A 111228-nucleotide genomic window follows, 5' to 3' on the forward strand; every position below is an offset into this window, starting at 1 on the left:
GTACTCGCCCGCCATCGCGGCCGACTCGACGCCCGTACCGTCCGCGCTGCGGGTCACGCCGTGCAGCACGGTGCCGTCCGCGTCGAGCAGCCCGGCCCAGCCCGCCGCCCGGCCGGACACCCAGTGCAGAAGCTCCCGGGTCCCGCCCGACCGGGCCAGCCGGTACATCCGCAGTACGTCATCGGCCCGTTCCCGCGCGTGCACAGATCCTCCGCTCCTGCGCTCCTGCCCAAAAACCGGAATGCAGGCTACCGGTTTGATTGTGCGGACTGATACCTGTCACGGCCCACACGGTGCGAATTGAAGCTTCCGGGTACCTACCCGAGGACCTAGAGTCCGAACACGGTTGCGGCACCCTCGGGGGAGGGGTAGGGGGCGACAGCAGCGGCTCACGGGGGTGGCCGCTGTCGCGTCGGCCGCAACCGTTCTTCTTCTTCCGTTGTCAGTGGCGGCCCCTAGTGTCGGCTCACGATCACGACCGTGACCGGAGTCGACCGGGAGAGGCCGCCGCCATGGAGTTCCGCATTGAGCACAGCGCACTGACCGATGCCGTGGCCTGGGCCGCCCGGGTGCTGCCCACGCGCTCACCCGTTCCGGTGCTGGGCGGGCTGCTGCTGGAGGCGGCCGACGGCCGGCTGCGCATCTCGGGGCTGGATTACGAGGCGTCCGCCCGTATCGAGGTGGAGGCGGAGACCGTACGGGCCGGGAAGGTGCTGGTCATGGGCCGCCGACTGCTCGATGTCTGCCGGGTGCTGCCCGAGAGGGTGGTGGAGTGCGCGGTCGAGGGCTCACGGTTCTCGCTGGCGAGCGACGGTGCCCGGTTCGGCCTCTCGGTGCTGCCGTTCGACGACTACCCGGCACTGCCGTCGTTGCCGGAGGTGCTCGGTGAGGTGGACGCGGACGAGTTCGCGGCGGCCGTCGCCCATGTGGCGGTGGCGGCGGGCCGGGACGACACGCTGCCGACCCTGACCGGCATCCGGCTGTCCCTGGACGGCGACACGATGACGCTCGCCGCCACGGACCGCTACCGGTTCGCGGTGCGCACCCTTGCCTGGAAGCCCGGCGCGGCCGATGGCGCGGACGGTGTCCCGGCCGATGTCTCGGCCGATGTCGTGGTCTCCGCCCGCAGGCTCACCGAGATCGCCCGCTCCTTCGGCCGGGGCGGCCTGGTCCGGCTCGCGCTGGACGGCGGCTCGGCCGGTTTCGAGCTGGCCGGGATGCGTACGACGGTGCGTCTGCTCGACGGCCGACTGCCGCGTCACGACAAGCTGTTCGCGATGACCGGCGCGGTCACGGCGGAGACGGACCGGGCGCCCCTGGTCGAAGCCGTCAAGCGGGTCGCCGTGGTCGCGGAGGGCGGCAGCCCGCTCCACCTCGCCTTCTCCGACGGCTCGGTGCTGCTCCAGGCGGGCTACGAGGACGACGTCGCCTCCCAGCGACTGCCCGCCGTCCTGGAGGGCGCCGACGAGCTGACGGTCGCCTTCAACCCCGCGTATCTGATGGATGCCCTGGGCTCGTTCGGCACCCCTGTGATCAGGTTCGAGCTGATGGGCCCCGGCCAGCGGGCGATGGTCACCGGCCGGACGCCCGGGGCGGACGCGGAGGACTCCCGCCCCGCCCACCAGCACCTGCTGATGTCGGCCAAGCCGCTGGTCTGAGAGCCTGTCGGGTGTGTCCCTCCGGGACGGCAGCCCGGAAGGAGTGGGCCGTACGCGCCCCGCTTGGCAGGATCGGCGTCATGAACTCTGAGCGGTGGAGCACCCATGTGGTCGAGATCCGCGGTGACGACGTGACGAAGCGGTACCGGAAGGGCGACGCCCGTGCTCTGCTCGACCGTGAGTGGCGGGCCCTGACCCTGCTGGATGCCCATGCGCCGGGCCTCGCCCCCGCACCGATCGCCGTCGATCGAGAGGCCGTTCCGCCGGCGGTGGTGATGTCACGGGTGCCGGGGGTTCCGCTGCGGGGATCTCCGGTGGACGCGGTGCGGATGGCGGCGATGGCCGAGACGCTCGACGCGTTGTACGCGGCGGTCCCGTACGACCGCCTTGCCCGGGTGCCGATGCGTCCGGACCACCAGGCCGGGCTGATCGCCCGGCTGCGTACCTGGCACGGTCGGGGGCCGGGACCGGCTGCCGGAGCGGCGGTCCGGGCGGCGCTGCGCGAGGGCATGGCCTGGCTGGACCGGTCGGGCCTCGCCGCCGGGCCGTACGTCCCCGGTGCACCGGTCTTCGGCCCCGGCGACGGGAACCTCGCCAACTACCTCTGGGACGAGCACGCTTGCCGGGTACGGGTGGTCGACTTCGAGGACTCCGGCCGCAGCGACCGCGCCTTCGAACTTGCGGAGATCACCGAGCATGTCTCCGGCTGGAGCGACGGAGGTCTCGACGCCGTGGCCTTCCTCGACTGTTTCGATCTGACCGCCGAGGAGCGCAGCCGTCTGCGGGAGTGCCGTCGTCTGCTCGCGCTGACCTGGTTGTTCATCCTCTCGTTCGAAGATCCCGCGCATCGCAGGAACCCGCCCGGTACGGCTGAGGGACAGGCGGGCCGGCTGCGTGAGCTGCTGGGCTGACCGGCGCGGGCGTGACCAGGCGTCGGCGCGAACGTGGCGGAAGCCGGCGGGTACGGGTGCGGGGCCGGGCGATCCGCCCGGCCCCGCACGCATGCCGTCCGCTCGTGGACCGGCCCGCTGTCCGGCTACTTCGTGAAGATGAAGTACTGCCAGGCGCCGTGCGTGGTCGAGTTCACCGTGTCGTTTGAGGTGCCGTTGACGTACGAGGCGCGGACGCGCATCCGGTAGCCCGTGTCATGGGTACCGGTCAGCGTCACGATGGACTTCCCGCTGGTGCCGAGCTTGAAGTACTGCGAGCCCGCGTCGTACCACTTGCCCTGGTAGTAGATCTCCAGGGACAGCTTGTGCGCGCGGTTCTTGTAGTACGTCATCGTCGTCGTGAAGACCGGGTTGGTCTTCTTGTGGAAGTACCGGTACGGCGTCTTGCCGATCTTCGCCGTCTTGTACTGCTTGGCGACGGAGGTCGAGACCTTCACCTTGGCGAACGCGGTCGACGTGACCTTCTTCGAGGTGTACCGGCCGTCGCCCTTGAAGATCGCGGTGACGGTGGCGTCCCGGGTCATGTCGACCGTGGTCGACAGGTTTCCCTTGGAGTTGACCTTGCCGGTCTTCACCAGCTTGTTCGGCTTGTCCGGCCCGAACGGGTCCACCCACAGCTCGACGGTGCGGTTCTTGTACGTCTTGCCGAGGTGCGCGGTGAACGACACATCGGTGCCGTAGGAGTACAGCGCCTTGTTGTGGTTCAGGGTCAGCGAGGTGACCGTCCGGGGCACGGCGACCTTGTCGGAGCCGGACGCCGCGGAGTGGGACGCGTCGCCCGCGTACGACACCTTGTACGTGACCTGGCCGCCCGCGGTCGGGGTGTCGGTGAAGGAGAAGCTGCCGTCCGACTTGAGCGTCACCGAGGGCAGAGCCTTGCCCTTGGGCGACTCGATGTCGGTGCGCGTGACCGTGGCCTTCGAGCCCGCCGGGAACGCGCCCGCGGACTTGACCCGGCCGGTGACGGTCAGCTTCTTGTTGAGTGCCGACTTCGCCGGGGCGTTGACCGTGACGGTGGTCGCGGACTTCACGGCGTCGGTGAGCACCCGCAGCGAACGGACGCCCGCGCTGTTCTCGGTGACCGCGAAGAGCCGGCTGGTGTCCGGCGCCCAGGCCAGCCCGGCCGGAACCAGGAGGTCGGATCCGCTGCTGGTACCGGTGTTGGGGAAGTCGTACGTCCGGATCGGCTTGGTGGTGTCCTGCTTGTAGACGTACACGTCCGGCTCGTAGGAGCCGTCGATGCCCGCGGCGACCGTGCCGTTCGGCGCGATGTCCACGGCGTTCGGGTACGCGTCGGACGGGTACGTGGTCCCGGGCGTGAGGTCCGAGGTCCGGTAGGCCTGGTGGTGGTACGGGTAGCCGCTGGCCACCACGACCTGCTTGCCGTCCGGGCTCAGCGCCAGGTCACGCAGGTTGCCCCCGTCGGTGGAGATCTGCGCGGTCCGCGTGGCCGTCCCCGAGGCGACGTCGTACACGGCCAGCTGGGTGGGGCTCTGGCCCTCGATGCCGGCGGCCAGCGTGCCCGGCGCACCCGCCGCGGACGCCAGGGTCGGCGCCGCGTACCAGGTGCGGTTCGGCTCCTGGTCCAGGGTGATGACCGGCTCGGCACCGGAGAGGTCGAGCGACCCGATGTTGCCCTCGGCCGCCGCCCCGTAGCCGAACCAGAGCTTGCCGCCCGCCAGCGCCGGGTAGGCGGGCTTGGTGTTCGCCCCGGTCGCGTATCGGGCGGACTCCACCAGGGCGGAGGTGTCGATCGCCGCGATGGCGTCGGCGCCGCGCACACCCGCGTACAACGTGCCGGAGTCCGCGGACAGTTCGAGACCGGTCACGCCCGGCAGCGAGGGGATCGTACCGACGACGTTGCCGCTGTAGTCGGTGGCGAGGACCTTGCCGCCGGTCGGGTCACTGATGAAGACCCGCTTGTGCACGCCGTCCGCGACGACATCGCCGACGGAAGCGGCGGGAAGAACCTTGCTGGAGTCGGCAGCGGCCGGATTCGCCGCCCCGCCGACCAGAACCACTGAGCTGAAGAGGACCGCGAGCGAGGTCGCGGTCGAGATTCTGCGCGTACGCAAAATGGTTTACCCCCACGGTAAGAGAGGGCCGCATGGCACCCAGAGATGAGAGAGGGGTGCGGCCCAGGAACGCAGGGTATGTCATGGCGTCCACAAGTCGTACACATTTGCGGGGCCGGGACGCTCCCCGACCCCGCACATCGTCAGTTCGCCCTGGGCGAGCGGCGCCTTCCGGCCCTGCGGCGCTGCACCCCGTACGGGAGCGTCCTGACCGCGCCGGTCGCGGTGGGGATCGGCCTCACGGTGCGCAGCCTGATCCGACCCGCCCGTCCGGTCGGCTCAGTCGTCCTTCGTGTACGTGAGCTGCTCGCCGCTGTCGTTGTTCTCACGGCGCAGGGTGCCGTCCGGGAGCAGGGTGAGCGTGGTGGCCTTGCCCGCCGTGCAGGACGTCATGGGCTCGCCCGCGCTGACCGTGGAGGGGCCGACCTTGACGGGACCGCCCGGGGACGGCTCGGCGATCAGGGTTGCCTGGAAGACGCAGTGGTAGGTGCCACCGGTGTCGAGCGGGCCGTCCGCGGTGAGGGTGAGGACGCTCCGGCCGACCGCGCCCTGCTGGATGACGAGCTTCCGGGTGGAGTGGCCGGCCGCGTTGTCGATGGAGCCCGACCAGGTGCCGAGGTAGCCGGACGGGATGGGGCCGTCGCCGTTCTGCCGGCCGTCGGTGGGGGAGGAGTCCGGCGATGACGGGTCGTCGTCCGCCCGGGAGCCCGACGAGCTGTCCGGGCGGGTCGGGGAGTCGGTGGCGGACGGCGTGGGACCCGGTGTCCTGCCGTTCATGAGCGCGTAGACGGATCCGCCCGCGCCTATGGCCACGAGCACGGCGACGGCGACGAGCGCGATGGACGAGCCCCTGCCGCGGCGGGCTGGTTCGGGCTCGGGCTGCGGGGCGGCGGGGTAGGCGGGGCCGTACGGGGGTGTGGCGCCGAATCCGGGCTGAGGTTGCGGCTGTTGGTACGGCTGTTGCTGCTGTGGTGGATATCCGTACCCGGCGTGGTTCTGCGGGGGGCCGAAGCCCTGGCCGTGGTGCGGCTGGGCGGGCAGCGGCGGGTAGCCGTAGGCGGGGGCCCCGTGCGGTGGGGCGGGCGCGGGGGACGGGGCCGGAGGGTTCGCGAGCTGCGTGGGCACGGGGCGGTCCGAGGGGGCCGCGGGAGGCGCGGGCACCGGGGCTCTCTCGTCCGGTACGGGGGCCTGTGCGGCCGTTGCCGCCTCCTCCGCCGCCTCCTCCGGATCCTCGGAGTCAAGCAACTCCACGGCGTGGCGGCCGAGTTGAGCGATCAGCGCACCCGGGAGCCAGGGTTCCGCCGTGTCTGCGCCGGCCAGGCGCGCCAGGATCGCGTCCGTCGTCGGGCGGGCGGCCGGGTCCTTCCGCAGACAGTCCCTGACCAGTTCGACGAGGCCCACGGGGACGCCGGTCAGGTCCGGGTCCTCCTGCGCGATCCGGAACATCTGCGCGTGCGCGCCGCTGTCGGACGCCCCGAACGGGAACCGGCCGGTCGAGGCGTACGCCAGTACCGAGCCGAGACAGAACACGTCGCACGCCGGAGTCACCCGCTCGCCCCGTACCTGCTCGGGCGCCATGAAACCGGGCGATCCGACCAGGGCCCCGGTGCGGGTGACACCGCCGTCGGTGACGGTGTCGAGTGCGCGGGCTATACCGAAGTCGATGACGCGCGGTCCGTCGATCGTCAGCAGGATGTTGGAGGGCTTGAGATCGCGGTGGATGAGCCCGGCGGCGTGGATGGCCTGGAGGGCGCGGGCGAGACCGGCCCCCAGGATGTGGACCGAACGCTCGGGCAGGGGTCCGTACGCGCCGGAGGCCGCGCCCTCGGGGGTGCGCGAGCGGCCGGTGACGGTGGCGTGCAGCGAGGGCCCGGCGACGTATCCGGTGGCGACCCAGGGCACGGCGGCCTCGGTGTCCGCGTCCAGCACGGGGGCGGTCCAGGCGGAGCCGACCTGGCGGGCGGCCCGTACCTCGTGGCGGAACCGGTCGCGGAACTCCTGCTGTTCGGCGAGTTCGCCGCGTACCAGCTTGATCGCGACGGTACGGCCGCGGTCGGACCGGGCCAGATAGACCTGGCCCATGCCGCCCGCGCCGAGCCGGCCCAGCAGCCGGTACGCGCCGATGGCACGCGGATCCTGTGGCGTCAGGCTCTGCATGGCGCTGAACGTCCTTCCCCCGGGAGTGAACTGAGCGGTTCCTGGCGTGGCTCGCTCGATCATAGGGATCCACGCAGCGCGCGGCCGGGCCGGTTGCGGGTTCGGGGGTCTTCATGGGGTCCGGGCGTCCGGGGCACGTCGGAGGCGGACCGAGGGGGCTCGTCGGCGGTGCGCGGGACCCGGCCCCGTGTGCCGACGACCCGACACCCTGCCCACCAGAGCGCGCCACGCCATACAAGGTGGCCATGTCGGGCCGCTCCCGGCGCGACCTACGCTCGCCGCATGACCCCTCATGCCCCTCATGTCGACCCCGCCGCCGGTGCGGCCGTGAAGGCCGCCGACCGCGCGCACGTGTTCCACTCCTGGTCCGCCCAGGGTCTGATCGACCCGCTCGCCGTCGCCGGCGCCGAGGGGGCGTACTTCTGGGACTACGACGGCAACCGCTACCTGGACTTCACCAGTGGCCTCGTCTACACCAACATCGGCTACCAGCACCCCACCGTCGTCGCCGCGATCCAGGAGCAGGCGGGCAAGCTCGCCACCTTCGCCCCCGCGTTCGCGATCGAGGCGCGCTCCGAGGCCGCACGCCTCATCGCCGAGCGCACCCCCGGTGACCTGGACAAGATCTTCTTCACCAACGGCGGCGCCGAGGCCGTCGAGAACGCCGTCCGGATGGCCCGGCTGCACACCGGCCGTACGAAGGTGCTCTCCGCCTACCGCTCGTACCACGGCGCCACCTCCACCGCGATCAACCTGACCGGCGACCCGCGCCGCTGGCCGTCCGACAACGGTTCGGCGGGCGTCGTCCGCTTCTGGGCACCGTTCCTCTACCGCTCGCCGTTCCACGCCGAGACCGAGGCCGAGGAGTGCGCCCGCGCGCTCCAGCACCTGGAGGACACCCTCGCCTTCGAAGGCCCCGGCAGCATCGCCGCGATCATCCTGGAGACGATCCCCGGCACCGCGGGCATCATGACGCCGCCGCCCGGCTATCTCGCGGGCGTCCGCGAGATCTGCGACCGGTACGGCATCGTCTTCATCCTCGACGAGGTCATGGCCGGTTTCGGCCGCACCGGCAAGTGGTTCGCCGCCGACCACTTCGACGTGGTGCCGGACCTGATGACCTTCGCCAAGGGGGTCAACTCCGGTTACGTACCGCTCGGCGGTGTCGCGATCTCCGCCGAGATCGCCGCGACCTTCGAGACCCGCGCCTACCCGGGCGGACTGACCTACTCCGGTCACCCGCTGGCCTGCGCGGCCGCCGTCGCCACCATTCACGTGATGGAGGACGAGAAGGTCATCGAGAACGCCGCGCACATCGGCGAGACGGTCCTCGGCCCCGGCCTCCGCGAACTCGCCGAACGCCACCCGTCGGTCGGCGAGGTCCGCGGCCTCGGCGCGTTCTGGGCACTGGACCTGGTCCGCAACAAGGAGACCCGCGAGCCGCTGGTCCCGTACAACGCGACGGGCGAGGCCAACGCGCCGATGGCGGCCTTCGGCGCCGCGGCCAAGAAGAACGGTCTGTGGCCCTTCATCAACATGAACCGCACCCACGCCGTTCCGGCCTGCAACGTCACCGAGGCCGAGGCCAAGGAGGGCCTCGCGGCCCTCGACGCGGCGCTGTCGGTCGCGGACGAGCACACAGCGTGACCCGGGTCCGCGCGGCCCGTTAGCGCGGCCCGACAGCGCGGACCGGTGGTGTGCGCCCCTCCCCTGCCCGGATCCGGGCACAGCGGCCCTGGCTTAAGGTGACCGCAGGCGAAAAATGGGGAGGGGCGCCATGTGCGCGAGCGGAGCTGTGACCCGCAGTACGCTGCGGCAGCAGATCGCGGACGCGCTGCGTGACGAGGTGCTCGCCGGGCGTCTGCAGCCGGGGCGGGAGTTCACGGTCAAGCAGATCGCCGAGCAGTACGGCGTCTCGGCGACACCGGTGCGCGAGGCGCTCTTCGACCTCTCCGCGCAGGGGCTGCTGGAATCGGATCAGCACCGGGGCTTCCGGGTACGGGAGTTCACCATCGCCGACTACCGGTCCCTGGTCGAGGCCCGCAGCCTGGTCATCGAGGGAGTCATCCGCGGCGTGTTCCTCGGCGCCGGGCTCTCGACCGCGCAGCCGACGGCGTTCCGGGACTGCCTGGTCTCCGTGCGCCGCAGGGCCCAGGAGGCCGCGCGGGCGGCGCGAGGGGGCGACCTCGACATCCTCATCGGCTACGACCTGCGGTTCTGGCGCGAGTTGGGCGCGCTCGTGGGCAACGCGTACATCAACGACTTCCTGCACCGACTGCGCGTCCAGGCCTGGGTGTTCGCGGTGCCGTACCTGCGCCACGACGAGGCCGCCCGGGACTGGCTCTGGCACGGTCATCAGGATCTCGTCGCGGCGATCACACTCGGCGAACACGACGCGGTGCGCGCGGTGATGGACGACTACAACACCCACGCGCTGAACTGGGCGGACCGGCTCGCGGCCGGTGAGCTCGAACATCCGCGGCGCGGCGGGCAGCCGACCGGGCAGGCCCCGGACCCCGGGGCACCGCAGTCGTAACCCCCGTCCCGCCCCTCGCCGCCGACGGCCACTGTGCGCAACGCGCCCACCGCATTACGCTGTCCCGACCATCTTGAACGTTCCGATGCGCACCGTGGGAGAGCGAGACTTCGTGGCCTGTGACCTGTGGCTGGTTCCCCTCGTCGATGTGCTGTGCCACAGCCCCGACAATCCGTTCGCCGAAGAGATAGCCGTCTACGACAGGGCGTTGGGCGAGGTCGGACTGCCGCCCGTCCCCGTGTACGCCTACATGCCGGGCCTGACGGGCGACGTCGCCCCGATCGCGGGCTTCGACTACGACGCCCTGCACTTCCTGCGCCGCGCCTTCCTGCTCCAGATCAGCGGCCTCGCCGTCACGCCGGTCGGCGAACTGGGCGGGGACTACGAGCAGTTGCTGGAGATGTTCGAGGCGACGGCCCAGCAGTCCCACCTGGTCTGGCACTACGACCACGCCGGGGCGTACGTCCCGCTGGACTTCACCGTCCCGCTCTCCAACGACGACCTGCTGGAGGGCGGCGGCCCGCTCGGCTCCTCGCACGGACTGCTGCGGGAGCTGGAGTACGTCGCCCCGTCCATCGGCATCGACCCGGCGAACCCGCCGGCCGCCCCGCTGCCGCCCGCCGCACCGACCTCCGTGGAGGAACCGGCGGCCCCGATCCCGTACGACAACAGCCCGTTCGCCCGGGAGCGGCACGTCTGGCTGGGCCTGCACGCGGCGGCCACCCGCAGCCTCGCCCAGGGCTCAATGATCATCTTCAGCTGAAGGCGTCCCGTGATCCCCGGTGGATCAGGGATCACGGGACAGCCCTCAGCTCCGAGCGGCTTCGGCGCTTCCTGGGCGGCCGGGCGCCCCCGGGGTCACCGCGGGGACTCCGGGGGGCGCTGGCGCGGCATGTTCGGCCGGGTCATGGTCTGGAGCGGGAAGCGTCCCGACAGCACCCCGTGGTCCGAACGCCCGCCGCTCCCGACGCCCGAGGACAGCGCCTGCATCCCCATCGGCGCCGGCCCGGACCGGAACTCCACCATCCAGTCCGCAGTCTCGGTGCGCACGAGCTCCGTGACGTCCTCCGAGAACCGCCGCAGCACCCCCAGGCACCGCTCGGCCGCCTCGCTGGCCGTCCCCTCGGTCGGGCCGAGCACCTCCCGCACGCACTCCGACGCCCAGTCGAACTGGAGCACCTGAAGGCGCCGCTGCACGGCCTGGGCGGTGGCGAGATTCCTCATCCAGCCGGAGGTGAGGCCGAAGTACCGGTCGCACGCCATGCTCGCGGCGCCCAGCAGCAGCGACAGATAGCCCCAGCCCGCCGCCCCGTGCAGCGCCCCGGTCAGATCGAGCAACGGCAGCGCGGCGCCCGCGACCGCCCCGACCGCGGTGCCGATCCGCAGCGCCCTGGCCGCCCGGCGCTTCCACACCCGGTCGCTCAGGTACCAGTCGGCGGTGCGCAGCGCGTCGGCCTCGACCCAGCGGTACAGCTCGTCGAGGCGGTCGGCGGGTTCGCCCCAGTCGCCGAGCGGGAACGGCGCACCGGTCAGATCCCGTCCCCGTCCCCGTGTGCGGGAGTCCGAACCGGAGGTACCGGCCGAGCCGGCCGAACCGGGCTCGTTGCGGGGCGGCCCCTCGGGCTGCATCTCCGGCTGACTCACCGGGAACTCCTCTGCATTCTGCGTAGCGACGCCTGATGTGGCGATGTGTTTCGAGACCGGGGTACTCACTGCTCTCCGGCGTGGCCGACAGTCCCGCGTGGGTAACCTTGCGTGACGGCCGGTGTGCCTGTGTGACCTGATGCGCATGCTCTTCCTACCGCCGAATGGTGGGCCATGGGGTAGAAAACGCGGTATTCCCGGGTGCGCCGGGCCTGTGATCAGGTATAGGAGCCCGGCAAGGGCTGCCTGAAACTCACCCGAAAGAGTTGCGCGCCAGTGAGTGGGGCGCGCTGCCCGGCGACCACGTAGGCTCGGCGTACCGAAACATTTTGTCGTCGAATTGCCAGGAGTGACCGTGATTCCCGGTGGTGGTCAGCCCAATATGCAGCAACTGCTGCAGCAGGCCCAGAAGATGCAGCAGGACCTCGCCGCGGCGCAGGAGGAACTGGCCAGGACCGAGGTAGAGGGTCAGGCGGGTGGCGGTCTCGTGAAGGCGACCGTGACCGGCTCCGGCGAGCTCCGCAACCTGGTGATCGACCCGAAGGCCGTCGACCCGGAGGACACCGAGACGCTCGCGGACCTCGTCGTCGCCGCAGTCCAGGCGGCCAACGAGAACGCGCAGCAGCTCCAGCAGCAGAAGCTGGGCCCGCTGGCCCAGGGCCTGGGCGGCATGCCCGGCCTCCCCTTCTGACCCTGCTGGATCCTCCGGCGCGGCTCACCCAGGACAGGACAGGAAAGGACGGCGTTCCCGTTGTACGAAGGCGTGGTTCAGGACCTCATCGACGAGCTGGGCAGGCTGCCCGGCGTCGGTCCCAAGAGCGCGCAGCGGATCGCCTTCCACATCCTGCAGGCCGAGCCGACCGACGTGCGCCGCCTCGCCCATGCCCTCCTGGAGGTCAAGGACAAGGTCCGGTTCTGTTCGGTCTGCGGCAATGTCGCCCAGCAGGAGCAGTGCAACATCTGCCGGGACGCGCGCCGGGACCTGTCGGTGATCTGCGTGGTCGAGGAGCCGAAGGACGTCGTCGCGATCGAGCGGACCCGTGAGTTCCGGGGCCGGTACCACGTGCTCGGCGGCGCGATCAGCCCGATCGAGGGCGTCGGCCCGGACGATCTGCGCATCCGCGAACTGCTCGCCCGCCTCGCCGACGGTTCGATCACGGAGCTGATCCTGGCGACCGACCCCAACCTGGAGGGCGAGGCCACCGCGACGTACCTGGCGCGGATGGTCAAGCCGATGGGCCTGCGGGTCACCAGGCTGGCCAGCGGCCTGCCGGTGGGCGGCGACCTGGAGTACGCGGACGAGGTCACCCTGGGCCGCGCCTTCGAGGGGAGGCGCCTGCTCGATGTCTGACGCCTCCACGTCTCCCGATGTTCTTCCGGTGACCGTTTCCAGGACCGTTCCCGCGACTCACGGCGGCTTTACGTTCAGCGACGCTATGTTCTACTCACCGTTCGCGACCGTGCCCACGGGAGGTCCCCTCGATGTCTGACGCCACGCTGAACTCCGTCACGCAGGACCCGGACGACTTCGCCGTCCAGATCGCCGACCAGATCAAGACGTTCATCGTCGCGGTCACCGAGGTGTCCAAGGTCGAGGAGCCCGAGGAGGCCGTCCCCGTCCTGCTGCTCCAGATCTCCCAGCTCCTGCTGGCGGGCGGCCGGCTCGGCGCGTACGAGGACATCGTCCCCGACGAGCGCTACGAGCCGGACCTGGGCGCGGAGCCGGACGCCGACGGCCTGCGCGAGCGGTTCGCCGCCCTGCTGGAGCCGATCGACGTCTACTCCGAGGTCTTCGACCCGTACGAGCCCCGCAAGGCCCCGGTCCCGGCCCGGATCTCGGACGACCTGGCCGACCTGGTCACCGACCTGCGCCACGGCCTGGCCCACTACGAGGAGGACCGCACCACCGAGGCCCTGTGGTGGTGGCAGTTCTCCTACTTCTCCAACTGGGGCTCCACCGCCTCCGCCACCCTGCGCGCCCTCCAGTCCCTGGTCGCCCACATCCGCCTCAACCAGCCCCTCCAGGAACTGGACGGCCTGGACACCGACTCGGAGACCGTCGACGACGACCTCGCCGAGGAGGCCGGCCGCGTGATGGCCGAGGAGATCGCGGGACCACTGGGGCTGCGGCCGGTGCAGTAGGCGCGGCCGGCGCAATGGGCGGCGGTGACCGCTGCCGGAGCGGTGCGGGTCGCCGTCGCGCATGAAGCCCGGCCGGGTGCCGTTGTCCGTGCGGGACACGCGTCACAGCTCGTCCGCGCCCGCGTAGATCGGGGCGTCGGCATGGGTGGCGAAGCAGGTGCCGCCCGCGTGGGCGGGGGACGCGGTCAGGGGGAGCGCGGCGAGGGCGAGCAGCAGGGGCGGCATGCGCAGCGGCTTGCGCGGGGCGGGGCCCCCGAAGGGCGGACGGTCGGGTTCCGGTCCACGCTGGAGGCGGAGGGCCGGTGAATCGTGGATTCGGGCCGCCAGGCGTGTGGGCTGAGCCACATACGGGAGTGCGGGCCTGTCCGGCGGGCAACAGACCTGTACGAGCGGTCCGGGGCGACATGCCGATGATCACGTGCTGAGCGGGACATCTCACCATGTGGTATCAGCGGGGCGTTTCCGGACTGCTCGTTAAACTGAGTCGACCGCAGTAATGGACTGAGCGAGGAGCGCACGTGGGCCTTGTCGTGCAGAAGTACGGAGGCTCCTCCGTAGCCGATGCCGAGGGCATCAAGCGCGTCGCCAAGCGAATCGTCGATGCCAAGAAGAACGGCAACCAGGTGGTTGTCGTGGTGTCAGCGATGGGCGACACGACGGACGAGTTGATCGATCTCGCCGAGCAGGTATCCCCGATCCCTGCCGGGCGTGAGTTCGACATGCTGCTGACCGCCGGAGAGCGGATCTCCATGGCCCTGCTGGCGATGGCGATCAAAAACCTGGGCCACGAGGCCCAGTCGTTCACCGGTAGCCAGGCGGGCGTCATCACCGACTCGGTCCACAACAAAGCGCGCATCATCGATGTGACGCCGGGCCGTATCCGTACGGCGCTGGACGAGGGGAACATCGCGATCGTCGCGGGGTTCCAGGGTGTGTCCCAGGACAAGAAGGACATCACCACCCTCGGTCGAGGCGGGTCCGACACCACCGCCGTCGCGCTCGCGGCCGCGCTGGACGCCGAGGTCTGTGAGATCTACACCGATGTGGACGGTGTCTTCACCGCCGACCCGCGGGTCGTGAAGAAGGCCCGGAAGATCGACTGGATCTCCTTCGAGGACATGCTGGAGCTGGCCGCGTCCGGCTCCAAGGTGCTGCTGCACCGGTGCGTGGAGTACGCACGCCGCTACAACATTCCGATCCACGTCCGCTCGTCCTTCTCGGGACTGCGCGGAACCTGGGTCAGCAACGAGCCGCAAGGGGACCAGAAGGTGGAGCACGCGATCATCTCCGGAGTCGCCCATGACGTCTCCGAGGCCAAGATCACCGTCGTCGGCGTGCCCGACAAGCCGGGCGAGGCCGCCGCGATCTTCCGCACCATCGCGAACGCGGAGATCAACATCGACATGGTGGTGCAGAACGTGTCCGCCGCGTCGACCGGTCTGACCGACATCTCGTTCACGCTGCCGAAGGCCGAGGGCCGCAAGGCCATCGACGCCCTGGAGCGCAACCGCGGCAGCATCGGCTTCGAGTCGCTGCGCTACGACGACCAGATCGCGAAGATCTCCCTGGTCGGCGCCGGCATGAAGACCAACCCGGGGGTCACGGCGGGCTTCTTCGAGGCGCTGTCGGACGCCGGCGTGAACATCGAGCTGATCTCGACGTCCGAGATCCGCATCTCGGTGGTCACCCGCGCCGACGACGTCATCGAGGCCGTGCGCGCCGTGCACACCGCCTTCGGTCTCGACAGCGATTCCGACGAGGCCGTCGTCTACGGGGGCACCGGCCGATGACCGCGCGCCGTCCTTCGCTCGCGGTCGTCGGAGCGACCGGGGCGATCGGCGGCGTCATGCTCCAGATCCTTTCGCAGCACGCGGATGTCTGGGGCGAGGTGAAGCTGATCGCCTCGCCGCGTTCGGCCGGTCGCAAGCTGGTCGTGCGCGGCGAGGAGAGCGAGGTCCTCGAACTCACCGAGGACCTCTTCGACGACGTGGACGTGGCGCTGTTCCTGGTGCCCGACGACGTCTCCGCGCAGTGGGCGCCGATCGCCGCCGCCAAGGGCACGGTCGTCATCGACGACTCCGCCGCGTTCCGGCTGGACGCGGACGTTCCGCTGGTCGTGCCCGAGATCAATCCGCACGCCGTACGGATCAGACCGCGCGGCATCGTCGCGAGCCCGAACTGCACGACGCTCGCGCTGATCGTCGCCGTCGGTGCGCTGCACGCCGAATTCGGTGTGCGGGAACTGGTCGTCTCCTCGTACCAGGCGGTGAGCGGGGCGGGCCGGGACGGTGTCGCGGCGCTGCGCGAACAGCTGTCGATGGTCGCCGGTACGGAACTGGGCACGAAGCCCGGGGACGTACGCAGGGCCCTGGGGGACACGGAAGGCAGCCCCTTCGCCGCCCCGGTGGCCCTCAACGTGGTGCCCTGGGCCGGGACCGAGGCCGGGGACGGCTGGTCGTCGGAGGAGCTGGCGATCCGCGAGGAGTGCCGCAAGGTCCTGGACCTGCCGGGCCTGCGGGTCGCGGCGACCTGTGTCTACGTACCCGTCATCGCGACGCACTCGATGTCCGTGCACGCCCGGTTCGAGAACGAGATCGCGGTCGACCGGGCCCACGAGATCCTGGCGACGGCGCCGGGCGTGGTGCTGTACGACAGTCCGGCGGCGGGGGACTTCCCTACACCGTCCGACGTCGTCGGCACGGATCCGACCTGGGTCGGGAGAGTGCGCAGGTCACTGGACGATCCCCGGGGTCTGGAGCTGTTCGTCTGCGGCGACAACCTTCGCAAGGGGGCGGCGCTGAACGTGGCTCAGATCGCCGAGTCGGTGGCCGCGGAGTTTCCCCGGTCCTGATCGAACCTGTTTTGCACTGTCTGTGAATACTCTGTGAGTAAGTTGAAGCCCTCAACCTCTTGAGCTGGGGTGTCGCGGTATCCGACGATGACTTTCGGCCTGCTGCAACCACTGGCCCGGGAGTGCGCGTCTATGCGGTCACCTCTGGCGCGGCGGGGCGCACATTCGGGGTATTCGGGGAAGAGCAGGTACGTATGAGGGCATGTCGCACAGCGCCAAACGCGGTGCCGCGCGCGTACAACCCTGACGGGGGGAAACGTGTCCAACTGGCGTGGCAGAGGTTCTCGATATCACAGTGGTGGGCCCCTTGCGCGGCGCTTCGGTGCGTCCGCTCCGACGGCCCCGCGCACCCGGCGGTATGCCGGTGATTGCGCCCATGCCCGCTGCGCGTCCCGCACGGCTGCCCTCGCAGCGCGAGGGCGCTGAGGAGGGCGTGGCTGCCGGAACCACCGTCGACCACCTCACCGAGACCTATCGCGCCCACTACCGGTCGTTGCTCGGTCTCGCAGCCCTGCTCCTGGACGACACGGCCTCCTGTGAGGACGTGGTGCAGGAGGCGTTCATCCGGGTGCACTCGGCGCGCAACCGGGTACGGGACCCCGAGAAGACACTCGCGTATCTGCGCCAGACCGTCGTCAACCTCTCGCGCTCCGCGCTGCGGCGCCGCATCCTCGGGCTGAAGCTGCTCTCCAAGCCCATGCCGGACATGGCGAGCGCGGAGGAGGGTGCGTACGACCAGCTGGAGCGGGATGCGCTGATCAAGGCGATGCGGGGGCTGCAACGGCGCCAGCGGGAGGTACTGGTGCTGCGCTACTTCGCGGACATGACGGAGGTCCAGGTGGCCGAGACGCTGGGGATATCCCTGGGCTCGGTCAAGGCCTACGGCTCCCGCGGGATCGCGGCACTGCGCGTCGTGATGGAGGCGCAGGGATGAGCCGGCGCGACCGCGAGTACGAGAACGGCTCCGAACGCGAGCACGGCCCCGAACGCGAGCAGCGGCGCGAGCGTCGGATTGACCGGACTGGAAACGGAATTGTGAACCACGGGCCGGAGAATGCCTCACGGGTGAACCGGGACGCGGACGCGGCCGGGCCGGCCGGGGCTGATGGGGATGCTGAATCTGCCGGGGCGGCCGAGACCGCTGAGCTCGGCAGTCTGAGCAGTCTCTTCGGCCCGGGTCCGGACTCGGGCCCGCACGGTGGCCCGGGGGCCGGTGGCGGTGCGGACCTCGACGAGGTCGCGCTGCGCCGCATGCTGCGCGGCGCCGTCCGGAACATCGAGCCCACCGACGGCACGCTCGACCATCTGCAACGCGCGGTTCCCGCCCGGCGCGCCAAGCGGCGGCAGGCCGTCGTCGGCCTGGCGGCCGCGGCGCTGCTCATCGGCACCGCGGTTCCCGCCTTCGTCCATGTCGCGAACTCCGACGGTTCGAACACCGCCAACCCCGCGATAGCCGGGCACGGCGAGCAGGCGCAGGGCGGCAACGGCAGCGACACCGGCTCGCAGCCCGGCGACAAGAACAGCGGCGGCAACGCCGACGGGCAGGCCGATGGCGGCCGGAGCCAGCCCACGAGCACGAGCAGCCCCTCCGGCAATCGTGGCCAGGGTGCTGACGGAAACCTGTCGGGCGGGGGCGCCGGCCCGACCAACCCCGCGATGGCCTCCATGCCGATCTGCGACCAGGAGCAGCTCGGTGTCGCCTCGGCCGAGACCGGTGCGGCCGGTGTCGACGGCACGGTCTACGGCACCTTCCGGATCGCCAATGTCTCCGGCACGGACTGCTCGGTGAGCAGCAGCGGCAGCGTGGGCTTCCAGGCGATCGGTGCGGCCGACCCGGCCAGGATCGCGGTTGTCCAGCACACCGCGGGCGATGCGGCGGCCGGGCTGCCCGACCCTTCGCAGGAGCAGGAGGCGGTGCTGCTGAAGCCGTCGATGGCGTACGAGGTGAAGTTCGCCTGGGTGCCGAAGGACACCTGCCCGACCGTGGGAAGCTCGCCGAGCCCGTCGCCGACCGACGACGCGGGTGGCGCGAGTGGCGCCACGGCTGCCGGTACCGGGGCGGGAAGCGGCGACGGGACGGCGGAGACGGTCACGCAGTCCGGCAGCGAGGACGGCGGCGGGACGCAGGACGGCAGCGTCGCCGTGATGCACACGCCGGAGGCCGGGGCACCGGTCGCGGAGACGAAGATAGCCAACGCCTGCTCGGGCACGATCTACCGGACCGGGGTGCTGGCTCCCGCGTCCTGAGGCCGTACGACGTATGACATGAGGGGCCCGCCGGTCGATCGTCGAACCAGCGGGCCCCTCATGCGCGCGGTGTCCTGCGTCTGTGTGCCTGTGTGTCTGCGTGTCTGTATGTCTGCGTGTCTGTGTGTGGGGGTGTCCTGCGTCTGCGCGTGTCTCAGACCGCTCCGGTGCCCACGGCGTCCTTGCCGGACTCCGGCTCGGACTCGGGTTCCGGCACGGGCTCGGACTCAGGATCGGGCTCCGCTTCCGCTTCCGCCTCCGATTCCGCGAGGAGGCCCAGTTGCAGGTCGCGCGCCGCTTCGGCCTCGCGGCGGACCAGCCGGAACCACATGAAGAGCACGAACCCGGCGAAGACGAACCACTCGCCGGTGTAGCCGAGGTTCTGGAAGGCCTTCAGGTCGAGCCCGGTGCCCTGCGCCGCGGTGGCCGGTACGGGGCGCAGCGCGCCGGCCGCCTTGTCGCCTGAGCCGGTTCCGGCACGGGCACCCGCACCCGTGTCCTGGAGCGTCACCCATGCGTCGTAGACGTCGTACGGGACGAGGTTGACCAGGGACGCGGCGCTGATCATGCCCAGCTGGCCGTCGGGGAGCCCACCCGCCGTGTCGACGCCCGCGGTGCCGGCGTTCTCGGACGCCTGGAGGTCGCCGGTCACCGTGACCTCGCCGGTCGGCGCGGCGGGAACGGCGGTGTCGCCGGGCTTGCCGGGCAGCCAGCCGCGCACCACCGGCAGAGCCTTGCCGCTGTCCGTACGGAGCATGTTCAGGACGTAGAAGCCGCTCCTGTCGTCCAACTTCCGTCCGGGCACCAGGAACTGGTCGGCGTACCGGCCGGTCGCGGTGGCGGGGCGGCCGGAGGTCACCGTGTCGACGGGCAGCAGGTCGTCGATCGGCTTGGCGGGCCTCGTGCCCGGAGCGGGCTGCTTCTCGGCGGCGTCGTGCGTCTGCACGCGGTCCTCGAAGCGGCCGAGCTGCCAGGTGCCCATGAACACGCAGAACGGGATGGCCAGCACGACGAAGAGGTTGATCCCCCACCATCGCGGGGTCAGCAGGAACCGGTACACCCCTCCACGGTACGGTCCCCGCTCCGGTTGCCCGGAGCGGGGTGCCGACTGACGCCCGTGTCCCCGGCTCCATGCCGGCTTCGTGCCGGCTTCGTGCTGGCTCCGTACCGGCTTCGTGCTGGCTTCGTGCCGGCCTCGTGCGGGAGGAACGGGTGCCGTCCGCCTGCCCGCTACGCGCCGGACGGGTCCGCCTCCGGGGCCAGGTGGCGCCGGGCGAAGTCCAGCTCCAGGCGGACCTGCTTGATCCGCTCCTCCACGACGAGCGAACCGTGTCCCGCGTCGTACCGGTACACCTCGTGCACCGCGTCCCGGTCCTTCAGCCGGTCGACGTAGTTCTCTACCTGGCGGATCGGGCAGCGCGGGTCGTTGACGCCCGCCGAGATGTAGACCGGCGCCCGGACCGCGTCGACGTACGTCAGCGGGGACGATGCCTCGAAGCGCTCGGGAACCTCCTCCGGCGTGCCGCCCAGCAGCGTGCGGTCCATCGCCTTCAGGTCCTCCATCTCGTCGTGGTACGCCGTGACGTAGTCGGCGACCGGGACCGCCGCCAGGCCGAGGGCCCAGTCGTCCGGCTGCGTACCGAGGCCGAGCAGGGTCAGGTAGCCGCCCCAGGAGCCGCCGGCCAGGACCAGCTTCTCCGGGTCCGCGAGGCCGGACTTCACCGCCCACTCCCGCACCGCCGCGACGTCCTCCAGCTCGATCAGGCCGACCCGGTGCTTGAGCGCGTCCGTCCAGGCGCGGCCGTATCCGGTGGAGCCGCGGTAGTTGACCCGGACGACCGCGTAGCCGTGGTCCACCCAGGCGGCGGGGCCGGAGGCGAAGGCGTCGCTGTCGTGCCAGGTCGGGCCGCCGTGGATCTCGAAGACGGTCGGGAACGGCCCCTCGGCCGGGGCGGCGGGCCGCTGCACGAGCGCATGGACCCGGCCCCCGGGCCCGTCCACCCACACGTCCTCCACCGGCACGGACGCCGGGGCCTTCGAACCGGGCGGATCGAGCACCACCGCACCCGAGGTGGACCGGATGACGGGCGGCTGCGCGGCCGAGGACCACAGGTACTCCACCGTGCCGTCCGGCCGGGCCGTGGCACCCGACACCGAACCCGCGGGGGTCTCCACCCGGACGGGGGCGCCGCCCGCCTCCGGCTCGTGCCGCCACAGGTCGCTGCGGGCCTCGAAGCCGTGCACGATCAGCAGCGCGGAGGCGTCCGGATACCACTCGGCGACCACATCGCCGGGCAGATCGATCGCGAGGTCCGTCTCCTCGCCCGTCGTCGGATCCCAGATCATCGGCTCCCAGCGGCCCCGCCGCTGATGCCCGACCAGGAGCCGCGTGTCCCCGGCGACGGGGGCGAAGCCCAGCACGGACAGGCCCAGCTCCTTCGTACCGCCCTCGGTGTCGTCCAGCTCGGCGACCGTCGTCCCGTCCGGCCGCACCACGCGCAGCGCGGAGTGCATCGCATCGCCGTGCTCGGTGTGCTCCAGGGCGATCAGCGTCCCGTCATGGCTGAGGTCGCCGACGCCCGCCGACTCGCGGTGGCGGTAGATCTCCACGGGCGCCGACCCCGGCCGTACGACATGGATCGTCGTCCCGTCCTCGTCGGTCGAGCGGCCGACCACCGCCGTGCCGTCCCGCCCGATCGCGAGTCCGGCCGGGTACGAGGGGCCGAGGCCGGGCGTCGCCGGTTCGTCCACCGCCGCGCCCGGCACACCTTCCTTTTCCTTGCCGCCGTTGAACGGCTGGCGCATCCACACCCCGAACTCGTCGCCATCGGTGTCGCTGAACCACCAGACCGACTCCCCGTCGGGTGTCAGCACTCCGTCCGTCGTGCCGTTCGGCCGGTCCGTCACCTGGCGCTGCTCGCCGGTGGCGCGGTCCCATGCGTACAGCTCGTACGTGCCCGTGGCGTTGGAGACGAACAGCGCGCGGTCGGGTGCGTCCTCCGCCCAGTCGGGCAACGACACCCGCGGTGCCCGGAAGCGCTGCTCCCACACCGGTGCGGAAGCGGTCGGCTGGGTGGAGCCGGAGCCGGAGCCGGAGCCCGGTGCGGAGGCGGGGGCCTGGGCGGAAGGGGCCGTCGTCGAGCGAGTGATCTCAGTCATGTCCCCCATTCTGCGTCGGAACGCCGACAATTCGTTCGCTTCGTCCGCAGCCTGTGGATAACCTCCCGGCATGCATGCATCGACCCCTGCCGACCGGCCTGCCGACTGGCACGAGGCAAACCGCGCGCACTGGGACGAGCGGGTCCCCATCCACGCCATGAGCGACTTCTACGACCTCGATTCCTTCCGCGCCGGGAAGGACGCCCTGCGCGACTTCGAGCTCGCCGAGGTCGGGGACGTCACGGGTAAGTCGCTGTTGCATCTGCAGTGCCACATCGGCGTCGACACCCTCTCCTGGGCCCGGCACGGCGCCGCACAGGTCGTCGGTCTGGACTTCTCCGAACCGGCCGTCGAGACCGCCCGCGCCCTGGCCCGCGAGCTCGGGTTCACCCAGGACCGGGCGGCGTTCGTCGCGGCCGACGTCCACGACGCCGCGCAGGCCGTCCCCGACTCGTCGTACGACATCGTCTACACCGGCATCGGCGCGCTGAACTGGCTGCCCGACACCCGCCGCTGGGCCGAGACCGCCGCATCGCTCGTGGCGCCGGGCGGCTTTCTCTATCTCGCGGAGTTCCATCCGATGACGGACTGCCTCGACGACGCCACCGGGACGAAGGTCGAGCACGACTACTTCAGCCGCGACGCCTGGGTGGACGAGACGCCCGGCACGTACGCGGACTTCGACGCGCCCACCGTCCACAACCGCAGCGTCGAATGGCAGCACCCGATCGGCGAGGTGGTGTCGGCGCTGGCCGCCGCCGGACTGCGGATCGAGTTCCTGCACGAGCACGACGCCTCGCTCTTCGCCCGCTTCTCGGAGCTGGAACGGCAGAGCGACGGTTTCTACCGCTTCCCCGCCGACCGGCCGCGCATCCCGCTGATGTACTCCATCAAGGCGTCGAGGGCGGCCGATTCCTGAACAAGGGTCGATTGTCAGTGGTGGGGTTCAGACTCGGACCATGACGACGACTGCCGATCTGCGTGCCGTGGTGGAGACGTACTGGAGCGCGGCCGATGTCCGCGACTGGGACGCCTTCGCCGCGACGCTGGCCGACGAGGTGTTGTACGACCTGCCGCAGACCCGCGAACGCATTCGCGGGAAGGAGCGGTATCTGCGGTTCAACCGGGAGTCACCGGGGGGCCGGCGGGTCCGCGTCGAGCGGGTGGTGGCCGACGGCCAGGGGCAGCAGGTCGCCGTCCGTACGCGCTTCACGGTCGGCGCCGAGGAGCTGCACGCCATCCATTTCTTCGTGTTCGACGCGACGGGGCGGATCAGCGAGATCACCGACTTCCGGCCCGAGCCGTACGAGCCCCCGGCGGGCCGGGGGCATCTCGTCGAGCGGTACTGACGTCCCCGCCGCCTCTCGCCGAGGGAAGCAGGGGTAGCCGTCCAGTGAAGTAGCGGGACTGGTCGAGGGAAGCGGCGGTCCCGGTCGAGGGAAGTAGCGGTCCCGGTCGGGGCGAGCAGCGGTACCGGCCTCCCCGACGCCTCCCGGCGGCGGCGCCCTCAGCCGTCGGACGGGCTTGGCGCCCTGGGCCCCGAACGGTCCCACCCGGGGGCGCGGACATCGACCGCCAGCGTGTTCATCACGACTTCCTCGCCGCAGGTGCGGCAGATCCACGCCGCATCAAGATTGTGCGCGTGCGGGTGCGTGCGTGCCGGTCCGTGCGCATCGCCGTCCGCGTCCCCGTCCTCGCCTCTGTGTGGATCCTCGTTCCCGGGGTCCGCGGCCGGTTCGTGGATCATGACCACCGGCCGGTCCTCCAGCACCCACCGGTCGCCCCAGTCCAGCAGCGCCCGGATGACCGGCGCGAGGTCCCGTCCGGAATCGGTCAGGTGGTACTCGTAACGCGGCGGGCGTTCGTTGTAGGGCCGCCGCTCGACCACTCCTGCCTGCTCCAGTGAGCGCAGCCGCGCCGCGAGACGGTCGCGGGGCGCACCGGTGTTACGGGCGATGGCCTCGAACCGGTGGTTGCCGAAGAAGATCTCGCGCACCGCGAGCAGCGCCCACTTCTCACCCACCACGTGCAGCGCGGCGGCGGCCGAGCAGGGCCGGCCGGGCAGCGTGACCGTCGGGGCGGTGCGGGTGCGGGTTTCCTGTGCAGCGCTCATCACCACAAGGTTGCCATCTCAAACTCACTGGCGCTACCTTGCCGCCATGACAGTTGGAAAATCAAACTCACCCACTTCCGCGGCTGACCGAGCGGCTGCTCCCTCCCGTCCTCCCTCCGCTGCCTCGCCTTCCTCGCCTTCCTCCGCTCCCTCCTCTCGGGCCACCGTCTGGATCATTTCGGCCGGTGTCTTCGTCGTGAATCTCGACCTGTTCATCGTCAATGTCGCGGTTCCCGCACTCGGCGACGCCTTCGACGGCAGCTCCCTCGCCTCGCTGTCCTGGGTGCTCAACGCGTACGCGATCGTCTTCGCCGCCCTGCTCGTCGTCGCGGGCAGGCTCGCCGACCGGTACGGTCACCGCCGCGGCTTCCTCCTCGGACTCGCGGTCTTCACCATCGCCTCCGCGCTCTGCGCCTTCGCCCCGGGAGTCGGCTGGCTGGTGGCCGCCCGTGCGCTGCAAGCGGTCGGAGCCGCCGCGCTGATGCCGACGTCCCTCGCGCTCCTGCTCGTCAACACCCCGGCGGAGCGCCGCCCCCGGGCGATCCGGAGCTGGGCGGCGATCGGCGGGATCGCGGCCGGTCTCGGTCCGGTGGTCGGTGGCGTGCTCGTGGAGGCGGACTGGCGCTGGGTCTTTCTCGTCAATGTGCCGGTCGGCGTGATCGGACTGCTCGCGGGCGTACGGCTGCTGCCCGACGCCCGCCCGCACCGGGAGGGCCCCTTCCCGGACCTCGTCGGGGCGGTGCTGCTCACCCTCGCGATCGGCGCTCTGGCGTTCGCCCTGGTCAAGGCCGATGCCTGGGGCTGGAGTTCGCCGCGCGTGCTGGTTCCGCTGCTCGCGACCGCCGTTCTCGCCGCGGGCTTCTGGATGCGGTCCGCCCGGCATCCGGCCCCGGTCGTCGAACTGCCGATGCTGCGTGCCCGGGTCTTCGCGACGGCCACCCTCGCGGCTCTGCTCTTCACCGTCGCGTTCGCGGCGATGCTGCTCACGTCGGTGCTCTGGTGCCAGCAGGTGTGGGGGTACTCGGCGATCCGTACCGGACTCGCCATCGCACCGGGGCCGTTGGTCGTGCCGGTGCTCGCCGTCCTCTCGGGACCGGTCGTCCGCCGGATCGGGGCGGGCCGCACCGCCGCACTCGGCTGCCTGCTGTTCGCCGCCGGTCTGGCCTGGTGGGCCGTCGCGCTCGGTGCGGCTCCGCACTACGCGAGCGGTTTCCTCCCCGGCATGATGGTCACCGGCATCGGCGTCGGCTTCGCTCTCCCGACCCTGGTCGGCGCAGCCGCCGCGGCTCTCCCGCCCACCCGATTCGCCACCGGATCGGCCGTCACCACGATGGCCCGCCAGACGGGTTCGGTGCTGGGTGTGGCATTGATGGTCACGCTGCTCGGTGCGCCGGACGGGCCGGGCGAGGCGCTCGACGCGTTCCGCCACAGCTGGTGGGCCGCCGCGGCCACCGCCGTATTCGCCGCGTTCGCCGCCCTGACCCTGCGCCGGCCGGGCGCCACGTCGACATCTGCCTGACCGTGGCAGCAGCGCGGCGGGCCTCCGGGAGAACTCCCGGCAGCCCGCCGCACTTCTGCACCTCCGTCGTCCGCGTCCTACGCGGCCGAGCGGAAGGCCGGAAGGTAACCACCGGACTGACCGGCGGCCTTGGGGTGGTACGAGTTGTAGACCGGCAACGACACGCTGTGGAGCCACGCGTCACCGGAACACAGCTCGTGCCCGGTGAACTCGTCGACCACGCTGGAGAACGTGAACCCGGCGTCGGCCGCCTGCTTGGCGATGACCCCGTTCAGCACGTCGGACGCGTTGTTGATGGCCGACCGCTCCTTCTCCGAGAGCCCGGCGATGCAGCTGCCGCTCAGCTGGTAGAAGCGGGGGTAGCCCAGCACCACCACATGGGCCTGCGGGGCCCGCGAGCGGATGGAACCGTAGAGCGAACTCAGGCCGGACGGAAGCGAGTTCTGGATCTGTGTGACGGCCGAGCTCACGCTGCTGAGGCAGGTGGCCTCGCCGGAGAGCACGCAGTCCTGCATGACATCGGCGAAACCGACGTCGTTGCCGCCCGCGGTGACGCTGACCAGGCCGGTGGACGAGTTCAACGCCCCCAGCTGGGTCCCGGCCACCGAACTGGTCGTGGCGCCCGAGCAGGCCACGAAGTCGAAGGAGGAAGGCGAGTTCGCAGCCGCCCAGAGGTAGGGGTAGGCGTTGGTGCTGCGGCGGCAATCGCCGCTGTCGGACAGATAGCTTCCCGCGCCGACGCCGGAGGAGTACGAGTCGCCGAGGGCGACGTACCCGCCGGCGGCGGCCGAGGAGTTTGCCGAGGCCGGCTGGGCAACGCCCAGCGCGGCCACGGCGGCGAGGACCAGAGTGGATGCGGACGCCCAGAATCTCCGTACTGACATGGCTGTCAGCCCTCCGAAATGTGGGGGGTGGGTGGGGGGTTGATTGAGCGCCACGTTTCTAGCAGCTATTGGTACCGGCCGGTAATAGCTGCGGAAGAACTGGTCTGATATGCCCGAATGATCGTTCGGGCGCCATAGCTCCGCGCGTAGATAAACCTCCGGCCGAGCCCCGGGTGGGCGGCATATCGGCGGAAGGTCGCGCGGCATCGCAGGCGCACCGGCTCGCGGACTCAAGGGCTTGAGGGCTTACAGGCCTGCGGTCTTGCGGGCCTCCGGGCTCACGAGAAGCGGCGACCGGATCCCCTCAGTACCCCCGGCCCCCCGGCCCCCCGGCCCCCCGGCCCCCCGGCCCCCCGGCCCCCCGGTATCCCCCGGCCCCCGGTATCCCACGGCCCCCAGCACCCCCCGGCCCCCGGCGCCCCCAGTGGATCCCTTAATCGCCACGCGCAACAGAAACCGCCCTCTGCGGTGGCGATCCCCCCGAGGGGGCGCCGCCGCAGAGGGCGGTTGTCGTGGTCCTACGAGATCAGTTGTGGCCGAACCTCCGCTGCTTCCGGTGGGAGACCTGCTCTGAGATCGAGTGCACCGTCTCCTCAGCAGCCGTAGACCTCGTCTGCTCCTTCGCCTCCGGAGCAGCACTGCGTTCGTGGCCGCCGGTGCGGGCACCGCGGTTCTGCCGACTCTGCTTCTTGCCCACGATCGTGCCTCCTGATTGCGGATCTCGGACGATGGGCCATCACCAGACTCGCATGCGGGTACGAAAGGTGCATTCTGGATGGTGGTCGCCGAGTGCGACTCCCTAAAAGGCATGATCCGGACCGCACCCCGGATTGCTCCCCGGACCGCACCCCGGATTGCTCCCCGGACCGCACCCCGGATCGCACCCCGACACCCGGCGTGGCCACGTCGACAGCAGCGTCGGCCCCTACGGCCGCGGCTGGTCGGTCGGGACGCTCAAGGGGCGCCGGCGAGCGCATGGTCCGGAAGGGCGGCGTGGGACGGGGCCTGGTGGCCGCCGTCTCCGGCTCCGCCGCCGACTCGGCGGCCCGGCCCTCAGGAAACGCGGTTCAGCGGCACAGGGCTGTGTCCACGACGTTGCCGACATCTCCTACCTGGGGTACTCCTACGGCACGTACCTCGGCGCTGTCTACGCGCAGATGTTTCCCCGGCGGACCGACCGGTTCGTGCTGGACAGTGCGATGAGGAATGCGGCGGAGACGATCAGCAACCACAGGGCGATGGCCCGGTGCGGGCGGTCGACGACCGCGACGGCGACGAGGCCGAGCGCGGAGACCAGGCCGGTGGCGAGCATTCATCTGCTGGCCAGGTGACGGTGCCAGACCGTGACGGCGGTCGGATCGGAGTCCCGGTTCACGCCCGCCTCCGGGAGATCAGCCAGGCTGCGACACCTGCGGCGGCGCCCACGACGACTCCCAAGGGAAGTTGGAGGAGGGGCAGTTGTGCGGTGTGTCCGGAGGCCCCGCTGGTGGTCCACATGGTGGCGATGAGGATGTAGGCGGTCGCTGTGGCCAGGCCGATGGAGAAGACACTCAGTGACCTTGTGGTGGTGAGGGCCGACCTGGAGGAGAAACCGGCGGCGATCGTGCCGACGGCTTCGATGGCGAACACCAACATGTATAGGCCAAGTGCTGTGCCAGGTGAGCTGTAGTCGTCGGCGGTGCCATCGCGGGTGAAGTGCGTGGCCACCCCGTCGGGGAATGAGTCCCGGAGCAGCAAGAACGCTACGCCAGTGGCTAATGCCCCGCCCGCAAAGGGTGCGGCCACCAAGGCAACACGGCGGATGAGGCCGGCAGGCGCTTCGGGGTTCGACGACATGGCCGTCGCCTCTCTCTGCGAATGGCATCACTGAATCTGTTCGCATTGCGGCAGAACGACTCTAGCTTTCCCGGCGGAGGAACGGTCGCCGTGATCCGGTAGGGAACGAGATCGACCTCCACGCGCCGCATCCGGGTCGGCGTGCGGCGCTTGATCGCGTTGCTGCTCGAGTGTGTCGTCGTGCGTCGAAGGGAGGCCGTCTCCGTGGGAGGCCGGGGGCCCACAAGCTGTCCCGAAGGGAAGCGCCCCTCCGGATCCGTAGACGCGCAGGTGTGAGGTGCGATGAGCGACCGGTCACCATGGCTACGCGGTGACCGCGTGCTGGGAGAAGCCGGCCAGGAGCCCCTCCCGGATTTCTCCCAGGACAACCCCGGAAACCACTCAGAGGCCTGACCCACTAAGTGGATCAGGCCCCTGACCTGGTACTTCAGCTGTCGGGGTGGCGGGATTCGAACCCACGACCTCTTCGTCCCGAATGAGGTTCGGGCGTGATCGCCACCGGGTGGTTTGCTGTTGCTGTTTTGCCTGGTCAGGGCATTGGGGTGGAGTGGTCTCGGGTGGTCCGGAAGGGGCTTGGGGAGCGGGCTGACTCCCAGATGGATCCCAGAGTCCTGGGTCCGGACCAGACCGTCCGCTGTGGGTTGTTGGTCTCTACATCTGGCCAGACAGGTCGTCCACCAGAAGGTCGAGCGTGGCTTCCTCATGGAGCGCGACGCCGAGGGCGGTCATGGCAGGGGCGAGGCCCGGGTCCCAGTCCGCGCTGACCGTTCGGCCGTCGAGTGGTAGCTGAGGGATGCCCTCGGCCTGGCTGTGAGTGGCGAGGCGTTCATAGTCCTCGGCACCCATTCGCCACGGCAGGGCTTTGTAGCGACGGATGATCCGATTGGCCAGAGCGATGCCCGGCCAGTCGAAGTCGCCGTGGTAGGCGAAGCGGCAGCCGGTGGTGGCGAGGGCGTCGAGAAGCGTGAGGACCACCGTGGCGGCGCTGCCGGAGGTGCAGACCAGGGGCTTGGCGCAGGCCGCGTCGGCTGCGGCTTCCACGACGCGCGGGTTTTCGCAGATGTGGACCACAGTCCCGGCAGGCAGTTGGAGATGTACGTCGAGCAGATCGCGCGGCGTGAGGTGGGTTTCGGCGTGATGGGCAGCCCGCTCTCGCAGTGACCGCTCTCGCCATCCCTCACCGATGGGCCGCAGACCATAGGTCAGCACCGTGCTGGAGACCTCGTCCGGTGTGACGGACACCAGCCGCCACAGGGCGCGCCGACCGGCCGCGTTGCTGGGGAACTCGGTGCCATGGGCCAGGGCGACACCGCGTTGGACGAGGCGGGCGAGCCAGGTGCCGTCGTCCAGACCGTGCGCCGAACCGGTCGCCATCGCGGCGAGCTCTCCTCGGCCCCGTGCGGCGTTGCGTTCCGGGTCGAGCAGCACAGTGAGGACTCGAACCGCCTGCTGGAGCGTTTGTACCGCCGCCTCGGGCGTCACGCCCCTGGGAATGCCGGTGCGGCGCAGAACGTCGGACCACTGTCGGGTCCACTCCTGAGCGGCGAGCGGAGAGGCGTCGAGGGACGAGGTGAGCGACGACCACACGTGCCGGCGCTGTGCCGCCACGCCTGCGCGGGCCGCGCGGCGGTCGGTGAGCGGTGGTCCGAGTTCGTCCAAGACCTCCCTGAGCCCGAGTCCCGCGGCAGAGGTGCGCAGCCGTGCGTCGAGCGCGTCGAGCCGCACGGTCACATCGATACCCGTGAGGGGTTTGCCCAGCAGGAGTGACAGGTCGTTCCGTTCCTGGTTGCTCACTGCGGTCAACCGGAGGGATCCGGTGGCTTGTACGCCGTTGCCTTCCAGACGTTTGCGCATCGCACCCCAGAGTCGGGTGAGACCTGGTCCTGCCAGCCAGTCGCGCGTTGCAGCCGGGAGCCCGGTCATACGGATGCCAGACGCCGGTGCCGACCGTTCCAGGTGTAGTGCAACGTGGCCACCCCGCGCGCATGGGGATCGCGGAGGCATTCGTAGATGTGCAGGGACGGAACCTCAGCCCAGTTGCCCATCAGCCGCTCGCTCGTGAGGACGAAGTCGAGATCGAGGTCGACGAGGATGCGGCCCAGCCGCCCGTGGGTGGGTTCGTCGACCTTGGCGAAGGCGTCGTCCAGGAGGATCAGCCGCGGCGCGTGCGGGGCTGATTCGGCGAGGCTGGTGAAGTGCGCGGCAGCGGCGGCGAAGAGCACGAGGTAGGAGAGCACCCGCTGCTCACCCTGGCTGAGTCCGGTGCGTCCGGTCAGTTTCCTCCTGCGCCCGGGGGCCGCGTCCTCGACCACGAAGGTGTGGAAACGGAACCATTCACGGTAGTCCAGCGCGGTCCGCAGATGGGCCGTGTAACCGGCCGAAGGGTCGGCACGGCGGGCGTCCTCGATTCGGCGTTGCAGTACCTCGCGCAGTTGCTCGGTCTGCTTGCGTGTCCGGAGGCTCGACGGACTGCGCAGCAGCTCGACGGCCGCCCGCACGTCCGCATCCACGTCCTCGTCGAGCTTCCACAGCAGTTCCACGCCAAGACCGTGCGAGGTCCGTACGGTCTTCAGGGTGTCGTTGAGAGCCGCGACCAGATTGGCCGCGGTGATGACCTGGGCTGAGAGGTGATCGCCGAGCTCGCCGGTCAGGAACCGCTGGAACACCTCGCTCTCGCGCTCGGTGAGCCGCCCCCTCGCCTCCGCGGACTGGACGGCGATTCGCTCGCCCACGACCGCGACATCATGGGAACCGTGATCGTCGACCAGGCGGCACACCTTGATCCCGTCGCGTTCCTCAAGCTGTGCGTCGTATCCGCCCGCCAGTTGATCGCGCAGCACCGTGTGCCGGTTGAGCAGGGTGCTGTCCGACACCTCGCCCTTCGGGCGGCCGAGGGCCTGCTCCACGGTGTCGGCCAGTGAGCGCAGCGCTCGCAGGCGGTCGCGGACGTCCGAACCGGGGTTGTCCGAGACGTGGTCGGGCAGAGAGGACCGGTCCAGTCCCGCCCCGTTGATGACCTCCGGACGGTCGAGAGCCTTGCGGAGGGTGCGGCCGGTGTCGATGACCGTCGTCTCCTGGTCCGTCAGTTCCTTGCGCAGGCGATTCTCCTCCTCTTCCGCACGCACGCGCAGATCGCGGAGTTCGCCGTGGGTGTGCTCTGCTGCTGGGATGGCGCCGACGGCGTTCGCGATGCGTTGCTTGGCGTTCTGTTCGCGGGTGAGGATCTCCTCTTCGGACGAGCCGACGGCCTCCTCGCGGGTCCGCAGATCCTGTTGCGCGGTGCGCAGCTGGTGGAGGCGAAGCCGGTAGTTTCCTTCCGCCTCCAGCCGCCCCTCTCGGGCACGCTCGTACCGCACGTCGTCCGTCTGGCTTCCGCCGAGCCGCCCGGCCGTGCCGCTGACCGCTCTGCGCAAGTGACCGATACCGCCGAGCAGGGCCGCCAGTGCGGTGCGTACGCGGTCCAGGGAGGTGGCGTCGATGGGCAGGTCATGGGCGGTCGCGGTGGCATCCGCCTCGGTACGCGCCGACACGGCGAGAGCGCGGGCCTCCTCGGCCAGCCGTGCCGCACGGGTGGCCTTGGCGGTCAGGTCCCGCAGCGCATTCTCGTCCGAAGTGGTCCTGCTCCAGGCGTTGGAGAGCTGCCGGGCCCGGGGAAAGTCCCGTTCCGCGAGCGCGAGGGCACGCCGCCTGGAATCGGCCGCAGCGAGTTCGGTACGGGCGTCGGCCAGCCGCTGCTCCGTCTGCGCGAGCCGCTTCTCCAGCTCGGCGAGGGCGCGCCGCCGGGTCTCGGCGCGTACGGCTGCTCCCACGTACTCGGCGACGCTCTTGTGGTGCCGGCCGCGGAGGGCCCCCAGACGCCAGCTTCCGTCGAAGTGCACCGCGTCGGCAGCGGCGGTCTCCGCGGCCGGTACGAGCGCGATGGCGGCCAGCAGCCGCCCCACGTGCCCGGACGTGATGCCGCACTCCGGCTGCGGGGCAGGGCGCAGGGCCGAGGCGAGGGTCTGTGCTCCCGGCAGCACAGGGCCGGGCTGGAGAAGGGTGTCCCGGGTGAGGGGGTCGAGAAGGGCGCCGTCAGCGCTGACCCAGGCGTCCAGGATTCCGCTCGCCTCCAGTGCCGCCTCCAGGCCGGCCCGGTCGGCGGAGGCCACGTGCTCCGCGAAGTCCACCAGCCGGTAGAAGGGCGCTCCACCGGCAGGGTTCCTTTCGGCGGCGCGGTGGTGCGGGGCCGGAGGCTCGGGGTCGGTACGCCGCTCCCAGTCCTGCTTCTCCTTCGATAGACGGTCGATCTCCTCGCCGAGCCGGCCGACGCCGAGCGCCAGCGCATCGCGGTGCCGGGTGAGGTCATCGGCGTACGACTCCAGGGCCGCATGAGCCGTTTGCCGCGCTCGGGTGTCGATGTCGGGCGGCAGCGTGCGCTCCGAGAACGGCGCGTCGGGGGAGGTCTCACCGGCGACTTCGGCGAGGACGACATCCAGGGGCGGACAGTCGGGCCCCGTTGCGGTCCGCGTGCGCGCCACCCACGCGGCGACCTCATCGGCGTACCCACGACTCTCCTCGGCGACCTTCTCGCGGCTCTCTTCGAGACGGCTGGCGGCCTCCTCCGCCTCGCCCTCCACCCGTTCCCGCTCCGTGTCGGCCTGAGCTGCCCCGGCCCTGGCCCCGTCGGCCTGCGAGGAGAGACGCGTGACCTCCTGGACCATCCGTGTCCGGTTCCGTACGACAGCTTCGGCATCCTTCAGTTGCTCATGCCAGGACCGCAGCCCGTCCTCTGTCGTGGCCGTGTCCACGCGAGCCACCGGCCGGTGCCGTACGGTCTGCGCTTCCCCGTCCGGACTGGTCAGCTCCGTCTGCGTCGCCTGGGAGCGGACCGTGCGCGGCAGGGCCACCGCGTCGCCGAGATGCCCGGTGGGAAGCCCCGCCTTTTCCGCCTGGGACAGCAGCTCCTGGTGTTCGGTCCCCAGCTCGGTGAGCCGGCTCCCCAGGTCTTCGGCACCCTCGGCCAGTCGTTCCGCGGTGCTCTCTTCCGCCTCGTGTGCGTTCCGCAGGGAGGCGAAGGAGGTCATGGCCGTGGTGTGCAGGGCCTCCACCGTGCTGCGGCGTTCAGAAAGTTCGCGCAGGCTGCGGTAGGCGTGACTGGCGTGCAGCGCGGCAAGGTCCGTCCGGGCGGTCTGTTCCTCTTCTCGCAGGGTCACCAGCCCGGCTTCCGACTCCTTCTCCCGTGTCTTCAGGTCGCCTGTCCGCTGCGCGGCGTCCCCGGCCGCTCGGCGTCGTCGGGAAAGGGTGTCCAGCTCCCTGCCCACGTTCCCGGCCGAGGCGCGCAGGACTCCGGCGAGGTAGCGGCGGTAGTCGGCGAGGAACGTGCGCAGCGCCATGTCGGTACGCTCCAGGCGGCCGAGTTCGTCCCGTACGGCATCCAGGTCGTGGAGGTTGCGCGCCACCTTCTCGACCACTTCTTCGTCGAGTCCCGGCAGGGTCTCGCTCAGCAGCGAGGCCAGGCCCCCGTGTTCGATGCGGTCCCCGACCGTGGGGCGCCGCAGCCGGTGGAGGAGCTGGGTGAGGTTGCGGTAGCGCGTCGCGTCGGTGATGCCGAAGAGGTCCCGGGCCACGCGAGCACGGTGGCTGACCGCCCGGTCGGTCGCGTTGTCGGCGCCGACGAGCTCCTTGAGCCGGTCGACGGGCAGCGGCTTGCCCGCTTCGACCAGGCGCAGGTCCTCACCGACCCGCAGGGGGGTGACGAAGAAGGTCGGCAGCGCCTTCTGCGTCGACTTCGAGGCGCGGACGGCGGCACCGAGCGTCAGATAGCGGTGGTCGCCGCCCTCGTCCGTACCCCGGAACTCCACCCACAGGTAGCCGAGGCGGTTGGTCTGCTCGAACCCGTCCAGCATCAGCCAGGCGAGCGTCGTCCGGCCGGTGCCGGTCGCGTCCAGTGCCCGGGAGTCGCCGTCCAGCAGGTACGGGAGCAGCATTTCCAGGGCCTTGGACTTCCCCGCGCCGTTCTTGCCGCGCAGCAGCAGTCGCCCGTCACCGAAGGCGAACTCCTGCTCGTCGTACTGCCAGACGTTCTGGATGCCCGCGCGGTGCAGCCGGAACCGGGTACCGGCTGTCGGCGGTGGGGCGGAACGTGGCAGCGGGACGAGGCCACGCGCGTCGGTGATCATAGCGGCAACTCCTGCTGTGCTTCGGCAACTTCGCGGTCCGTGCCGGCCGTACGCACGGTGACGCGGGTGGCGTAGCGGGCCGCAGCGGCGAGCAGCACCCAGCCCTCGCCGCCTGGCCGGGCTCCCCGGACATCGGTCACCTGGCGTCCTTCCGGCAGCTCTTCGGCGTACCTCTCCGGCAGCCCTTCCCCCTCGGCCCGCATCGGGCCGGCTGGGGCCAGCAGCCGCATGCGGGCCAGCAGGTCCAGCACGGCTTCCCGCAGGGCGTGGAGATCTTCGAGATAGCCGCGCTGCCAGTTGCTGCGGCCCCCGTACTCGGCGACCAGGTCAGCCAGCAGCTCATCCACCAGGCCGTCCGGAACGGCCACTCCGACGACGAGGACCCCGCCGGTTGCAGGATGCCCGGGATCGGGCGGACGAAGCCGTTCAACGAGCCGTTCCACCAGCAGCAGTGCGGCCTGGGCGACGGTTCCTGTGCCGGGAAGGTGGAGATCGGTCAGCTCCTCCTCGGGGTCGACCAGCGCCACTCCCTCGGCGCGGATCTCCGTCTCCAGACCGAGGAGTTCGAGGAATGCCTGGGCTTCCCGGCGCTGCCGGGTACGCAGCCAGTCGCGTTCGGCATCGGTCAGTTCGTCGAGGTGGACGACGGGTGTTTCGACGAGCATCCGGCGCACGTAGGTGCGAGGTCCTCCGAAGCCCGGGTCCGCTGCCCGCCGGACCAGATCGGCGCCGTCCCGGGACTGGGCGAGCGGTCCGGCGACGACGACGCGGGCGAGCTCGCGGTCCACCGTGATCAAAGCCTCCCCGCCGGCTTCCTGAGTGATGAGGGCCACGTGGCCCTCCGTCTCGATGAGTACGCCCCACTCGACCAGCTGGCGCAGAGCTGCGACCAGGGTCCGTTTCCCGGCCGCCCGACCCGTCTCCTCCAGTTGAATGTCCGCGTCGGCCGCCGCGGCCCGGATATCGGCAACCAGCTGCGACAACAGCATCTGCTCGGGCGCGGTCACCAGCACGGACAGAGCCAGCGCGAGGCAGGCGTACGTGTGCGGGGTGAAGGGAGTGCCGGTGGACCGCACAAGCCTGTGTCCCGCCTGTGCTCCCAGCCCGGCCTTGAACAGCCGGGCATAGGAACTGTCGACCAGGAGGCGATAGCCGAGCACCTGCTGGAACCGCTTGCCCAGCCAGTCGGCGTGCCTGCGGACCAGCGGGAAGAGGTCGGCGTGCGGGCCGTCCGACGTGACCAGCGGATGAGCGAGCAACAGCCGGGCGGCGGTCCGGCGTTCTGCTGCCAGGGCCACGTCGTGGGCGGAGGGGAGGGTCATGACACGCTCACCTCCGCCTCACCGTCGGCCATGGTGGAGGTCCGGCCGATGACCAGCTCCAGGTCGTCCAGGAGCAGGTCCCCGTCGGCCGAGCGGAGGAGCGTGCGGATACCCGCCGCACGGTGCACGGTGAGCCGGATGCCCAGATCGGCGTCCTCGCTCCGCGCCGCGTCCAGGCCGAACCCCGGCGTCCCCTCCCCGTCCGCACTGGTGCGCCGCTTGAGCTGCGCGTTCCCGAGCGCCGTGGCCAGCAGCTCCAGGAGCAGGCCCAGCGCCGCCGAAGTGAGCCGTACGTCATCGAAACGGCCCGATGCGCTGCGTAGCTCGTCCGCCGCCGCTTTCCGGGCCGCCGCCCGCTCACGCGCGGCCGCCCGCAGCCGGTGCTTCTGCGCAGAGTGGTCCTCCACCGACGACGCCCGGCCCCGCTGCGCGCGGCTGCCCCTCTCGCGCAGCGCCACCGGGACCTCGACCACCGGGCCGTTCCACCAGCTGGTGTAGGCGGGCACCACTTCATCGGTGGCAGGCGGGATGCCCAGGTGGCGGGCACCGTACAGCCCGAAGGCAGCGACGGCGATGTCGTGCGCGTCCTGCGGTGCCGCTTCGTCGAACCACCGGGCCAGCCGCAGCAGGTCCCGGCGCCGCGACATCTCCCCGGTGGCCGAACGCAGCATCCGCTTGGCGTTGGCCAGCAGGGACTGGAGCGCCCGCAGGGTGGCGTCCCGCAGTTGATCGACCTGGCTGCCCTGACCATCGGTGTTGCTGAACCATCCGCGCAGCCCGTCCCAGTCCGCAAGCTCGCGCCCGCGGCTGCGCTGCACCCGGGTCTCCGAGCGGCCTTCGCCCTGCGGAGAGATCCCGGCGAGGCCCTGGGCGTGGGCGTCCAGCCGATCCAGCAGATCCGGAAGGTGCGGCCAGAGCGTGTCCAGTGCCGCCGAGATCCGGGGCGCGCGGAAGGCCACGTCCTCCGTGATTGCCTCGACGTAGTCCAACAGCAGTTCCTTGAAACCCTGATACTCGGCACTGTCCAGGTCGTACCGGGCGAGCACCTGGCCGAGGTAGGCATAGAAGTCCCGGATGGAGTCCGCGAACTCGGCGAACTGCACGAACAGCGTGCTGACCCGCTCCAGCCCGTCCTGCGGAGCGATACCGCCCGGCTCGGACACCAGCTCGGCCAGCTCCCGGAGCCCGCGCTCGACCAGGGCAAGCAGTTCGTTGCTCACCTCGCGGGCGGCATCGGCCTCGGCCAGCACCCCGTCGGCGTCCCGCTGGATTCGCTCGCCCAGCCTCGACAGCTGGTAGCGCGCGCGGGAACGCTGGTACTCGGTGATGCTGGACGCCTTCACCGTGTGGCTGCTGCGCAGCAGGTTGCCCCACCGCTCCAGCTGTTCGAGCCGGGCGGTGAGGGTGTCGGCGTCGAGCCCGGCCCCTGGCCCGCCGGACTCGCGCAGCTTCGCCATGACGTCCGGGACGGTCAGGTCCGCCAGGAGCGTTCCGCAGAAGACCCGCATGATCGCGATGTGCTCCAGCCGCTCCGGCGCGCTCAGGTAGGCGTACGCGTCCAGCCTTCTGCGCGCCTCGTGGTCGCCGGGTTCCGGCGGTGTGCCGGGTGCGGGTGCCTCCATGCTTGCGAGGCTACTTGGAGCATTCGACTGTCGTTGGGACATAGCTCGAAATGCTCCCCGAGCATGCGGAGGTGACGCCCCTGTCCCTCCGATCGCCAACGCTTCAGCACGAAACGTGGGGGGGTTGTTGCAGCCCTGGGCCGCGCCTTTCGGCGCCCTGGTGTTCCAGCGCTTGGGCGGCGGCCGGGGGACTGCGACTTCAGGCTCCTCGACCCACCGGAGGAGATCGCCCCGGAGCTGGAGTCAGCTGCTTGATCACGGGCGCTCTGCTGGGCGTCCGGCCGCCTCAGTCGCGATGCCAACCAACAGGCTCTTCGGCGGTTCCTTGGGAGCCGGCTTCTGAGGTTGGCTCCCAAGATGGCCCCAGGAACGAGTCAGGGGCCTGATCCACTAAGTGGATCAGGCCCCTGACCTGGTCTTACAGCTGTCGGGGTGGCGGGATTTGAACCCACGACCTCTTCGTCCCGAACGAAGCGCGCTGCCAAGCTGCGCTACACCCCGATCGCCGCCGGTCTCCCGGCGACATCGATTACTTTAGCCCACCCGCGCCCGCAGACGAAATCCGGTTTGTGCGCAGCTGAGGGCGAGGGGGCCGGGGGGCGCTCAGTCCCGGGCCGTCAGGGTCAGCAGGGTCGCTTCGGGCGGGCAGGCGAAGCGGACCGGGGTGTAGCGGTTGGTGCCGCAGCCGGCGGAGACGTGGAGGTAGGCGCGGTGGTCATCGACGGAGTGGGTGGAGAGGCCCTTGACCCGGTCCGTGTCCAGGTCGCAGTTGGTGACCAGGGCTCCGTAGAAGGGGATGCAGAGCTGGCCGCCATGGGTGTGACCGGCCAGGATCAGGGGGTAGCCGTCCTTGGTGAAGGCATCCAGGGAGCGCAGGTAGGGGGCGTGGACCACGCCGATGGAGAGGTCGGCGCCCGTCTCGGGGCCGCCCGCCACCTCTGCGTAGCGGTCGCGCTTGATGTGCGGGTCGTCCAGGCCGGTGAAGGCGATCTCCAGGCCGTCGATCTTGAGGCGGCCCCGGGTGTTGGACAGGCCCAGCCAGCCCGCCTCGTCGAAGGCGTCGCGCATCGGTTCCCACGGGTTGTGGACGACGCCGACCGCGGGCGCGTTCCCGTTGAGACCGTGCTTGCCCCGGGCCTTTTCGAAGAGGTAGCGGGCGGGGTTGCGGAGCTTGGGGCCGTAGTAGTCGTTGGAGCCGAACACGTACACCCCCGGGAACTCCATCAGCGGGCCCAGCGCGTCGAGCAGCTCGGGCACGCCCTCGGGGTCGGAGAGGTTGTCGCCGGTGTTCACGACGAAGTCCGGGCGCAGGCCGGCCAGCGACTGCAGCCAGGCGCGCTTCTTGCGCTGGCCGCTCACCATGTGGACGTCGGAGACCTGGAGCACGCGCAACGGGCGTGCCCCGTGCGGGAGTACGGGGATGGTGACCCGTCGCAGGCGGAACGAGCGGGCCTCGAATCCGGCGGCGTAGGCGATACCGGCTGCGCCGATCGCCGCGCCGACTGCCGTGACTTTCAGGGGTACTCCGTAGCGTGCGCGCATGTGTCCATCGTCGCAGACACCGTGCGGCCAGCAGAAAACCGGCGGGCGCCGGTCGCCCCGTACCTGCCACAATCAGTACATGACCACGCTCAAGTCCAAGCTCAAGGAAGACCTCACCACGGCCATGAAGGCGCGTGACGAACTGATCTCGTCCACGCTCCGGCTGACCCTCACCGCCATCACGAAGGAGGAGGTCAGCGGCAAGACGGCCCGCGAGCTCTCCGACGACGAGGTGCAGAAGGTGATCGCCAAGGAGGCGAAGAAGCGCCGCGAGGCGGCCGAAGCCTTCGCCCAGGGCGGCCGGACCGAGCAGGCCGAGCGCGAGAAGGCGGAGGGCGAGATCCTCGACGCGTACCTGCCGAAGCAGCTGAGCGACGACGAGCTGGGCGCGATCGTGGCGTCCGCCGTCGAGGAGGCCAGGGCCGCCGGGGCCGAGGGGCCGCGCGCGATGGGTGCCGTCATGAAGATCGTGAACCCGAAGGTGGCGGGGCGCGCGGACGGCGGCAGGGTGGCCGCCTCGGTGAAGAAGCTCCTCGCGGGCTGAGCCCGCACGGCGTACGTATGACGTATGCGTAGGGACATATGAAGGTGGGGTGCCCCGGACCGATCCCGGTCCGGGGCACCCCACCTTCGTGTCAGGGGACGAGCCTTGCGGCTCAGGGGCCCTGCGTGCCGCCGTTGGTCTGGCTGCGGTGGCCGCCGCCGGTGTTCCCGCCGATCAGGTCCGGCGGGATGCTCATGCCGGGGAACGGGTTCTTGCCACCGGGCTTCTTGTCGCCGGGCTTCTTGCCACCGGCGCCGTGCCTTCCCTCGTCCCGGCCGCGGTCCCGGCCCCTTTCCCGGTCGTCGTTCTTCGGCGGGTCCGGGATGTTGACGGTGTTGAAGGGAGGAGCGGCCACTCCGTTGAGGGCGCCCGTCATCGCGTCACGCCAGATCGGTCCGGGGACCTGCCCGCCGTACACCTTGTCCTGGTACACACCACCGATCGTGATGCGCTCCATCTCGACGCTCTGGGACGGGCTGCCGACCCAGACGGCGCCGGACATGTTCGGGGTGTACCCGACGAACCAGGCGTTCTTACGGGCGTCGGTCGTACCGGTCTTGCCCGCGTTGTCGCGGCTCTGGAGACCCGCCTCCTGACCGGTACCGGAGTCGACCACGCCGCGCAGCAGCGTGTTGATGGTGTCGGCCGTCGTCTGCGACATCGCCTGCGAGCAGGAGGTCTTGGGCACGGGGAGCGAGCTGCCGTCGGCCTTGTTGACCGACTCGATGGCGATCGGCGTGCAGTACGTACCGCGGTTGGCGAAGGTGGCGTACGCACTCGCCATCGTCAGCGGCGACAGACCGTTGGAGCCGAGGGTCAGGGTCGACGGGTTCTGCGGGAGCTTGGAGCCGTCGCCCTGCACCACGCCGAGCTTGTCGGTCATCTGGGAGACCGGGCACATGCCGATGTCCTGGAGCATCTGGACGAAGTAGGTGTTGACCGACTTCTCCATCGCCTCCTTCAGCGCGTACGGGCCCTTCTCGGTCTCGCTCTCGTTCTCCAGGTGGTACTTCGGTACACCGTCGTTGACCCACGGCTTCCCGCAGGACCGCACCGTGTCCGGGTAGTCCATCTCGTACGGCGACGGATAGACCTGTGTGGCCGGCTTGCCACCCTCTATGGCCGCGGCGGCGAGGAACGGCTTGAACGTCGAACCGGTCGGGAAGCCGTAGTTGGAGCCGCCCATGGCCTTGTTGACCGAGTAGTTGTACTGGGTCTCGTTGTTCCCGAAGCCGTACGGCTTGGACTGGCCCATGCCCATGATCTTGCCGGTGCCCGGCTGGACCAGCGTCACGGCCGTCGCGACCCTGTCCGACTTGTAGACGTGGTTCTTGATCGAGCCCTGCACCGACTGCTGGGACTGCGGGTCGAGCGTCGTCCGTATCGTCAGGCCGCCCCGGTTCCAGATCTTGGCCCGGTCCTCCTTGGTCTCGCCGAAGACCGGATCGGTGAGGAAGACGTGGCGTACGTAGTCACAGAAGAAACCGGCGCCGCTGACGGCGGTGATGCAGCCGTTCTTCGGCTTCTTGACCTTCAGCTTGATCGGGGTCGCCTTCGCCTTGTCGGCCGCGGCCTGCGAGACGTTCCCGACGTCGGCCATGCGCTGGAGCACGGTGTTGCGGCGCTTGGTCGCCTCGGCCGTGTCGTTGACCGGGTCGTAGCGGCTCGGCGACTGCACGACACCGGCCAGCAGCGCGGACTCCGCCAGCGTCAGGTCCTTCGCCGACTTGGAGAAGTAGCGCTGGGCGGCGGCCTCGACGCCGTATGCCTGCTGCCCGAAGAAGGTGATGTTGAGGTAGTTCTCCAGGATCTTCTTCTTGCCGAGCTCTTCCTCGACCTGGATCGCGTACTTCAGCTCCTGGACCTTGCGGCCCATCGTCTGCTGGGTGGCCTGCGCGACCTTGTCCGGGTCGTCGCCCGCCTCCTCGACGAAGACGTTCTTCACGTACTGCTGGGTGAGGGTCGATGCGCCCTCGGCGGTTCCGCCCGTCTGCACATTGCGGTTCAGCGCGCGCAGGATGCCCTTGAGGTCGACGGCCCCGTGCTCGTAGAAGCGGGCGTCCTCGATCGCGACGATCGCCTGCTGCATGTACGGCGAGATGTCCTTCAGCGGGACCACCGTGCGGTCGCGCGAATACACCGAGGCGATCGTCCCGCCCTTGCTGTCCAGGATCGTGGTGCGCTGGCTCAGCGGCGGAGTCTTGAGGTTGGCCGGGATCTCGTCGAATCCCTCGACCGTCCCCTTGGTGGCGAGACCCAGTGCTCCGGCGGCCGGCAGCGCGATGCCCGCGAGCACAACTCCGGAGAGTGCGGCGACACCGAGGAACTTGGCGGCCTGCTGGGTCGTCGAGAGACCCCCGCCCGAGCGCTTCTTTGGCATGGGGGCAGCCTACGTTCTCATTCGCCGGACACACGTATATGCCTTGGCCTAAGCTGCTCTCAACTGTCACAGCAGTCCGGTTCCGTATCAACCCCCATGCATGACCCGGCCACGAGCTCAGGCGCTCCCGAATTCGCCTCGTGTGTCATTGAACGTCCGTTGTGATCCAGGTGAACTGTCCCGATTCTTCCGGGATAGTCGCGTATGCCCTCGCCTCACTCCCCTGGGTGATCTGCCGCATACACATAGTCCGTTCGGGCCATTCAAGACTGGGCCCGAAGGGGGTGTTGTGCTGTCGCCACCTTCCGTAACGTCCTCAACTGGCAGCGGTGAATATGCCGCTACCGCCGTGGGGGAGCCTCGATTCGGGAGAGGACGGCGCCGTGATGGGCTGGGTAACCGACTGGAGTGCGCAGGCAGCCTGCCGCACTACCGATCCGGATGAACTGTTCGTACAAGGGGCAGCGCAGAACAGAGCCAAGGCGGTGTGCACCGGATGCCCGGTGCGGACCGAGTGCCTGGCCGATGCGCTGGACAATCGCGTCGAATTCGGCGTGTGGGGCGGAATGACCGAGCGGGAGCGCCGCGCACTGCTGCGCAGGCGGCCCACCGTCACGTCCTGGCGCCGGCTGCTGGAGACCGCGCGCAGCGAGTACGAGCAGTCGACGGGCATCCTGCCCGTGGCGATCGGACTGGACGACGACGAACTGCACGAGAGGTACGCCGCGGTGGGATAGGGCTGACGGACGGCTACGCAGCTCCGGCCGGGGCAGAACCGGTCGCGAGCCGGTCCCCTACGGCCCGGAGTCCTTCGAGGTCATGTACGTCACCGGGCAGCGCGGCCACTTGGGTCACGGCGACCTCGGGGTGCAGCGCGGTGAAGCGGTCGCGTGTGCGCTGTTCGCGCGCGACCACCTGCATCCGTTCGGCATGCAGCCGCAACAGACCCGCGGTCAGCTCCTCGACGGAAGCGGTTCCGGGTGTATCGGGAACGTGTCCCGGCGTCGGCTCGGGGTCTTCGGTGTCCTTGTGCTCGTGCTCGGAATGGTCGGGCGTGGCGTCGGGGGCGGTATCCGGTGCGGCACCGGGCGTGACAGCGGGTGTGACAGCGGCTTCGGGAGAGGTGGCCGACTGGTCGGTCCGGTCACGAAGTCCAGCCTTCCCGGCCGTCTGATCCACAATGCCGACCCCGTCAAGATTTTCTGCGGCGGCCAGGGCGAGTTCGGCGGAGAGCCGGGCGGCATCGCTGCCATGGACCCGGTTGAGCACCAGCCCGGCCAGCGGCATCTCCTCCGCGGCCAGCCGTTCCACGAAGTACGCCGCCTCGCGCAGTGCGTCCCGCTCCGGCGTCGCGACGACGAGGAACGCCGTGCCGGGGGCCTGGAGCAGTTTGTACGTGGCGTCGGCCCGGGTACGGAATCCGCCGAACATGGTGTCCATCGCCGCGACGAAGGTCTGTACGTCGCGCAGGAACTGACCGCCGAGCAGCTTGCCCAGCGTTCCGGTCATCATCGACATGCCGACGTTCAGGAACTTCATCCCGGCCCGGCCGCCCATCTTCGCCGGGGCCATCAGCAGCTTGATGAACTTTCCGTCCAGGAACGAACCGAGCCGCTTCGGCGCGTCCAGGAAGTCCAGCGCGGAGCGCGACGGAGGGGTGTCGACGATGATCAGGTCCCACTCGTCGCGCGCCCGCAACTGCCCGAGTTTCTCCATCGCCATGTACTCCTGCGTGCCCGCGAAACCGGCCGACAGGGACTGGTAGAAGGGGTTCTCCAGGATCGCGCGGGCCCGCTCGCCGTCCGCGTGCGCCTCGACGATCTCGTCGAAGGTCCGCTTCATGTCGAGCATCATGGCGTGCAGTTCCCCGGCGTCCCCGCCCTCGATGCCCGGCACCTGGCGCGGTCTGTTGTCCAGCGAGTCGATGCCCATGGACTGGGCGAGCCTGCGGGCCGGGTCGATGGTGAGCACGACGACCTTGCGGCCGCGCTCGGCCGCCCGTACGCCCAGAGCCGCCGCGGTCGTGGTCTTGCCGACGCCGCCCGAACCGCAGCACACGACGATCCGGATGTCCGGATCGTCGAGCAGCGCGTCGGTGTCCAGCGCGGGAGCGGGTGAGACGGCCACATCCGACGCGGCCGTGTCCGTTCCGGCCGTGGCCGTTCCGGTCGTGTCGGATGTGGCCGTGTCCGTCGACGCGGTCGCATCCGTCGTTGTGGCCGTGGCCGTGGCCGCGTCCGTGCGCTGTGTCATGTACCCACCCCTTGTCCCGCCCCTTCGCCCACGCCCTGCTTGCGGAGCTCGGTCGCCAGGTCGTAGAGACCGGCCGGGTCCATCCCCTCGCCGATCAGCGGGAGTTCGTATCCCGGCAGCTCCAGGTCCGCGAGCACGGCGCGCTGTTCACGCTCCAGCTCGACCCGCTGGGCATGCTCGGCCGCCTGCTCGACCAGGGGGCGTACGAGCCCCGCGGAGCCGGTCACTCCGGCCCGGGTCAGCGCCTTGGCGATCTCCTTGCGCCGGCCGCCCGCGGCGGTGCGCAGGGTGTCCTCGTCCAGCAGATGGGGCCGCACCATGTTCACGATGACCCGGCCCACCGGCAGTTCGGCGGCCCGCAGTTCGGCGATACCGTCCGCGGTCTCCTGGACCGGCATCTCCTCCAGCAGCGTCACCAGATGGACGGCGGTCTCGGGGGACTTCAGCACCCGCATCACGGCCTGTGCCTGATTGTGTATCGGGCCGATCCTGGCCAGCCCCGCCACCTCGTCGTTCACATTGAGGAAGCGGGTGATGCGCCCGGTGGGCGGGGCGTCCATGATCACGTAGTCGTAGGCGTACCGGTTCTGCTTGTCCTTGCGGCGTACGGCTTCGCAGGCCTTGCCGGTCAGCAGCACGTCCCGCACGCCGGGCGCGATCGTGGTGGCGAAGTCGATCGCGCCGAGTTTCTTGAGCGCCCGGCCCGCGCTGCCCAGCTTGTAGAACATCTGGAGGTAGTCGAGAAGGGCGCGCTCGGCGTCGATCGCGAGGGCGTAGACCTCGCCGCCGCCCGGCGCGATGGCGATCTTGCGCTCCTCGTAGGGGAGGGACTCCGTCTCGAAGAGCTGGGCGATGCCCTGCCTGCCCTCGACCTCCACGAGAAGGGTGCGCTTGCCCTCGGTCGCGAGGGCGAGCGCGAGGGCGGCGGCGACCGTGGTTTTACCGGTACCGCCCTTGCCGCTGACGACCTGGAACCTGCTCACGTATTCGAGCCTAACCAGTCACACCGCAGGCTACGCACGAGGCTGTACGTGCCAGGCATTACAGTCGGGCCATGACCAAGTGGGAATACGCGACCGTGCCCCTTCTCGTGCACGCGACCAAGCAGATTCTGGACACCTGGGGCGAGGACGGCTGGGAGCTGGTCCAGGTCGTTCCCGGCCCGAACAACCCCGAGCAGCTCGTGGCCTACCTGAAGCGGGAGAAGGCGTAGTGGCGGGCGCCGTCGAGGCGAAGCTCGCCGAACTCGGGCTGACGCTGCCGGACGTCGTGCCGCCGCTGGCCTCGTACCAGCCGGCCGTGCAGTCGGGGGTGTACGTGTACACCTCGGGCCAGCTGCCGATGGTGGACGGCAAGCTCGCGGTCACCGGCAAGGTCGGTGCGGAAGTCACGCCCGACGAGGCCAAGGAACTGGCGAAGACCTGCGCGCTCAACGCGCTGGCCGCCGTGAAGTCGATCGCGGGCGACCTGGACCGGATCGCGCGGGTGGTGAAGGTCGTGGGCTTCGTCGCCTCGGCGTCCGACTTCACCGGGCAGCCCGCCGTGATCAACGGCGCCAGCGAGCTGCTGGGCGCGGTGCTCGGCGACAAGGGCGTGCACGCGCGCAGTGCGGTGGGCGTCGCGGTGCTGCCGCTGGACGCGCCGGTGGAGGTCGAGGTCCAGGTCGAGCTGGTCGGGGCCCAGGGCGTGTTTGAGAAGTAGCGTCGTCCGCCCGGAGGGCGGGTCTCGCGGGGTCTGGCGCGTGCGATCGGAAGGCGCCGGGGTGCCCTCGTAGCGGAGCTACCAGGGCATTTCGGCAACGCGGCGAGCGTGCGTGTCAGACCCCGCGAGACAGACGGGACTTCTCAAAAACGCCCTAGGGTCTTTCGCCGCGTTCTCCGATCCCGTCCGGTCGTCATGACCGGGCGGGATCATCTGTGTGCGGGGCATGTACGGATCAGTCGACCCCTCGAACATCGGCGCGGTTCCGGATAGCCTCCGGCCATGTCCAATGGTCAGTGGTACCCACCGGAATGGCCCGACCGGATCCGGGCACTCGCCGCAGGTGAGCTGACGGCCGCGACCCCGAAGCGGGCCGCCACCGTGATGCTGCTCCGGGATTCCGCCGCTGACACCGAGGGCGGTCCCACCGTCCACATGCTGCGCCGCCGCGCCTCCATGGCTTTTGCCGGCGGGGCATACGCCTATCCGGGTGGCGGGGTCGACCCGCGCGACGACGACCGGCTCGTCGGCTGGGCCGGACCCCCGCTGGAGACCTGGGCCGAGCGGCTCGGCGTCGGGACTCCGGCCGAGGCCCAGGCCATCGTCTGCGCGGCGGTCCGTGAGACGTACGAGGAGGCGGGCGTCCTCCTCGCGGGTCCGGGCGCCGACACGGTGGTCAGCGACACCACCGGTGCCGACTGGGAGGCCGACCGGGAGGCACTGGTCGCCCGTGAACTGTCGTTCGCCGAGTTCCTGGACCGGCGCGGTCTGGTGCTGCGTTCGGATCTGCTGGGCGCCTGGGCGCGCTGGATCACCCCCGAGTTCGAGCCCCGTCGCTACGACACCTGGTTCTTCGTCGCCGCGCTCCCCGAGGGTCAGCGCACCCGCAACGCCTCCACGGAGGCCGACCGCACGGTGTGGATCCAGCCCGGCGAGGCGGCCGACGGATACGACAGGGGCGAGCTGCTGATGATGCCGCCGACCGTGTCGACGCTGCGGGCGCTGAGGCCGTACGGGACGGCCGCCGAGGCCCTGAAGGCGGCGGATTCCCAGAACCTCGCGCCCGTACTGGCACAGGCGCGGCTGGAGGGCGACGAGTTGGTGCTGAGCTGGCCGGGACACGATGAGTTCACCAAGCACATCCCGAGCGGCGGCGCGGGCGGTGAGGCCGTATGAGCGAGGCCGCGGCCCTTCCGGGGCAGCCGCGCGGCGGGGTCCTGTCCGGCCCCGCCACCAGCCGTGCCGCCAATGTCCTCGCCCCCAACGCCTCGCCGATGACGCTGGACGGCACCAACACCTGGATCGTCGCCGAGCCCGGCTCCGACCTCGCGGTCGTCATCGACCCGGGCCCGCTGGACGACACGCATCTGCGGGCCGTCATCGACACCGCCGAGCGGGCCGGCCGCCGGATCGCGCTCACCCTGCTCACCCACGGGCACCCCGACCACGCGGAGGGCGCGGCGCGGTTCGCCGAGCTGACCCGTACCAAGGTGCGTGCCCTGGACCCGGCGCTGCGGCTGGGCGACGAGGGGCTGACCACGGGCGATGTGATCACCACCGGTGGACTGGAGCTCCGGGTCGTACCGACCCCCGGGCACACCGCGGACTCGCTCTCCTTCCATCTGCCCGCCGACCGGGCGGTGCTGACGGGAGACACGATTCTCGGGCGCGGCACCACGGTCGTCGCGCATCCGGACGGGCGGCTCGGCGACTACCTCGACTCGCTGCGGAGGCTGCGCTCGCTGACCGTCGACGACGGCGTGCACACGGTGCTGCCGGGGCACGGTCCGGTGCTGGACGACGCGCAGGGCGCGGTCGAGTTCTACCTCGCGCATCGCGCGCACCGGCTGGCCCAGGTGGAGACGGCGGTCGAGGCCGGGCACCGGACGGCGTCGGAGGTGGTGGCGCAGGTGTACGCGGACGTGGACCGGTCCCTGTGGCCCGCCGCGGAGCTCTCGGTGCTGGCGCAGCTGGAGTATCTGGGCGAGCACGGGCTCATCTGACCTGACCTGACCTGACCTGACCTGACTGGCCTGGCCTGGTCGGATTTGGTCTGACCGGCTTCATCGGCTTCACCGGCTTCACCGGCTTCGGCCTGCGGCGGAAACGCGGCAAGGCCCCGCCGGGCGGCGGGGCCTTGCGTACGGGTGCGGAGGTGGCGTCCCCGGTCCGGCTAGCGGGACCGCTTCGCCAGGCGCTCCACGTCCAGCAGGATCACGGCGCGCGCCTCCAGGCGCAGCCAGCCGCGTCCGGCGAAGTCGGCGAGTGCCTTGTTGACCGTCTCGCGGGAGGCGCCGACCAGCTGGGCCAGCTCTTCCTGGGTCAGGTCGTGGACGACGTGGATGCCTTCCTCCGACTGGACGCCGAAGCGGCGCGACAGGTCGAGGAGGGCGCGGGCGACACGGCCCGGTACGTCGGAGAAGACCAGGTCGGACATCTGGTCGTTGGTCTTGCGCAGGCGGCGGGCGACGGCGCGCAGCAGGGCCGTGGCCACCTCGGGACGGGCGTTCAGCCAGGGCTGCAGGTCGCCGTGGCCCAGGCCGAGGAGCTTGACCTCGGTCAGCGCCGTCGCGGTGGCGGTGCGGGGGCCCGGGTCGAAGAGCGACAGCTCACCGATCAGCTCGCCGGGGCCGAGGACCGCCAGCATGTTCTCGCGTCCGTCGGGGGAGGTGCGGTGGAGCTTCACCTTGCCCTCGGTGACCACGTAGAGGCGGTCGCCCGGGTCGCCCTCGTGGAAGAGCGCGTCGCCGCGTGCGAGGGTCACCTCACTCATCGAGGCGCGGAGCTCCGCGGCCTGCTCATCATCGAGCGCCGCGAAAAGCGGGGCGCGCCGCAGAACGTCGTCCACGAGTTCTCTCCTTGTCGGCCTGTTCAGGGAACCGTGGTCCCCATCATGCCGGACGGTAAAACAGTGCGATCAATCACAAACCAGTTTGACGCACGGGCGTGCCCAACCGTGCGGCAGGGGGCCGATTGGGGGTGGATACACGGTGACAGGGGCAGATGTCAGTGCGTGGCTCTAGGCTGGCCGGGTGTCCAAATCGCCGGTGAGAGTGCAGGCCAAGGGGGCTGATGGGGTGTCGGAAGGCCGTGATTCCGCTGTGGGCGAACAGGGTGCGATTCGCCCGGAAAAAGCGACAAAACGCCCCGTAGGGGAGTCGGTGAAACGCCCTGCGAAGGCAAAACTCGCGGGAGCGGCAGGAGCGGGATGGAAGCCGGAATCGCGTCTGGCGATGGTGCGCCGTGCCCGCAGGATCAACCGCGAGCTCGCCGAGCTCTATCCCTACGCCCACCCCGAGCTGGACTTCAGGAACCCCTTCGAGCTCCTGGTCGCCACGGTCCTCTCCGCCCAGACCACCGATCTGAGGGTCAACCAGACCACCCCCGCGCTCTTCGCCGCCTACCCCACCCCCGAGGACATGGCCGCGGCCGTCCCGGAGGAGATGGAGGAGCTCATCCGGCCGACCGGTTTCTTCCGGGCCAAGACCAAGTCGCTGATAGGCCTCTCCGCGGCGCTCAGGGACAATTTCGGCGGCGAGGTACCGGGCCGGCTCGCCGATCTCGTCACGCTTCCGGGGGTCGGCCGCAAGACCGCCAATGTCGTTCTGGGCAATGCCTTCGGCGTCCCCGGGATCACCGTCGACACCCATTTCGGCCGCCTGGTCCGCCGTTGGAAGTGGACGGAGCAGGAGGATCCGGAGAAGGTCGAGGCCGAGATCGCCACGATCTTCCCCAAGAGCGAGTGGACGATGCTCTCGCACCGGGTCGTCTTCCACGGCCGCCGCGTCTGCCATGCCCGTAAGCCCGCCTGCGGCGCCTGCCCGATCGCCCCGCTCTGCCCCGCGTACGGCGAGGGCGAGACGGACCCGGAGAAGGCCAGGAAGCTGCTGAAGTACGAGATGGGCGGCCGGCCGGGCCAGCGGCTGAGCCCGCCGGCGGACTACCCGGGCAAGCCCGCGCCGCCCCTCGGGGCAGGCTGACGCGGGGCGCCGAATCCGGGGCCGACGTATGGCGCCGGCTCCGGAGCGGCCGGAACGAAATGCGTGACGACAGGCGTTGTGAGACGAGGGGTGCCTATGAAGACGCACGAACAGAGCACGGAAGCGGCAGCCGCGCCCGCTGCGCCCGCTGCGGGAAACCCGGCGGCGGTCAGTCCCGCCGCGGCGGTCGCGGCGGCCGCCGCCGCGGCAGGCGCCGGTGAGGACGCGGCGATCACCGTCACGGCCGAGGGCCTGCCCGCGTGGCTCGACCCCGTGGCCCGCGCCGCGCGGACGATCGAGCCCGACCAGCTCAGCCGCTTCCTGCCGCCGGAGAGCGGTGCCGGGCGGCAGTCCGCCGTACTCATCCTCTTCGGCGAGGGCGAGCGCGGTCCCGAGCTGCTCCTCATGGAGCGATCCGGAAGCCTGCGTTCCCATGCCGGGCAGCCATCCTTCCCCGGCGGCTCCCTGGACCCGGAGGACGGCGACCAGGCGACGACAGGGCCGCTCAGGGCCGCTCTGCGGGAGGCCCGGGAAGAGACCGGCCTCGATCCGCGCGGCGTCCAGATCTTCGGCGTGCTGCCCCGGCTCTACATCCCCGTGAGCGGCTTCGTGGTGACGCCGGTCCTCGGCTGGTGGCGCTCGCCGAGTCCGGTCGGTGTCGTCGATCCGGGTGAGACGGCCCGCGTCTTCACCGTTCCCGTGGCGGATCTCACGGATCCGGCCAACCGCGCGACCACGGTCCATCCGAGCGGCCACCGAGGCCCGGCATTTCTGGTCGAATCCGCCCTGGTGTGGGGTTTCACGGCCGGAGTGATCGACCGCATTCTGCACTTCGCGGGCTGGGAGCGCCCATGGGACACCGCCAAGCAGGTGCCGCTCGACTGGCGCGCATGACAGGCTGACTCCCGTGCTGCGCTGTCCGGCCCCGCCCGGACCCAGCCGAAGGAACGGGCCCGGTGACGAATCTGCGAGGCTATAGACGGTGAACGTGCTGGACATCCTGCTGCTGGCCGGCGCCGTGTGGTTCGCGGTCATCGGCTACCGACAGGGGTTCGTCGTCGGCATCCTGTCGGTGATCGGGTTCCTGGGCGGCGGTCTCGTCGCCGTCTATCTGCTGCCGATCCTGTGGGACCAGCTGACGAACGGCTCCGAGGTCTCGTCGACGGCTGCCGTCGTCGCCGTCGTCATCGTGATCGTCTGCGCCTCGGTGGGCCAGGCATTCACCACCCACCTCGGCAGCAAGCTCCGCCGGTACATCACGTGGTCGCCCGCGCGCGCCCTCGACGCCACCGGCGGTGCCCTGGTCAACGTCGTCGCGATGCTGCTGGTCGCCTGGCTGATCGGCTCCGCGCTGGCCGGCACCTCACTGCCGACGCTGGGCAAGGAGGTCCGCAGCTCCTCGGTCCTGCTCGGCATTTCCCGGGTGATGCCCGCGCAGGCCTCCACCTGGTTCACGGACTTTTCCTCGGTCCTCGCGCAGAACGGCTTCCCGCAGGTCTTCAGCCCGTTCGCCAACGAGCCGATCACCGAGGTCCAGGCCCCGGACCCGGCGCTGGTGGGCAGCCCCGTCGCGGCCCGCGCCAAGAAGTCCATCGTCAAGGTCGTCGGCACGGCCCCGAGCTGCGGCAAGGTCCTCGAAGGCACCGGCTTCGTCTTCTCCGGCCGCCGGGTGATGACCAACGCGCATGTCGTCGGCGGCGTCGACGAACCCACCGTCCAGATCGGCGGCCAGGGCCGGCTGTACGACGCGAAGGTCGTCCTGTACGACTGGCGGCGCGACATCGCCGTGCTCGACGTACCGGACCTCGATGCGGAGCCGCTGAAGTTCGCCGACACCGACCACGACGCCCGGACGGGGAACAGCGCCATCGTCGCGGGCTTCCCGGAGAACGGCTCGTACGACGTACGGGCCGCGCGCGTCCGGGGCCGTATCGGCGCCAAGGGCCCGGACATCTACCACCGGGGCACCGTCCGTCGCGATGTGTACTCGCTCTACGCGACGGTCCGTCAGGGCAACTCCGGCGGACCGCTGCTGACCCCCGGAGGCGAGGTGTACGGCGTCGTCTTCGCGAAGTCGCTCGACGACCCCGACACCGGCTACGCGCTGACGGCCGACGAGATCCGCCAGGACATCAAGCGTGGCCGATCCGCCAACCAGCAGGTCGACAGCCAGGCGTGCGCGCTCTGAGCGCCGGTCCGGCAGTACCCGGGCGCAGCGCGGCGCGCTGAGGCCGGGGGAGTCGTGGTGAAGTCCCGCCCGGCCGGTGAGCGTTCACCGGCCGAACGGGGCGGAGATCATCCGCGTGGATGGCGCAGCCGCGCCGAGACCCAGCGGGCCCGACGGCGCAGAATGCGCGGGATACCGAGCTGGGGATCATGCAGAACATGCATCTCGTGCACCCGGCCCTGGGGGCCGCCCCCCTCATGAGTGCTCAAACCCGCCGTGGCGGTCGAGCGACGGTTGCGTGCTGTGTCACCGAAGTCGTGCGTCCAGCCCATACCGGGACGTCTGCCCGTGCCTCATGGTCGGTAATCGCCCATCCGTCAGCCAATTGGCCTATGCGCCGGGCAATTGGCTGTTCGTCGGACAACTGTGCCCGTACGGCTACCGATCGGGCTCGGGATCCTTGAGCCAGCTGATGAGTTCGGCCGAGAACCCGGCCGGATCCTCCTCGTGGGGGAAGTGCCCCAGACCGTCGAAAAGTCGCCAACGGTACGGCGCTTCGACGTACTCGCCGGATCCCGCCGCGCTTCGCGTGCGGATCGCCGGATCGAGTGAACCGTGCAGATGCAGCGTCGGTACCCGCACCGGCAGTTTCATCCGCCGGTTGAACTGGATTCCGTCCGGGCGGGCGAGGGAACGCACCATCCAGCGGTACGGCTCGATCGAGCAGTGCGCCGTCGACGGGATGCGCATCGCGCGCCGGTAGACGTCCACCGTCGCGTCGTCGGGGAAGTCCGGGGTCCGGGGGCCTGCCCATTCGTGGATCAGTCGGCCGACCAACGCCGCGTCGTCGGCGACGAGCTGACGCTCGGGCACCCACGGGCGCTGGAAGCCCCAGATGTACGAGCCGGCCCGGGACTGCGTGAAGTCGGACAGCATCGAGGAACGCCAGCGGCGCGGATGCGGCATCGAGGAGACCACGAGGCGGCGCACCAGCTTCGGACGCATCACCGCGGCCGTCCAGGCGAGGTAGCCGCCCATGTCATGGCCGACCAGGGCCGCGTCCGGTTCGCCGAGCGAGCGGATCACGCCGGTGATGTCGAGCGCCAGGTTGGCGGGGTCGTAGCCCCGGGGCGTACGGTCGCTGCCGCCGACTCCGCGCAGGTCCATCGCGACGGCCCGGAAACCGGCGTCGGCCAGCGCGGTGAGCTGGTGGCGCCAGGTCCACCAGAACTGCGGGAAGCCGTGGAGCAGCAGCACCAGCGGACCCTCGCCGAGCTCGGCGATGTGGAAGCGGGCGCCGTTGGCCGCCACGTCCCGGTGGGTCCACGGCCCGTCGATTCGCACGGGCCCGCCGGAGCCGACCGGGGCGGACGAGCCGCCCGGGGCGTTCGAGACTTCCGGGACCGTCGAGCCCGGGGTGGCTGGCTCGTCCGAGCCCGTCCGGTCTTTCCGCCCTGCCCGGTCGTTCGAGCCTGTCCGGCCGTCCCTGCCCGCAGGGGCTGCCTGACCTTCCGGGCCTGTGGGGCCTACCGGGCCTACCGGGCCTACTGGGCCGAATGCGCTGGAATCGGGGACCGTCATGTAGACGAGCGTGCCACAGCGGAGGCCTTGTCCTGGACTGGAGCCTTCTCCATGGCCTTGCCCGCCAGCGTGCTGCCCGAGACGGCCGGGCGGCTCGTTCCGGCCGTGACGGCGGGCCGCGGGTGCGGCTTGACGCCCTGCAGCACGGCCGCCGTCTGCTTCGCCGAAGCGATGGACTTCTCCGGCGGCTTCAGCTTCTTGAACTTGAGCCAGCCGACCAGCCCCAGCAGGGCGGCCAGGAGAAAGAACCCGCCGGCCACGATCAGGAACGACCACGCCAGGCCCAGGCCCAGGTTGTGGATTCCGTAGGCGGCCGCGAAGCTCAGCATCGGCATCATGAACAGAAGCAGCACGGCCGCGACGATCATCGCCACACTGCCGATCGCCCCGCGCTTGACGTCCTGCCGTACCTCGGCCTTGGCCAGGGCGATCTCGTCGTGCACCAGTGCGGACATCTCGGCTGTCGCCGCGGCGACCAGCTGCCCGAGACTGCGGTCGGCGCTGCCCGCGTTGTTGCCGGGGTCGCTCATCCCTGACTCCCTCTCCTGTTCTGCTGCTCAACACATCTGGTGTCAGATCATGCCGGACCGTCCGGCTTGCTGCGCGCTGCCCCCGCCAGTTGGGCAAGGCGGCGGTGCTCGGCCGCCTTCTTCTCGTGGATCGCGGCCATCCGCAGGTGGTACTCCGGGTCGTCCTGTTCGTAGATGTCCGGCACCCCGTCCTCGTCCTCGTCGAGCTCCTCCGCCTCGTGCAGTGCCCGGTATGTGCGTACCCGGAATTTGAGCAGTACACCGGCGAGAACGGCGGCTGTCAGGGATCCGAGCAGCACGGCGGCCTTGATCTCGTTGATCATGCCCTCGTCGCCGGCGAAGGCCAGCTCACCGATGAGCAGCGAGACGGTGAAGCCGATCCCGGCGAGCGTGGCGACCGCGAAGACATCCGCCCAGGCCAGGTCCTTGTTCAGCTCCGCCTTGGTGAAGCGGGTGGCCAGCCACGTACCGCCGAAGATGCCCACGGTCTTGCCGACGACGAGGCCCAGGACGACACCGAGCGTCTCGGGCCGGGTGAAGACGTCCGCCAGCGCGCCGCCGGAGAGGGAGACGCCGGCCGAGAAGAGGGCGAACAGCGGCACGGCGACACCGGCCGACAGCGGGCGGATCAGGTGCTCGATGTGTTCGCCGGGCGAGTGGGTCTCGCCGTCCCGCCGGGTGCAGCGGAGCATCAGGCCCATGGCGACACCGGCGATCGTGGCGTGGATGCCGCTGTTGTACATCAGGCCCCAGATGACCAGGGCGAGCGGTACGTAGATGTACCAGCCGCGCACGTTCCTGCGCAGCAGCAGATAGAAGACGGCCAGCCCGACGAAGGCGCCGATCAGCGCCATGAAGTCGATCTTCTCGGTGAAGAAGACCGCGATGATCAGGATCGCGAAGAGGTCGTCGACGACGGCGAGGGTCAGCAGGAAGGCGCGCAGCGCGTTCGGCAGCGAGGTGCCGATGACCGCGAGTACGGCGAGCGCGAAGGCGATGTCGGTGGCGGTGGGGACGGCCCAGCCGTCCGTCGAACCTCCGCCGACCACGTTGACCAGGGCGTAGACGACGGCCGGAACCGCCATTCCGCACAGCGCGGCGACGACCGGGAGGGCGGCCGCCTTGGGGTCGCGCAGTTCGCCCGCGACCAGTTCCCGCTTGAGCTCGACGCCTGCGACGAAGAAGAAGATCGCGAGCAGCCCGTCCGCCGCCCAGTGCGCCACGGAGAGGTTGAGGCCCAGCGACTCCGGCCCGAAGTGGAAGCCGCTGACGGACGCGTAACTGGATCCGAAGGTGTTCGCCCACACCAGGGCGGCTATCGCCGCGGCCAGCAGGATGACGCCGCCGACGGTCTCGGTGCGCAGGGCGTCCGCGAGGTAGTTCCGCTCGGGGAGGGACAGCCGCGCGAGAAAGGTGCGACGGGACGGAGACGGGGGTGCGGGGGTGGGCGCGGCCACGAGTGGAGACCTCCGGGTCGGTACGGCAGCGATGGCATGGCTGATGCACTTGCCGACCAGACTTCCCGGCACCCCTGTGGAGTTTTCTTATTGCTTTGTTGACGCGGTTGTCACTGTACCCGGGGTGCGGGGGGCTGTATCCGGTGATCTTCACCTTAAATGCCCGTGGGGCATCCGGCGCGTTGCCGGATGCCCCACGGGGACGTACTGCTGCTCGCTGTGATCGGTCCTCGGAGACTGTGGTCAGTCCTCGGAGGAGGACGACGGCAGCTGGGTCTGAATGAGGGTCATGACCGAGGAGTCGGTGAGCGTCGTGACATCGCCCAGCTCGCGGTTCTCGGCGACGTCGCGCAGCAGACGCCGCATGATCTTGCCCGAGCGGGTCTTCGGCAGCTCGGCGACCGGAAGGATCCGCTTCGGCTTGGCGATCGGGCCGAGCGTGGCACCGACGTGGTTGCGCAGCTCGGCGACGAGCTCGTCGGAGGCGTCGGCCGTACCGCGCAGGATCACGAAGGCGACGATGGACTGGCCGGTCGTCTCGTCGGCGGCACCGACCACGGCTGCCTCGGCGACCGAGGAGTGCGACACGAGCGCCGACTCGACCTCGGTGGTCGAGATGTTGTGCCCGGACACGAGCATCACGTCGTCGACCCGGCCGAGCAGCCAGATGTCGCCGTCCTCGTCCTTCTTGGCGCCGTCGCCCGCGAAGTACTTGCCCGCGAAGCGTGACCAGTAGGTGTCGATGAAGCGCTGGTCGTCGCCCCAGATGGTGCGGAGCATCGACGGCCACGGCTCGGTGAGCACGAGGTAGCCGCCCCCGCCGTTCGGAACCTCATTGGCCTCGTCGTCGACGACCGTGGCCGAGATACCGGGCAGGGCGCGCTGGGCGCTGCCCGGCTTGGTCTCCGTCACGCCCGGCAGCGGCGAGATCATCATCGCGCCGGTCTCGGTCTGCCACCAGGTGTCCACGATCGGGCACTTGTCGGCACCGATGTGCTTGCGGTACCACATCCACGCCTCGGGGTTGATCGGCTCACCGACCGAACCGAGGATCCGGAGACTGCTCAGATCGAACTTGGCGGGGATGTCGTCACCCCACTTCATGAACGTGCGGATCGCGGTCGGCGCGGTGTAGAGGATCGTGACGCCGTACTTCTGCACGATCTCCCAGAAACGCCCCTGGTGCGGGGAGTCGGGCGTGCCCTCGTACATGACCTGCGTCGCGCCGTTGGCCAGCGGGCCGTAGACGATGTACGAGTGGCCGGTCACCCAGCCGATGTCGGCGGTGCACCAGAAGACGTCGGTCTCCGGCTTGAGGTCGAAGACCGCGTTGTGGGTGTACGCCGCCTGCGTCAGGTAGCCGCCGGAGGTGTGCAGGATGCCCTTCGGCTTACCCGTCGTGCCCGAGGTGTAGAGGATGAAGAGCGGCTGCTCCGCCTCGAAGGCCTCGGGGGTGTGCTCGGCGGACTGCCGGCCGGTGATCTCGTGCCACCAGACGTCGCGGCCCTCGGTCCACGCGGTGTCCTGGCCGGTGCGCTGCACCACGAGGACGTGCTCGACGCTGTCGATACGGGAGACGGCGTCGTCCACGGCGGGCTTGAGCGCGGACGGCTTGCCGCGGCGGTAGCCGCCGTCGGCGGTGATGACGACCTTGGCGTCCGCGTCCTGGATGCGGGCCGCGATGGCGTCGGCGGAGAAGCCGCCGAAGACCACCGAGTGCGCGGCGCCGATGCGGGCGCAGGCCAGCATCGCGATGGCGGCCTCGGGGATCATCGGCAGATAGACGGCGACCCGGTCGCCCTTGCCGACACCGAGCTCGATGAGCGCGTTGGCGGCTCGGGAGACCTCGTCCTTGAGCTGTGCGTAGGTGATGGCGCGGCTGTCGCCGGGCTCGCCCTCGAAGTGGATGGCGACCCGGTCGCCGTTGCCGGCCTCGACGTGGCGGTCCACGCAGTTGTACGCGACGTTGAGCTTGCCGTCCGCGAACCACTTCGCGAAGGGCGGGTTGCTCCAGTCGAGCGTCTCGGTCGGCTCCGTGGCCCAGGTCAGGCGACGGGCCTGCTCGGCCCAGAAGCCCAGCCGGTCCGCCTCGGCCTGCTCGTACGCCTCCGCCTTGACGTTGGCGTTCGCGGCCAGATCGGCAGGCGGTGCGAACCGCCGCTCCTCACGAAGCAGATTGGAGAGGGAAGAACTCTCTTTGCTGGCCATGCAGGGCACCGTCCCAAGTGGTGTAGACCATTAGCTAGTGGGCAATTCTCTGGCGGTCGGGGTAGTCGGTCAACCCCCTTCCTGCCCGATCCTCGCACTGCTCGGCCGCCACCTGAAAGCACGACAGCCCCTGAACGAAGGTTCAGGGGCTGTCGGCCCGACGTCTACGGCTCGCAACCCCGACGCCAGGTACGGCAGTGAATCACGCCGATCAAGATCCATCAATATACGGAGAACCGTAACGACAAATGATCATGATCGGCCGACCATCAGGACTGTGCGCCCCGATTCGCTCAACGACCGTCTCGCCTATCGGCGCCACGTTGGCGAGCAGATCCGCAATCGGAGACTCGCCGCGAACCTGACGCAGCAGGCACTTGCCGAATCGGCTGGACTTGAAAAACAAGCGATCAGCCACATTGAGAACGGGCACGCATCACCCCGCCTTGACACTGTGTGGCGCCTCGCGCAAGCCCTCGGTGTCGGTGTCGCCGATCTCGTCCGGGAATAGCTCAGCCTCGCCTCAATATGAGGGGTACTCAGCGCCGCACTTCTGGCAGACCTGCTTGCCCTCCTCATGCCGAGTGGTCCCGCCGCAGGGGCAGAAGAAGATTGCAAGGATGGCGATCATATTGAGCCCTTGTGCAGTGGTGGAATGAAACCCGCCCGGACCCCGGCCGCCGCCGGCCTCGGGTACGGGCGGGCCGGACCCGCCCGCGGCTGGCCGGCGTGATGCAGCCGCGGACGGGAGATCAGGGGCCGAGGTCCACTACGGTGACACCGACCAGCTCGCGGACGAGCTTGGAGGCGAGCAGACCGCGCCGCCGGTCGTCACGCTTGTGCAGCCAGACATCGCCGGGATGGACGCTCCACCCCTGAGCAGTCAGGGTGTACAGCGCTCCGGCGGCACCCCACAGCCGCGGCAACCGGACGCGCAGCGCGACGTGGTCGCCCCGGCCTAGGTGCGGGCACTGGGCCACGGCCTGGCGTGCGTGCAGCTCGCAGAGCGGCGGCTGAATGGTGCGCGAGCCCTCGGGCCAACTGTCCGGGTCACCGGGCTTGCGCCAGTCCAGGAACAGCCAGCCGGCCCGGGACTTGCTTGCGGGCCCGCCGCATACCTGGCAGCGCAGGCCGAACATGGTTTCGTACTGCCGGCTCGGGTGCATGGAGTCGTACTGCGGCCGGCCGACGCCCGGGGAGCTGGACACGCGCGCCCACAGGACGCCCGACCCGTCACGGTCGGACGGCCGGGGAACACCCTTGTATGTCAGGCGTGGAGCGTGCTTCATGTCCACTGTGAGGTCCCGCTCGGGCTCGCCGTGCTCGGAGTCCCACATAACGACGTAGGGGACGGGCGGACAGGGCATCAGCGTGCGTCCCGCCATGCGCGGGTAAGGCGGACTGCGGCCGGGCAAGGGGCGCGACGGCAAGCGGCGCACCCGTAGGTGTGGCCGAGGAGGATGCGATACGCCTCGTCGCCGGGCGATTGGACGGGCTTCGTCAGGGTGATCACTGGTGGCCTTTCCAGCAGGTGGGGCAGCATCGGGGGAACCAGAGGGCCGACGTGCCGTGGGCGTCCACCGGGCGCGGCCCGAGGTCGTGCGCTGTTCCGTTGGCCAGCGCGACCGCGCACCAGACGCACAGTGCGCCGCGCTGCTGAGCGCCGTACAGGGTCGCTGGATCAGGCAGAGGTAACGCGGCTGCTGGGGGCATGGTCGGCTCCATGTCGAATGACCGGTGGAGACATGGTGAGGCCGCGGAAAGGCCCCGACTATCCGCAGTTTCGGATAGTCGGGGCCAATGGTTTACCGAGGGTTAGGCGCCCAGCCAGGAGCCATAGGAGAGAAAGCTGTCAGGCAGTTGCCGTTTGGCAGCCTCCAGCCCGGCGTACGTCTCGCGGACAGTCTGGTGATACCGCGCCTGCTGCGGTGCGGACTTGCGGGCCCGGAGCAGATTCGCGAACGCGTCGTCGAGCGCACCCGTCCACATCTGCGCGCGTGCAAGCTCCGCGTAGTGGTGGGAGCGCCGGGAGGCCGGCCATTCGCGCGGGATGCGCACGCCTTTCCCGGCCTGTGCGGCGGCCCCGTACTCGTCAAGCTCGGCGAGCACGCTGACCCGGTGCACATCCACGTTGGTCGGGCCGAACGTCAGCCAGTGCACGTGTGCGGCCTCTCCGGTCAGGCCGGCGATTCGCCCAGCTTCCGCCAAGTGCCCTTCCGCTCGCGCCCGGTCCTGCGCACGCCCGGCCATAACCGCCGCGCCAAGATGCAGCTGCCCGGTAAGCACATCCCGTTCCTGGCCGCACTCGGCCTGCTCAAGGTCGGCCAGCCCCACCCTTACGAGTCGATCCCCAGTGCGGTACTGCCCCGCCCGCAGGTACGTGAGGCCACGCATGTAGCGGCTCATCGCGCCAACCACCGCGTCAGACGCCCGTTGTGCCGCCCAGTCCATGCGGGCCAGCGCGATCGACGCCAGATCGCCGTATCCGAGCTTCGAGGACACGTCGTAGGCGGTCCGGTACGTAGATGCCAAGGTCTGCCACGATCCTCGGGCGCTGGCCGCATGCGCTGCGGTGGTCGCCTCCTCGATCAGGCCGGGAAGCTCCCCCGCGACTCGCTTAATCTCTCCAGCTCGAACTGCGACGAGATGTTCGTCAGCATCTGCGGCAATCAAGGCGTGCGGGCGGGGTGAGACGTTCGGGTCCGGCCCGAGGTCGAAAAGATCGAGCGCCTCCCGGATCGGCTGGATCAGTATGTCCAGCTCATCCGCACGGAGCTCGGTCACGTACGGCTGACCGGTCACGGTGGCGACCTCTACTCGCAGAGCGCGGGCCACGCTCGCGATGATGTGAGGGGACGCTGCGGTCACGCCTTGCTCGACCTTGGCGAGGGTGCTGTAAGGAACGGTGGACAGGTCCGACAGGGCCCGTTGGGTGAGGTGTCTCTCAAGGCGCAGCCGCTTGATGCGTGCGCCGGTGTGGTCATGCGGAAGAGCGTGCATACTGGCTCCGTTCTGACTCGACACCAGAACGGTACCCGCCACGCCGACGGCGAGTGCTTTCGAAGGCCCCATCTTCCCCGCGACGATGGGGCCTTCGTGTACCCCGGACGTACGAAACCGCCCCCTCCCGCACGGTGCGGAAGGGGGCGTTGCGCTGCATGGCGGCTACCGCCACAGGGATACGGCGAGGCCAGCCACACCGACCAACGCGGCCAGGGATGGCAGCGGCCACCGGTTCCGTTCGAGGGCGTCGAGACGTTTCTCGTGGTCGTCTAGTACGCGGTCGGTCTGGTCGGTGCGCTGCGCGACCAGGGCGAGGCTGCCGTTGACTGTGGCGAAACCCGTCTCCATCGTGCCGCGCAGTTTCTCCAACTCGACTGCGACCGCGGCCGGGTCAGATGGGGTGGGGATGGTCACGGGCGTCCGTCCTCGGCGAGGCCGATGCCGAGTCGGGCGAGCAGCTGCTCGACGACCGGCAGCGCCATGACCCGGGAGGCGCCGGCCGCGATGGCGAGCGCACCCGCGACCCACGGCAGCGACTCAGGGATGCCGGACGCGGCCACAATCGCGGGGAGCGCGGCGGCCACGCCGACCGCGGCCTGAATCGCGGTACGGATGCTGCGCTTGGTGCTCGGCTTCATGGCGGTCACTTCTTCCGGCCGTAGGCGATGGTGTGGAGCGCGGCCCATCCCTTGGGGCCGATGGCGGGGTCGTAGTGCTGTCCGGCGGCGCGGTAGGCGGGGTGCGCCTGGTGGAAGCGGGCGACCGCGGCCTGTGTGGCGGGCCCGTACGTGTCCGCCTCGGCGATGGCGGCGGACATGAACCCCGCGGCCTTGAGCGCCCGCTGAAGCCCGCGCGCCGAGGGCGACTTGCGGCCCGGGGCGAGACCGGCCGGGAACGCGGGCGGCGCGTACGGCTTCGGCGTGGTCGGCTTCGAGGGCTTGCTCGGCGCGGTCGGCTTCGGTGCCTTGCCCGCCCACGCCGGATCGGCAGACTGGATGCCTTCCGGGTAGTCCGGGTACCCGTACCCGTACACGTACGCATCCCGGCGCTTTCGCGTTTTCAGGTACACCCCGTCACCCTCGGCCGAGCCGTTCGCGTTCGTGTTGCCCTCGACGGTCGTAATCGTGTCTGCGGTGTAGCTGACGACGATGCCCGTGTGGCTGCTTCCCCCCGTCCCGTAGAACACCTGCGCCCCGACCGCCGGATACTCGCTGAATCGCTTTCGGTCCCTGAACCACTTCACCCCGGCCGCGCACGACGCAGTACGCGGGAACAGTTCGGCGGCCCCGGCGGTCATGGCCACCCACGACACGAAAGTCCCGCACCACGCTTGCCAGTCTGCCCACTCCAGGCCCGGCACGGCCGGGCCGTACTTCGTCTTGTTGTTCCAGTGGCCGTTGGTCTTGCCCTCGCGGTAGCCAATCTCGGCCCGCGCGGTCGCAATCACCTTGTCGGTGAGCGGTGTTGCCATGGGTGTCTCCAGACATGAAAAAGGCCCCGGCCGTCACGGCTCGGGGCGAGAAGAGGGAAGAGGGCTATCCGGCCGCGAACGCGCCGGAGAAGTTCACAGTCGCGCCGCTGGCGATCGATGCCGTCGGGTCGAGTGATGTCAGCGTGCACAACCCGTTGGTGGCGACGCGGACAGCGCCCGATGCGATGCCTGCTGTGTCGAACGGAGCAAAGTAGATGGCGCCCGGCCGGCAGTCGCTCGGGAGGGTCGCACAGTCCGTGTCGCCGATGTTGCCCTTGGCGTCGGCGGTAATCGCGCCTCCGTTGCGGACAAGGATGATCGACCACTCCACCACCCCGCCGGTTTTGCGCGCGGTGAAGGACGTCAGAGTGAAAGCGGCGGCCGGGGTCGCGGTCGAAGCGAGCGGAACCGGGGTGAAATCGTTGAGTCTGGCTGCGGTGATCCGCATGCCGGGTTGCCACAGAGTCATGGGTGGGTCCTCACAGGGCGACGATGGTGGGCTGGGCCAGCCGGACATCCGTCCCGGCTGTCTGCGGCTTGCTGATGCCGTTTACGGCCCGGGTGACGGCGAAATACTGCACAGTCGACGACGCGTTGAAGTTGCCCCACGAGACCGTCACGGGGAGCGTCCCTGTGTAGGTAGTCGACAGGATGGCGCGCATCCCGACCTGCCCGGTATCCGTCAGATCGGTGTCGCTCGTTTCCACCTGCCACGTGGTCGGCTCCGGTGCGGCAGCCTGCCAGGCACGGGCCCGGAGCGTTGTGCCCGTCACCTGGAGTCGGAGCCCGAAGCGGGCCCCGGCCGCATGGGTGAGGCCGGTGGTGTTCTGCACCAGCAGGGATTCCGTGCCCGCGACCCGCTTCCGCAGAGTGAGGATCACGGCCTGTGCCGCCGAGAACTCCAGCCGCGCCAAGTAGGCGTTGTTCGTGTCGAGCGCGCGGGCCGCCAGGGCGACGAACTGCCCGCCTCCGGCCGCGAGTACGTCGGTGGCCACCGTGGCGGACAGGTCCACGTTCCGGGACGGCCCCGGCATCAGCGCCCACCGCGACGAATTCACGGCACCCATGGTCATCAGACCGCGGCCCATCAGCGCGGCCCGGATCGTCGATGCGTACCGGTAGAACACGGCGGTACGGGCCCCGGAGTCGCGGACTGACTTCGTGTTCTCCCCGTTCGGGAAGAACGAGTTCCGGAGCGCGCGGGACATTTCCAGCTGCACACCGCCACCGCTGCGGGTGCGGTTGCAGATGTTGAGCGGGTCGGTCCCCGCGATCTCACTCGGCGCGGTGTTCACGGCGAACCCGGCGCGGGTCAGTGCTGCGGTGACCCGCGCGACCAGTTCGGTATCGAGACCGCCGATCGCGGTCTCCGGCACACCGTCAGTCCCCACGTATCCGTGGAAGGACAGGCACCGCCGGACGTTGGCCACCAGGGCTTGCCCCATCGGCTCGTCGAAATGGGTCGACGTGATGTGCAAGTCCACGTTGTTGGCCTTCTTGAGGCCAGCGAACTCGTAGTAGGCCATGGCCACCCCGCCGCGCGATATCTCGCGGGCCATCTCGCCGGAGCCGCCTTCGATTCCGCCCCCGTGGATAGCGATGGCGGCCCACGTCGCCCCGGCCGGAGCGACCGCGGTCCGGCTGTACGCCACGCCTTCCTTTTCAGCGGCGGCCAGCTCGGCGTAGCTCCCGTACTTGTCTGCCACGTCATCCCCCCTGTACCGAGTAGTCCGAGGCCGCGCCGCCGGTCGTCGTCCACGTCTGGCCCGATGTGGCCGTGCCCCACCCGTTGGTCACGGACCGGTCGAAACGGTCGCCGCGAATGCCCACAATGTCGGTCACGGTCATGACCTCACCCCCGGCCCGGATGTCGAACGGCAGCTCGGCACGGTCCTGCGTCCATACCGGCCCGGCCGGCGTCGCCACCCGAATCAAGGTGTCCGAGGCGCTGAAATCCCCCGACACCGCCGATCCGTCCGTGTCCGCCCGGCTGAGCACTGGATCATCCATTACCCCGATCCGGTACGGACCGGCAGGAGTGCACGACAAGGTGACCTCCCACGTACGCGGAAGCGGCTGATGCTGGATCTGGCGCACCAGGAGATCGAGCGGGCCCGGCCCGGTGAAGTGCGGCGGGTTGGTGATCCGCAGGAGATCACCCGGCCTGAGCCCGAGCGCTGCCGGAATCAGGTCCGGGTGTCGGTGCAGCCGAATTCGCACGGTCGGATACCGGGCCTCGTCCCACGTGCCCAGGTGCGCACGCCATCCCGCTATCCGGTACGGCTGATCGTCGTTGCCGAGCGACAGCGTTACGGCCTCCTCGTACACCCCTACCCCGCCCTGTTCCGGCGGGAGCACCGACAGCGGGCCTGACTCGATCACGGCCCGGCCGGACGATCCGCCCTGCCGGGTCACGGTGACGTCGTTGCGCAGCTCGGCGTCGTCGTCGACTGGTTCCAGCGGCGGCGCGACCTGCCCGGCCGCGTAGTCCAGAGTGAGGGCCGGCCGCTGGTTGTACAGGGTGGCGCGGTCCCGGTACACCAGCCCCAGCCGGTCCATCTGCTCGTACAGAATCCCGCCATCGGTCTCGACGACCTCGGACACGAGCGTCATCAGCTCGGCCTGACCCTGCGGCCCCATCTGCTCAGACGTTGCGGTGGCGTCGCCGTCGCGAGTGCTCAGCATCAGCTGAGGTTCCTCGCCTGCGAGACGCACCAGCCGCTGAACCGCGGTTTCACGGGCAAATGCGCGGTCGGCGCCGTTGTAGATCGTGGTCCCGGGGGTGGTGCCGGTGCCAGGCACGGCGGCAACGGACAGGTGCCCGATGGTCATGCCCTGTGTGCCACCCGACGTCCAGGACCCTGTCACTGCGGTGACGGAGCCCATTGCCCCGGCGTAGCTGGTCGTGGCGTACCACCACTTGCCGTCGGCGATGTCGCGCCAGGCACAGACCAGCCGAGTGCCGGCCGCCCCGTTGTCCGAGACGAAGATTGCCAGCCGGTTCCAGACACCCACGAAGTCGGTGAGTGAAGCGGCCTCGGTGAACACGATGAACGCGAGCATGTCGCCGTTGCTGTCCCGCGCTTCAAGCCGGATGCCTGAAGTGCTCGCGAAGACGTGCACGGTACGGGCCTGTGACCCTGTCACCGCCACGCGCAGAATCTCTGTCTGAAGTCCCGGCATCGTCGGCAGGCGGTAGACCATCTCCACATGCCACCCCGGGCCCGGGGCAGCAGGCACCCGCGCGGACAATGTGGCTACGTCGCCAAGGGTCGGCAGCGCAGCCGATCCGGGCAAGCTGTCGTCGGCCGCCAGGTCGAGCCCTGAGACCTTCATCGGCTGCACACCATCGATCGGTGAGTAGAGCTGGGTGGCTCCCTCGCCGTCCTCCATCGGCCAGTACGCCAGCAGCCCCGGCGCGGACGGGATCCGGCGGCGCAGCGTAGATTGCAGCGGCCGGCGTCCCTGGCCGAGGCGGCGCAGGATGCCCGCGGCCTGCACGGGCACCCATGCGTCCTGCTCGCTCGCAGACCAGCGCGGCGGCCACTCGGACACCTCGCCGTGAAATATCCCCTGCCGGTGCGTCACCTCAGCCGCCGCGCCGAGCGTCCACACGCACCCTGCGCTGTCGGTCATGCCGGTAGCGCCGTCGGCCAGGGCCCGGAAGTCGGGCGCGGCAACGACCGTGCCGCCGATGCCCGCCCGCACTTCCGCTCGGTGGATCCGTCCCGCGATCGGCTCGACGCCGGCAGCGGTCGATGGGGCGAGGTCGAGCGGGGCCGTACCGGCGTAGATGGTCGTGGCCGGACTGACCGGCATCGGCGCGCCGATCAGCTCCCACGGTCCGTCCATCGTCGGCGCCCACCACAGTGTGGCGGTAAAGCCTCCCTGGCCGTTGTTCACGTCCAGTGTCGCCCGGAGTGCAGCACGCGGCGGCAGCGCCGGTAGAGGCTGCTGCGCGAAGTACGTCGATGCCCCGTCCGGCGACCAGTTCAGAATCAGCAGACCATCAGTAAGCCGCAGCAGATACGACCGCTGATTCGTCGCACTGATCCACTTGCCGATCAGTGCGTGACTGCCGGCCGCATTCCAATCGGTCGTAGCCTCCACTCGGATGTCAATGTCTCCGGTGATGTCCAGCGGCGCAGCGTCCGGGGTCCGGGCGTACGCGTCCGAGGTGCCGTCCAGATCGAGGTACGCCTCGGCCCCTGAGATCGACACCCGGCACGGCGTGTTCCGCCCCAGCAGCCCGAAATACGGGCTGCTGGGGTTGCGCGGGGAGTACCGGCCCGTGCGGTTGTTGAGGAGAAGCGAGCAAGACGCAGGATCCGGCTGCGCCCCCTCGCTCGCCGTGCCGTGTGTGATCTGAACCGGCTCCCGGGTGTACAGGTCAGGCGTGATGTCCGTCCATGCCCCGGCGAGCAGCAGCTCGGCCCGCAGACCGAGCGGATCCTCGGGAAACGCCACCGCTTACCTCCTGACTCTCTTGCCCGCAAGTACGAGTTGCACGTCACTGCCACGGACGCGGATTGCGTGCCGCAGCTCTTCGAGGAGCGCGTCATCACGGCGCGACCCGGACGACCGGATTTCAATTACGGTCCGGGCCGGACCACCCGCACCCGTACCGACCGCGCCGCCAGCAGCCGACCCCGCAGGGACCGGCACGGCGGACGGATCGACCAGTGCCGCCATCGACGCATCGACCGCGCCGCGGCCCCCGTCAATGCCCCGTACGAGGCCCTGCGGGATGTACCGGCCGACAGCGGCCATGACCCGCGACGGCGAGTGGATGCCGAGCGCCTGCCGGATCGCCTTCTGCATCCCCTTGGCGATCGTCAGCATCTGCCGTTCGATCGCCTTCTGCTGCGACTGGAGACCCTTCACGAGCCCCCGCGCAGCCTGGATCCCGGACCCGTACATGGCGTCACCGGCGGTCTTACCGGCACCGTCGGCCGCCTTGACCAAAGCAGCCTGCTGGCTGTTGATCTGCCGCACCTGCGACGCCGAGGCGTTCGCCAGAGCAGCAGCGGATCCGGCGCCCTGCTCGACCCCGGCCTGTGCGATCTGCGCAATCAGGTCGGACCGCACACCCTTCTTTCGGAGCGTGGCAAGCTGCCGCGCAAATTGCTGGGCTTGCGCGACCCTGGACGTCAGGTTGTTGAGGATCGATTCGGCCGAAGAGATCCCGCCCCCGGACGTGATGTTCCCCGCGTCAAGAACGCCTTTTCGTACGTCTGCGGCGAGCTTGTCGCGGTCCTTGATCTGGTCGGCGACCTTCTTCTGAGCTGCTTTCAGCTGACCTGCGATCTTCGCTTCCCGGGTGGCAAGCGTGATCAGCTTCTTACTACCGCTGCTGATCTTTCCGAGAGCCTTCGACCGCTTCTTGCCCGGCCGAAGACCATCGGTCACCATGTCCGCGAGCTTGGTCGATGCCGCCTTGACCTGCTTGCTCGATCCAGTCAGACCGTCAATCAGACCGCGCGCGATCCACCGGCCCTGAGCTGTGGTCACCTTCGACGGCGAGTGGATGCCGAGCGCCTTTGCAATCGGGCCAGGGATCATGGACTTGGCCCAGCTGATCAGCTTGCCCTTAATCCAGCCGCCCATGCCCTTGATGCCATTCCAAAGGCCCTGGACGACGTTCCTCCCCTTTTCGAGAAGGAGCGACCCAAGGTTGCCGATAGCACCCTTAATCCGACCGGGAAGACCGCGCACGTAAGTGACGAGCTGAACAATTTTCAGGGCAATCTGAATCTTCAGCTTGTCCCAAGCCCTCAGTGCACCGAACACGAAATTGAGAATCGTGGTCACGATACTCTTGCCGATGCCCTTAATTTTCCCCCAAATCCAGTCCCACGCGGCACTCGTGGCGGATTTGATCCGATCCCAATTGGCGTAGATCAGCGCGGCAAGACCGACGATTGCGGCGATCACCCACCCGATCGGACCCATGGCAATCACCCACGCTGCGGCCATACGCGCACCCTGGATCATCGCCTGTACGCCCATGAGCAGCCACGTGCCCACCACGCGCGCACCTGCGGCAACCTGCGTGCCAGCCGATGCGAGCGCAGACGCACCCGACGTCACCCATGCAGCCACGGTCTGAGCGGCCGAGACCGTCGCAGTAACCCCCATGAGCACTAGAACCGGCAGCAGCGCACCACCGATCACGCCGGCCAGTATCTGAAGCGTGCCGGAGTTCTGCTGCGCCCACGTACCGAAGCGCATCAGCGCCGGAATGACCTGCGATCCGAGGACATTTACGACGCCCTGTTCAAGGCTCCGTTTGAATGCCTCAACGCGAGTTCCTGCGTTGTCCCGCAGTGAATTACCGGCCTTATCGGCGGCGCCGGAGAAATTCCCGAGTGCGCCAACTGCCTTTGACGGGTCGAGAGCAAGAAGGGCTTTCTGTACATCCTCCGACTTCGTGCCGAAAAGCTCGGTAGCGGCGGCATCCCGCTTAACGGGATCCTCCATGGCGCGCAACTTGTCGAGCGTCATTTGCAGAGCCTGTGTAGCCTTCGGGCCACCTGCGGAAATCATCTGGACCATCTGACTGGAATTCAACCCAATGTTCTTGAATCCAGACACAATCTTGTCGCTACCGGCGACACCCTCAATCGTGAATTCCTTGAGAGCATCAGCGACAACATCGGTATCACGCGCGCCAGCCTTGAGGCCCTGCGACATAAGGCCGGTAGCACTCTGCGCATTCAGTCCGAGACGCTGAAAGATCACCGAATATTCATTGAAGGTATCGGCGATGTCGTCGGCGCGCGGCCCCATTCCCTGTAGGCCCTTGGTGATGACGTCAAGCGCCATCTTGGCATTCGGGGCAAGGCCAGTTTTCATGATCTGCCCGATAGCGTTTGCGGTCTGCCCCAAATCCAGTTCGAAGGTGGTGGCGAGGTCGCTCACGTTCGTAGCGATGCTCTTGATCTGCGAGTTCGTCGCACCGGTCGGGAGGAGACCGGCGCGCATGGTCGCAGAGATCGAGTCCGCGGCGCCCTGGAAATCCTCGGTCACCCCGGCCGCATACATCTGACCGGCGATCTTCCCGTATTGCTGCGCCACCGCGGGGGTGGTGCCGAGCTGGGCGGCGAGCTTGCCCGTGATGCGGGACTGGTCGAGCGCCTGCCCGATGCCTGCCATCAGGACCGCGCCGGCCGCGACACCAGCCGCAGCAGCGGCCAGCTTGATCTTTGAGAAACCGCCCTCGGCGGCCTGCGCCGCATCGTCGGCGCCATCATCAGCGCCCTGGCGCAGACCGTCGCCGAGGGCATCACCGGCCGCGCCGCCCACGGTTCGGCCGGCCTGGACGAACCGGCCCCGGGCGTCGCGAATCGAGCCGTCGGACGCCCGAACGAACCCTTCGCCAAGCGCCTGCCCAGCAGCCTGCCCGGACCGGTCCGCATCCCCGGTCATCCGCTGCCCGGCCGCGCGTAGATCCCCCTCCGTGCGGCGCAGCGCGGGCCTGACCTGACCGTCGTCGATGGTGATGTAGCCGGTCAACTCGCCAACGGTGAGCGCCATCACCGGCCCCCCTTCTGCCCGTGGTCGGGCGGTGTGAAGTGGCGGTTGATGCGGCACTCAGTGGAGAGGAGGCCGAAGATGCGGACGCGGAGCCATCGCCACGACCGGTCGCGCAGGATTCCGCTGGACGCGTCGATGCCGTAGACCTGGTGCAAGTCGCACTCGATCAGGGCCCATTGGCCCAGCAGCGCATCCCAGGTCAGGGACGGGGCGCCGCGGCCTTGCGGCTGCGCGGCGAGCCCGCCCTCGTACCACTCGTAGAGCCCCGTTTCGGGGTCGTACTCGCCGCACCCGACGCCGAGGAGGCGCGCGACGCCTGCCGACGGCCCGCCCGATTCTGAGCTTTTCCCGGGGCGTCCCCGGTCGCCCAGTACGCGGCGGCGGTCTCACGGTCGGCGGTGATCCACATCATGGCCGTGAGTGCCACATGCCGGAAGCGACCCCACGAAAGATCCGCGCGCAGCTCCTCGTACGTGTCGCCGAGGCACATGCGGTACAGATCGAGTTCCTGCTCGTCGTCGAGCGCGGGCGCCATGTCGGCGCTGCCACCGGCGGCGAGGCGCGCGGCCATGGTCGTGATGCGCTCGATTCGGATGCCGTCCTCGGCCGACGGGTCCTCGATCCGGTACGTCCGCGTCTCCCCGTCCCGGCCCACCACGGGCAGTTCGAGGTAGTCATCGAGGAAGTCGGCGAGCGCCTGAAAGTCGGTCGTCACGACCCCTCCGAGGCGAGCGGGTTGGTGATCGGCAGGAGCGCGCCGTCCCCGGTGAAGGTGACCTCAACCTGATCCAGTGCGGTGTACTCACCGCCGGACGGTGCCCACGTCACCAGGGCGTGCCCCTCGTACGCCTCCGGCAGACCGTTGCGGTCCATGTAGCGGACGTGCACCAGCGACGCCGACCCGTACGCGAAGCTGGCGAGGCGCAGCGCCTCGTGTACCGCGTTGTAGGTCTTGGCCGTGTCGACGATCTTGCGGTTGATCGTGACCGACAGTTCCCAGCTCTGGCCGGTCTTGGTGTTCCCGGCCCAACCGTCGCTGTCGTAGTCGCTGCTGTCCTCGATGTTGGGTTCGGCGGCCGGCTGAAATTCCGTGACTCCCGGGCACAGCTTCCAGTCCGGGGTAGAGGTCGTACCGACGTTGACCTCAAGCCGCCACCTGCGCGCAAGCGCGGTCACTGCGGGTTCGACAGGGGTACTCATGGTGGTGCTCCTACTCGTAAGCGTTGGTGCCCGGCCTGGTGGTCCGGGCGTAGTAGTTGGCCGTCAGCTCCATGCGGCCGTTGCTGTCCAAGCCGAGCTGCGCCTCGGACTGGCGCCACATCAGGGCCACTTGGACGGTCCGCAGGTGGAATCCCTCACGGCCATGCAAGAGGTCGCACACGGCGTCGGCCAGGCCGTAGACCTCGCGGGGGTCGCGGCCAGCACGCATCCGCACCTGCACGGCCGTGACCGCGTCCGTGCCGCCCGTGTCCTCGACCGAGTACGGCGTCAGGCAGATGACCCGATCCGGCGCCGCGGGCATCACGCCGAGGACAATCGCCGTGCCCTCGGTGGGGTACGGCTCATCCGGGGGCCCATACGTACCGAGACCCTGCTCGTCGAGCAGTTCGGCCAGACCCTCGGCGACGTCGGCTGTGTAGCTCACCGGAGTGACCGCCGCAGCTGCGCCGCGATGATCCGGCCGACCGCCGCGGCCTCGGCCGACATCGGCTGTTCCAGGTACTTCGCGGTCCGCCCTGCGTCGTGCCGGTAGTCCATCTCCTCGTGCTGACGGACGGCGTACGGGGTGTCATAGGCGACTGCGGCCGTGAGCTGCTGCTCGTCGACCGTCGCCGTGCTGGATCGTTCGAGGGTGCCCTCTTCGATCGGTACCCGCTCGCGGCTGGCCTGAAGAACGTGTTCGGCGCCGAGCCGGAGCCCGCGGGCTGCACCCTCGCGGGTTCCTCGGATCACCTGCTCGCCGTTCCACGTCAGTCGTGCACGTTGCGTCATTCGCAGAACACCTCCGTCGACTGCGGCACAGGTAGGCCCGGCGCGGTGTGTGGGGCGATGTGCAGCGCGGTTGTGATGCGGCCGGACGGCAGCGTGATCCGGGACTGTGGCGGGCAGTCGAGCCCTGGCTCGGCGATGATCTGTGCGGTGGATGTGACCTCGGCGCCGGTCCGGTCCCGCACGGTCCGTACGGTCTCGGAGACAAGCGCGGCCATGGGGGCGTCCGGCGGCCAGTAGACCGGCCCGACTGGTCCGTCTCCCCGGTACCGCTGGACGGTAATGCGGTGCGGCATCAGCCACGATGGGGCCCTCACCAGATCACCCCCGGCAGCAATCCGGCGCGGGCCAGAGTTCGTTGTGCGCGCGGTCCGACGTCGACCGCCACACCGACGGGCCCGCCCTTGCGGCCAGACATGCTCACGGGGCCGATGCTCACGGAGTCCCATTGGCCGGCCGCTCCGGTGTCGTCTCCGCCCTGTGCGGTCACGTACTCGACCTGCGCGCACGTGGCGTTGGCGAGCGCGGCCACGATCGCGGGTTCGGTCGGCATGCCGTCGGCGTCGGTGTCGTAGACCGCGGTGAGTAGGGCGTCGTCCACATCCTCAGACGCGCGGGTCAGCAGCCGGGCGGCGTCCGCCGGGGCGGGTTGCCCCGTGTACTCCGCCAGCTGCTCGGGAGTGGCGTACACACGGGGCATCGGTCACCCCTTCGGCTTGGGCTTCGACGGCGGACGCCCCGCGGGCTTGGCTTGCGGGGCGCTCTCGGTCTGCTCGTTGGGCTCGGTCGGGGCCGGTTTGTGGTGGCGGCGCAACAGCACGGCGGCGTACTCCTCTCTGATCAGGTGGTGGCGAGGGTGCCGATGCACACACCCTTGTCGTCCAGCCTCTTCACGGCGTAGTGCACGGTGGTGGCGATGACGGTGGTGCGCTTGAGAATGTCGCGGTCGGTCTCGACCAGCGGGCGCCGCTTGTACAGCAGCCCCAGACTGTTGCGCTTGAGCAGCATGAACGTGCCAGCGGCGATCCGGTTGGTGATGATCACGGGCAGTCCGGCGATGACGCCAATCTGCCCCGTCGTCACGGGGGTCTGAGCGCCCAGCTTGGACGCGTCGATGAACCGCTCGTCGGCGTACGCGTCGGCCAGCTGCGCCGAGTTGAGGAAGATTCCGGCGAACTCCGCCGGATCCCACTCGTCGCCGAATGCTGCGATCGCGGGAACAACCGCATCGTTCCACGTGAACAGGGTCTTCCCGGCGGCGGTGGTGATCCTGTACGGGTTCCCTCCGCCCTGCGCGGTCTCGTTGGCCTGCGCCTGCGCAATCAGGGCCGCGTCGACCTTCCGGGCCGCGAGAATGCCGAACTGCCGATGGGCCTCAGCGTTCGCGTCGCCGAGCGCGGTCAGAACGGCGGTGTCGGTCAGCTCGACCGCCTTACCGGCCTCCTTGATGGTGGCCTTGTCCGACGTCTGGTTCATGGCGGTGGTGCCCATGGCCACGGCCTCGGTGAGGTCGTCGAGTTCGCCGAGCGCGGTCCACTTGGGGAAGTTGATCGTGTCACCGGGCTGGCCGGTCAGGGTGTTGTCGGTGAGGACAGCGGACGATGCGCCAACGCGCACGGCGCCGGTGAACTTCGCCTGCGCCATGTCGCCCCAGACTTCGGGGACGATCAGGTTCGCGGCCTTGGTCTCAGCCATGGGTACTCCTCGGGGTTATCCGGCGAGGCGCCGGTAGGTGTCGGGGTCGGTCTGGAACAGCTCGGCGCGCTGGGCGTAGCCCATGGCGGCGAACTGTGCGGGGGTGACGCCTCCGGCCTGGGTGCCGGTGAAGTCGGCGCCGCCGCGGGGCGGTCCGGCCGGCGCGCCGCCGAGCTTGGGGTTTGCCTGCACTGCGGCCTTGATGGCGGCGGTAATGGCGTCGGTGTCGCTCGGGTCGGTGTCGGCGAGCGAGGCCGCGAACGCCCGGGAGTCGAGCAGGGCGTCAGGGTCGGCCCCGGCGGCACGCGCGGTGCGGTACACCGCAAGTTCGACCGCGGTCTGTCGGGCCTGAGCCTGCGACTCGGTGAGCTGCTGCGTCAGCTGCGCGGGGTCCGTCGGAGTGTCGCCCGGCACCAGACCGAGCACCTTGCCGATCTCCTGCGCAAACTGCGAGCGTGCGTCGTCGGCTGCCTGCTGCTTCGCCGTGACACGGGTCTTCCCCGCCTCCTTGCGGGCGGCGGCAAGGTCCGATTCGAGTCGGGCGATCGTCGCGGCCGGGTCCTGCCCGTCACCGGTCGTGGCGGCCGGGTTGGTGCTCGGCGGCGCGGTGGTCGCCGGATCCTGCCCGGTCCCCGTGGGGTCGCCCTGCTGCCCGGTGTCCCCGGTTCCGGTGCTGGTCGTGGTCTCGCTCATGGGTTGCCCTCCTGGGGCGTCCGGCCCGCTCCTGGCGGGCGTGGGCATGCAGAAGGGGCCCGCTCCTGGCGGGCCCCGGGGTGGTGCGGTCTGTGGTGCGCCTACTCGGCGCGGGCGTCGTCGGCGGTGAGCGGGCGGGCGCGGGCGTACCCGCGGACCCATGCCGAGCGCAGCAGAGACGTGCGCGGATACGGGCATACGGTCGGAAGGTCGCCGCGGCGCCCAGCCTCGGCCCCCTCGCCTACGGCCCGTGTGACGTCCTCGCGCGTCCCCATGGTCACCTCTTGTTCTGGTGGTCCGACTCGTTCTTACGGGCGCCCTCGGCCCAGCGCTGCCGCTCGCCGGTCGCCTTCTCAATGAACTCAGCCTGCGTCAACCGGCCGTGCTTCGCCCACCATTCGCGCAACTCGTCGGAAGCACGGGCGTGCGCAATACGAGCGGGCCCGCTGAACAGAGACATGGGGTCGATGCCGTCGACCTGCGCGCGCTTGTTGAGTAGGTACCCGCGGCAGGCCTCTTCGGCGTCGAGATACTGCCGGTAGACATACTCGGCGTACATCTCGCGCGCCTTGGCCCTGGTGATCCGGTCGCGCGCTTCGGTGCCGCGCTCCTCGGCGGCCTTGACCGCGGCGGCCAACTCGTCCGCGAACTTCGCATCGTTGGCGAGTGCGCCCCACTCCTCCGGCTCCGGCAGGGGGGCGAGTGCATCGTCAACCGCGGCCCGGTCGGCGAGCATGTTCGCCACGGCGTCACCGGTTGCGGCTGCGGCCGGCAGCGGGTCGGGCGGGTAGCGGCGGTCCAGCTCGGCCGCGATTCGGCCGCGGTCGGCGTCGTCGAGCGAGGCGGCCCGCATGGCGGTGCCCATTTCCTCGTCGGTCATCTCGCGCATGGTCGCGGCGTCGCCGGAGCGTACGCGGGCGGCCTGTACGTACGGGCTGCTGGGCACAGCAGCGGGCTTCGGTAGGTTGCTGGCCCCGGGCTGCTCGCGGGCGCGGAGACGGCGCAGGTCCGGGTTTGCGGCAAGGTGGTCACGCATGGCGCCCTGCCACTGCCTGACCTTGGCGTTCGCGGCGCGGGTGGCCTCGGGCGTGGTCGCTGCGGCGGCGCGGTTCTTGTACTTCCTGATGGCGCGCTCAATGGCGCGCTGTCGCTGCCCGGCCTCGTACCCCTCGGGGTCGCTGCCCCCGTGCGCGGGCGGGCGGGTGATGCCCGGTGTGTACGCGGCGACGCTGTGACGGCAGTTCGGATGTTGGAGCCCTGCCCGGCGTGCTTCGTCGAGCGTCCCGGCGACGTGCACGGGCACCTGCTCGCCGTCCTGGGTCGCGTGCTCGGCCTTGACCGTGCGGGCACCGTCCGGGCCGCTGATCGCGAGAATCTGCGACTCCCACGGGCGGCAGAGCGGGCACTCGCGCGGAGCGTTACTGACGATGACCAGCTCGACGCCGGCCGTCTCCAGCGTCCGCATGTGGCTCTCGGTCGCCGCTCGGGCCACCCCGGTACGGACGGCCATTTCGGCGTAGGAGGTGAGTTTCCAGCGGCGGCCGGCGCGGTCGGTGAAGCTGGTGATTCCCTCGTCCGCCCATCGCTGCATGGCGTCCTGCGTGGCCTGGCGGCGGGTGCCGATACCAAGAAGCGGTGTCGCGGCCACCTGCGCCACGATCGCCCGGAAGCGGTCGACGATGGTCCGCAGAATGCTGCGGTGGGTGTCGGTGACGCGGTCGACGGTCTGCTGTGCGAGGCGGTCGACGGCTTGCGCCTGCGGGGTGATGTCGTCGACCAGCCGGCGGGCGTCGTCAGACAGTGCGCCGAGTTCGGCGACTCCGGCGCGGTGGCCGACGTTGTACGCCTCGGCCGTCACGTTGAAGACTTCCAGCGTGACGGCCTGGCCGAGTTCGTCGACTACGCCCTGAGACGCGCGGCGCAGTGCCGAGACTGCGCTCAGCTTCCGTTCGGCCCACTGCGGCGAGTCATACCCGCCCTCCAACTGCCTCGCGATGATGCCGAGTAGGCGTTCCTCGGCAGCGGCGTACAGGTCACGTGTACCGGCGGCGAGGTCTTCAACCATGCCCGGGTGAAACGGCACCCCCCACCCCCTGTTTGCCTCTAACCTAGAAACCGGGGCGCTTCAATTGCCGTGCTCCGCTTCGAGGGGAGGCAGAATGTCGAAATATCAAGAGGAAGATGGAGAAGTGAATGAACTCATTGAGTTGCTGGAGTCATTTAAAGATCAAGTGGGTCGTGACGAGTTTGGGTGGAATCCCCAAGATAAGGCCCTTGGTCGTCTTTCCGAAGTCGCCGCCACTGTGGCTGTAGGGATGGCGTTGACGCCCTTCCTACAGTCTGTTGCTACTCATTTTGGTGAGAAGTTCGCGGGTGCGATCGAAAGCGGTACGCGCAGCGCACTGCGGGCATTTCTTCGTCGAGAATTGCCCGGCAATTCGAGTGGGAATCCTGAATCGCCGCAGCCGGTCAATCTACGCAGTGAGCGGGGATGGGTTGTGACGGTTCATGCTGACCTTCCAGCCGAGGCCATCGCTCATTTGCTTGCCCTTGATCGAGCGCTCGTCCCGGAATTGCTTGATTCCCCTGTTCCTCGAATCGAATGGAGTAGGGATTGGCAACGTTGGATTCTCTTGGGAGCTATCCCGCAAGGCGTCGGCATGTACGGCTGGAACCGAGAAACGAACGCTTGGGACAAGATTCACTAGATTTCTACCCGAAAGGAAATGATCCGGCCGGGTCGGGCGCCGCTGCGCCGGTCTCGGCAAGGATCGCGGCGGCCTCGGCCTGGACTTCGGAATCGTCCCAATCGGGGTGCAGGATCTTGACCTTGGTGGCGGCCGAGACGGCTCCGGCCCGGTTGAGTAGGTCGAGCGTGGTTGCCTGTGCCTGCTCGGACTCGGCCACTCCGTCCCCGAAATCGACGCGCGGCCGGTCCGGGATGATCGTCGCTCCGAACAGTGCCTTGTCGAGTAGCAGCATCACGTGCAGCATGTCGGCGAGTGGGTATCGCCAATACCCCACCTTCTTCTTTCGCGTGACCATGCTGCGGTCCTTGCGGGCGTCCACTTCGGTCGCGGTGACCGCGGCCGCGCCAGCATCGAGCCCGAAGCTCTGCGCTGAGTATCCGGCGGACTGTGCGGCCTGGCGGGTGATCGCCTCGGCCGTTCGCTGGTGTTCCTCGACCCTGATCAGGAACTGAGACAGCGTGATGCCGCTGCCCGCATCGTTCGGGGGCATGTTGACGGGTGACCACACTTCGCGGTCGTCGTCGAAAGCCGCGCCGTGGCCTGGGCCTTCGTCGCGCAGGTATCCGGCCGGCACGATCAGCCGAGCGCGGGCCAGTCGGATATCGCGGAGCCACGACGTCCATGTCTCGTCGAGCGACGCGAACAGGTCGTGTAGCGGGGCTGCATAGTCGCTGCGGCCGAGCGGTGACCCGCGGTGCAGCCGGTTCGGGTGCTGGTTCGGCACGTAGGCGGCGGTGAGCTGCGGGATACCGGTGCTGATCGTCTGCCCGTCGCCGTCGGCGTCGAGCGAGGCCGCGATATCGGCTGTCTCGGGGTGCTCGGTGAGCGGCACGGCCCGGCCAAGGTTGTCCTTGGTGCCTTCAAACAGGGCGTGCCGGATGGCCTCGGGCTCGTGTCGTTCGAGATGCCGGTAGATGGTATCCGTCGATGCCCCGTCCAGCTCGCGCCAGAACGTGACGGCGCGCAGCATTCCGTATGACCATTCAGGAATGGCGGCGTCTGGCTGTACGACGGTGAGGATCGGGGCGGCGGCGACGGTGCGGTCCCATGTGACACGCAGATATACCCCGCTGAGCGCGGCGGCCTGCTCGGCACCCGACAGCAGCGCGGAGTGCACGCGGCCGTGCTCGATCAGGTCGGTGAGCCGGTCCTGAGTGGCGGTGTCGGCGAGGGTGATCATGGGCATGTCCGCGAACAGCAGATCTGCGCTGGTCGACGCGATATCGCCCGGCAGCGGAACGTGCAGGCGCTGATCGCGGCGCGGTGTGTGGTCAAGGCTGCGGCGTCCCCACAGTGACCGGCGCTGCTCCCGTTCCGTGGCGTGGGTGTACAGGCGGGCGAGGCGGCGCCGGTCACCGGCGTACCAAGCGTCATCCGTACGGATCTCGGCATAGTGTGCGGCCATCTGCGGCGGCGGCCACGGCGCCCCGTTCGCGGGCATGGTCATGCTGCGGTCGCCTCCTCGGTGGTCGGCATGGTGAGTAGGTGCCGCCATTCATGGGCGGTGGAGTGGACGGCGTACCTGAGCGCGTCGACCGAGTGATCGTTGAGCTTCACTGGCTTGTCCTCGCCCTTCTCGGCGGCCTTCTCGTCCCACACGTATCCGGGTAGCTCGTCGAGCAGGCCGGTGCATGACCGGTGGATGCGGAGCCGGTCTGCGGCGAGGGCGGATGCCACGGACCGGATTCCGTCGGCAACGTCGTTGGTGGCGCGGGCAATGCCCGGGTATCCGTCAGACCAGAGTTGCGTAATAAGGCTGGCGGCGGACGGGTCGATGAACGTCCACTCGGGCCGAATGCCCTGCTCAGTCACCCACTCGCGAATGGCGGCGGAGTATTGCGCGTCGGTCATCTGCCGCTGCGCCTGGCGGGAGTCGTGGCGCCACTCTGCGCACGCGTACAGCCGGTCGTCGACACCGAGACCGAGCAGGATCACGGACGTCGCATTGACCGTGCCGTAGTCCACGCCGATCCAGTACCGGCGTATCTCCGGCAGTTCGTCGACGACGTGCGTTGCCTCGTCGTACGCCTCGTAGATGGCGCCCTCGGCCATGACCCACAAGCCCAAGACGTTCCGCTTGTAGAACAGCCCTCGGTACGACGACTTGGTGCGCGCCTTGTACCCGTCGGACAAGCCCGGGTTGTCGTCCATGACGAAGTGCCAGGACCGTAGCCGGGTCTCGCGCGGACGGAGTAGGTATTCCTTGCGGGCCCAGTGGTTCGGGTTGTCCGGGTTGGTCGTCCCGAAGATCTTCGAGCCCTCGATCGAGCAGCGGGCGTTGAGCTGGTCGTAGAACGTCCTGGGGAGCGTGGTCAGCTCGTCGACGTACGCCCCGGCGCAGGTGAGGCCGCGGACCTTCGGTTCGGCCTGGGCGTCGTTGGCGCCAAGCGTGTGCACGGTGCGGCCGAGCACGTGCGCGGTGGGGGCGCCGTTGGTGTACGTGATGTCGCGGGCGAGCGGCCCGAAGATGCTCGGGTCTGTGAGCGGCCCGAACACGTTCCGGGCGAGCGAATCCCTCGTCCGGCCGACCATGACCAGTTCGCCACCCTCGGGCCGGTCGGCCACGAAGTCGAGCCAGCGAAGCAGTGAGGCGATCGTCTTGCCGGAGCGAACCGAGCCTTCCCAGATGTTCTGAAAGGCGCGGGCCTCCATGATGGAGTCGATCTGCTTCGGGGAGAGGGCGAGGCTACTGCCCATCGGCGGCGGCCTCCGATTCCTCCTCGGCCTCTGCGGGCGGGCCACCGTGGCGGGCCGCGTAGTCCCTGGCGAGACCGGCCATCAAGTCGCCGATCACGCTGCGCCCCTGCTCGCCGGGGTCGGTCTTCGGCGGTACCAGCTTGAGGGAGCGGTCGAGCGCGGCCCCGGCGGTGGCCATCATGGTGCGCCGGTCGGCCGGCGTCGGCTCGGGCTGCATGCGCTCGGCGTACGAGTGCATGGATCCGCCCCACTCGAAATAGAGCTGCGGCTGTGTCATGCGCCCGATCTCGCGCTCGGCAACGGCATGCAGGGTGGCGGCCAGTTCGGTACGCCGTGCGTCAAGGTCCGCTTTGCGTACGGCTGTGGCCGTGGCTACCTCGGCGGCGCGGTCGAAGGTAAGCCCCATGTCTGCGGCAAGCTTCGAGACTGTGCTCGGCGAGCGCTTGATCTTCCTGGCGATGTCGTTGCGGGTCATGCCCGCGGCGTGGTGGCGGCGTACCGCTCGCCGGTCTGTCTCAGTGATGGGTCGGCCCATGGGTACGCGTCACCTCCTCGCCGCGGTGGTCTGTGTCCGGGCATGCGAAACGCCCCGTCGCGGTGAGGGAGCGACGGGGCGTTCGTGGTGGTCGGCTTGAGCCGCTGTGCGCGGGTGCTGCCGTTTCCGGTGGCAGACGACCATCCGTTTCCGGGCATGCCGGGGTCGCCCTGATTAGATCACAGATCGATAACGGCGGGCAATGTCACTTCGGGCAGAGGGTCTTGCGCAGTGCCTCGTTCAGTGCCTTGCCCTGCGCGTCTGTCAACGGCCGGGCATCATTCCCGAACCGCTGCGCTGCTGCCCAATCGGCCTTGGGGCTCGTGATCGAAGCGCACTGGTTGCGCCCGGCGTCGATCGCCTTCTCCTCGTCCACGATGATCTGCGGGTCAACAGCCGCGATCGCGTCTAGGTACGCGTCGCGGGCGTCCCCGGTCGGGGCTGGCGGGATACCCGCAGCCTTCTCAGCGGCCGAATGGTCGACGGTTGGGGCGCTCGCCTTTGGCGCGGCTGGCTTCGCGTCGTCCTCGGCCGAGCAGGCAGTCAGGGCGAGCAGCGCGGCGGCGGCGAGCAGGACAGCAGCGGGTCTCACGATGGCACTCTCCGTACGTAGGTCTGTGCTCTGTGAGACAGGCGAGGCGCCCGGAGGGTTGTGGTGGCTCCCGCGCGCAACGTTCGGGCCGTCCGGTCGTACGGCTGCGCCCCGCCGTGTCGTACAGCGGGGCGCAGCGTGTCGTACGGGTGCTGCTTGGTGTCATACGGCCTGGTCAGTGGCCTGCCGGGCATCGTACGGGGCGAGTTGGTGGGCGGTGATCTGTGGCACGGTGCCGGGCGGGTAACCGCCGAGTTCCCATGCTGCGTAGTACGCGTTTGCCAGCATGTAGAGGGCCTGTCGTACGGCGTCGGATGCGGTGCAGCCGGTACGCATAATGACGGCGAGATCGTCGCGCATGCCTTCGTCCTGGACGCGCACGGATAGCGGTTTGCCGACTGCGGGGATGGTCGGGGCCTTGGTCTGGGTAGGCTTCTTGTCAGCCATGGTCGGGGGTGCTTCCCGTCTGTGGTGAGGGCCCGTTCGCGATGTGGAGTCGTGGGCGGGCCCGCTTGCGTGTGGGACTACTGGGCGTCGCGCTCGGCGTGGTAGACGGCGCCGGCGTCGTGGCCTTCATCGCCTTCCCACACGAAGATGCGGGCGCGGCGGTCGCGGTCGCCGGTTCCGGCGAGCAGGCGCTCGGCGAGCTGGGCAAGGGTGGCCGGCGCGGCGTCGTCCTCGCCGTGTTCGCGGTCGAGCCATGTGCCGTCGGTATCCTGCGTGTCGATACGCCAGGAGAATCGGCGGCCTGCGGCGATGGCTGCGATGCCCTCGGCAAGGCGGTGCATGGTTTCGTCGGTGGTGGGCTGGGGCTTGTGTTCGCGGATGATGCGGCGGACGTAGGACGTGGTCACGCCGAGTGCGGCGGCGATGGTGGCGGTGTCGGTGCCGGCCGCAGCTTCGCGGGCGATGATGCCGGGGGTGCCGAGCTTGATCGCTTCGGCGGCGCGGCGGATTGTGCCGGCCTCGGCGAGGGTGATGCGGTCGGTGACGTCGGCGGCGAGCGTGGCCCGCTGCTCGTCCGTGACGGCGTAGGTGTAGTCCGCGGCGAGGGTGGCGAGGGTGGTCGTTGTGGGGGCGTTCTTGACGGCGGCTACCTCCTGATCGTGGGCGGCGAGGAGGGTGAGCAGCGCCTCTTGCATGCGACTGGTGGGCTTCTGGTTGTCGTTGCTCATGGTGTCCTTTCAGCGTGCCGCGAAAAGCGCGCCTTGTGCGGGCGCGGGGTGGCCGATGATGACGAGTTGTTGTGCGCCGTAGACGTAGGCGGGCGCGGTCGGGGTGGTACGGCGGGGGCGTGCGGGGGCCGGTGTTGGGGCGGCCGGAGCGTCGGCGAGGTGCTGCTCGGCGACGGTGGCGGCCTCGGTGCGGTCGCGCTGCTCGGCCTTGGCGCAGGATCGGCAGAGTTTCCAGCCGCGGACGGCGGCGAAGATCGCGTTGCGGCCTCCGGCGGGGCGTCCGCAGTAGAGGGTGCGGGTTCCGGGGCGGCGGTAGTGGCCGGTGGCCTGGTGTGCTGCGCCTTGCACGGCGTGGGTGTCCATGGGGGTGCTCCCGTGGTGTGGGCAAGGTGTGGAGCCTTGCGGTACTAGGTACCGTAGTTGAGCGGTACCGAGTACCGCAAGTGGGCAGAGTAAAGGGGCGCCGGCCAACTTCCGGCGCCCCTCGGGTGGTTCATCGCTGCGCAGACTCCAGCGCCACGTACAACCCGACCAGGTCGGCCCCCGCCCATACCCGCCGGCCGCGGTCGAGCAGCACGGGCGCGGTGCACGCCGAGCCGGTCGAGCAGACCACTGTGGCGGCCATGGGGTCGCCGCTGCGGGTGTGGGCGGTGAGGTGGCCTCGGCAGTACGGGCACGACCGGTCAAGCGCGGTCGGGCGCCCGTCGCGGCCGAGTGCGGTCTCAACGCGGGTACGGGCGCGGCGGGCGACGGCGGCGAGGTCGTCGATCACGAGCGGCGACAGGGGGGTGAAGAGGTCGCCGACCTGCTCGCCGAGTGCGCGGCCTTCGAGCCAGCACGCGGCCCAGTGGAGGCCGTAGGCGCGGCTGCCGGGGGAGGTGGGGGCGGGGTAGTGCCAGCGGGCGGGGTCGTCGCGGTCGGCCTGGTCCTCGCGCATGACCGTGCGGGGCGGGAAGCTGCGCAGTGCTACGCGGCGGCGGCGAACGGGGCGCTGGAAGGCGGCGGCGATGACGTCGCACGACTCAAACAGGGCCTGCTCCACGCTGATCGCGGCGTCCAGGGCGCCGAGGTTGAGCGGGGCGGGGTGCTCGCGGAGCACGAGCGGAAGTCGGCCGACGGCCGGTTCGTCGGCCTCCTCGGCAACGGCTCCGAGTGCGCGGGAGTCGCGGGGCGGCCACTCAGCGCGGGGCGGCCGGCCGATCGCGGCGAGGAGGTCGCCCCACTGCTCGCGGACGGCTCGGAGGTCGTATGCGGCGATGGTGGCGGTGGCGTCGGGTGCGGTGTGGGTGGTCACGGGCGCGGCTCCTCAGCAATGGTGGGCTGCTCGGCGAGAGCGGCGATCGTCGGGCAGGGGTAAGGAACGGGCGAGTTGTCGGTGCTGCCGTTGCCGTATCCAGAGCAGTCAACGCAGATGCTGCGGCCGTTGTGGTCGACAGGGGCATGCAGGGCCCGCACGCGTTCGATGGCGGCTTTGGCCTGCTCGGCTCGGGCCTCGGCGTCGGCGATCTTCGATTGCTGCTGCTCCCACAAGGAGTCGGTCCAGTCGAGTACCCGCTCGGCGGCGCGGCGCTTCTTGGCGGCAAGGGCCTCGGCGTTGCGGCGGTAGCGGTCGGCGGTGGCGGCCCGGCGGCGGGCGGACTGCCATGCGGACCGGTACCGGTCGGCGGCGGCCATGTACCGGGCGCCGAGTTCGGTGGTGGTCTTGGCGCGGGCGTGGGCTTCCTGCTGGTCGGCGCGGCGGAGGGTACGGGCACGCTGGCCGGCCTGCTCGGGGGTCCATCCGTAGTGCATGCCGATGTGTGACCAGACGTCGGCCCACTGCCGGGCGTCACGGATGCTGGCGAGGGTCGCCTCGGCGCGCTGCCGCTTATCCGGGCTGGGGATCTCGAACATGACGGGGCGGTCGTCGCCATCGGCGGCTTGGCGTACGGCTTGCGCTGCGGTGGCTGTGCGGATGGTGGCGGGCAACCGGCGTTCCCATCCGTCGGCCATGCTGCGGATGCTGGAGAGGCGCTGCTCGGCCTGCTCGGCGCGGGCTGCCAGCTGGTGCACGGTGTCGGCGAGGCTCGGCCAGTCCGGGGCGCCGCACGCGTTGCGAATGTCGGTGAGCCAATGGGAGTGGCGGGCGGTGCGCTCCTCCTCCACGGCGAGGGCCTGCTCAGCCTCGGCGACCGCGGCCGTCGACTTGGCCAGCTCGGCGCGGATGCCGGGGACGAGTGCGGCGAGACCCTGCTCGATGGTGGCAAGGGCCTGCTCGGGGGTGGTGGTCACGGCTGCGGCTCCGGGGTGATCAGGTGGGCGGTTTGCTCGGCGAGGAAAGCCCGGATGCGGGCGGCGCGGTCGGGGCGGCGCAGTTCCTCAACGGTGCGGTACATGTCCAGCTGTCCGAGGTAGTCCGCGGCCTGCTGCTCGGCTTCGCGGATGGCGTCGTGCGCGGCGGCAAGCTGGGCGGCCTGGCGCTGAATGGCGGTCTGCTGCCCGCCCACGGTGCGGCGCAAGTCGTCGGAGTCACGCAACTCGGCCTCAACGTGGGCGCGCAGCAGCGGGCGTTCGGCATCGGTGATGACGCCTCGGTCGACGCGGGACAGGAGGTGTGCGAGGACGTCGCGGCGGGCTTCGCGCTCGGCGGTACGGCGGCGCCGGTCGGCCATGGTGCGGCGTGCCATCAGACGCGCTCCCATGTCGTCGTGGCCTTCTCGATGTGGCCGGTGGCACTACCGCCGCTGCATGCCATGTGGTTGCCCCAGAAGGTGACGCGGGCGCGGGCGGCGCCGGGCTTGGCGTACGGGCCTTCGTACTCGGTCCACTGCTGTCCGGTGCGGTTGGTGAAGTGGATGACGGCGCGGTAGACGTCGCCGTTGCGGTCGGCTCCGATGTTGCGGGCCATGGTGGCTCCCGACGGTCGGGGGCGCCGCGTGGTGGCGGCGCCCCGGGGGTGGGTCAGGTGGTCAGTGCTGGCACTGGGAGCTGTGGCACTGGTGGGTGTGGCACCACTCGGGGTCGCGCTGCTCAGCCTCGGTGGCCCGGATGGTGACGGGCGGGAGTGCGGCGAGGATGCGGCGGTGTCGGCGGGCGGCGAGGCGTTCGCGGTACGTCATCGGCCGGCCTCCTGCGCGTGGTACGCGTCGGACCGGGCAATGTGGGTGTCGGTGCGGCGGACGCGGGTGCCGTTGTGGCTGGTGCACAGCTGTCCGATGGGGGCCTTGCAGCGGGGGCAGGACACGGCAAGCTGTGTGAAGCGGTAGGCGGGCTGCTCGGCGGCCGGGGCCGCGGGCTGCTCCTCGGGCTGCGGGTCGAACAGGGTCGCGCGGGCGTCGAGCAGGCGGGCGATGGTGTTCATGCCGGTGACGGCGGCGGTGCGGCTGCGGTCACCGGTCGCGCGCATCTCCGTGTTGCGCTGGGTGGCGTGCTCGCGGGCAGCGGCGGCGAGTTGGCGGGTATGGGCGGCGAGCAGCACGCGGGCGGCGGCCTCGGCGCTGGCGGGGGTGTGCTGGGCCGGGTCGAGCAGGGCGTCACGGAGGGCGGCCACCATGTCGCCGCGGTTGAAGGTGATGTTGTCGCGCTGCTCGCGGATGATCTCGGCGGCGGGGCGCTCGGCGCCGTCGGTGGCCATGCGGCGCAGCAGCTCGGCGGCGTCCCCGCGGCCCGGGTCGCATTCGTAGTCCTGCGGCAGTGCGCTGATCGCGTCGGCGCCTTCGGCCAGCACGATAACGCGATGGCGGGCGAGGTAGTCGGCAGCGATCTGCGGGGCGCGGCGCTCGTGGGCGAGGTCGTCGACCAGTTCGGCGAGCAGCTGCTCGGCGGGGTGCGGGGTGTGGTTCACGGTGGTGTTCCTGTCTCGTGTGGAGTCGAGCGAGGGGAAGCGGCGCGGGTGCTCGCGCGCGCGGTGCGGGCGGCGACCGGACGTCGGCGCCCGGGGTTAGAACGGGGGCTCGTCGCCGTATCCGCCGCTGCTGGGCTGCTGCGTGGCCCACGGGTCGTTCTGGGGCTGCTGGGCGCCGTATCCGCCGCTGCTGGGCTGCTGCTGGCGCTGCGCCGAGCCCTGGTTGCCGTTGGTCCGGGTGACGGCGGCAGTCGCGGACTTGAGCGACGGGCCGATCTCCTCGGCCTCGATCTCGTAGACGGTGCGCTTGATGCCCTCGCGGTCTTCGTAGGAGCGCTGCTTGAGAGCGCCGCGGACGATGACGCGCATGCCGCGGGCGAGGCTGCCGGCCGCGTTCTCGCCGAGCGACCGCCATGCGGTGACGGTGAGGAACAGCGCGTCGCCGTCCTTCCACTCGTTCGTGGACTTGTCGAAAGTCCTCGGCGTGCTGGCGATGCGGAACTTCGCGACCGCGTGGCCGGCCGGGGTGAAGCGGAGTTCGGGGTCGTCGACCAAGTTGCCGACGATCGTGATCAGGGTTTCGCCTGCCATCAGGCGGCCTGCCTTTCGGTGGTGGTGGGGTGGAGCTGGATTACGGGCGCGGTACGGCGGCGGTGGCATGCGCGGCACTGGCGGTGTCCGGCGGGCGTCACGTAGGTGTTCGCGGCGTCGTACGGGTGGCCGTGGGGGCAGTGCGTAGCGCGGGCGGCGCGGGCGGTGGGGCCGGTGCTGCGGAGCGTGTTGACGCGGTGGGTGACGGGCTCGGTGTGGTCCGGGCGGACACAGGCGCGGTTGCGGCAGAGGTGGTCGAGTTCCAGGCCGGCCGGTATCTCGCCGAGCAGCTGCTCGTACGACCAGCGGTGAGCGCCGATGACGCGACCGGCGTACTTGAATCCGCCGTAGCCGCGGTTGTTGAGTCCGGCGGTCCAGGTCCAGCAGCGGCCGGGGGCCTGCCGGTGGAGGGAGACGGGGCCGTCGAAACGGACGCGGGACCAGTAGCGCCATGCGGCGGTGGGGCGGGGCCGGGCCATGGGCGGGTCCTTTCTGGTCTGAGCGCGGGGCTCTCAGTTCGAGCGTGCATGCACTTCGATCGTGCGTGAATGAAACATAGCGTGCAGGGGGGTGTGCTGGCTACCTGCGGCGCACCCCCCTGCGGCGGGGCTATGCGCCTTCCAGGGGCCGTTCGGCGGCGCGGTGGTCGCGGAGTGCGGCGAGCAGGATTTCGCGGCGCCTGGCAGCTTCCAGGGGGTGTGTCGGGTAGGGCACGTAGCCCGGGTCCTCGCGCATGGCGCGGGCCTGGCCGAACGTGCCGTCAGGGACGGCTTCCGCAGCCTGCGCAGCGGTGAGGCGGGGCGTCATCGCTGGCTACCGGTGATGTGGCGGGCGGTGGCCTGGCCGGTGGCGGCGCGGGCGATCGGCGGGCGCCGCATGATGCGGTCCATGGCATCGTGCTCGGCCGCGGCCTCGATGGCGCGGGCGGTGACGTTCCGGGCGAGCTGCTGCTCGTAGTCGGCGCGGTGCCGCTGCTCGCGCTCCTCGGCGGCGGCCTGGTCCCGCTCGGCGCGTTCCCGTGCGGCAAGTTCGGCGGGGCCGTCGAACTCGCGCCAGGTACGCCACTTGAACCCCTTGGCCTCCTCAACGATCACGTACCCGCCCTGATTGACGAATGTAGTGATCATGCGGTCGCGGGCCTTGCGGTCGGTCGTGGTCCGGGTGGCCGGCCGGTCGGGGCGGGCGTCCCATGACGCGGTGATGCGCCACGTACGGCCACCGCGGGTGCGGTCGCCGCTGTTGGCCTTCCGCTTGTACGTGCGGCTGGGGTGCTTGGTGTTGCGGTTCATGCGGCCTGCTCCTGTCGGGCGGTGGCGGCGCGCTGCTCGGCCTCGGCGACGATCGCGGCGGTGCGCGGGTTACCGCCGACCGATCCGGACCATGCGGCATGGCCAGGCAGGGCATACAGCTGGTCGCTCAGGTCGGGGTACCGGGCGACCAACTTCTTTCGGCGGGCGTTGTCGGCGCGGGCGGCACGGTGAGCGTCTTTCATGTGCCGGATCAAGTCGCCCTGCTGGCGCATCGCTTGAACGTCGTCTTCCGTGATGCCCTGGGGCGCGGGGGCGATGGCGCGTACGGGGGTGGGCGGGCGCTGTCCGGTGCTGACGGCGTGGTTGTCGGCGAGCAGCGCGGCCCGGTAGGCAGAGATGTCGTCGGGGTCGACGTGGGGGTGTTCGTTGGGCTCGAACGTGCCGGTGTGGCGGCGTAGCAGGTCAGCCTTGAAGGCGTGCCACGGACGGCTGACGTCGGATGCCTTGATCGGGAAGGGCGACGTGGCGATGTGCTTGCGGACGGCGTGGGCCGCGTTCCAGTCGTGGCCGTCGGGGTGGGTGGCCTTGGCTTCGACGTCTTCGAGGACTTCGGCCCATGCGTCGAGACGTTCGAGAATGGCGTCTTCGTCGGTGGGGGCGCGGTTGGGGTCGAGCTTGTCGGCGTAGGCCAGCAGCATGGCGACGTGCGTGCGGATCATGCGTGGTTCTCCTGTTCGAGGGCGGCGGCCATGACTGCGGCAGCACGGGCAGCGCGGCCGAGCGGGCGGGGGCCGGTCGGGGCGGCGGGGGCGGCAAAGGGGATGACGTTGGCTCCGGGGCCGGCCGTGTGCTGGGCGGGGACGGTTCCGGGGGCGGGGAGCGCGGGGAGCGACTGCCAGGCGCGCAGGAAGTACCGGGCGTGGCTGACGGGCTTCTTGGCCGCAGCGCGGGCGGCGACGGTGGCGAGCATGTCGGTGCCGGAGCGCTTCAGCATGGCGTCGATGCGGAGCCATTCGCCGGGCGTGAGATCCCATGCGACGTAGATCTGTGAGGCGGTGATCTTGTCGACCAGCTCAACGGCGAAGTCGGGGGCGATGGACGACGGCGGGCCGTCTTCCCTCACACCTTCATTCACTCCCTCACTCTTGGGTGAGTGATGGGTACCGGATTCCCGACCACAAGCGTCCGGGAATTCCGACCACAAACCGTTTTCGGGCTCTATGGGTTGTGTCCGGGATTCCCGACCGGTAGCGGGCGGTGTTGTGTCCGGGATTCCCGACCGCTGATTCGTTGTGTCCGGGATTCCCGACCGCTGGGCGGGGGCGGTTTGTGTCCGGGATTCCCGACCGCTACGGACGTAGTTGACGGCTCCGGGGATGCAGTAGCGGGCGGCCCGCGACCCGGCCCCGGGCTGGTCGATGACCAGTTCGCCGGAAGCAAGAGCGGCAGTGACGGCATCCCTTGCGGTGGACTTGGCCGCGGTGTTCAGCCTGGCCATGATCTCGGCCGTGCCCATGGTGGCCGTGGCGTCCAGGCCGGTGATGGCGTCGGCGATGGCGAGCATGAGTAGCCGCGTGTTGCCGCGGGACCGGGACCGGGTCCATACCCAGTCCTGCGCGTCGAGCGTCAAGGTGACTCCTGTGCGGGTGGGGCGCCCGGGGCGAGGGGCGGTGGGCTCGTCCTCGCCCCGGGGCGTGCGGGGGTTACTGCGGGGTGGCGAGAGTGGCGGCGAACTGGGCGAGCAGCCCGGCGCGTTCGGCTGCTCGGCCGATGCAGGCGGGGCACCACTTCAGCCCCGGCGGCGGTTCGGCCGGCAGTGGGTCGAGAATCACCGGGTCGCTGTCGCGGTGGGCCCATCCGGCGGCGTTGCACTCGCCGGACCGGCCGGGAAACTTGCCGTCCTCGCGCATGATGTGGAGGCGGCGGACCTGGGCGGCGCGGTGGCCGGAGCGGCTGTTGTAGCCGCGGTAGAACGCCCTCACGGCTGCTCCCGGGTGGTGTAGGGGCGGGTCCGGCTCGGCTGGTGCTCCTCGCACCGCGGGCCGCATACGTACGGGCGGGTCGGGAGCGCGCGGCACTGGGGGTTGCCGTGGCCGCACGGGCGCGGCGGTCGGACGGCGCGGAGGTTGACCGCGAGTTGTCCGGCGACCGGATCGGCCGGCGGGGTGTCCAGGTGGCGGCGGGCCCGGTCGAGTCGGGCGGCGGCGGTCACGCGGCGGCCCGCCGGGCGTGGCTGGCTTCGTCCTGGCACGTGCCGCAGTACGCCCGGCCGTTGGGGAGGTAGCGGCGGTGCCCGGCGACGGCGTGGCCTCGGGCGCACTCGGTAATGGACGTACGGCGCCCCAGGATGGTGCCAAGCTCGGCCCGCTCGCGGGTGCGGTCCTGCTCGTCCTCCTGGTGCTCCGGGGCGACGCACCACGCGGCTCCACAGCCGGGCTTGACGTACCCGACCGGGTCACGGCCGGTGCGGATGCGGTACGCAACCGGCCGGGCCATGATGGTGCGGCTCTGATGCGTCATGACCGGGGTGACACCCGAGGCGAGGCGGCCAGTCCACTGCATGTGGCCGTCTTCGGCCGGCCGGGCGAACGTTGCCCACTTCTCGTCGATGGTGAGGGTGCAGCGGCGGGGCGGCGGCAGGGTGGCCGGGCCAATGCCGAGCAGGCGCCGGTACCGGGCCGGGGTGGTCTTGTCGAGCCCCAGCTCGGCGGCGATGGCGCGGTTGGTGGCGCCGCTTTCCAGTAGCGCGATCAAGCGGTTGCGGGTGGCGTCGTCGATTGCGGTCATCGGAGGGCCTCCGCGCGGGCCTCGGCGGTGGCAGCGGCCTCGGCCTGGTCCAGCTCGGCATTCGAGATGCCCGCTTCGGCCTGCGTCAACTCCCACAGCAGATCCGCAACGGTGTGGTGGTAGTCGCTGGTGGCTGCGGCGGCGATGGTGCGGCGGGTGGTGTCGAGCAGCTGCTCGACCTCAACCAGCCGTGCGGCCAGGGCAAGCATGTCGGCGGCGAGGAGACGGCCGACAGCAGCGCCGCTGTACCCGCTGCGGTGCACGCCTGCGGCGGCGGCCACGGTGTCCGTGACCAGCATGGCGGCGGCGGGGGTGACGGTGCCGAGCTGGGCAGTGATCGCGGCCCGCTCGTCCGGGGTCATCAGGGCGATGCTCATGGTGTCCTTCCCGGGGCCCGCCCACGCGGAGCGGGCCCCACGGGGTCTACTCGGCGGCGGGCTGCTCAGCGGCGGGAAGCGCGGGCGGCGAGTCCGTACTGATCTGGCCGGCCCGGATCGCCTGCGCGGCCAACTCGCGGCCGTCGAGCGGCTGCGACTTGCTCGTGCGGGTGAACAACCACCGGAAATACGCCTTGCGGGTCGGCCGGATCGCAACCCCGGGCACGTCGTGCACGACACCGGATTCGGGGTCGGCGTACTCGGCCACGTTGGCGGCGGTCACAGCAGCCAGCACCCGATCCGCGAACGCGCCATCTACGACGGTTTCCGTGCGAGCAGGAACGATTTTGAAACTCCACTGGTCCGGGTATGTGTCCCGCACCCATGCGTGGAACGCCTCGCGGTCGGTTACCTGCGCCTCGGTCTCACCTCCGACACGGGTGACGGTGGCGAATTTGGTCTCGCCGTCCGGCAGGGTGACGTCTGCCTTCGTGCTCTTGGTGGCCGTGTACTGCTGTGCGAGCAGTGCGGTGGCGTCGGTGTCGACTTCGGCGAACATGGCCTTGGCGCGGTCGAGCTGGGCGGCCATGGCCTGCCGGTGGCGGAGTATGGCGGCGAGGTACGCCGGATCCGGCGCCTGCGGTTTCTGGTCGACGTCGGTCACTGGGCACCCCCGGCGGCCTCGATGCGCTCGCGGAACGTGTTGAGCTGCTGCGCGGTGGCCTGCTCGATCGGCAGGCCGTAGACCAGCTCGAAATCGGCGTCCAGGGTGGGGAGCTGGGCGCGGGACGCGGCGAGCCTGAGCGCCTGCTCGGCGGCCTCGGCGTCGGCGCTGGCGTCCCTCGTCAGGTCCGACGCGGATGCCTGCGGGTGTCGGGCGGCCGTCCGCTTCTGCTCGGCCACGGCGTCAAGCCGGGCGAGGTAGTCGGCCGGCGCCCCGGCCTTGACTGCGGCGGCCCGCACCTTGGCGAACTCCTGCGGGGTGGAAGCGGCGGTGGCCTCGGCGATGAAGTCGCGGCCCGGTCCCTGCCGTGCGGGCTGCTGCTGCGGGCCGGGCTCGGCGCGGTCGATGCGCCGCTCCTGCCGTTGGTTCTGCTGCTGGCTGCCCTGTTGCCGCTGCTGGGCCCTGCGCTGCTGCTGGTTCGCACGCTCGGCGCGGTGCTCCTCGGAGGGCTCCGGGTGCTGGCGGTCGCCGTCATCGATGCTGCGACCGTCGACAGGCAGCATGAACAGCGTGAACAGCAAGTACTTCAGGGCCGCGCTCTGCGCCTTGTTCGTGCTCTTGTCTGCAAAGTCGAATGCCTCGCCCGGCACGTCGGCAACCAGGCAGTCACCCGCGGGCCCGTACACCCGATACCGCATGGTGATCAGGGTTCGGGTCATCTTTCCGTCGCGCTGGGTCTGGTGGTCGGCGATCGTCGGGAGGATGAACACGCCATGCGTTCGCAGTGGACCGGCCATGGCCGACATCACGTCGTCGATACCGCGGAACTTGTAGTTCTGCTGCTCGTTCCGCTGGTTCTTCCCGACGGGCATCGCGTCGCGCATTACGGCGGCAATCGCAGTGAATACCCGGGGCGTGTCAACGGGGGTGCCGTCCGGGGCAGGCACGTAGGCGACGTCAGGGGCCCGGACAGGCGTGGGACCAAGCGGCGCGGTCGGGTTGGGGTGTAGCGCGGTCACGGTCACGGGGTGGCCTTTCGGGTGTGGCGGATGTGTCCGGCAAGGCGGGTCAGCTGACCGGCGAGCGTGATTGCGGTGTCCGGCGACAGCTGCGGGTCGAGCACGCACTCGGCGGGCAACTCGTCGAGCAGCAACTCGCGGGTGCCGTCGGCCTCGGCGGCACGGATCGCACGCTCGTAGTCCGGCGCGGTGTCGTCGGTCACGGCGTGGTCCAGGCGGCGCACCGACTCGGCGTGCGCGCGCAGCAGCGTGCTGAGCAGCGACGGGTTCGCGGTGTACGCGGTCGCCAGTTCGTCGAGCAGCGGGGCGAGCAGCTGGTCACGGATCGGGAGGCGCACGGCGTCCCCGTCGGCGGTGAGGGTCGGCCGGATCATCGGGTCACCTCGGCGGTGTTGATGTCGAGCGCGGCCGGCGCGGTCGGGGTGTCCGGGGTGAGGTGTCCGGTGCGGACGTCGTACCGCTGCGGGGTCGACCAATCGGCGCGGGGGTACATGTGGCGCAGCAGTCGGACGGCGGCCATACGCGCATCGTGGCCAGTGGTGACCGGCTGGATGAGGTCGTTGAGCAGCACCGCCCACGTGCGGGGCTGGTCGTCGATGGTGACGGGCACGGTGTGGACCTCGGCCGTCCCGGGGGCGATCTGGTCGAGCTGGCGGGTGATCGCGCCGGTGCGGGCGAGGTGCTGGCGGGCGCTGCGGGCGCCGTAGATGGCGAGCGCGGCGCGAAGCGGGCGGCGGGTAGTCTGCGGGTTCACGGGTCGTGTCTCCTCACGGGTCGTGGTGGGTCGTCCGGGTCGCATCCGGGCGGCCCTTTTTTCTTGTGTCAGGCGGCGGCGCGGTGGCGTTGCGGGATGGTGCGGGCGGCGCGGTCGGCGGTGATGCGCTGCTCCAGCTCGGCGAGCGACGGGCCGCCGGGGGAGTAGCAGGCGCGGGCGGCGTCGGCCACGCTCATGCGGTCCATGGCGTCAAGACCGTGACGCCAGATCCGGGCCGCTTCCCGTAGGGCCTGGCGGCGGTGCAGCTCTGTCATGCCGCGGTGTCCGGGGTCGGGTAGAGCGAGGCGGGGGTTACGCCGTAGATGCGCTGGATCGCGGCGAGGGTGGCGCCCTTGGGCTCTCCGCGTCCGCTGGTCCAGCGGCGGACGGTGGGGTACGGCGCACCCAGCCGGGCGGCAATGGCAGTGACGGTGTTGTCGCCGCGGGCGGCAGCGGCGGCCCGGAGGGGGCGGGGGTCGAAGGACACTGATACCTCACTCGGTCACGAGCGATCGGCGATCGATCACGCATGAAACATAACACGTATCGATCACGCGTGGAACATTCGTGGGAGAGTTGTGAAAGTGAGAACTCGTCTTCCGTAGCGGTGATGTGACGGTGTGCTAGTAAAAAGAGACCGGTTTCGCTGTTACTCGCTCGTATGTGCGATAACGTTGCCGAGCGACCAACGGGAAACCGCAAGGGGGGTTACGCATGTGTGAGAAGTGTGCGCAGAGATTAAAGAACCGCTCATGCGCGATACATTGTGTCCATGACCATCGGCTCGCGCCCCACCCCCGAACCCCCACTGGACGCCAGCATCGGAGATTGGCTGCGGTGGGCACTCCCACGGCACGGATACGACCCGAACGAGAGAGGCACCAACGCCAGGCTCGCTGAAGCCACAGGCGTTCCCGCCGCCACCATCTCGCGACTCCTCCGAAACGCCGGCCAACCCGACATGCGCACGCTGCTCGCAGTCGCTCAAGCCCTCGGCGAACCCGTGCTTCCCATGCTCGTACGAGCGCGGCTCCTACCCCCCGAGGTACTGCCGGCCACGGCGAAGCCGCGCACCATCACAAAAGCTGAAGCACTCGAAGCCCTCGGCGCCACCGACCCGGCCGACCAAACCGCAGTGCTCAGCCTGCTCCGCGCTCTCCATGCCAAGGGGGGCACCACTTAGGAAGGCCCGATCGTGTCTGCTCGTACCGTCTACCTGACCGCCTCATCCTCGGCCATGCTCCTAGTGGTGGGCCTCACCATCCTCCTCACCAGCATTGCCACGTTTGAGACGGTGGGCCCCTCCGTCGTGACTGGAGCCATAGTCACCACCACGGGCGTCATCGTCTCAGCGGTCACCGGTATTCGAGCAGCACGCGAGTACGCCTCCTATCGAGTGGCGCAAGCAGACAGTTCCGCTCTCGCACGCGCCATCATCCAGCACGACATCACCCTCACCGCGCCGCCTGAATGTTCCGTCGTGGCGTTCGATCGGCGCCCCACCCGGGAGACAGCCACGTGACCCAACGACACCACCTGAAGGGCTCACGCGACACCACGCGTGAGCCCTTTGTTGCATACGTCAGAGTCAGCACTTACTACGAGGAGAAGATCTCCGACGAGATCCAGCGCACTGCCATCAAGGCGTGGTCCGAGCGCAACAACAAGGAGATCGTGCACTGGATCGAAGACCTAGACGTGTCGGGGCGGTTGCTGAAACGTCGCATTGCGGAAGGGCTCCGATGGGTTGAAGAAGGCCAGGCCCGCGGCATCGCCGTGTGGCGCTACAGCCGGTTCGGGCGGAGCCGCCGCGGCAACGCTTTGAATTTGGCCCGCCTTGAGGCTGCTGGCGGCACCCTCGAATCCGCGACCGAGGCAGCCGACACTCGCACGCCGTTCGGTCGGTTCCAGCAGGGCATCAGTCTGAAATTCGCGGAGTACGAAAGCGACTTGATCGGCCAGTCATGGGCAGAAACCCGCGAGCACCGCCGCTCCGCCGGGCTGCCGGCCATCGGCGGGAAGCGCTGGGGGTACATCTGGCACCGTCGCCGTACCGACGAAGAAGCGGGCGTCATCCACCGAGAGTGGTACGAGCCCGATGACCTCAGCCGTGTAGTTACCGACCTACACGAACGGATCGCTGACGGCGAGTCCATGGCATCAGTCACAGGATGGCTGGGGAGCAGGGGATACATCGGGACCAAAGGGAAACCGTGGCTTCAGTCGGGGCTCAGCCGGTACATGGACAGCGGATTTGCGGCCGGGTGGATCCGCTACCACCCCGACGACTGCGACTGCCCACCCAAGGACCCGGATTCGACCGCTGCCCGCGGCGCCTTGTGCGCCAACCGCATGTGGGTACCGGCAGCACACGAACCGATCGTGCCTGAAGACGTGTGGGAGGCGTACAAGAAGAAGCGAGAGCAGGCTCGCAATACCCCGAGCGGGAACCGGAAACCGGCCTACGCACTGTCTGGGAACATGCGCTGCGGGCGCTGCGGCAACACAGCCTCAGCGGCCGGCGGCGCCACCTACGGGGCCGGAAAAGTGTTGATCAAGAAGCCGGGATACATGTTCCGGTGCTCAAAGATGAAAGACAACAAGACCTGTGACGGGGTGTACATCCTGCGCACCGTCGCAGAGGCCGCCGTGCTCGACCGGCTCGCCGAGCTGGCCGAAGCAATCGAGACCGAGGCCGCAGGCATCCCGCAGCAGCGACGCGAGGAACCCGATACGCCCCGGCAGCGGCTCACCGCTGCTCGGCAGCGACACCGCGAACGCCTCGCCGAAATTCAGCAGCAGCTAGACCGGCAAACCGATTTGCTCACACGTGGCGTGATCCCCGAGGACTCGTATACCCGCGAGCGGGACCGGTTGATGGCCGAGCAGACCGGGGTAGCTGCTGAACTTGCCGAGCTTGAGCAGCGGACCGACGAAGAAGAAGCGCGGCCGGCCGACTACCTGCCGGTCATCCGCGGTCTGCTCGACCGGTGGGAGGTGACACCCGTGGAGACGCGGCGGTCGATGCTTCGCACCGTGCTGCGTGGGGTGTGGGCCTACCCAAAGAGCACCGCGCCGGATGGATCAGAGATTCCGGCGTACGCCGTGGCTGTGGCCGTCTGGGAAGACGAGCCGACCTTGCTAGGACCGCGCGCAGCAGCGTAGCCGCAGGTCAGGCAACGAGAGTTCTTTCCTCTCCTGAGTCAGCAGATTGGCCAAGCTTTCGTTGCTCACGACATCTCCCATTCCCAGGGTGTCCGTTGTGTCCCGGGGCATAGCTCATCAGGCCAAAGGCCGGGTGACAAGTGTCTGCCCGGAATTGGTTTAGACCTGTGTCTCGTGTATGGAGACACCGTCCCGCGCCCGCATGCGATGTGGCGAGGTGCGGCGCAGTGCGGAGGCAGGACCACAAGGTCTCACGGACCCGGGGCGAAGGTGGTTCAGACGCCGGTCCGTTCCAACTCGCCGGAACCGGCGGGATCGCCGGGGCCCACGCGGTCGAAGACCTCGTCGAGCTCCAGCCCGCTGCTCGCCCCCTCGGTCAGCAGATAGGCCTGTGCCTCGCCCACATGGAAGTACATGCCGTGCAGCCGGAGCGTACCTTCGGCGAGCCGCCGCGACACCGATTCATGAGCCCGCAGATGGTCCAGCTGCTGGACCACATTGGTGAGGCAGAGCTGCTCCAGCGCATCGGTCGGCAGCCGTCCGGAGATCCGGGCCCAGGCGTGGTGCCGGGACGCCATCCGCTCCAGGCTCGGCAGCCCATGTCTCAGCCACCGCCACAGGGACGTGGACGGAGTCTCCGGGTCCGGTCTGGTGCCGAGCAGTGCCTGCATCGCTCCGCAGCCGGAGTGCCCGCAGACGGTGATGGACTCCACCTTCAGTACGTCCACCGCGTACTCGATCGCCGCGCCCACCGAGTCATCACCCGACTCGGCGTTCGGCAGGGGCACCAGATTGCCGACGTTCCGCACGGTGAACAGGTCACCCGGGCCGCTCGCCGTGATCATGCTGGTGACCAGGCGGGAGTCCGCGCAGGTGATGAAGAGCTGGGACGGGCGCTGACCCTCGACGGCCAGCCGGGCCAGCTCCTCGCGCACCAGCGGAGCGGTGTTGCGCTGGAAGGAACTCAGGCCGCTGATCAGTCGATTGACGCCGACCCGGCGGGCAGTGCCGGAGTGCGAGTCGGCCGTTCGGCCGGGGAGACGGTGGGCTGCGGGGGCCGGGCCAGGAGTGGGCTCGGGGCCGGGGCCGGGGCCGGAGGTGGGGGCAGGGGAGAGGGCGTGGTCAGGCGTGAATGCGGCTGTGGGTGTGGGTGTGGGTGTGGAAGTGCTGTGGGATGTGCCGAGGTGGACGGTGCCGGGGTGGGCGCCGATGAAGGGGGTGTCGAGGCCGTGGTCGGCTTCGGGCGCCAGGCCGGGCCCGTCGTGGCAGTGATGGTTGCGCCATGGTGTCCAGGGGCGGCAGCAGGAGTGCGCCGCCGAGGCGGGCTCGGCGATCCGGCCACCGGACCTGCCGGTGAACACGACCCTGCCGCCGTGGGCGGTCTGTGCAGTGCTCCAGTCCTGGATCGCCTCGTACGCCGCGTGGTCCATGAAGAAGCCGTCCAGTTCGACGACGGCATTCCCGCCCTGGGGCAGCTGGCCCAGCGTACGGCTGAGCCGGGGAACCGCGAGGAACGTCAACTGTCCTCGTACGACGACCAGATGCTGTCCGCCCTGATCGGTAACCGTGATCCGGGTCCGGGCCAGCCGGTGCAGGGCGACCGCCACCGCCACCGCGATGCCGATCGCCACACCCTTCAGTACGCCGAAGAGGACCACGCCGGTGATCGTCGCCCCGTACACCGGGAATTCGCGGTGCTTATGGACGTTGCGGATGTGGGCGAAACTCACCATCTGGATACCGACCATCATCACCAGTGCGGCGAGCGCGGCCAGCGGGATCCACTCCAGCACGGTGACCAGCAGCCCGGTGGCGAGCAGCACCCAGACGCCGTGCAGCACGGTGGAGGCGCGCCCGGTCGCCCCGGCGCGTACGTTTGCCGAGCTGCGCACCGCTCCGCCGGACACGGCCAGCCCGCCCACCAGCCCGGACAGGGTGTTGGCGATGCCTTGGGCGCGCAGCTCACGGTCGAGATCGGAGCGTCTGGCGGGCAGTGTGGGCGGTGTGGGCGAGGCGGGCGAGTCGGGTGATGTGGCCGAAGTCGAGGACGAGGGCGCGGCCGACAGCTTGTCCACGGCCACCGCGGCGAGCAGCGACTCCAGGCTGGCCACCAGCATCACCGTGAACACGGCCGTGGCCAGGGTGAGTACGGGGCCGTGCGGCATCTCCGGCAAGGCGTGCGAGCGCCAGGACGGCAGATCGACCCGGGCGATTCCGGGGGCGACGATCGCAGCCACCGCCGTAGCGGTCACCACCGCGGCGAGAGCGGCCGGAATCCGTCGTACAGCGCGCCCGATCCGGCCCGGAATCCGCGGCCACAGGACCAGGACGGTGATGGTCAGCATGCCGATGAGCGGGGCGGCCGGGCCCACTCGGCCCAACTGGTCGGGGAGCGCCAGGGCGTTGGCGACGGCTGAACTCTGCGGCGAGCCGCCGAGCACGATGTGCAGCTGGGCGAGTGCGATGGCCACGCCGATGCCGGCGAGGGTGCCGTGGACGATGGCGGGGCTGACGGCGAGGGCGCTGCGCGCCGCCCGCAGTGAGCCCAGCAGGATCTGCAGAAGCCCGGCGCCGATGGTGATCGCGCAGGTGGTGCGCCAGCCATAGATCTGGATCAACTCGGCCGTGACCACGGTCAGTCCGGCGGACGGGCCGCTGACCTGGAGAGGGGTGCCGCCGAGCAGTCCGGCGACGATGCCGCCGATCGCGGCGGAGATGAGGCCGGCCTCCAGCGGGGCGCCCATGGCGACGGCGAGACCGAGCGACATGGGGACGGCGAGCAGGAAGACCGTGATCGATGCGGACAGATCGGCGCCCGCGATGCGGAATCGCCCACCGCGCGGTGGCGGCGGACTGTGTGGTCGTTTGACTCCCGAGGCGCGCGGTGGGCGCGAACTGCGGGATGTGCGGTTGTGACGAGTGGGGACGCAAGCAGACATGTTCCCGTCTCCTCCGGGGCAGCGCGGTCGCGGAATGTGGGGACGCGGCCTTGGGTCACGGCGTGCAGCGGCGGGATTTCTCAACTCTCAGTAAACAGATCGTAATGGAGAGTAAAGATCTGTGTCCATGCTTGAGGTCAAATGGACCGTTTGATCACCCATTCAAGTGAATAGGCATCTTTCCATTCGGCCTGTCGTGCTGATCCGGCGGAGCCGTGTGCGAACTTGACCGCGCCGTGTCGGCACTTCGACGCGAATGACCTGCAAGGAAGAGGGTGGGCGGATGGTGGCCGCCACGACGAGAGTCGCCGCGAGGAGAGTCGTGACGAGGAGAGGTGCCGCGAGGAAGGCTGTCGCCGGGCGGGTCGCCCTGGGTGTCGTGGCTGTCGCACTGACTGCGGGAGTGGCCGGGTGCTCCTCCGATGCCGCCCGCGGAGCCGCCGGACCGGAAGCGGCGAAACAGGCCGCCGGGGCGAAGAAGGAAGCCCCTGAAGCAGCGCCCAAGAGCGTTTTCCGGCTCATCGGTGACGGTTCCACCGCCTTCACCGGCAGCCAGCCGAAGCAGCCCGTGCCCAAGCGCCTGGCGCCCGGTCGGAAGCCCCCGCAGTTCGTGGTGTTCTCGTGGGACGGCGCAGGCGAGGACAGCCAGAAGCTGTTCTCGCACTTCCGCGAGGTCGGGAAGAAGTACCACGCGAACATGACGTACTTCCTCAGCGGCGTGTACATGCTGCCGGAGGGCAAGCGGGAGCTCTACGACCCGCCGAAGCACAACACCGGCAGCTCGGACATCGGCTTCAACGACACCGAGGGAATCCGGAACACCATCACCCAGGTGCGCGGGGCCTGGGAGGACGGTGACGAGATCGGCACCCACTTCAACGGGCACTTCTGCGGTCCCGAGGGCGGCGGCGACTGGTCCGTCGATCAGTGGAAGAGCGAGATCAGCCAGGCCAAGTCCTTCGTGAAGAACTGGAAGACCAACGACCCCGGCCTCGAAAGGGAGAAGCCGCTTCCCTTCGACTACGACAAGGAGCTCGTCGGCGGCCGCACCCCCTGCCTGGAGGGGCAGAAGAACATGGTGGCCGCGGCGCGGACGATGGGCTTCCGTTACGACTCCAGTGGGGTCAACAACCAGGTCTGGCCCAAGAAGAAGGGTGGCATCTGGGACTTCTCGATGCAGCTCGTCCCCGTGCCGGGCCGGGCGTTCGAGACCCTTTCGATGGACTACAACTTCATGTTCAACCAGTCCGGTACGACGCAGGGCGACCCGGACCAGCACGAGTACTGGGGCAGCCAGATGCGTGACGGTCTGCTCCAGGCCTTCGACCGCTCGTACGACGGGAACCGCGCCCCGCTGATCATCGGCAACCACTTCGAGTCCTGGAACGGCGGCACCTACATGCGCGCCGTCGAGCAGACCATCGCGACGGTCTGCACCAAGGAGGGTGTGCGCTGCGTGTCCTTCCGGCAGCTGGCGGACTGGCTGGACGCGCAGGACCCGGCGACGCTGGCGAAGCTCGGCACGCTCGACGTCGGCCAGTCACCCGAGAAGGGATGGACCGCGTTCCTCGACGGAGCCGGAACTTCCGGGGCCGGCCGGGCGGCGGGGGCCGACAAGCGTGACCAAGGAACCGGCGAGCACGGCCGCTGAGCTGGGCGGCCTTCGGCCGCGGCCGGCGCGTCGTGCGCCGGACGGGCCGGGCAGCAGGGCCGCGCGTCGGGTGCCGGACGGGTCGGAGAGCCGATCCCGTCCGGCACCCGAGGGTGCAACGGTTCCCGGCGGGGAGGCGCGAACCCTTCCGGCGGGGGTGCCGCGGGCTCAGGCGGGCTGAGCGGTGCTGTCCTGCGCGTACCGCTCGTCGAGAACGAAGGCGGGGTCGACCTGGGCGGCCAGGTCGGCGCCCGTCTTCTCATTGCCCCAGCTCTCCGCGTTCTTCAGATGGAAATGCACCATCTGCCGCGTGTAGCGCCCCCAGTCCCGCTGCTCGTACGAGTCCTCCGCGGCATTCTGCAGCGCCTGCAGAGCCATCCGGTTGTCCGCCTCCAGCAGCTCGAAGCGAGCAGGGCGGCCTTTCTCCATCGCCCGTACCCAGTCGGAGTGCCCGACGCTGACCAGCAGGTCGTCGCCCACCTCGGCGCGCAGGAATTCCAGATCGTCCTCGCCCTGCACCTTGTTGCCGATGACCTTCAGCGCGACCCCGAAGTCCCGCGCGTACTCCTTGTACTGGCGATAGACCGAGACGCCCTTACGGGTCGGTTCCGCGACCAGGAACGTCATGTCGAAGCGGGTGAACATCCCCGAGGCGAAGGAGTCCGAACCCGCTGTCATGTCAACGACGACATAGTCGTCGGGACCGTCGACGAGATGGTTGAGGCAGAGCTCGACCGCGCCGACCTTGGAGTGGTAGCAGGCCACGCCCAGATCCGACTCGGTGAACGGCCCGGTGGCCATCAGCCGGATCTCCCCGTCGTCGAGCCGGACCGCACGGGCGCACGCGTCATAGATCGGGTTGTCCTCGCGGACCCGCAGCAGCCGGGAGCCCTCGCCGGGCGGAGTCGTCTTGATCATCGTCTCGCTGGAGGCGATACGGGGGTTGCTGCCGCGCAGATACTCCTTGATCAGAGGCAGGTGCGCTCCCATGGCGGGCAGCGCGGCGGCCTCCTGGTCGTCGAGGCCGAGCGCGGCCCCGAGGTGCTGGTTGATGTCGGCGTCCACCGCGACGACATGGGCTTCATTGGCGGCGAGGTGGCGGATGAAGAGCGAGGACAGCGTCGTCTTGCCGCTGCCGCCCTTCCCCACGAAAGCGATCTTCATGTTCACCTAGGGTAGCGGGATGATCGCGTTCTGCTGTCGCACTTCGTGAAGAAGGCCACTCCCGGGCGGTATCGGCGCAGCGGGCGCGTAGCCTCGTTACCTATGAGTACGACTGCCTCTGATCCGCTTGCCGCCCTCGGCACCCTGCCGGGCGTCGCCGATGCGGTGGACTCCGTACGCAAGGCCGTCGACCGGGTCTACGGTCACCGCGTCATGCGGCGCCGCAGCAATGAGGTCACCGCGGAAGCGGCGCTGCGCGGCGCCCGTGGCTCGGCGGCGCTGTCGGGAGCAGACTGGAATCTGGAGGAGGTGCGCCGGCGCACCGACTTCAGTGGTGATGGTGAGGCGCATGTGGTCGGGGCGGCCCTGAGGCTGACTGCCGAAGCGGGTCAACTGCTGTCCATCTGGCGGCAGTCACCGCTGCGGGTGCTGGCACGGCTGCATCTGGTCGCGGCCGGCGGGGCGGCACCGGACGATGCTGTCGGCCGGCCGAGGCTGGCGGGCGAGCCTGTGGACGAGCCGCTGATCGAGGCGCCGCTGCCGGATGCCGACGAGGTGGCCGGACGGCTGGAGGGACTCTCCGGGCTGATTCTTTCGGGTACTTCGGCGCCTGCGCTGGTGGCGGCGGCGGTCGTGCATGGTGAACTGCTGGCACTGCGCCCCTTCGGCTCGTGCAACGGCCTCGTGGCGCGGACCGCTGAGCGGATCGTGCTGATCGGGAGCGGCCTCGATCCCAAATCGATCTGCCCCGCCGAGGTGGGCCATGCCGAACTGGGGCGGGCGGCGTACGTCGCGGCGTTCGAGGGTTATCTGTCGGGAACGCCGGACGGGATGGCGGCCTGGATCACGCACTGCGGACGCTCCGTGGAGCTGGGCGTCAGGGAGTCGACGGCGGTGTGCGAGGCGCTGCAGCGCGGAGCCGCGTAACAGTGGAGCCGCGCAAGAGGGAACGGCAGGAACGGCCGGATTGCTGTGGTGAGCTCGACACCGTGTGTGCGTCGCGGTGTGCTTCGCGATAAATCCACCGAAGTAACTTCATCGCGGTAACTCCACCGAATTGTCTTCACCGCGTCGACTTCGGTGCCCGACAAAAGGGTTGCGGCGGTACCGTCCTCGGTACCGCCGCTGGCATGTCTACCCAGTTACCATGCGTCCTCGATATATGCCCATCAGGTCGGGATGCTTTGCCCGTTCCCTGGTGCGGCTGGCCCGTAATCGACGGGTCGACGTCGCGTGGGTGCTCGGTTTTCATGCTCGGTCCGTGGGGCCGTCTCTGCGTTACAGGTAATCCTCTCGGATGTCCTTGGTCTCGCGGGCCGTTGAGTCATTTGTACTCCAGAGCCGGGGTGAGCGGTAGTGCTGGCCCTACTTCTTTACTTTTGGGTTCAATTACGGGCGAGTTGGATAATTCGACGCCGGCCTGGTCGGCGTATGCCGGACCGCCGCCCGGAGCGTGCGTCAGGCAGAGCCGTCGTGCGTCAGGCGGAGCCCGTAGTGGCGCGGCGGCGGGAGGTGTACCAGACCAGCCCTGCCGTGACGGCGGCTGCGCCCACCGCTGCCGCCGCGACCAATGCCGGACGGGGCGGCAGCGAGAACGTGGGCAGCCGCTGCTTGAGCCGGACCGGTCGGTCGAAGACGAGAATCGGCCACTCGCGCAGGGTTGCTTCGCGCCGCAGCGCGCGATCCGGATTGACCGCGTGCGGATGGCCGACCGACTCCAGCATCGGTACATCCGTGGCGGAGTCGCTGTAGGCGTAACAGCGTGAGAGGTCATACCCCTCCGACACCGCGAGGGCCCTGATTGCCTCGGCCTTGGTCGGCCCGTACGCGTAGTACTCGACTTCGCCGGTGAAGCAGCCGTCGTCGCCGACGACCATTCGGGTGGCGACGACCCGGTCGGCGCCGAGCAGCTCGCCGATCGGTTCGACGACCTCGGCGCCCGAGGTCGAAACGATCACCACATCGCGTCCGGCGGTGTGGTGCTCCTCGATGAGCGTCGCCGCTTCGTCGTAGATGATGGGGTCGATCAGATCGTGCAGGGTCTCGGCGACGATTTCTTTCACCTGCTGGACGTTCCAGCCCTTGCAGAGCGCCGAGAGATATTCCCGCATCCGCTCCATCTGGTCGTGATCCGCACCCCCGGCAAGGAACACGAACTGTGCGTACGCAGTGCGCAGTACAGCGCGGCGGTTGATCAGTCCGCCTTGGTAGAAGGACTTGCTGAAGGTCAGTGTCGAGGACTTCGCAATGACCGTCTTGTCCAGGTCAAAGAAGGCGGCTGTGCGCGGCAAGAAGCGGTTTTCCACAAGGCAGAGCATAGGGGGACATCATTCGGCGTAAACTCTGGCGCGTGGGTTTGCCTGAGAAGGCTCTCGGGTACACCATGGAAGTCACGGATCGTTCGCGACCGTGCTAACCCGGTCCGGCTCCTCCCCCCCCGAGTCGGCCGTGGGGACGACCCCCGCTCTCCCCCCCGGCGGGGGTCGTCGCATGTCCGGACGCGTTTCTGTCGTTCGAAATCAAGCATTCCGACTCCATTTCGGCCGCGACGGCCCGCTTCTCGTTCCGTCCCCCACCACCATGACTCGTCACGGTGCGTAGCGGAAGTGCTGCGCTCCGGAAGTCGCCGGTATGAGCGACGGAGATATTCACAACGGTGGAGTTGTCCACAGGTTTCGAGCAAGATCCACACGATTTTCCGAAGCGCTGCACGGTGATTCCACCGCGAAGTCCGCGGGTTGTGGAATCGCCGATCCCGGAACGCTCCGAGATCACCGCGAACCGCGATGAAGGTGCAGTGGGGAAGGGGGCGGAGATCGTGGCCGAGTCCATCGCACGGGATCCTCTGCCGGCCGCCGGAGCGCGGCGGGGCGGACCGCTGATCGTGACCGAGGATGTGGAACTGCTCGACGATCTGCTGCGGCTGTGTGCGGCCGCTGGAGCGGAACCGGAAGTTCATCACTCGCTGCCCGAGAACAGAGGCAGTTGGGAGCAGGCTCCGATGGTTCTCGTGGGCGACGATGCCGCCCAGCGATGCCGAGGGGCGGAACGCAGGCGGGGCGTGATGCTCGTCGGCCGGGATCAGGACGCCCCGGACGTCTGGCGCCGCGCCGTGGAGATCGGGGCCGAATATGTGCTGAGGCTGCCCGATTCGGAGAGCTGGCTCGTCGACCAGATCGCCAATGCGGCGGAAGGCGTGGGCCGGCCGGCGCTCACCGTGGGAGTGATCGGCGGACGGGGCGGCTCCGGTGCGTCCACGCTGGCCTGCGCCCTCGCGGTGACCGCGGCGAGGGCCGGGCGGCGGACCATGCTGATCGACGGTGACCCGCTCGGCGGCGGCATCGACGTGCTGCTCGGTGGCGAACGGGCCGAGGGGATGCGATGGCCGGATTTCGCCCACTCCAAGGGGCGGGTCGGCGGGGGAGCGCTGGAGGAATCACTGCCGGCGCTGCATGGGCTGCGGGTGCTCAGCTGGGGCCGCGACGACTGGGTGGTCATCCCGCCGCAGGCCATACGGGCCGTGCTGGCTGCCGCACGCCGGCTCGGCGGGGTGGTGGTCGTCGATCTGCCGCGCCGGGTCGACGAGTCGGTGGCCGAGGCGCTCGCGCAGCTGGACCTCGGGCTGTTGGTGGTACCGGGGGAGCTTCGCGCGGTAGCGGCGGCGAAGCGTGTGGCGTCCATGGCCGGGATGGTCCTGGACGACCTGCGGGTGGTGTCTCGCGGGCCGTACGCGGCGGGCCTCGACGAACGGTGGGTGGCGCAGGCGCTGGGGCTGCCACTCGCCGGTGAACTCCCGCTCGACGCAGGGCTGTCGGCCGCTCAGGACGGCGGTACGCCGCCGGGCGGCAGCGCGCGCGGTCCGCTGGCCAGGTTCTGCGCGGCGTTCTGGGAGCGGGCGCTCGCTCCGGAGGGCGCCGGGGGGCGCGCCGCCGGAGGTGCGTCATGACGGAGACGCTGCTCGATGCCGTACGACAGCGGCTGGCCCAGAACGGCACGGCACCGACGCCGGCCGGGGTCGCGGCCGCGCTGCGGGCCCAGGGGCGGCTGCTCGGGGACGCCGAAGTGCTCGGTGCGGCCGATGAGTTGCGCGGCGAACTGGTCGGGACCGGGGTGCTGGAGCCGCTGCTGGCCGATCCGGCGGTGACGGACGTGCTGGTCTCCGCGCCGGACCGGGTGTGGGTGGACCGGGGCGGCGGGCTCGAACTCACCGGGGTGACCTTCACGGATGCCGCCGCGGTGCGCAGGCTGGCGCAGCGGCTGGCCGCCGTGGCGGGGCGACGGCTGGACGACGCCCGCCCTTGGGTGGACGCGAGGCTTCCGGACGGCACCCGTATGCATGCCGTGCTGCCGCCGGTGTCCGTCGGTTCGACGTGCCTGTCGCTGCGGGTGGTGCGGCCCAGGGCCTTCTCGCTGACGGAGCTCGTCGCGGCCGGGACGGTGCCGCCGGGCGGTGACCGGGTGCTGCGGGCCCTGGTGGAGGCCCGGGTCTCGTATCTGATCAGTGGAGGGACGGGGGCCGGGAAGACGACTCTTCTGTCGAGTCTGCTGGGTGCGGTCGGGGAGCGGGAGCGAATCGTGCTCGCGGAGGATTCGGCGGAGCTGCGGCCGGACCATCCCCATGTGGTGCGCCTGGAGTCGCGCCCCGCCAACCAGGAGGGGGCGGGCCGGGTGACGCTCCGGGACCTGGTGCGGCAGGCGCTGCGGATGCGGCCCGACCGGCTGGTGGTCGGGGAGGTGCGCGGTGCCGAGGTCACCGAACTCCTGGCCGCTCTGAACACTGGCCACGAAGGCGGCTGCGGGACGGTTCACGCCAATGCGGCCGAGCACGTACCGGCCCGTCTGGAGGCACTGGGGACGGCGGCCGGACTGGACCGGACGGCGCTGCACAGCCAGTTGGCGGCCGCGCTGTCGGTGGTGGTCCATCTCGTGCGGGACCGGGCCGGACAGCGGCGGATCGCCGAGGTGCAGGTTCTGGAGCGGGACGCGGCGGGGCTCGTGGTGACCGTGCCCGCGCTGTGCTGGGGCACCGATGGATTCGGGCGGGAGCGGGGCTGGGAGCGGCTGCGGTCGCTGATCGGGGGTGCGCTGTGACCGGGGGTGCGCCGACGGGGCTGTCGGCGGGCGTGAGCTGTGCGGTGGTCCTGTGCGTCGGGGCGGCGGCCTGGCTGATGGCGGCGCAGGACCACGGGCGGCGGAGGGCCCGGGTGCTCTTCGCCGACGGGGCGGTTCGGGCGCCGCTGCGTGTGTGCTGGGAGCGGACCGGGGCGCGGGTACGGGAGTGGTCGGGGGAGCGGCGGGAGTGGCTCTGCCTTCCGGTGGCGTTGGTCGTCGCCGTGCTGGGGGAGTCGGTGTTGCCGCTGCTGGCCGGTGCGGTGGCGGTACCGCTGGTACGGCGGTGGCTGCGGAGGCGGGCCCGGGGCAAGGAGCGGGAACGCCGGGCGGCCGGGGTGGTGGCGCTCTGCGGCGCGGTCGTGGGTGAGCTGCGGGCCGGACACGAACCGGGTCGGGCGTTGCTCGTCGCCGTCCGCGGCACCGGGGTGATGGGGGCGGCGGAGGCCGGCGTGTCTGCCGCGGCGCGATTCGGTGGTGATGTGCCGGGGGCGCTCGGGCAGGCGGCACGGGAGCCGGGTCTGGACGGTCTCGCCGGGGTGGCGGCCTGCTGGCGGGTGGCGGCCGACGGTGGGGCCGGGCTCGCGGCGGGGCTGGACCGCCTGGAGGGCGCGTTGCGGGCCGAGCTGCGCAGACGCGAGGAATTACGGGCCCAACTGGCGGGTGCCTGGTCGACGGTGGCCGTGCTGGCACTGCTTCCGGTGCTGGGTCTGGGGCTGGGGGCGGCGCTCGGGGCCGATCCGTTGAGGGTGCTGTTGCACACTCCGGCCGGGCTCGTCTGTCTGGCGACGGGCGGAGTGCTTGAGGCGGCCGGGCTCTGCTGGGCCGGCCGGATCGTACGGGCGGGGGAGGCGGCATGAGCGCGGTCACCGGCGAAGCCGTCCACCGGGTGGCGGCGGTGTGCGCGGTGCTGAGCGCGGTCGCTTGTCCGGCCCTTGCGCTGGCAGGACTGCGGCGGAGGCGGACAGTGCGCCGCCGGGGCGCGGTGCTGCTGGCGATCGTCTCGCCGAAGGATCGGCGCGGGCGGGGACACGCGATACTCGGTGCCCGGACGAAGGAGTGGATCGCGCCACTGGGCGTTGTGGCGGCGGGCTGGGTCCTGATCGGCGGCCTGCCTGGGTGCGTGGCGGGGCTCGTGGGAGCGTACGGCGTCTGGCGGTGGCAACGGGCCCGAGGCGGACGCGAACCGGGGGCCGGGCTTGCGGAGTTGGCGGAGGCCGCGCGCCAGCTCCCGCTGGCGGCCGACCTGTTGGCGGCCTGCATTTCCGCCGGGGCCGGGCCCCGGGAGGCGGCCGAGGCGGTGGGGGAGTCGCTCGGCGGGCCGGTCGGCGTGCGCCTGGCGCGGACGGCCGCGGAGATCCGTCTCGGTGGTGAACCTGCGGAGGCCTGGGGGCGGTTCGGGGAGATACCGGGTGCAGGTGCGCTGGCCCGCTGCCTGGACCGGGCGGGGTCGACCGGAGCTCCGGCGGCGGAGCCGGTGGCTCGGCTGGCCGAGGCGATGCGGGCCGAGCGTGCGAGTGCGGCCGTGGCGCGCGCCCAGCGGGCAGGCGTGGCGATGACCGCTCCGGTCGGACTCTGCTTTCTGCCCGCTTTCCTGACAGTCGGGGTGGCACCGGTGGTGATCGGTCTGGCGACCGGGCTGCTTCACACCGGATGACCGAAAAGTATGAGTAGAAATCCATTCGGCATGAATTAAGAATTCCACGGGGGTTGAAATGGTGCGGCGAATCAAGGACTGGCTGCGCGGCATGGCACGCCGAGTCCGGTCGGACAGCGGAATGACGACATCCGAATATGCGGTGGGGACGATCGCGGCCTGTGCGTTCGCGGCGGTGCTCTACAAGGTGGTCACCAGCCAGCCGGTCATGTCCGCACTGCAGTCGCTGTTGAAGGACGCGCTCGATGCGAAGTTCTGAGAGCGGCCCCGGGGCGCTCGCCGGAGGGCGTTCCCGTGTCGGGGGCGGGAGAGCAGGGGCCCGAAGGGATCGGGGTGCGGTGACGGCGGAAGCGGCCATGGCGATTCCGGCGCTGGTGCTGTTCGCCCTGGCGTTGGTCTGGGCGCTGATGGCCGCATCCGCCCAGATCCGGTGCGTGGACGCGGCGAGGGCCGGGGCGAGGGCGGCGGCCCGTTCGGAGCCGGAGGCGCAGGTGCTGGAAGCCGCCCGTTCGGCGGCACCCGGCGGGGCCGAAGTCGCGATGGAGCGGGCCGGGGAGCTGTGGCGGGTACGGGTGGCGACGTCGATGCCGGGGCCGGGCCCGCTGGCCCTGACGCTTCACGCGGAGGCGGCGGCACTGGCCGAGGACACGGTAGGGGTGACGCAATGACCCGGACGGTCCGGACGGTCGAGACGGGACGTGCAGCCGCCCGCGCATGGCTGCGTGCCACTGCCCATGCGCGGCTGCGTGCCACTGCCTATGCGTGGCTGCGTGACGTCGCCCTTGTGCGGCTGCGCAGGAGCAGGCAGTCGGCGGACGGGGACAGGGGCCTGGCCACGGTGTGGGTGGCGATGACCACGGCCACGCTGTGCGCGGTGTTCGCGGTCGTGCTGGCCCTTGGGCAGGTGGTGGCCGTCCGGCACCGGGCGGGCGGTGCGGCGGACCTGGCGGCCCTGGCTGCGGCCGACCGGGCCCTGCAAGGCCCTGGGGCGGCGTGTGGGGCCGCCGGGAAGGTGGCCGCGGCGCAGGGAGCCGTGGTGGTCCGGTGTGCGGTGCGCGGGGAGATCGCCGATGTGACGGCCCGGGTGAGTTTCGGGCCGTACGCACCGGCGGTCAGGTCGAGGGCCGGCCCTCCGGCGGCTGCTCCCGGCTCTCCCGGGCCGCTGCCTCCGACCCAGCCTCCGCCGGCGCCGACTCCGGCACCATCGGCTCCGCAGGGCTCGGCTCCGGCCGCGCCGCCTCCGCCTCCGGCGGTTCCGCAGCGCCTGGCTCCCCCGGGTCCGGAGGTGCGGATCGCAGGAGTTCGGTGAGGAGGCGCACGGCACCGCGTTTGTGCAGTGGCTCGTTGCCGTTGCCGCACTTGGGGGACTGGACGCAGGACGGGCAGCCCGCATCGCATTCGCAGGACGCGATCGCCTGGCGGGTCGCGGTCAGCCACGTACGGGCGGTGCGGAAGGCCCGCTCGGCGAATCCGGCACCGCCCGGGTGGCCGTCGTACACGAAGACCGTGGGCAGCAGGGTGTCCGGGTGCAGGGGCACGGAGACGCCGCCGATGTCCCACCGGTCGCAGGTGGCGAAGAGCGGCAGCATCCCGATCGACGCGTGCTCTGCTGCGTGCAGGGCGCCGCCCAGGATCTCCGGGTTGATGCGGGCGGCGTCGAGCTGGTCCTCGGTGACCGTCCACCAGACGGCGCGGGTGCGCAGTGTGCGGGGCGGCAGGTCCAGTTTGGTCTCGCCGAGGACCTCGCCGGTGATCAGCCTGCGACGCAGGAAGGAGACGACCTGGCTGGTGACCTCCACGGAGCCGTAGCAGAGCCGCCCGTCACCCCACGGGATCTCGGTGTCGGTCTCCAGGACGGCGATGGAGGTGGTGTCGCGTGCGGTGGTCGAGTACGGCGGGCCGGCCTCCTCGACCAGGGCCACCGAATCCTCCAGGTCCAGCTTCCGGACCAGGTAGGTGCGGCCCTGATGGAGGTGGACGGCGCCCTCGTGGACGGCCGTGTGCGCGGCCGATTCGTCGACGGTGCCCAGCAGCCGGCCGGTGCCCTCCTCGACGATCTGGACGGGGCGGCCGCCCTCGCCACGGATGTCGGTGAGGTCGGCGGCGCGCTCGCGGCGGGTCCAGTGCCAGCCCGATGCCCGTTTGCGGAGCAGCTTCGCGGCCTCCAGCTGCGGCAGCAGTTCGGCCGCGGCCGGGCCGAAGAGTTCCAGGTCCGGCTCGGTGAGGGGGAGCTCCGCGGCGGCGGCGCACAGATGGGGGGCGAGGACGTACGGATTGTCGGGGTCGAGGACGGTCGACTCCACGGGCTGCTGGAACAGCGCCTCGGGATGGTGGACGAGGAAGGTGTCCAGCGGGTCGTCGCGGGCCACCAGGATGGCCAGGGCGCCCTCGCCGGAGCGCCCGGCGCGGCCCGCCTGCTGCCACAGCGACGCCCTGGTGCCGGGATAGCCGGCGATGACGACGGCATCGAGGCCGGAGACGTCGATGCCGAGTTCGAGGGCCGTGGTGGCGGCCAGTCCGAGCAGTTGCCCGGAGTGCAGGGCGCGCTCCAGGGCGCGGCGTTCCTCGGGGAGATAGCCCCCGCGGTAGGCGGCGACCCGGGCCGGCAGCGAGCGGTCCACCTCGGCGAGGCGTTCCTTCGCGATGACGGAGATCAGCTCGGCGCCGCGCCGGGAGCGTACGAAGGCGACCGAGCGGACGCCCTGGACGGTGAGATCGGTGAGGAGGTCGGCGGTCTCGGCGGTGGCGGTGCGTCGGACAGGGGCGCCCTTCTCGCCGTGCAGATCGGTCAGGGGCGGCTCCCACAGCGCGAAGACCAGCTCGCCGCGGGGCGAGGCGTCGTCGGCGACCTCCTTGACCGGGAGGCCGGTGAGGCGGCCGGCCGCGACCGAGGGGTCCGCCGCGGTGGCGGAGGCGAGGAGGAAGA

General features: G+C 70.1%; 114 protein-coding genes, 1 tRNA gene and 2 pseudogenes (2 of these 117 only partly in view). 38 read left to right on the top strand and 79 right to left on the bottom strand.

Annotated features, from left to right (window positions below):
• Window positions 1-168 carry the beginning of a helix-turn-helix domain-containing protein gene (locus tag OG520_RS21895; protein WP_406016539.1) on the bottom strand. Its footprint begins 1311 nt before the window's first position, so the window shows 168 of its 1479 coding nt (coding positions 1-168); the start codon lies at window positions 166-168; its stop codon lies off the left edge, out of view.
• Between the two features lie 344 nt (window positions 169-512).
• On the opposite strand from OG520_RS21895, the gene dnaN reads away from it, so the two are divergent.
• Both dnaN and OG520_RS21905 read left to right on the top strand, forming a co-directional pair.
• Window positions 513-1658 carry a DNA polymerase III subunit beta gene (gene dnaN, locus OG520_RS21900; RefSeq protein WP_399329333.1) on the top strand — a complete coding sequence of 382 codons (1146 nt, stop codon included), beginning with the start codon at window positions 513-515 and terminating at the stop codon, window positions 1656-1658.
• 80 nt (window positions 1659-1738) lie between these two features.
• Window positions 1739-2569 (top strand): phosphotransferase family protein, encoded by an 831-nt coding sequence (locus tag OG520_RS21905; protein ID WP_406014288.1) that lies wholly within the window; start codon window positions 1739-1741, stop codon window positions 2567-2569.
• Between the two features lie 125 nt (window positions 2570-2694).
• On the opposite strand, the gene OG520_RS21910 is transcribed toward OG520_RS21905, so the two are convergent.
• Window positions 2695-4683: an Ig-like domain repeat protein gene (locus OG520_RS21910; RefSeq protein WP_406014289.1), complete on the bottom strand. Its 1989-nt coding sequence runs from the start codon at window positions 4681-4683 to the stop codon at window positions 2695-2697.
• A gap of 279 nt (window positions 4684-4962) precedes the next feature.
• Entirely contained in the window at window positions 4963-6840 is a 1878-nt protein-coding gene (locus OG520_RS21915; RefSeq protein ID WP_406014290.1) for a serine/threonine-protein kinase, read from the bottom strand.
• A gap of 282 nt (window positions 6841-7122) precedes the next feature.
• Between OG520_RS21915 and OG520_RS21920 the strand changes: the two genes are divergently transcribed.
• The 3 genes from OG520_RS21920 to OG520_RS21930 all read left to right on the top strand — a co-directional run bounded on the left by OG520_RS21920 (window position 7123) and on the right by OG520_RS21930 (window position 10139).
• Window positions 7123-8487 carry an aspartate aminotransferase family protein gene (locus OG520_RS21920; RefSeq protein WP_399329337.1) on the top strand — a complete coding sequence of 455 codons (1365 nt, stop codon included), beginning with the start codon at window positions 7123-7125 and terminating at the stop codon, window positions 8485-8487.
• A gap of 130 nt (window positions 8488-8617) precedes the next feature.
• Window positions 8618-9376, top strand: coding sequence for a GntR family transcriptional regulator (locus OG520_RS21925; protein ID WP_399329338.1), 759 nt, complete (start codon window positions 8618-8620; stop codon window positions 9374-9376).
• A 112-nt stretch (window positions 9377-9488) separates the two neighbouring features.
• On the top strand, window positions 9489-10139 hold the full coding sequence (locus tag OG520_RS21930; RefSeq protein ID WP_399329459.1) for a hypothetical protein: 651 nt from the start codon (window positions 9489-9491) through the stop codon (window positions 10137-10139).
• 95 nt (window positions 10140-10234) lie between these two features.
• On the opposite strand, the gene OG520_RS21935 is transcribed toward OG520_RS21930, so the two are convergent.
• Complete coding sequence (locus OG520_RS21935) at window positions 10235-11020, bottom strand: SLATT domain-containing protein (protein ID WP_406014291.1); 786 nt, start codon at window positions 11018-11020, stop codon at window positions 10235-10237.
• A 355-nt stretch (window positions 11021-11375) separates the two neighbouring features.
• Here OG520_RS21935 and OG520_RS21940 point away from each other — a divergent pair, with 355 nt between their 5' ends.
• The 3 genes from OG520_RS21940 to OG520_RS21950 all read left to right on the top strand — a co-directional run bounded on the left by OG520_RS21940 (window position 11376) and on the right by OG520_RS21950 (window position 13162).
• Window positions 11376-11711 (top strand): YbaB/EbfC family nucleoid-associated protein, encoded by a 336-nt coding sequence (locus OG520_RS21940; protein WP_072487886.1) that lies wholly within the window; start codon window positions 11376-11378, stop codon window positions 11709-11711.
• 60 nt (window positions 11712-11771) lie between these two features.
• Window positions 11772-12371 (top strand): recombination mediator RecR, encoded by a 600-nt coding sequence (recR, locus tag OG520_RS21945; RefSeq protein ID WP_351254385.1) that lies wholly within the window; start codon window positions 11772-11774, stop codon window positions 12369-12371.
• A gap of 131 nt (window positions 12372-12502) precedes the next feature.
• A complete protein-coding gene (locus tag OG520_RS21950; protein ID WP_266417411.1) occupies window positions 12503-13162 on the top strand; it encodes a DUF5063 domain-containing protein in 660 nt (219 codons plus the stop codon).
• Between the two features lie 102 nt (window positions 13163-13264).
• On the opposite strand, the gene OG520_RS21955 is transcribed toward OG520_RS21950, so the two are convergent.
• The gene (locus OG520_RS21955; protein WP_406014292.1) at window positions 13265-13387 is read right to left on the bottom strand and encodes a hypothetical protein; all 123 of its coding nucleotides are present in this window, start codon (window positions 13385-13387) and stop codon (window positions 13265-13267) included.
• Window positions 13388-13680: 293 nt separating this feature from the next.
• On the opposite strand from OG520_RS21955, the gene OG520_RS21960 reads away from it, so the two are divergent.
• From OG520_RS21960 to OG520_RS21975, 4 genes are all read left to right on the top strand, one after another.
• Window positions 13681-14952, top strand: coding sequence for an aspartate kinase (locus tag OG520_RS21960; protein WP_072487889.1), 1272 nt, complete (start codon window positions 13681-13683; stop codon window positions 14950-14952).
• On the top strand, window positions 14949-16013 hold the full coding sequence (locus OG520_RS21965) for an aspartate-semialdehyde dehydrogenase (RefSeq protein ID WP_399329341.1): 1065 nt from the start codon (window positions 14949-14951) through the stop codon (window positions 16011-16013). Before OG520_RS21960 ends, OG520_RS21965 begins: the two co-directional genes overlap by 4 nt.
• Before the next feature lie 358 nt (window positions 16014-16371).
• Window positions 16372-16947: a SigE family RNA polymerase sigma factor gene (locus OG520_RS21970; RefSeq protein WP_266417417.1), complete on the top strand. Its 576-nt coding sequence runs from the start codon at window positions 16372-16374 to the stop codon at window positions 16945-16947.
• Window positions 16944-18260, top strand: coding sequence for a hypothetical protein (locus OG520_RS21975; protein WP_406014293.1), 1317 nt, complete (start codon window positions 16944-16946; stop codon window positions 18258-18260). Before OG520_RS21970 ends, OG520_RS21975 begins: the two co-directional genes overlap by 4 nt.
• A gap of 154 nt (window positions 18261-18414) precedes the next feature.
• Here the strand turns inward: OG520_RS21975 and OG520_RS21980 are convergent, their stop codons facing one another.
• Both OG520_RS21980 and OG520_RS21985 read right to left on the bottom strand, forming a co-directional pair.
• Window positions 18415-19320, bottom strand: coding sequence for an SURF1 family protein (locus OG520_RS21980; protein ID WP_406014294.1), 906 nt, complete (start codon window positions 19318-19320; stop codon window positions 18415-18417).
• 170 nt (window positions 19321-19490) lie between these two features.
• The gene (locus OG520_RS21985) at window positions 19491-21419 is read right to left on the bottom strand and encodes a S9 family peptidase (RefSeq protein ID WP_406014295.1); all 1929 of its coding nucleotides are present in this window, start codon (window positions 21417-21419) and stop codon (window positions 19491-19493) included.
• A gap of 70 nt (window positions 21420-21489) precedes the next feature.
• On the opposite strand from OG520_RS21985, the gene OG520_RS21990 reads away from it, so the two are divergent.
• The gene (locus OG520_RS21990) at window positions 21490-22338 is read left to right on the top strand and encodes a class I SAM-dependent methyltransferase (protein ID WP_406014296.1); all 849 of its coding nucleotides are present in this window, start codon (window positions 21490-21492) and stop codon (window positions 22336-22338) included.
• 40 nt (window positions 22339-22378) lie between these two features.
• Window positions 22379-22768 (top strand): nuclear transport factor 2 family protein, encoded by a 390-nt coding sequence (locus OG520_RS21995; RefSeq protein WP_406014297.1) that lies wholly within the window; start codon window positions 22379-22381, stop codon window positions 22766-22768.
• 158 nt (window positions 22769-22926) lie between these two features.
• On the opposite strand, the gene OG520_RS22000 is transcribed toward OG520_RS21995, so the two are convergent.
• On the bottom strand, window positions 22927-23532 hold the full coding sequence (locus OG520_RS22000) for a winged helix-turn-helix transcriptional regulator (protein WP_406014298.1): 606 nt from the start codon (window positions 23530-23532) through the stop codon (window positions 22927-22929).
• A 46-nt stretch (window positions 23533-23578) separates the two neighbouring features.
• Here OG520_RS22000 and OG520_RS22005 point away from each other — a divergent pair, with 46 nt between their 5' ends.
• On the top strand, window positions 23579-25051 hold the full coding sequence (locus OG520_RS22005) for an MFS transporter (protein WP_406014299.1): 1473 nt from the start codon (window positions 23579-23581) through the stop codon (window positions 25049-25051).
• 77 nt (window positions 25052-25128) lie between these two features.
• Here the strand turns inward: OG520_RS22005 and OG520_RS22010 are convergent, their stop codons facing one another.
• From OG520_RS22010 to OG520_RS22055, 10 genes and pseudogenes are all read right to left on the bottom strand, one after another.
• Window positions 25129-25935 carry an SGNH/GDSL hydrolase family protein gene (locus tag OG520_RS22010; RefSeq protein ID WP_399329350.1) on the bottom strand — a complete coding sequence of 269 codons (807 nt, stop codon included), beginning with the start codon at window positions 25933-25935 and terminating at the stop codon, window positions 25129-25131.
• Window positions 25936-27082: 1147 nt separating this feature from the next.
• Window positions 27083-27247 carry a hypothetical protein gene (locus OG520_RS22015; protein ID WP_406016682.1) on the bottom strand — a complete coding sequence of 55 codons (165 nt, stop codon included), beginning with the start codon at window positions 27245-27247 and terminating at the stop codon, window positions 27083-27085.
• Window positions 27248-27306: 59 nt separating this feature from the next.
• On the bottom strand, window positions 27307-27570 hold the full coding sequence (locus OG520_RS22020) for a hypothetical protein (RefSeq protein ID WP_406016683.1): 264 nt from the start codon (window positions 27568-27570) through the stop codon (window positions 27307-27309).
• 6 nt (window positions 27571-27576) lie between these two features.
• Window positions 27577-27771 (bottom strand): annotated as a pseudogene (locus OG520_RS22025) (hypothetical protein); the annotation flags it as partial.
• A gap of 651 nt (window positions 27772-28422) precedes the next feature.
• A complete protein-coding gene (locus OG520_RS22030) occupies window positions 28423-29775 on the bottom strand; it encodes a TIGR02679 family protein (RefSeq protein WP_406014300.1) in 1353 nt (450 codons plus the stop codon).
• Window positions 29691-33929 carry a TIGR02680 family protein gene (locus OG520_RS22035; RefSeq protein WP_406014301.1) on the bottom strand — a complete coding sequence of 1413 codons (4239 nt, stop codon included), beginning with the start codon at window positions 33927-33929 and terminating at the stop codon, window positions 29691-29693. Before OG520_RS22035 ends, OG520_RS22030 begins: the two co-directional genes overlap by 85 nt.
• Window positions 33926-35251, bottom strand: a complete 1326-nt coding sequence (locus OG520_RS22040) for a TIGR02678 family protein (RefSeq protein WP_406014302.1) — start codon at window positions 35249-35251, stop codon at window positions 33926-33928. The genes OG520_RS22035 and OG520_RS22040 overlap by 4 nt, the downstream gene beginning before the upstream one ends.
• Window positions 35248-36873, bottom strand: coding sequence for a TIGR02677 family protein (locus OG520_RS22045; RefSeq protein WP_406014303.1), 1626 nt, complete (start codon window positions 36871-36873; stop codon window positions 35248-35250). Before OG520_RS22045 ends, OG520_RS22040 begins: the two co-directional genes overlap by 4 nt.
• A 427-nt stretch (window positions 36874-37300) precedes the next feature.
• A tRNA-Pro gene (locus OG520_RS22050) sits at window positions 37301-37374 on the bottom strand.
• A 102-nt stretch (window positions 37375-37476) separates the two neighbouring features.
• Window positions 37477-38415 (bottom strand): metallophosphoesterase, encoded by a 939-nt coding sequence (locus OG520_RS22055; protein WP_385326016.1) that lies wholly within the window; start codon window positions 38413-38415, stop codon window positions 37477-37479.
• 79 nt (window positions 38416-38494) lie between these two features.
• On the opposite strand from OG520_RS22055, the gene OG520_RS22060 reads away from it, so the two are divergent.
• The gene (locus OG520_RS22060) at window positions 38495-38959 is read left to right on the top strand and encodes a GatB/YqeY domain-containing protein (RefSeq protein ID WP_385326018.1); all 465 of its coding nucleotides are present in this window, start codon (window positions 38495-38497) and stop codon (window positions 38957-38959) included.
• Between the two features lie 112 nt (window positions 38960-39071).
• On the opposite strand, the gene OG520_RS22065 is transcribed toward OG520_RS22060, so the two are convergent.
• The gene (locus OG520_RS22065; protein WP_406014304.1) at window positions 39072-41339 is read right to left on the bottom strand and encodes a transglycosylase domain-containing protein; all 2268 of its coding nucleotides are present in this window, start codon (window positions 41337-41339) and stop codon (window positions 39072-39074) included.
• A 386-nt stretch (window positions 41340-41725) separates the two neighbouring features.
• On the opposite strand from OG520_RS22065, the gene OG520_RS22070 reads away from it, so the two are divergent.
• Entirely contained in the window at window positions 41726-42076 is a 351-nt protein-coding gene (locus OG520_RS22070; RefSeq protein WP_176740522.1) for a WhiB family transcriptional regulator, read from the top strand.
• 13 nt (window positions 42077-42089) lie between these two features.
• Here OG520_RS22070 and OG520_RS22075 read toward each other — a convergent pair whose 3' ends face one another.
• On the bottom strand, window positions 42090-43592 hold the full coding sequence (locus tag OG520_RS22075) for an ArsA-related P-loop ATPase (RefSeq protein ID WP_406014305.1): 1503 nt from the start codon (window positions 43590-43592) through the stop codon (window positions 42090-42092).
• A complete protein-coding gene (locus OG520_RS22080; protein WP_399329360.1) occupies window positions 43589-44575 on the bottom strand; it encodes an ArsA family ATPase in 987 nt (328 codons plus the stop codon). The genes OG520_RS22075 and OG520_RS22080 overlap by 4 nt, the downstream gene beginning before the upstream one ends.
• Window positions 44576-44646: 71 nt before the next feature.
• Here OG520_RS22080 and OG520_RS22085 point away from each other — a divergent pair, with 71 nt between their 5' ends.
• The 4 genes from OG520_RS22085 (at window position 44647) to OG520_RS22100 (ending at window position 47296) form a co-directional block, all read left to right on the top strand.
• Complete coding sequence (locus OG520_RS22085; protein WP_003967454.1) at window positions 44647-44805, top strand: DUF4177 domain-containing protein; 159 nt, start codon at window positions 44647-44649, stop codon at window positions 44803-44805.
• Window positions 44805-45293 (top strand): RidA family protein, encoded by a 489-nt coding sequence (locus OG520_RS22090; protein ID WP_406014306.1) that lies wholly within the window; start codon window positions 44805-44807, stop codon window positions 45291-45293. The genes OG520_RS22085 and OG520_RS22090 overlap by 1 nt, the downstream gene beginning before the upstream one ends.
• 282 nt (window positions 45294-45575) lie before the next feature.
• On the top strand, window positions 45576-46469 hold the full coding sequence (locus tag OG520_RS22095; RefSeq protein ID WP_399329362.1) for an NUDIX hydrolase: 894 nt from the start codon (window positions 45576-45578) through the stop codon (window positions 46467-46469).
• Window positions 46466-47296 carry an MBL fold metallo-hydrolase gene (locus OG520_RS22100; protein ID WP_406014307.1) on the top strand — a complete coding sequence of 277 codons (831 nt, stop codon included), beginning with the start codon at window positions 46466-46468 and terminating at the stop codon, window positions 47294-47296. The genes OG520_RS22095 and OG520_RS22100 overlap by 4 nt, the downstream gene beginning before the upstream one ends.
• A 170-nt stretch (window positions 47297-47466) precedes the next feature.
• Here the strand turns inward: OG520_RS22100 and OG520_RS22105 are convergent, their stop codons facing one another.
• Window positions 47467-48141 (bottom strand): Crp/Fnr family transcriptional regulator, encoded by a 675-nt coding sequence (locus tag OG520_RS22105; RefSeq protein ID WP_014046869.1) that lies wholly within the window; start codon window positions 48139-48141, stop codon window positions 47467-47469.
• A gap of 313 nt (window positions 48142-48454) precedes the next feature.
• Here OG520_RS22105 and nth point away from each other — a divergent pair, with 313 nt between their 5' ends.
• From nth to OG520_RS22120, 3 genes are all read left to right on the top strand, one after another.
• Window positions 48455-49273 (top strand): endonuclease III, encoded by an 819-nt coding sequence (gene nth / locus OG520_RS22110; protein WP_406014308.1) that lies wholly within the window; start codon window positions 48455-48457, stop codon window positions 49271-49273.
• 96 nt (window positions 49274-49369) lie between these two features.
• A complete protein-coding gene (locus tag OG520_RS22115; RefSeq protein WP_399329365.1) occupies window positions 49370-50167 on the top strand; it encodes an NUDIX hydrolase in 798 nt (265 codons plus the stop codon).
• 88 nt (window positions 50168-50255) lie between these two features.
• Window positions 50256-51461 (top strand): MarP family serine protease, encoded by a 1206-nt coding sequence (locus OG520_RS22120; RefSeq protein WP_406014309.1) that lies wholly within the window; start codon window positions 50256-50258, stop codon window positions 51459-51461.
• A gap of 107 nt (window positions 51462-51568) precedes the next feature.
• Here the strand turns inward: OG520_RS22120 and OG520_RS22125 are convergent, their stop codons facing one another.
• The 5 genes from OG520_RS22125 to acs form a co-directional block, all read right to left on the bottom strand.
• On the bottom strand, window positions 51569-51772 hold the full coding sequence (locus OG520_RS22125; RefSeq protein ID WP_266417479.1) for a hypothetical protein: 204 nt from the start codon (window positions 51770-51772) through the stop codon (window positions 51569-51571).
• 106 nt (window positions 51773-51878) lie between these two features.
• Entirely contained in the window at window positions 51879-53021 is a 1143-nt protein-coding gene (locus OG520_RS22130; protein ID WP_406014310.1) for an alpha/beta fold hydrolase, read from the bottom strand.
• Window positions 53018-53551 (bottom strand): phage holin family protein, encoded by a 534-nt coding sequence (locus OG520_RS22135; RefSeq protein WP_399329368.1) that lies wholly within the window; start codon window positions 53549-53551, stop codon window positions 53018-53020. Before OG520_RS22135 ends, OG520_RS22130 begins: the two co-directional genes overlap by 4 nt.
• Before the next feature lie 47 nt (window positions 53552-53598).
• The gene (gene nhaA, locus OG520_RS22140) at window positions 53599-55008 is read right to left on the bottom strand and encodes a Na+/H+ antiporter NhaA (RefSeq protein WP_406014311.1); all 1410 of its coding nucleotides are present in this window, start codon (window positions 55006-55008) and stop codon (window positions 53599-53601) included.
• 243 nt (window positions 55009-55251) lie between these two features.
• Complete coding sequence (gene acs / locus OG520_RS22145) at window positions 55252-57216, bottom strand: acetate--CoA ligase (RefSeq protein ID WP_406014312.1); 1965 nt, start codon at window positions 57214-57216, stop codon at window positions 55252-55254.
• 277 nt (window positions 57217-57493) lie between these two features.
• Here acs and OG520_RS22150 point away from each other — a divergent pair, with 277 nt between their 5' ends.
• Window positions 57494-57727: a helix-turn-helix domain-containing protein gene (locus tag OG520_RS22150; RefSeq protein ID WP_406014313.1), complete on the top strand. Its 234-nt coding sequence runs from the start codon at window positions 57494-57496 to the stop codon at window positions 57725-57727.
• A 241-nt stretch (window positions 57728-57968) separates the two neighbouring features.
• Here OG520_RS22150 and OG520_RS22155 read toward each other — a convergent pair whose 3' ends face one another.
• The 19 genes from OG520_RS22155 to OG520_RS22245 form a co-directional block, all read right to left on the bottom strand.
• Window positions 57969-58424 (bottom strand): hypothetical protein, encoded by a 456-nt coding sequence (locus tag OG520_RS22155; protein ID WP_406014314.1) that lies wholly within the window; start codon window positions 58422-58424, stop codon window positions 57969-57971.
• 607 nt (window positions 58425-59031) lie between these two features.
• Window positions 59032-60216 carry a helix-turn-helix domain-containing protein gene (locus OG520_RS22160; protein ID WP_406014315.1) on the bottom strand — a complete coding sequence of 395 codons (1185 nt, stop codon included), beginning with the start codon at window positions 60214-60216 and terminating at the stop codon, window positions 59032-59034.
• Window positions 60217-60381: 165 nt separating this feature from the next.
• A complete protein-coding gene (locus OG520_RS22165) occupies window positions 60382-60633 on the bottom strand; it encodes a hypothetical protein (RefSeq protein ID WP_406014316.1) in 252 nt (83 codons plus the stop codon).
• Window positions 60630-60857 carry a hypothetical protein gene (locus OG520_RS22170; RefSeq protein WP_406014317.1) on the bottom strand — a complete coding sequence of 76 codons (228 nt, stop codon included), beginning with the start codon at window positions 60855-60857 and terminating at the stop codon, window positions 60630-60632. The genes OG520_RS22165 and OG520_RS22170 overlap by 4 nt, the downstream gene beginning before the upstream one ends.
• 5 nt (window positions 60858-60862) lie before the next feature.
• On the bottom strand, window positions 60863-61690 hold the full coding sequence (locus tag OG520_RS22175) for a CHAP domain-containing protein (protein ID WP_406014318.1): 828 nt from the start codon (window positions 61688-61690) through the stop codon (window positions 60863-60865).
• 64 nt (window positions 61691-61754) lie between these two features.
• A complete protein-coding gene (locus OG520_RS22180; RefSeq protein WP_406014319.1) occupies window positions 61755-62159 on the bottom strand; it encodes a hypothetical protein in 405 nt (134 codons plus the stop codon).
• 10 nt (window positions 62160-62169) lie between these two features.
• The gene (locus OG520_RS22185) at window positions 62170-63396 is read right to left on the bottom strand and encodes a poly-gamma-glutamate hydrolase family protein (protein WP_406014320.1); all 1227 of its coding nucleotides are present in this window, start codon (window positions 63394-63396) and stop codon (window positions 62170-62172) included.
• 1 nt (window position 63397) lies between these two features.
• On the bottom strand, window positions 63398-66157 hold the full coding sequence (locus OG520_RS22190; protein ID WP_406014321.1) for a hypothetical protein: 2760 nt from the start codon (window positions 66155-66157) through the stop codon (window positions 63398-63400).
• 3 nt (window positions 66158-66160) lie between these two features.
• Window positions 66161-69226, bottom strand: a complete 3066-nt coding sequence (locus tag OG520_RS22195; protein WP_406014322.1) for a phage tail tape measure protein — start codon at window positions 69224-69226, stop codon at window positions 66161-66163.
• A 199-nt stretch (window positions 69227-69425) separates the two neighbouring features.
• A complete protein-coding gene (locus tag OG520_RS22200; protein WP_406014323.1) occupies window positions 69426-69941 on the bottom strand; it encodes a hypothetical protein in 516 nt (171 codons plus the stop codon).
• Window positions 69938-70426: a phage tail tube protein gene (locus tag OG520_RS22205; protein ID WP_406014324.1), complete on the bottom strand. Its 489-nt coding sequence runs from the start codon at window positions 70424-70426 to the stop codon at window positions 69938-69940. Before OG520_RS22205 ends, OG520_RS22200 begins: the two co-directional genes overlap by 4 nt.
• Window positions 70427-70436: 10 nt before the next feature.
• Entirely contained in the window at window positions 70437-70871 is a 435-nt protein-coding gene (locus OG520_RS22210) for a minor capsid protein (protein WP_406014325.1), read from the bottom strand.
• Window positions 70868-71218, bottom strand: a complete 351-nt coding sequence (locus tag OG520_RS22215) for a minor capsid protein (protein ID WP_406014326.1) — start codon at window positions 71216-71218, stop codon at window positions 70868-70870. The genes OG520_RS22210 and OG520_RS22215 overlap by 4 nt, the downstream gene beginning before the upstream one ends.
• A complete protein-coding gene (locus tag OG520_RS22220) occupies window positions 71215-71511 on the bottom strand; it encodes a hypothetical protein (protein WP_406014327.1) in 297 nt (98 codons plus the stop codon). Before OG520_RS22220 ends, OG520_RS22215 begins: the two co-directional genes overlap by 4 nt.
• Window positions 71512-71528: 17 nt before the next feature.
• Window positions 71529-71915, bottom strand: a complete 387-nt coding sequence (locus tag OG520_RS22225) for a hypothetical protein (protein ID WP_406014328.1) — start codon at window positions 71913-71915, stop codon at window positions 71529-71531.
• Window positions 71916-72055: 140 nt separating this feature from the next.
• Complete coding sequence (locus OG520_RS22230; protein WP_406014329.1) at window positions 72056-72910, bottom strand: N4-gp56 family major capsid protein; 855 nt, start codon at window positions 72908-72910, stop codon at window positions 72056-72058.
• Between the two features lie 15 nt (window positions 72911-72925).
• On the bottom strand, window positions 72926-73603 hold the full coding sequence (locus OG520_RS22235) for a hypothetical protein (protein ID WP_406014330.1): 678 nt from the start codon (window positions 73601-73603) through the stop codon (window positions 72926-72928).
• A gap of 101 nt (window positions 73604-73704) precedes the next feature.
• Window positions 73705-73878: an Rmf/CrpP fold protein gene (locus tag OG520_RS22240; RefSeq protein WP_406014331.1), complete on the bottom strand. Its 174-nt coding sequence runs from the start codon at window positions 73876-73878 to the stop codon at window positions 73705-73707.
• 2 nt (window positions 73879-73880) lie between these two features.
• A complete protein-coding gene (locus OG520_RS22245; protein WP_406014332.1) occupies window positions 73881-75668 on the bottom strand; it encodes a phage minor capsid protein in 1788 nt (595 codons plus the stop codon).
• A gap of 94 nt (window positions 75669-75762) precedes the next feature.
• Here OG520_RS22245 and OG520_RS22250 point away from each other — a divergent pair, with 94 nt between their 5' ends.
• Window positions 75763-76311 carry a hypothetical protein gene (locus OG520_RS22250; RefSeq protein WP_406014333.1) on the top strand — a complete coding sequence of 183 codons (549 nt, stop codon included), beginning with the start codon at window positions 75763-75765 and terminating at the stop codon, window positions 76309-76311.
• 4 nt (window positions 76312-76315) lie between these two features.
• Here the strand turns inward: OG520_RS22250 and OG520_RS22255 are convergent, their stop codons facing one another.
• The 29 genes from OG520_RS22255 to OG520_RS22395 form a co-directional block, all read right to left on the bottom strand.
• A complete protein-coding gene (locus tag OG520_RS22255; protein ID WP_406014334.1) occupies window positions 76316-77800 on the bottom strand; it encodes a phage portal protein in 1485 nt (494 codons plus the stop codon).
• Window positions 77797-79050 (bottom strand): PBSX family phage terminase large subunit, encoded by a 1254-nt coding sequence (locus tag OG520_RS22260; RefSeq protein ID WP_406014335.1) that lies wholly within the window; start codon window positions 79048-79050, stop codon window positions 77797-77799. The genes OG520_RS22255 and OG520_RS22260 overlap by 4 nt, the downstream gene beginning before the upstream one ends.
• A complete protein-coding gene (locus tag OG520_RS22265) occupies window positions 79040-79525 on the bottom strand; it encodes a helix-turn-helix domain-containing protein (RefSeq protein WP_406014336.1) in 486 nt (161 codons plus the stop codon). The genes OG520_RS22260 and OG520_RS22265 overlap by 11 nt, the downstream gene beginning before the upstream one ends.
• 265 nt (window positions 79526-79790) lie before the next feature.
• On the bottom strand, window positions 79791-80177 hold the full coding sequence (locus OG520_RS22270) for a hypothetical protein (protein ID WP_406014337.1): 387 nt from the start codon (window positions 80175-80177) through the stop codon (window positions 79791-79793).
• A 162-nt stretch (window positions 80178-80339) separates the two neighbouring features.
• On the bottom strand, window positions 80340-80624 hold the full coding sequence (locus OG520_RS22275; protein WP_406014338.1) for a hypothetical protein: 285 nt from the start codon (window positions 80622-80624) through the stop codon (window positions 80340-80342).
• A gap of 77 nt (window positions 80625-80701) precedes the next feature.
• Window positions 80702-81352 (bottom strand): hypothetical protein, encoded by a 651-nt coding sequence (locus OG520_RS22280; protein ID WP_406014339.1) that lies wholly within the window; start codon window positions 81350-81352, stop codon window positions 80702-80704.
• Between the two features lie 9 nt (window positions 81353-81361).
• The gene (locus tag OG520_RS22285; protein ID WP_406014340.1) at window positions 81362-81715 is read right to left on the bottom strand and encodes a hypothetical protein; all 354 of its coding nucleotides are present in this window, start codon (window positions 81713-81715) and stop codon (window positions 81362-81364) included.
• A gap of 130 nt (window positions 81716-81845) precedes the next feature.
• Window positions 81846-82646: a hypothetical protein gene (locus tag OG520_RS22290; protein WP_406014341.1), complete on the bottom strand. Its 801-nt coding sequence runs from the start codon at window positions 82644-82646 to the stop codon at window positions 81846-81848.
• The gene (locus OG520_RS22295; protein ID WP_406014342.1) at window positions 82643-83623 is read right to left on the bottom strand and encodes a hypothetical protein; all 981 of its coding nucleotides are present in this window, start codon (window positions 83621-83623) and stop codon (window positions 82643-82645) included. Before OG520_RS22295 ends, OG520_RS22290 begins: the two co-directional genes overlap by 4 nt.
• A complete protein-coding gene (locus OG520_RS22300) occupies window positions 83620-84018 on the bottom strand; it encodes a hypothetical protein (protein WP_406014343.1) in 399 nt (132 codons plus the stop codon). The genes OG520_RS22295 and OG520_RS22300 overlap by 4 nt, the downstream gene beginning before the upstream one ends.
• A complete protein-coding gene (locus tag OG520_RS22305; protein WP_406014344.1) occupies window positions 84018-84239 on the bottom strand; it encodes a hypothetical protein in 222 nt (73 codons plus the stop codon). The genes OG520_RS22300 and OG520_RS22305 overlap by 1 nt, the downstream gene beginning before the upstream one ends.
• Before the next feature lie 61 nt (window positions 84240-84300).
• Window positions 84301-84450, bottom strand: coding sequence for a hypothetical protein (locus OG520_RS22310; RefSeq protein WP_406014345.1), 150 nt, complete (start codon window positions 84448-84450; stop codon window positions 84301-84303).
• Window positions 84447-85175 (bottom strand): hypothetical protein, encoded by a 729-nt coding sequence (locus OG520_RS22315; RefSeq protein ID WP_406014346.1) that lies wholly within the window; start codon window positions 85173-85175, stop codon window positions 84447-84449. Before OG520_RS22315 ends, OG520_RS22310 begins: the two co-directional genes overlap by 4 nt.
• 96 nt (window positions 85176-85271) lie before the next feature.
• Window positions 85272-85766 carry a single-stranded DNA-binding protein gene (locus OG520_RS22320; RefSeq protein WP_406014347.1) on the bottom strand — a complete coding sequence of 165 codons (495 nt, stop codon included), beginning with the start codon at window positions 85764-85766 and terminating at the stop codon, window positions 85272-85274.
• Window positions 85766-86245, bottom strand: coding sequence for an HNH endonuclease signature motif containing protein (locus tag OG520_RS22325; protein ID WP_406014348.1), 480 nt, complete (start codon window positions 86243-86245; stop codon window positions 85766-85768). The genes OG520_RS22320 and OG520_RS22325 overlap by 1 nt, the downstream gene beginning before the upstream one ends.
• Before the next feature lie 130 nt (window positions 86246-86375).
• On the bottom strand, window positions 86376-86501 hold the full coding sequence (locus OG520_RS22330) for a hypothetical protein (RefSeq protein WP_406014349.1): 126 nt from the start codon (window positions 86499-86501) through the stop codon (window positions 86376-86378).
• A gap of 68 nt (window positions 86502-86569) precedes the next feature.
• Window positions 86570-87055 carry a hypothetical protein gene (locus tag OG520_RS22335; protein ID WP_406014350.1) on the bottom strand — a complete coding sequence of 162 codons (486 nt, stop codon included), beginning with the start codon at window positions 87053-87055 and terminating at the stop codon, window positions 86570-86572.
• A complete protein-coding gene (locus OG520_RS22340) occupies window positions 87052-87735 on the bottom strand; it encodes a cell surface glycoprotein (RefSeq protein ID WP_406014351.1) in 684 nt (227 codons plus the stop codon). The genes OG520_RS22335 and OG520_RS22340 overlap by 4 nt, the downstream gene beginning before the upstream one ends.
• A complete protein-coding gene (locus tag OG520_RS22345; RefSeq protein WP_406014352.1) occupies window positions 87732-88139 on the bottom strand; it encodes a hypothetical protein in 408 nt (135 codons plus the stop codon). Before OG520_RS22345 ends, OG520_RS22340 begins: the two co-directional genes overlap by 4 nt.
• A 580-nt stretch (window positions 88140-88719) precedes the next feature.
• Window positions 88720-88998 (bottom strand): hypothetical protein, encoded by a 279-nt coding sequence (locus OG520_RS22350; protein ID WP_406014353.1) that lies wholly within the window; start codon window positions 88996-88998, stop codon window positions 88720-88722.
• Complete coding sequence (locus OG520_RS22355) at window positions 88995-89228, bottom strand: aromatic ring-opening dioxygenase LigA (protein ID WP_406014354.1); 234 nt, start codon at window positions 89226-89228, stop codon at window positions 88995-88997. The genes OG520_RS22350 and OG520_RS22355 overlap by 4 nt, the downstream gene beginning before the upstream one ends.
• Complete coding sequence (locus tag OG520_RS22360) at window positions 89225-89803, bottom strand: hypothetical protein (RefSeq protein WP_406014355.1); 579 nt, start codon at window positions 89801-89803, stop codon at window positions 89225-89227. Before OG520_RS22360 ends, OG520_RS22355 begins: the two co-directional genes overlap by 4 nt.
• Entirely contained in the window at window positions 89800-90180 is a 381-nt protein-coding gene (locus OG520_RS22365; RefSeq protein WP_406014356.1) for a hypothetical protein, read from the bottom strand. Before OG520_RS22365 ends, OG520_RS22360 begins: the two co-directional genes overlap by 4 nt.
• Window positions 90181-90226: 46 nt before the next feature.
• Complete coding sequence (locus OG520_RS22370) at window positions 90227-90844, bottom strand: hypothetical protein (protein WP_406014357.1); 618 nt, start codon at window positions 90842-90844, stop codon at window positions 90227-90229.
• The gene (locus OG520_RS22375) at window positions 90841-91869 is read right to left on the bottom strand and encodes an ERF family protein (protein ID WP_406014358.1); all 1029 of its coding nucleotides are present in this window, start codon (window positions 91867-91869) and stop codon (window positions 90841-90843) included. Before OG520_RS22375 ends, OG520_RS22370 begins: the two co-directional genes overlap by 4 nt.
• Window positions 91866-92237 (bottom strand): hypothetical protein, encoded by a 372-nt coding sequence (locus OG520_RS22380; RefSeq protein ID WP_406014359.1) that lies wholly within the window; start codon window positions 92235-92237, stop codon window positions 91866-91868. The genes OG520_RS22375 and OG520_RS22380 overlap by 4 nt, the downstream gene beginning before the upstream one ends.
• Complete coding sequence (locus OG520_RS22385; RefSeq protein ID WP_406014360.1) at window positions 92234-92617, bottom strand: hypothetical protein; 384 nt, start codon at window positions 92615-92617, stop codon at window positions 92234-92236. Before OG520_RS22385 ends, OG520_RS22380 begins: the two co-directional genes overlap by 4 nt.
• 68 nt (window positions 92618-92685) lie before the next feature.
• Window positions 92686-92892, bottom strand: a complete 207-nt coding sequence (locus tag OG520_RS22390; protein WP_406014361.1) for a hypothetical protein — start codon at window positions 92890-92892, stop codon at window positions 92686-92688.
• Entirely contained in the window at window positions 92889-93104 is a 216-nt protein-coding gene (locus OG520_RS22395; protein WP_406014362.1) for a helix-turn-helix domain-containing protein, read from the bottom strand. The genes OG520_RS22390 and OG520_RS22395 overlap by 4 nt, the downstream gene beginning before the upstream one ends.
• A 285-nt stretch (window positions 93105-93389) precedes the next feature.
• Here OG520_RS22395 and OG520_RS22400 point away from each other — a divergent pair, with 285 nt between their 5' ends.
• Genes OG520_RS22400 through OG520_RS22410 form a run of 3 tightly spaced genes read left to right on the top strand, consistent with a single transcriptional unit; the run spans window position 93390 to window position 95782 of the window.
• Window positions 93390-93800, top strand: a complete 411-nt coding sequence (locus tag OG520_RS22400; protein ID WP_406014363.1) for a helix-turn-helix transcriptional regulator — start codon at window positions 93390-93392, stop codon at window positions 93798-93800.
• A 12-nt stretch (window positions 93801-93812) separates the two neighbouring features.
• Window positions 93813-94139, top strand: a complete 327-nt coding sequence (locus OG520_RS22405; RefSeq protein WP_406014364.1) for a hypothetical protein — start codon at window positions 93813-93815, stop codon at window positions 94137-94139.
• Window positions 94136-95782: a recombinase family protein gene (locus tag OG520_RS22410; protein ID WP_406014365.1), complete on the top strand. Its 1647-nt coding sequence runs from the start codon at window positions 94136-94138 to the stop codon at window positions 95780-95782. The genes OG520_RS22405 and OG520_RS22410 overlap by 4 nt, the downstream gene beginning before the upstream one ends.
• 275 nt (window positions 95783-96057) lie before the next feature.
• Here the strand turns inward: OG520_RS22410 and OG520_RS22415 are convergent, their stop codons facing one another.
• Window positions 96058-98721: a SulP family inorganic anion transporter gene (locus OG520_RS22415; RefSeq protein WP_406014366.1), complete on the bottom strand. Its 2664-nt coding sequence runs from the start codon at window positions 98719-98721 to the stop codon at window positions 96058-96060.
• A gap of 322 nt (window positions 98722-99043) precedes the next feature.
• Here OG520_RS22415 and OG520_RS22420 point away from each other — a divergent pair, with 322 nt between their 5' ends.
• On the top strand, window positions 99044-100372 hold the full coding sequence (locus OG520_RS22420) for a hypothetical protein (protein WP_406014367.1): 1329 nt from the start codon (window positions 99044-99046) through the stop codon (window positions 100370-100372).
• A 168-nt stretch (window positions 100373-100540) separates the two neighbouring features.
• Here the strand turns inward: OG520_RS22420 and OG520_RS22425 are convergent, their stop codons facing one another.
• The gene (locus OG520_RS22425) at window positions 100541-101536 is read right to left on the bottom strand and encodes an ATP-binding protein (RefSeq protein ID WP_406014368.1); all 996 of its coding nucleotides are present in this window, start codon (window positions 101534-101536) and stop codon (window positions 100541-100543) included.
• Window positions 101537-101638: 102 nt separating this feature from the next.
• Between OG520_RS22425 and OG520_RS22430 the strand changes: the two genes are divergently transcribed.
• Entirely contained in the window at window positions 101639-102463 is an 825-nt protein-coding gene (locus OG520_RS22430; protein ID WP_406014369.1) for an oxidoreductase, read from the top strand.
• A gap of 551 nt (window positions 102464-103014) precedes the next feature.
• Here the strand turns inward: OG520_RS22430 and OG520_RS22435 are convergent.
• The gene (locus OG520_RS22435) at window positions 103015-103854 is read right to left on the bottom strand and encodes an HAD family hydrolase (protein ID WP_385326044.1); all 840 of its coding nucleotides are present in this window, start codon (window positions 103852-103854) and stop codon (window positions 103015-103017) included.
• Between the two features lie 566 nt (window positions 103855-104420).
• Here OG520_RS22435 and ssd point away from each other — a divergent pair.
• The 7 genes and pseudogenes from ssd to OG520_RS22470 all read left to right on the top strand — a co-directional run.
• Window positions 104421-105482, top strand: a complete 1062-nt coding sequence (ssd, locus tag OG520_RS22440) for a septum site-determining protein Ssd (RefSeq protein WP_406016540.1) — start codon at window positions 104421-104423, stop codon at window positions 105480-105482.
• Window positions 105479-106627 (top strand): TadA family conjugal transfer-associated ATPase, encoded by a 1149-nt coding sequence (locus OG520_RS22445; protein WP_406014370.1) that lies wholly within the window; start codon window positions 105479-105481, stop codon window positions 106625-106627. Before ssd ends, OG520_RS22445 begins: the two co-directional genes overlap by 4 nt.
• Window positions 106624-107505, top strand: a complete 882-nt coding sequence (locus tag OG520_RS22450; protein WP_399329375.1) for a type II secretion system F family protein — start codon at window positions 106624-106626, stop codon at window positions 107503-107505. Before OG520_RS22445 ends, OG520_RS22450 begins: the two co-directional genes overlap by 4 nt.
• Window positions 107502-108302 (top strand): type II secretion system F family protein, encoded by an 801-nt coding sequence (locus tag OG520_RS22455; protein WP_406014371.1) that lies wholly within the window; start codon window positions 107502-107504, stop codon window positions 108300-108302. Before OG520_RS22450 ends, OG520_RS22455 begins: the two co-directional genes overlap by 4 nt.
• A 58-nt stretch (window positions 108303-108360) precedes the next feature.
• The gene (locus tag OG520_RS22460) at window positions 108361-108561 is read left to right on the top strand and encodes a DUF4244 domain-containing protein (protein WP_399329377.1); all 201 of its coding nucleotides are present in this window, start codon (window positions 108361-108363) and stop codon (window positions 108559-108561) included.
• Window positions 108548-108970, top strand: coding sequence for a TadE family type IV pilus minor pilin (locus OG520_RS22465; protein WP_406014372.1), 423 nt, complete (start codon window positions 108548-108550; stop codon window positions 108968-108970). The genes OG520_RS22460 and OG520_RS22465 overlap by 14 nt, the downstream gene beginning before the upstream one ends.
• Window positions 108971-109152: 182 nt before the next feature.
• Window positions 109153-109371: pseudogene (locus OG520_RS22470) on the top strand (Rv3654c family TadE-like protein); the annotation flags it as partial.
• A gap of 43 nt (window positions 109372-109414) precedes the next feature.
• On the opposite strand, the gene OG520_RS22475 reads toward OG520_RS22470, so the two are convergent.
• Window positions 109415-111228, bottom strand: partial view of a DEAD/DEAH box helicase gene (locus OG520_RS22475; protein ID WP_406014373.1) — the 3' portion only. 802 nt of this gene lie beyond the right edge of the window; only the last 1814 of its 2616 coding nucleotides appear in the window; the start codon falls outside the window, past its right edge — the gene reads right to left on this strand; it ends in the stop codon at window positions 109415-109417.

Origin of the sequence: Streptomyces sp. NBC_00984 (genome assembly GCF_045162475.1) — a bacterium.
In the GTDB taxonomy this organism is placed as follows: domain Bacteria; phylum Actinomycetota; class Actinomycetes; order Streptomycetales; family Streptomycetaceae; genus Streptomyces.

What these genes read in the sequence shown, in the direction of transcription:
- dnaN (WP_399329333.1), top strand. Translation starts at nt 513, where the DNA reads ATGGAGTTCCGCATTGAGCACAGCGCACTGACCGATGCCGTGGCCTGG.
- OG520_RS21905 (WP_406014288.1), top strand. Translation starts at nt 1,739, where the DNA reads ATGAACTCTGAGCGGTGGAGCACCCATGTGGTCGAGATCCGCGGTGAC.
- OG520_RS21915 (WP_406014290.1), bottom strand. Translation starts at nt 6,840, where the DNA reads ATGCAGAGCCTGACGCCACAGGATCCGCGTGCCATCGGCGCGTACCGG.
- OG520_RS21920 (WP_399329337.1), top strand. Translation starts at nt 7,123, where the DNA reads ATGACCCCTCATGCCCCTCATGTCGACCCCGCCGCCGGTGCGGCCGTG.
- OG520_RS21925 (WP_399329338.1), top strand. Translation starts at nt 8,618, where the DNA reads ATGTGCGCGAGCGGAGCTGTGACCCGCAGTACGCTGCGGCAGCAGATC.
- OG520_RS21950 (WP_266417411.1), top strand. Translation starts at nt 12,503, where the DNA reads ATGTCTGACGCCACGCTGAACTCCGTCACGCAGGACCCGGACGACTTC.
- OG520_RS21955 (WP_406014292.1), bottom strand. Translation starts at nt 13,387, where the DNA reads ATGCCGCCCCTGCTGCTCGCCCTCGCCGCGCTCCCCCTGACCGCGTCC.
- OG520_RS21965 (WP_399329341.1), top strand. Translation starts at nt 14,949, where the DNA reads ATGACCGCGCGCCGTCCTTCGCTCGCGGTCGTCGGAGCGACCGGGGCG.
- OG520_RS21970 (WP_266417417.1), top strand. Translation starts at nt 16,372, where the DNA reads ATGCCGGTGATTGCGCCCATGCCCGCTGCGCGTCCCGCACGGCTGCCC.
- OG520_RS21975 (WP_406014293.1), top strand. Translation starts at nt 16,944, where the DNA reads ATGAGCCGGCGCGACCGCGAGTACGAGAACGGCTCCGAACGCGAGCAC.
- OG520_RS21985 (WP_406014295.1), bottom strand. Translation starts at nt 21,419, where the DNA reads ATGACTGAGATCACTCGCTCGACGACGGCCCCTTCCGCCCAGGCCCCC.
- OG520_RS21990 (WP_406014296.1), top strand. Translation starts at nt 21,490, where the DNA reads ATGCATGCATCGACCCCTGCCGACCGGCCTGCCGACTGGCACGAGGCA.
- OG520_RS21995 (WP_406014297.1), top strand. Translation starts at nt 22,379, where the DNA reads ATGACGACGACTGCCGATCTGCGTGCCGTGGTGGAGACGTACTGGAGC.
- OG520_RS22000 (WP_406014298.1), bottom strand. Translation starts at nt 23,532, where the DNA reads ATGAGCGCTGCACAGGAAACCCGCACCCGCACCGCCCCGACGGTCACG.
- OG520_RS22005 (WP_406014299.1), top strand. Translation starts at nt 23,579, where the DNA reads ATGACAGTTGGAAAATCAAACTCACCCACTTCCGCGGCTGACCGAGCG.
- OG520_RS22010 (WP_399329350.1), bottom strand. Translation starts at nt 25,935, where the DNA reads ATGTCAGTACGGAGATTCTGGGCGTCCGCATCCACTCTGGTCCTCGCC.
- OG520_RS22015 (WP_406016682.1), bottom strand. Translation starts at nt 27,247, where the DNA reads ATGCTCGCCACCGGCCTGGTCTCCGCGCTCGGCCTCGTCGCCGTCGCG.
- OG520_RS22020 (WP_406016683.1), bottom strand. Translation starts at nt 27,570, where the DNA reads ATGTTGGTGTTCGCCATCGAAGCCGTCGGCACGATCGCCGCCGGTTTC.
- OG520_RS22030 (WP_406014300.1), bottom strand. Translation starts at nt 29,775, where the DNA reads ATGCCTCCGCGATCCCCATGCGCGCGGGGTGGCCACGTTGCACTACAC.
- OG520_RS22035 (WP_406014301.1), bottom strand. Translation starts at nt 33,929, where the DNA reads ATGATCACCGACGCGCGTGGCCTCGTCCCGCTGCCACGTTCCGCCCCA.
- OG520_RS22040 (WP_406014302.1), bottom strand. Translation starts at nt 35,251, where the DNA reads ATGACCCTCCCCTCCGCCCACGACGTGGCCCTGGCAGCAGAACGCCGG.
- OG520_RS22045 (WP_406014303.1), bottom strand. Translation starts at nt 36,873, where the DNA reads ATGGAGGCACCCGCACCCGGCACACCGCCGGAACCCGGCGACCACGAG.
- OG520_RS22055 (WP_385326016.1), bottom strand. Translation starts at nt 38,415, where the DNA reads ATGCGCGCACGCTACGGAGTACCCCTGAAAGTCACGGCAGTCGGCGCG.
- OG520_RS22060 (WP_385326018.1), top strand. Translation starts at nt 38,495, where the DNA reads ATGACCACGCTCAAGTCCAAGCTCAAGGAAGACCTCACCACGGCCATG.
- OG520_RS22065 (WP_406014304.1), bottom strand. Translation starts at nt 41,339, where the DNA reads ATGCCAAAGAAGCGCTCGGGCGGGGGTCTCTCGACGACCCAGCAGGCC.
- OG520_RS22070 (WP_176740522.1), top strand. Translation starts at nt 41,726, where the DNA reads ATGGGCTGGGTAACCGACTGGAGTGCGCAGGCAGCCTGCCGCACTACC.
- OG520_RS22075 (WP_406014305.1), bottom strand. Translation starts at nt 43,592, where the DNA reads ATGACACAGCGCACGGACGCGGCCACGGCCACGGCCACAACGACGGAT.
- OG520_RS22085 (WP_003967454.1), top strand. Translation starts at nt 44,647, where the DNA reads ATGACCAAGTGGGAATACGCGACCGTGCCCCTTCTCGTGCACGCGACC.
- OG520_RS22095 (WP_399329362.1), top strand. Translation starts at nt 45,576, where the DNA reads ATGTCCAATGGTCAGTGGTACCCACCGGAATGGCCCGACCGGATCCGG.
- OG520_RS22100 (WP_406014307.1), top strand. Translation starts at nt 46,466, where the DNA reads ATGAGCGAGGCCGCGGCCCTTCCGGGGCAGCCGCGCGGCGGGGTCCTG.
- OG520_RS22115 (WP_399329365.1), top strand. Translation starts at nt 49,370, where the DNA reads ATGAAGACGCACGAACAGAGCACGGAAGCGGCAGCCGCGCCCGCTGCG.
- OG520_RS22125 (WP_266417479.1), bottom strand. Translation starts at nt 51,772, where the DNA reads ATGGGCTGGACGCACGACTTCGGTGACACAGCACGCAACCGTCGCTCG.
- OG520_RS22130 (WP_406014310.1), bottom strand. Translation starts at nt 53,021, where the DNA reads ATGACGGTCCCCGATTCCAGCGCATTCGGCCCAGTAGGCCCGGTAGGC.
- OG520_RS22135 (WP_399329368.1), bottom strand. Translation starts at nt 53,551, where the DNA reads ATGAGCGACCCCGGCAACAACGCGGGCAGCGCCGACCGCAGTCTCGGG.
- acs (WP_406014312.1), bottom strand. Translation starts at nt 57,216, where the DNA reads ATGGCCAGCAAAGAGAGTTCTTCCCTCTCCAATCTGCTTCGTGAGGAG.
- OG520_RS22160 (WP_406014315.1), bottom strand. Translation starts at nt 60,216, where the DNA reads ATGCACGCTCTTCCGCATGACCACACCGGCGCACGCATCAAGCGGCTG.
- OG520_RS22170 (WP_406014317.1), bottom strand. Translation starts at nt 60,857, where the DNA reads ATGAAGCCGAGCACCAAGCGCAGCATCCGTACCGCGATTCAGGCCGCG.
- OG520_RS22175 (WP_406014318.1), bottom strand. Translation starts at nt 61,690, where the DNA reads ATGGCAACACCGCTCACCGACAAGGTGATTGCGACCGCGCGGGCCGAG.
- OG520_RS22180 (WP_406014319.1), bottom strand. Translation starts at nt 62,159, where the DNA reads ATGACTCTGTGGCAACCCGGCATGCGGATCACCGCAGCCAGACTCAAC.
- OG520_RS22195 (WP_406014322.1), bottom strand. Translation starts at nt 69,226, where the DNA reads ATGGCGCTCACCGTTGGCGAGTTGACCGGCTACATCACCATCGACGAC.
- OG520_RS22205 (WP_406014324.1), bottom strand. Translation starts at nt 70,426, where the DNA reads ATGAGTACCCCTGTCGAACCCGCAGTGACCGCGCTTGCGCGCAGGTGG.
- OG520_RS22215 (WP_406014326.1), bottom strand. Translation starts at nt 71,218, where the DNA reads ATGACGCAACGTGCACGACTGACGTGGAACGGCGAGCAGGTGATCCGA.
- OG520_RS22220 (WP_406014327.1), bottom strand. Translation starts at nt 71,511, where the DNA reads ATGCCGCACCGCATTACCGTCCAGCGGTACCGGGGAGACGGACCAGTC.
- OG520_RS22225 (WP_406014328.1), bottom strand. Translation starts at nt 71,915, where the DNA reads ATGCCCCGTGTGTACGCCACTCCCGAGCAGCTGGCGGAGTACACGGGG.
- OG520_RS22230 (WP_406014329.1), bottom strand. Translation starts at nt 72,910, where the DNA reads ATGGCTGAGACCAAGGCCGCGAACCTGATCGTCCCCGAAGTCTGGGGC.
- OG520_RS22235 (WP_406014330.1), bottom strand. Translation starts at nt 73,603, where the DNA reads ATGAGCGAGACCACGACCAGCACCGGAACCGGGGACACCGGGCAGCAG.
- OG520_RS22240 (WP_406014331.1), bottom strand. Translation starts at nt 73,878, where the DNA reads ATGGGGACGCGCGAGGACGTCACACGGGCCGTAGGCGAGGGGGCCGAG.
- OG520_RS22245 (WP_406014332.1), bottom strand. Translation starts at nt 75,668, where the DNA reads ATGGTTGAAGACCTCGCCGCCGGTACACGTGACCTGTACGCCGCTGCC.
- OG520_RS22250 (WP_406014333.1), top strand. Translation starts at nt 75,763, where the DNA reads ATGTCGAAATATCAAGAGGAAGATGGAGAAGTGAATGAACTCATTGAG.
- OG520_RS22255 (WP_406014334.1), bottom strand. Translation starts at nt 77,800, where the DNA reads ATGACCATGCCCGCGAACGGGGCGCCGTGGCCGCCGCCGCAGATGGCC.
- OG520_RS22260 (WP_406014335.1), bottom strand. Translation starts at nt 79,050, where the DNA reads ATGGGCAGTAGCCTCGCCCTCTCCCCGAAGCAGATCGACTCCATCATG.
- OG520_RS22265 (WP_406014336.1), bottom strand. Translation starts at nt 79,525, where the DNA reads ATGACCCGCAACGACATCGCCAGGAAGATCAAGCGCTCGCCGAGCACA.
- OG520_RS22275 (WP_406014338.1), bottom strand. Translation starts at nt 80,624, where the DNA reads ATGGCTGACAAGAAGCCTACCCAGACCAAGGCCCCGACCATCCCCGCA.
- OG520_RS22280 (WP_406014339.1), bottom strand. Translation starts at nt 81,352, where the DNA reads ATGAGCAACGACAACCAGAAGCCCACCAGTCGCATGCAAGAGGCGCTG.
- OG520_RS22285 (WP_406014340.1), bottom strand. Translation starts at nt 81,715, where the DNA reads ATGGACACCCACGCCGTGCAAGGCGCAGCACACCAGGCCACCGGCCAC.
- OG520_RS22300 (WP_406014343.1), bottom strand. Translation starts at nt 84,018, where the DNA reads ATGGCACGCCGCACCATGGCCGACCGGCGCCGCCGTACCGCCGAGCGC.
- OG520_RS22305 (WP_406014344.1), bottom strand. Translation starts at nt 84,239, where the DNA reads ATGGCCCGCAACATCGGAGCCGACCGCAACGGCGACGTCTACCGCGCC.
- OG520_RS22310 (WP_406014345.1), bottom strand. Translation starts at nt 84,450, where the DNA reads ATGACGTACCGCGAACGCCTCGCCGCCCGCCGACACCGCCGCATCCTC.
- OG520_RS22320 (WP_406014347.1), bottom strand. Translation starts at nt 85,766, where the DNA reads ATGGCAGGCGAAACCCTGATCACGATCGTCGGCAACTTGGTCGACGAC.
- OG520_RS22325 (WP_406014348.1), bottom strand. Translation starts at nt 86,245, where the DNA reads ATGGCCCGGCCCCGCCCCACCGCCGCATGGCGCTACTGGTCCCGCGTC.
- OG520_RS22330 (WP_406014349.1), bottom strand. Translation starts at nt 86,501, where the DNA reads ATGCGCGAGGACCCGGGCTACGTGCCCTACCCGACACACCCCCTGGAA.
- OG520_RS22335 (WP_406014350.1), bottom strand. Translation starts at nt 87,055, where the DNA reads ATGAACCGCAACACCAAGCACCCCAGCCGCACGTACAAGCGGAAGGCC.
- OG520_RS22340 (WP_406014351.1), bottom strand. Translation starts at nt 87,735, where the DNA reads ATGATCCGCACGCACGTCGCCATGCTGCTGGCCTACGCCGACAAGCTC.
- OG520_RS22360 (WP_406014355.1), bottom strand. Translation starts at nt 89,803, where the DNA reads ATGACCGCAATCGACGACGCCACCCGCAACCGCTTGATCGCGCTACTG.
- OG520_RS22365 (WP_406014356.1), bottom strand. Translation starts at nt 90,180, where the DNA reads ATGAGCATCGCCCTGATGACCCCGGACGAGCGGGCCGCGATCACTGCC.
- OG520_RS22380 (WP_406014359.1), bottom strand. Translation starts at nt 92,237, where the DNA reads ATGATCCGGCCGACCCTCACCGCCGACGGGGACGCCGTGCGCCTCCCG.
- OG520_RS22390 (WP_406014361.1), bottom strand. Translation starts at nt 92,892, where the DNA reads ATGACAGAGCTGCACCGCCGCCAGGCCCTACGGGAAGCGGCCCGGATC.
- OG520_RS22400 (WP_406014363.1), top strand. Translation starts at nt 93,390, where the DNA reads ATGACCATCGGCTCGCGCCCCACCCCCGAACCCCCACTGGACGCCAGC.
- OG520_RS22415 (WP_406014366.1), bottom strand. Translation starts at nt 98,721, where the DNA reads ATGTCTGCTTGCGTCCCCACTCGTCACAACCGCACATCCCGCAGTTCG.
- OG520_RS22425 (WP_406014368.1), bottom strand. Translation starts at nt 101,536, where the DNA reads ATGAAGATCGCTTTCGTGGGGAAGGGCGGCAGCGGCAAGACGACGCTG.
- OG520_RS22430 (WP_406014369.1), top strand. Translation starts at nt 101,639, where the DNA reads ATGAGTACGACTGCCTCTGATCCGCTTGCCGCCCTCGGCACCCTGCCG.
- OG520_RS22435 (WP_385326044.1), bottom strand. Translation starts at nt 103,854, where the DNA reads ATGCTCTGCCTTGTGGAAAACCGCTTCTTGCCGCGCACAGCCGCCTTC.
- OG520_RS22445 (WP_406014370.1), top strand. Translation starts at nt 105,479, where the DNA reads ATGACGGAGACGCTGCTCGATGCCGTACGACAGCGGCTGGCCCAGAAC.
- OG520_RS22455 (WP_406014371.1), top strand. Translation starts at nt 107,502, where the DNA reads ATGAGCGCGGTCACCGGCGAAGCCGTCCACCGGGTGGCGGCGGTGTGC.
- OG520_RS22460 (WP_399329377.1), top strand. Translation starts at nt 108,361, where the DNA reads ATGGTGCGGCGAATCAAGGACTGGCTGCGCGGCATGGCACGCCGAGTC.
- OG520_RS22465 (WP_406014372.1), top strand. Translation starts at nt 108,548, where the DNA reads ATGCGAAGTTCTGAGAGCGGCCCCGGGGCGCTCGCCGGAGGGCGTTCC.